Annotated in this window: 108 protein-coding genes and 1 riboswitch (1 of these 109 only partly in view); of the genes, 50 read left to right on the top strand and 58 right to left on the bottom strand. The window is 48.3% G+C overall.

Going from position 1 to position 115,343, the window contains the following annotated elements:
- Window positions 1–215: 215 nt before the first annotated feature.
- Together D1627_RS13860 and D1627_RS13855 are read right to left on the bottom strand one after the other, a co-directional pair.
- A complete protein-coding gene (locus tag D1627_RS13860) occupies window positions 216–746 on the bottom strand; it encodes a hypothetical protein (protein ID WP_119432844.1) in 531 nt (176 codons plus the stop codon).
- A gap of 113 nt (window positions 747–859) precedes the next feature.
- Window positions 860–1,204: a hypothetical protein gene (locus D1627_RS13855; protein WP_147383309.1), complete on the bottom strand. Its 345-nt coding sequence runs from the start codon at window positions 1,202–1,204 to the stop codon at window positions 860–862.
- A 444-nt stretch (window positions 1,205–1,648) separates the two neighbouring features.
- On the opposite strand from D1627_RS13855, the gene D1627_RS13850 reads away from it, so the two are divergent.
- Window positions 1,649–2,062, top strand: a complete 414-nt coding sequence (locus D1627_RS13850) for a BrxA/BrxB family bacilliredoxin (RefSeq protein WP_119433037.1) — start codon at window positions 1,649–1,651, stop codon at window positions 2,060–2,062.
- Between the two features lie 74 nt (window positions 2,063–2,136).
- On the opposite strand, the gene purD is transcribed toward D1627_RS13850, so the two are convergent.
- On the bottom strand, window positions 2,137–3,426 hold the full coding sequence (purD, locus tag D1627_RS13845) for a phosphoribosylamine--glycine ligase (protein WP_119432842.1): 1,290 nt from the start codon (window positions 3,424–3,426) through the stop codon (window positions 2,137–2,139).
- A 150-nt stretch (window positions 3,427–3,576) separates the two neighbouring features.
- Window positions 3,577–5,757, bottom strand: coding sequence for a DNA helicase RecQ (gene recQ, locus D1627_RS13840; RefSeq protein ID WP_119432841.1), 2,181 nt, complete (start codon window positions 5,755–5,757; stop codon window positions 3,577–3,579).
- A gap of 67 nt (window positions 5,758–5,824) precedes the next feature.
- On the opposite strand from recQ, the gene D1627_RS13835 reads away from it, so the two are divergent.
- On the top strand, window positions 5,825–6,796 hold the full coding sequence (locus D1627_RS13835) for a KpsF/GutQ family sugar-phosphate isomerase (RefSeq protein WP_119432840.1): 972 nt from the start codon (window positions 5,825–5,827) through the stop codon (window positions 6,794–6,796).
- Between the two features lies 1 nt (window position 6,797).
- The gene (locus D1627_RS13830; protein WP_119432839.1) at window positions 6,798–7,883 is read left to right on the top strand and encodes a mannose-1-phosphate guanylyltransferase; all 1,086 of its coding nucleotides are present in this window, start codon (window positions 6,798–6,800) and stop codon (window positions 7,881–7,883) included.
- A 110-nt stretch (window positions 7,884–7,993) separates the two neighbouring features.
- Here D1627_RS13830 and rlmB read toward each other — a convergent pair whose 3' ends face one another.
- The 4 genes from rlmB to D1627_RS13810 form a co-directional block, all read right to left on the bottom strand.
- The gene (gene rlmB / locus D1627_RS13825) at window positions 7,994–8,836 is read right to left on the bottom strand and encodes a 23S rRNA (guanosine(2251)-2'-O)-methyltransferase RlmB (protein WP_119432838.1); all 843 of its coding nucleotides are present in this window, start codon (window positions 8,834–8,836) and stop codon (window positions 7,994–7,996) included.
- Window positions 8,809–10,044, bottom strand: a complete 1,236-nt coding sequence (locus tag D1627_RS18545) for a GWxTD domain-containing protein (RefSeq protein WP_233555634.1) — start codon at window positions 10,042–10,044, stop codon at window positions 8,809–8,811. The genes rlmB and D1627_RS18545 overlap by 28 nt, the downstream gene beginning before the upstream one ends.
- Window positions 10,045–10,138: 94 nt before the next feature.
- Entirely contained in the window at window positions 10,139–13,084 is a 2,946-nt protein-coding gene (locus D1627_RS13815; RefSeq protein ID WP_119432837.1) for a glycosyltransferase family 117 protein, read from the bottom strand.
- A gap of 123 nt (window positions 13,085–13,207) precedes the next feature.
- Entirely contained in the window at window positions 13,208–13,795 is a 588-nt protein-coding gene (locus D1627_RS13810; protein ID WP_119432836.1) for a T9SS type A sorting domain-containing protein, read from the bottom strand.
- 512 nt (window positions 13,796–14,307) lie between these two features.
- On the opposite strand from D1627_RS13810, the gene D1627_RS13805 reads away from it, so the two are divergent.
- Window positions 14,308–15,708, top strand: coding sequence for a T9SS type A sorting domain-containing protein (locus D1627_RS13805; protein WP_119432835.1), 1,401 nt, complete (start codon window positions 14,308–14,310; stop codon window positions 15,706–15,708).
- Between the two features lie 58 nt (window positions 15,709–15,766).
- On the opposite strand, the gene D1627_RS13800 is transcribed toward D1627_RS13805, so the two are convergent.
- Entirely contained in the window at window positions 15,767–16,516 is a 750-nt protein-coding gene (locus tag D1627_RS13800) for a biotin--[acetyl-CoA-carboxylase] ligase (RefSeq protein WP_119432834.1), read from the bottom strand.
- 50 nt (window positions 16,517–16,566) lie between these two features.
- On the opposite strand from D1627_RS13800, the gene rsfS reads away from it, so the two are divergent.
- The 5 genes from rsfS (at window position 16,567) to D1627_RS13775 (ending at window position 21,373) form a co-directional block, all read left to right on the top strand.
- Window positions 16,567–16,941 carry a ribosome silencing factor gene (gene rsfS, locus D1627_RS13795; RefSeq protein WP_119432833.1) on the top strand — a complete coding sequence of 125 codons (375 nt, stop codon included), beginning with the start codon at window positions 16,567–16,569 and terminating at the stop codon, window positions 16,939–16,941.
- A gap of 69 nt (window positions 16,942–17,010) precedes the next feature.
- The gene (gene ftsH, locus D1627_RS13790; protein ID WP_119432832.1) at window positions 17,011–19,134 is read left to right on the top strand and encodes an ATP-dependent zinc metalloprotease FtsH; all 2,124 of its coding nucleotides are present in this window, start codon (window positions 17,011–17,013) and stop codon (window positions 19,132–19,134) included.
- Window positions 19,135–19,145: 11 nt separating this feature from the next.
- A complete protein-coding gene (locus tag D1627_RS13785) occupies window positions 19,146–19,799 on the top strand; it encodes a LutC/YkgG family protein (protein WP_119432831.1) in 654 nt (217 codons plus the stop codon).
- Complete coding sequence (locus D1627_RS13780; protein WP_119432830.1) at window positions 19,783–20,553, top strand: UDP-2,3-diacylglucosamine diphosphatase; 771 nt, start codon at window positions 19,783–19,785, stop codon at window positions 20,551–20,553. The genes D1627_RS13785 and D1627_RS13780 overlap by 17 nt, the downstream gene beginning before the upstream one ends.
- Complete coding sequence (locus D1627_RS13775) at window positions 20,543–21,373, top strand: hypothetical protein (protein ID WP_233555633.1); 831 nt, start codon at window positions 20,543–20,545, stop codon at window positions 21,371–21,373. The genes D1627_RS13780 and D1627_RS13775 overlap by 11 nt, the downstream gene beginning before the upstream one ends.
- Before the next feature lie 3 nt (window positions 21,374–21,376).
- Here D1627_RS13775 and D1627_RS13770 read toward each other — a convergent pair whose 3' ends face one another.
- Window positions 21,377–21,706 carry a DMT family transporter gene (locus tag D1627_RS13770; protein WP_119432829.1) on the bottom strand — a complete coding sequence of 110 codons (330 nt, stop codon included), beginning with the start codon at window positions 21,704–21,706 and terminating at the stop codon, window positions 21,377–21,379.
- A gap of 27 nt (window positions 21,707–21,733) precedes the next feature.
- Window positions 21,734–22,606 carry a GNAT family N-acetyltransferase gene (locus tag D1627_RS13765; protein ID WP_119432828.1) on the bottom strand — a complete coding sequence of 291 codons (873 nt, stop codon included), beginning with the start codon at window positions 22,604–22,606 and terminating at the stop codon, window positions 21,734–21,736.
- A gap of 176 nt (window positions 22,607–22,782) precedes the next feature.
- On the opposite strand from D1627_RS13765, the gene D1627_RS13760 reads away from it, so the two are divergent.
- Both D1627_RS13760 and D1627_RS13755 read left to right on the top strand, forming a co-directional pair.
- Window positions 22,783–23,940 carry a zinc-dependent alcohol dehydrogenase gene (locus tag D1627_RS13760; protein WP_119432827.1) on the top strand — a complete coding sequence of 386 codons (1,158 nt, stop codon included), beginning with the start codon at window positions 22,783–22,785 and terminating at the stop codon, window positions 23,938–23,940.
- A gap of 106 nt (window positions 23,941–24,046) precedes the next feature.
- Window positions 24,047–25,258 carry a glycosyltransferase gene (locus D1627_RS13755; protein ID WP_158607188.1) on the top strand — a complete coding sequence of 404 codons (1,212 nt, stop codon included), beginning with the start codon at window positions 24,047–24,049 and terminating at the stop codon, window positions 25,256–25,258.
- Here D1627_RS13755 and D1627_RS13750 read toward each other — a convergent pair.
- A complete protein-coding gene (locus tag D1627_RS13750) occupies window positions 25,255–26,673 on the bottom strand; it encodes a lipopolysaccharide biosynthesis protein (protein ID WP_119432825.1) in 1,419 nt (472 codons plus the stop codon). The two genes, D1627_RS13755 and D1627_RS13750, sit on opposite strands and share 4 nt — an antisense overlap.
- Window positions 26,674–27,013: 340 nt before the next feature.
- On the opposite strand from D1627_RS13750, the gene D1627_RS13745 reads away from it, so the two are divergent.
- The 3 genes from D1627_RS13745 (at window position 27,014) to D1627_RS13735 (ending at window position 30,161) form a co-directional block, all read left to right on the top strand.
- Window positions 27,014–28,405 carry a PSP1 domain-containing protein gene (locus D1627_RS13745; protein ID WP_199688443.1) on the top strand — a complete coding sequence of 464 codons (1,392 nt, stop codon included), beginning with the start codon at window positions 27,014–27,016 and terminating at the stop codon, window positions 28,403–28,405.
- Window positions 28,398–28,880, top strand: a complete 483-nt coding sequence (locus tag D1627_RS13740; RefSeq protein WP_119432823.1) for a gliding motility lipoprotein GldH — start codon at window positions 28,398–28,400, stop codon at window positions 28,878–28,880. The genes D1627_RS13745 and D1627_RS13740 overlap by 8 nt, the downstream gene beginning before the upstream one ends.
- Before the next feature lie 192 nt (window positions 28,881–29,072).
- Entirely contained in the window at window positions 29,073–30,161 is a 1,089-nt protein-coding gene (locus D1627_RS13735) for an endonuclease/exonuclease/phosphatase family protein (RefSeq protein ID WP_119432822.1), read from the top strand.
- A 90-nt stretch (window positions 30,162–30,251) separates the two neighbouring features.
- Here D1627_RS13735 and D1627_RS13730 read toward each other — a convergent pair whose 3' ends face one another.
- Both D1627_RS13730 and D1627_RS13725 read right to left on the bottom strand, forming a co-directional pair.
- On the bottom strand, window positions 30,252–30,443 hold the full coding sequence (locus D1627_RS13730; protein ID WP_025609190.1) for a cold-shock protein: 192 nt from the start codon (window positions 30,441–30,443) through the stop codon (window positions 30,252–30,254).
- Window positions 30,444–30,885: 442 nt separating this feature from the next.
- Window positions 30,886–31,209, bottom strand: a complete 324-nt coding sequence (locus D1627_RS13725; protein WP_147383308.1) for a hypothetical protein — start codon at window positions 31,207–31,209, stop codon at window positions 30,886–30,888.
- A gap of 64 nt (window positions 31,210–31,273) precedes the next feature.
- Between D1627_RS13725 and D1627_RS13720 the strand changes: the two genes are divergently transcribed.
- Entirely contained in the window at window positions 31,274–32,584 is a 1,311-nt protein-coding gene (locus D1627_RS13720; RefSeq protein ID WP_233555632.1) for a hypothetical protein, read from the top strand.
- An 87-nt stretch (window positions 32,585–32,671) separates the two neighbouring features.
- Here D1627_RS13720 and D1627_RS13715 read toward each other — a convergent pair whose 3' ends face one another.
- The 3 genes from D1627_RS13715 to D1627_RS13705 all read right to left on the bottom strand — a co-directional run bounded on the left by D1627_RS13715 (window position 32,672) and on the right by D1627_RS13705 (window position 38,608).
- Window positions 32,672–33,547 (bottom strand): SDR family oxidoreductase, encoded by an 876-nt coding sequence (locus D1627_RS13715; RefSeq protein ID WP_119432820.1) that lies wholly within the window; start codon window positions 33,545–33,547, stop codon window positions 32,672–32,674.
- A gap of 104 nt (window positions 33,548–33,651) precedes the next feature.
- Entirely contained in the window at window positions 33,652–34,500 is an 849-nt protein-coding gene (locus D1627_RS13710) for a hypothetical protein (protein WP_119432819.1), read from the bottom strand.
- A 163-nt stretch (window positions 34,501–34,663) separates the two neighbouring features.
- The gene (locus D1627_RS13705; protein ID WP_119432818.1) at window positions 34,664–38,608 is read right to left on the bottom strand and encodes an AAA domain-containing protein; all 3,945 of its coding nucleotides are present in this window, start codon (window positions 38,606–38,608) and stop codon (window positions 34,664–34,666) included.
- A 135-nt stretch (window positions 38,609–38,743) separates the two neighbouring features.
- Between D1627_RS13705 and D1627_RS13700 the strand changes: the two genes are divergently transcribed.
- On the top strand, window positions 38,744–39,502 hold the full coding sequence (locus tag D1627_RS13700) for a hypothetical protein (protein ID WP_147383306.1): 759 nt from the start codon (window positions 38,744–38,746) through the stop codon (window positions 39,500–39,502).
- A gap of 140 nt (window positions 39,503–39,642) precedes the next feature.
- Window positions 39,643–40,734, top strand: a complete 1,092-nt coding sequence (locus tag D1627_RS13695) for an alpha/beta hydrolase family protein (RefSeq protein ID WP_119433033.1) — start codon at window positions 39,643–39,645, stop codon at window positions 40,732–40,734.
- A 6-nt stretch (window positions 40,735–40,740) separates the two neighbouring features.
- Here D1627_RS13695 and D1627_RS13690 read toward each other — a convergent pair whose 3' ends face one another.
- The 4 genes from D1627_RS13690 to D1627_RS13675 all read right to left on the bottom strand — a co-directional run bounded on the left by D1627_RS13690 (window position 40,741) and on the right by D1627_RS13675 (window position 45,228).
- Window positions 40,741–41,682: a ComEA family DNA-binding protein gene (locus tag D1627_RS13690; protein WP_119432816.1), complete on the bottom strand. Its 942-nt coding sequence runs from the start codon at window positions 41,680–41,682 to the stop codon at window positions 40,741–40,743.
- Between the two features lie 173 nt (window positions 41,683–41,855).
- Window positions 41,856–43,508 carry a sodium-dependent transporter gene (locus D1627_RS13685; RefSeq protein ID WP_119432815.1) on the bottom strand — a complete coding sequence of 551 codons (1,653 nt, stop codon included), beginning with the start codon at window positions 43,506–43,508 and terminating at the stop codon, window positions 41,856–41,858.
- Window positions 43,509–43,666: 158 nt separating this feature from the next.
- Entirely contained in the window at window positions 43,667–44,578 is a 912-nt protein-coding gene (locus D1627_RS13680; protein WP_119432814.1) for an SDR family oxidoreductase, read from the bottom strand.
- 2 nt (window positions 44,579–44,580) lie between these two features.
- Entirely contained in the window at window positions 44,581–45,228 is a 648-nt protein-coding gene (locus D1627_RS13675) for a peptidylprolyl isomerase (RefSeq protein ID WP_119433032.1), read from the bottom strand.
- A 306-nt stretch (window positions 45,229–45,534) separates the two neighbouring features.
- On the opposite strand from D1627_RS13675, the gene D1627_RS13670 reads away from it, so the two are divergent.
- Window positions 45,535–47,094, top strand: coding sequence for an alanine/glycine:cation symporter family protein (locus D1627_RS13670; RefSeq protein WP_119432813.1), 1,560 nt, complete (start codon window positions 45,535–45,537; stop codon window positions 47,092–47,094).
- A 109-nt stretch (window positions 47,095–47,203) separates the two neighbouring features.
- Here D1627_RS13670 and hemC read toward each other — a convergent pair whose 3' ends face one another.
- The 5 genes from hemC to D1627_RS13645 all read right to left on the bottom strand — a co-directional run bounded on the left by hemC (window position 47,204) and on the right by D1627_RS13645 (window position 51,694).
- Window positions 47,204–48,154: a hydroxymethylbilane synthase gene (hemC, locus tag D1627_RS13665; protein ID WP_119432812.1), complete on the bottom strand. Its 951-nt coding sequence runs from the start codon at window positions 48,152–48,154 to the stop codon at window positions 47,204–47,206.
- A 143-nt stretch (window positions 48,155–48,297) separates the two neighbouring features.
- Window positions 48,298–49,422: a DNA polymerase III subunit gene (locus tag D1627_RS13660; protein WP_119432811.1), complete on the bottom strand. Its 1,125-nt coding sequence runs from the start codon at window positions 49,420–49,422 to the stop codon at window positions 48,298–48,300.
- Between the two features lie 144 nt (window positions 49,423–49,566).
- Window positions 49,567–50,778 carry a GlmU family protein gene (locus D1627_RS13655; protein ID WP_119432810.1) on the bottom strand — a complete coding sequence of 404 codons (1,212 nt, stop codon included), beginning with the start codon at window positions 50,776–50,778 and terminating at the stop codon, window positions 49,567–49,569.
- Between the two features lie 65 nt (window positions 50,779–50,843).
- Window positions 50,844–51,302 carry a hypothetical protein gene (locus D1627_RS13650; RefSeq protein WP_119432809.1) on the bottom strand — a complete coding sequence of 153 codons (459 nt, stop codon included), beginning with the start codon at window positions 51,300–51,302 and terminating at the stop codon, window positions 50,844–50,846.
- A 146-nt stretch (window positions 51,303–51,448) separates the two neighbouring features.
- Window positions 51,449–51,694, bottom strand: coding sequence for a type B 50S ribosomal protein L31 (locus D1627_RS13645; protein WP_119432808.1), 246 nt, complete (start codon window positions 51,692–51,694; stop codon window positions 51,449–51,451).
- 191 nt (window positions 51,695–51,885) lie between these two features.
- Between D1627_RS13645 and D1627_RS13640 the strand changes: the two genes are divergently transcribed.
- From D1627_RS13640 to secDF, 6 genes are all read left to right on the top strand, one after another.
- Window positions 51,886–52,401 carry a phosphoribosyltransferase family protein gene (locus D1627_RS13640; RefSeq protein WP_119432807.1) on the top strand — a complete coding sequence of 172 codons (516 nt, stop codon included), beginning with the start codon at window positions 51,886–51,888 and terminating at the stop codon, window positions 52,399–52,401.
- A gap of 54 nt (window positions 52,402–52,455) precedes the next feature.
- Window positions 52,456–53,034 carry a non-canonical purine NTP diphosphatase gene (locus D1627_RS13635; RefSeq protein WP_119432806.1) on the top strand — a complete coding sequence of 193 codons (579 nt, stop codon included), beginning with the start codon at window positions 52,456–52,458 and terminating at the stop codon, window positions 53,032–53,034.
- 84 nt (window positions 53,035–53,118) lie between these two features.
- Complete coding sequence (gene udk, locus D1627_RS13630; protein WP_119432805.1) at window positions 53,119–53,739, top strand: uridine kinase; 621 nt, start codon at window positions 53,119–53,121, stop codon at window positions 53,737–53,739.
- On the top strand, window positions 53,736–54,428 hold the full coding sequence (locus D1627_RS13625) for a potassium channel family protein (protein WP_119432804.1): 693 nt from the start codon (window positions 53,736–53,738) through the stop codon (window positions 54,426–54,428). The genes udk and D1627_RS13625 overlap by 4 nt, the downstream gene beginning before the upstream one ends.
- A gap of 43 nt (window positions 54,429–54,471) precedes the next feature.
- Entirely contained in the window at window positions 54,472–54,846 is a 375-nt protein-coding gene (locus D1627_RS13620) for an RNA methyltransferase (RefSeq protein ID WP_233555631.1), read from the top strand.
- A gap of 169 nt (window positions 54,847–55,015) precedes the next feature.
- Entirely contained in the window at window positions 55,016–57,979 is a 2,964-nt protein-coding gene (gene secDF, locus D1627_RS13615) for a protein translocase subunit SecDF (RefSeq protein WP_119432803.1), read from the top strand.
- 147 nt (window positions 57,980–58,126) lie between these two features.
- Here secDF and D1627_RS13610 read toward each other — a convergent pair whose 3' ends face one another.
- Complete coding sequence (locus D1627_RS13610; RefSeq protein ID WP_119432802.1) at window positions 58,127–58,738, bottom strand: NifU family protein; 612 nt, start codon at window positions 58,736–58,738, stop codon at window positions 58,127–58,129.
- A 220-nt stretch (window positions 58,739–58,958) separates the two neighbouring features.
- Here D1627_RS13610 and D1627_RS13605 point away from each other — a divergent pair, with 220 nt between their 5' ends.
- Window positions 58,959–60,347 (top strand): sodium:proton antiporter, encoded by a 1,389-nt coding sequence (locus tag D1627_RS13605; protein WP_119432801.1) that lies wholly within the window; start codon window positions 58,959–58,961, stop codon window positions 60,345–60,347.
- A gap of 504 nt (window positions 60,348–60,851) precedes the next feature.
- Window positions 60,852–61,436, top strand: coding sequence for a carboxypeptidase-like regulatory domain-containing protein (locus D1627_RS13595; RefSeq protein ID WP_119432799.1), 585 nt, complete (start codon window positions 60,852–60,854; stop codon window positions 61,434–61,436).
- 59 nt (window positions 61,437–61,495) lie between these two features.
- Here the strand turns inward: D1627_RS13595 and aroC are convergent, their stop codons facing one another.
- Together aroC and D1627_RS13585 are read right to left on the bottom strand one after the other, a co-directional pair.
- Window positions 61,496–62,575: a chorismate synthase gene (aroC, locus tag D1627_RS13590; RefSeq protein WP_119432798.1), complete on the bottom strand. Its 1,080-nt coding sequence runs from the start codon at window positions 62,573–62,575 to the stop codon at window positions 61,496–61,498.
- Window positions 62,576–62,577: 2 nt separating this feature from the next.
- Window positions 62,578–64,026: a BatD family protein gene (locus D1627_RS13585; protein WP_119432797.1), complete on the bottom strand. Its 1,449-nt coding sequence runs from the start codon at window positions 64,024–64,026 to the stop codon at window positions 62,578–62,580.
- Between the two features lie 459 nt (window positions 64,027–64,485).
- Here D1627_RS13585 and D1627_RS13580 point away from each other — a divergent pair, with 459 nt between their 5' ends.
- The 3 genes from D1627_RS13580 to D1627_RS13570 all read left to right on the top strand — a co-directional run bounded on the left by D1627_RS13580 (window position 64,486) and on the right by D1627_RS13570 (window position 66,409).
- A complete protein-coding gene (locus D1627_RS13580; protein ID WP_317125220.1) occupies window positions 64,486–65,211 on the top strand; it encodes a ferritin-like domain-containing protein in 726 nt (241 codons plus the stop codon).
- 17 nt (window positions 65,212–65,228) lie between these two features.
- On the top strand, window positions 65,229–66,032 hold the full coding sequence (locus D1627_RS13575; protein ID WP_119432796.1) for a ferritin-like domain-containing protein: 804 nt from the start codon (window positions 65,229–65,231) through the stop codon (window positions 66,030–66,032).
- A gap of 176 nt (window positions 66,033–66,208) precedes the next feature.
- Window positions 66,209–66,409 carry a hypothetical protein gene (locus D1627_RS13570; RefSeq protein WP_119432795.1) on the top strand — a complete coding sequence of 67 codons (201 nt, stop codon included), beginning with the start codon at window positions 66,209–66,211 and terminating at the stop codon, window positions 66,407–66,409.
- On the opposite strand, the gene queG is transcribed toward D1627_RS13570, so the two are convergent.
- The 6 genes from queG to D1627_RS13540 form a co-directional block, all read right to left on the bottom strand.
- Window positions 66,406–67,350 carry a tRNA epoxyqueuosine(34) reductase QueG gene (gene queG / locus D1627_RS13565; RefSeq protein ID WP_119432794.1) on the bottom strand — a complete coding sequence of 315 codons (945 nt, stop codon included), beginning with the start codon at window positions 67,348–67,350 and terminating at the stop codon, window positions 66,406–66,408. The genes D1627_RS13570 and queG overlap by 4 nt on opposite strands.
- A 207-nt stretch (window positions 67,351–67,557) precedes the next feature.
- The gene (ruvB, locus tag D1627_RS13560) at window positions 67,558–68,601 is read right to left on the bottom strand and encodes a Holliday junction branch migration DNA helicase RuvB (protein WP_119432793.1); all 1,044 of its coding nucleotides are present in this window, start codon (window positions 68,599–68,601) and stop codon (window positions 67,558–67,560) included.
- Between the two features lie 149 nt (window positions 68,602–68,750).
- Complete coding sequence (locus tag D1627_RS13555; RefSeq protein WP_119432792.1) at window positions 68,751–69,368, bottom strand: hypothetical protein; 618 nt, start codon at window positions 69,366–69,368, stop codon at window positions 68,751–68,753.
- An 8-nt stretch (window positions 69,369–69,376) separates the two neighbouring features.
- Window positions 69,377–69,901 carry an RNA polymerase sigma factor gene (locus D1627_RS13550; protein WP_119432791.1) on the bottom strand — a complete coding sequence of 175 codons (525 nt, stop codon included), beginning with the start codon at window positions 69,899–69,901 and terminating at the stop codon, window positions 69,377–69,379.
- Between the two features lie 375 nt (window positions 69,902–70,276).
- On the bottom strand, window positions 70,277–71,455 hold the full coding sequence (locus D1627_RS13545; protein WP_119432790.1) for an acyl-CoA dehydrogenase family protein: 1,179 nt from the start codon (window positions 71,453–71,455) through the stop codon (window positions 70,277–70,279).
- Window positions 71,456–71,770: 315 nt separating this feature from the next.
- Window positions 71,771–74,242 (bottom strand): TonB-dependent receptor, encoded by a 2,472-nt coding sequence (locus tag D1627_RS13540; RefSeq protein WP_119432789.1) that lies wholly within the window; start codon window positions 74,240–74,242, stop codon window positions 71,771–71,773.
- A gap of 60 nt (window positions 74,243–74,302) precedes the next feature.
- Window positions 74,303–74,400, bottom strand: a riboswitch (TPP riboswitch).
- A gap of 229 nt (window positions 74,401–74,629) precedes the next feature.
- Between D1627_RS13540 and D1627_RS13535 the strand changes: the two genes are divergently transcribed.
- Complete coding sequence (locus D1627_RS13535) at window positions 74,630–74,878, top strand: hypothetical protein (RefSeq protein WP_119432788.1); 249 nt, start codon at window positions 74,630–74,632, stop codon at window positions 74,876–74,878.
- Between the two features lie 82 nt (window positions 74,879–74,960).
- On the opposite strand, the gene D1627_RS13530 is transcribed toward D1627_RS13535, so the two are convergent.
- A complete protein-coding gene (locus tag D1627_RS13530; RefSeq protein ID WP_119432787.1) occupies window positions 74,961–75,836 on the bottom strand; it encodes an aldose 1-epimerase family protein in 876 nt (291 codons plus the stop codon).
- A 6-nt stretch (window positions 75,837–75,842) separates the two neighbouring features.
- Window positions 75,843–76,370, bottom strand: a complete 528-nt coding sequence (locus D1627_RS13525) for an AAA family ATPase (RefSeq protein ID WP_119432786.1) — start codon at window positions 76,368–76,370, stop codon at window positions 75,843–75,845.
- A gap of 215 nt (window positions 76,371–76,585) precedes the next feature.
- Here D1627_RS13525 and D1627_RS13520 point away from each other — a divergent pair, with 215 nt between their 5' ends.
- On the top strand, window positions 76,586–76,993 hold the full coding sequence (locus tag D1627_RS13520) for a hypothetical protein (RefSeq protein WP_119432785.1): 408 nt from the start codon (window positions 76,586–76,588) through the stop codon (window positions 76,991–76,993).
- 15 nt (window positions 76,994–77,008) lie between these two features.
- Here the strand turns inward: D1627_RS13520 and D1627_RS18370 are convergent, their stop codons facing one another.
- Together D1627_RS18370 and pnuC are read right to left on the bottom strand one after the other, a co-directional pair.
- On the bottom strand, window positions 77,009–77,185 hold the full coding sequence (locus tag D1627_RS18370; protein ID WP_158607187.1) for a hypothetical protein: 177 nt from the start codon (window positions 77,183–77,185) through the stop codon (window positions 77,009–77,011).
- A gap of 120 nt (window positions 77,186–77,305) precedes the next feature.
- Window positions 77,306–77,923 carry a nicotinamide riboside transporter PnuC gene (gene pnuC, locus D1627_RS13515; protein WP_119432784.1) on the bottom strand — a complete coding sequence of 206 codons (618 nt, stop codon included), beginning with the start codon at window positions 77,921–77,923 and terminating at the stop codon, window positions 77,306–77,308.
- Window positions 77,924–78,043: 120 nt separating this feature from the next.
- Here pnuC and D1627_RS13510 point away from each other — a divergent pair, with 120 nt between their 5' ends.
- From D1627_RS13510 to D1627_RS13465, 9 genes are all read left to right on the top strand, one after another.
- Window positions 78,044–78,361 (top strand): rhodanese-like domain-containing protein, encoded by a 318-nt coding sequence (locus tag D1627_RS13510; protein WP_119432783.1) that lies wholly within the window; start codon window positions 78,044–78,046, stop codon window positions 78,359–78,361.
- A 206-nt stretch (window positions 78,362–78,567) separates the two neighbouring features.
- On the top strand, window positions 78,568–80,037 hold the full coding sequence (gene guaB / locus D1627_RS13505; protein ID WP_119432782.1) for an IMP dehydrogenase: 1,470 nt from the start codon (window positions 78,568–78,570) through the stop codon (window positions 80,035–80,037).
- A 251-nt stretch (window positions 80,038–80,288) separates the two neighbouring features.
- A complete protein-coding gene (locus D1627_RS13495) occupies window positions 80,289–82,349 on the top strand; it encodes a GAF domain-containing SpoIIE family protein phosphatase (protein WP_119432780.1) in 2,061 nt (686 codons plus the stop codon).
- Window positions 82,350–82,376: 27 nt separating this feature from the next.
- Complete coding sequence (locus tag D1627_RS13490; protein WP_119432779.1) at window positions 82,377–82,715, top strand: STAS domain-containing protein; 339 nt, start codon at window positions 82,377–82,379, stop codon at window positions 82,713–82,715.
- Entirely contained in the window at window positions 82,708–83,118 is a 411-nt protein-coding gene (locus D1627_RS13485) for an ATP-binding protein (RefSeq protein WP_119432778.1), read from the top strand. Before D1627_RS13490 ends, D1627_RS13485 begins: the two co-directional genes overlap by 8 nt.
- A gap of 166 nt (window positions 83,119–83,284) precedes the next feature.
- Complete coding sequence (locus D1627_RS13480) at window positions 83,285–85,585, top strand: peptidylprolyl isomerase (protein WP_119432777.1); 2,301 nt, start codon at window positions 83,285–83,287, stop codon at window positions 85,583–85,585.
- A gap of 96 nt (window positions 85,586–85,681) precedes the next feature.
- Window positions 85,682–87,049 (top strand): peptidylprolyl isomerase, encoded by a 1,368-nt coding sequence (locus D1627_RS13475; protein WP_233555630.1) that lies wholly within the window; start codon window positions 85,682–85,684, stop codon window positions 87,047–87,049.
- 7 nt (window positions 87,050–87,056) lie between these two features.
- The gene (locus D1627_RS13470) at window positions 87,057–88,022 is read left to right on the top strand and encodes an AAA family ATPase (RefSeq protein WP_119432776.1); all 966 of its coding nucleotides are present in this window, start codon (window positions 87,057–87,059) and stop codon (window positions 88,020–88,022) included.
- A gap of 165 nt (window positions 88,023–88,187) precedes the next feature.
- Complete coding sequence (locus D1627_RS13465; RefSeq protein ID WP_119432775.1) at window positions 88,188–88,616, top strand: hypothetical protein; 429 nt, start codon at window positions 88,188–88,190, stop codon at window positions 88,614–88,616.
- 87 nt (window positions 88,617–88,703) lie between these two features.
- On the opposite strand, the gene D1627_RS13460 is transcribed toward D1627_RS13465, so the two are convergent.
- Window positions 88,704–89,567: an SDR family NAD(P)-dependent oxidoreductase gene (locus D1627_RS13460; protein WP_119432774.1), complete on the bottom strand. Its 864-nt coding sequence runs from the start codon at window positions 89,565–89,567 to the stop codon at window positions 88,704–88,706.
- Between the two features lie 166 nt (window positions 89,568–89,733).
- On the opposite strand from D1627_RS13460, the gene D1627_RS13455 reads away from it, so the two are divergent.
- Window positions 89,734–90,366, top strand: a complete 633-nt coding sequence (locus D1627_RS13455) for a GNAT family N-acetyltransferase (RefSeq protein WP_119432773.1) — start codon at window positions 89,734–89,736, stop codon at window positions 90,364–90,366.
- A gap of 15 nt (window positions 90,367–90,381) precedes the next feature.
- Here D1627_RS13455 and D1627_RS13450 read toward each other — a convergent pair whose 3' ends face one another.
- Window positions 90,382–91,533, bottom strand: coding sequence for a hypothetical protein (locus D1627_RS13450; RefSeq protein WP_233555629.1), 1,152 nt, complete (start codon window positions 91,531–91,533; stop codon window positions 90,382–90,384).
- A 160-nt stretch (window positions 91,534–91,693) separates the two neighbouring features.
- On the opposite strand from D1627_RS13450, the gene recA reads away from it, so the two are divergent.
- The 5 genes from recA (at window position 91,694) to D1627_RS13425 (ending at window position 96,568) form a co-directional block, all read left to right on the top strand.
- Entirely contained in the window at window positions 91,694–92,737 is a 1,044-nt protein-coding gene (gene recA / locus D1627_RS13445) for a recombinase RecA (RefSeq protein ID WP_119432772.1), read from the top strand.
- A 183-nt stretch (window positions 92,738–92,920) separates the two neighbouring features.
- Complete coding sequence (locus D1627_RS13440; RefSeq protein ID WP_119432771.1) at window positions 92,921–93,730, top strand: DUF3108 domain-containing protein; 810 nt, start codon at window positions 92,921–92,923, stop codon at window positions 93,728–93,730.
- Window positions 93,731–93,970: 240 nt separating this feature from the next.
- Window positions 93,971–94,660, top strand: coding sequence for a response regulator transcription factor (locus tag D1627_RS13435; protein ID WP_119432770.1), 690 nt, complete (start codon window positions 93,971–93,973; stop codon window positions 94,658–94,660).
- 3 nt (window positions 94,661–94,663) lie between these two features.
- Entirely contained in the window at window positions 94,664–95,701 is a 1,038-nt protein-coding gene (locus D1627_RS13430; protein ID WP_119432769.1) for a sensor histidine kinase, read from the top strand.
- A gap of 156 nt (window positions 95,702–95,857) precedes the next feature.
- Entirely contained in the window at window positions 95,858–96,568 is a 711-nt protein-coding gene (locus tag D1627_RS13425; protein ID WP_119432768.1) for an RluA family pseudouridine synthase, read from the top strand.
- Between the two features lie 83 nt (window positions 96,569–96,651).
- Here D1627_RS13425 and D1627_RS13420 read toward each other — a convergent pair whose 3' ends face one another.
- Window positions 96,652–97,632: an NAD(P)H-quinone oxidoreductase gene (locus D1627_RS13420; RefSeq protein WP_119432767.1), complete on the bottom strand. Its 981-nt coding sequence runs from the start codon at window positions 97,630–97,632 to the stop codon at window positions 96,652–96,654.
- Between the two features lie 255 nt (window positions 97,633–97,887).
- Here D1627_RS13420 and rplM point away from each other — a divergent pair, with 255 nt between their 5' ends.
- The 4 genes from rplM (at window position 97,888) to tsf (ending at window position 100,552) form a co-directional block, all read left to right on the top strand.
- A complete protein-coding gene (gene rplM, locus D1627_RS13415) occupies window positions 97,888–98,337 on the top strand; it encodes a 50S ribosomal protein L13 (RefSeq protein ID WP_119432766.1) in 450 nt (149 codons plus the stop codon).
- 4 nt (window positions 98,338–98,341) lie between these two features.
- Window positions 98,342–98,728: a 30S ribosomal protein S9 gene (gene rpsI, locus D1627_RS13410; RefSeq protein ID WP_119432765.1), complete on the top strand. Its 387-nt coding sequence runs from the start codon at window positions 98,342–98,344 to the stop codon at window positions 98,726–98,728.
- Between the two features lie 21 nt (window positions 98,729–98,749).
- Window positions 98,750–99,517 carry a 30S ribosomal protein S2 gene (rpsB, locus tag D1627_RS13405; RefSeq protein WP_119432764.1) on the top strand — a complete coding sequence of 256 codons (768 nt, stop codon included), beginning with the start codon at window positions 98,750–98,752 and terminating at the stop codon, window positions 99,515–99,517.
- 201 nt (window positions 99,518–99,718) lie between these two features.
- Window positions 99,719–100,552 carry a translation elongation factor Ts gene (gene tsf, locus D1627_RS13400; RefSeq protein WP_119432763.1) on the top strand — a complete coding sequence of 278 codons (834 nt, stop codon included), beginning with the start codon at window positions 99,719–99,721 and terminating at the stop codon, window positions 100,550–100,552.
- 71 nt (window positions 100,553–100,623) lie between these two features.
- On the opposite strand, the gene D1627_RS13395 is transcribed toward tsf, so the two are convergent.
- The 16 genes from D1627_RS13395 to secA all read right to left on the bottom strand — a co-directional run.
- Window positions 100,624–101,070 carry a hypothetical protein gene (locus tag D1627_RS13395; RefSeq protein WP_119432762.1) on the bottom strand — a complete coding sequence of 149 codons (447 nt, stop codon included), beginning with the start codon at window positions 101,068–101,070 and terminating at the stop codon, window positions 100,624–100,626.
- Between the two features lie 122 nt (window positions 101,071–101,192).
- Window positions 101,193–101,435, bottom strand: coding sequence for a hypothetical protein (locus tag D1627_RS13390; protein WP_119432761.1), 243 nt, complete (start codon window positions 101,433–101,435; stop codon window positions 101,193–101,195).
- 35 nt (window positions 101,436–101,470) lie between these two features.
- Window positions 101,471–103,285, bottom strand: a complete 1,815-nt coding sequence (locus D1627_RS13385) for a MutS-related protein (protein ID WP_119432760.1) — start codon at window positions 103,283–103,285, stop codon at window positions 101,471–101,473.
- A 25-nt stretch (window positions 103,286–103,310) separates the two neighbouring features.
- Entirely contained in the window at window positions 103,311–103,739 is a 429-nt protein-coding gene (locus D1627_RS13380; RefSeq protein ID WP_119432759.1) for a RidA family protein, read from the bottom strand.
- Window positions 103,740–103,850: 111 nt separating this feature from the next.
- Complete coding sequence (locus tag D1627_RS13375) at window positions 103,851–104,996, bottom strand: DUF4097 domain-containing protein (protein ID WP_233555628.1); 1,146 nt, start codon at window positions 104,994–104,996, stop codon at window positions 103,851–103,853.
- Window positions 104,989–105,621: a hypothetical protein gene (locus D1627_RS13370; RefSeq protein ID WP_119432758.1), complete on the bottom strand. Its 633-nt coding sequence runs from the start codon at window positions 105,619–105,621 to the stop codon at window positions 104,989–104,991. Before D1627_RS13370 ends, D1627_RS13375 begins: the two co-directional genes overlap by 8 nt.
- A gap of 35 nt (window positions 105,622–105,656) precedes the next feature.
- Window positions 105,657–106,214, bottom strand: coding sequence for an RNA polymerase sigma factor (locus D1627_RS13365; RefSeq protein WP_119432757.1), 558 nt, complete (start codon window positions 106,212–106,214; stop codon window positions 105,657–105,659).
- Window positions 106,215–106,883: 669 nt separating this feature from the next.
- Window positions 106,884–108,461, bottom strand: coding sequence for an L-piperidine-6-carboxylate dehydrogenase (amaB, locus tag D1627_RS13360; RefSeq protein WP_119432756.1), 1,578 nt, complete (start codon window positions 108,459–108,461; stop codon window positions 106,884–106,886).
- 109 nt (window positions 108,462–108,570) lie between these two features.
- Window positions 108,571–110,061 (bottom strand): Do family serine endopeptidase, encoded by a 1,491-nt coding sequence (locus tag D1627_RS13355; RefSeq protein WP_119432755.1) that lies wholly within the window; start codon window positions 110,059–110,061, stop codon window positions 108,571–108,573.
- Window positions 110,062–110,239: 178 nt separating this feature from the next.
- On the bottom strand, window positions 110,240–110,749 hold the full coding sequence (locus D1627_RS13350) for an Hsp20/alpha crystallin family protein (protein WP_119432754.1): 510 nt from the start codon (window positions 110,747–110,749) through the stop codon (window positions 110,240–110,242).
- 153 nt (window positions 110,750–110,902) lie between these two features.
- A complete protein-coding gene (locus tag D1627_RS13345; protein ID WP_119432753.1) occupies window positions 110,903–111,700 on the bottom strand; it encodes a DUF2490 domain-containing protein in 798 nt (265 codons plus the stop codon).
- Between the two features lie 7 nt (window positions 111,701–111,707).
- Window positions 111,708–112,310: a hypothetical protein gene (locus tag D1627_RS13340; protein ID WP_119432752.1), complete on the bottom strand. Its 603-nt coding sequence runs from the start codon at window positions 112,308–112,310 to the stop codon at window positions 111,708–111,710.
- Between the two features lie 12 nt (window positions 112,311–112,322).
- Window positions 112,323–113,510, bottom strand: a complete 1,188-nt coding sequence (locus D1627_RS13335; RefSeq protein WP_119433026.1) for a M20 metallopeptidase family protein — start codon at window positions 113,508–113,510, stop codon at window positions 112,323–112,325.
- 196 nt (window positions 113,511–113,706) lie between these two features.
- Window positions 113,707–114,222: a sporulation protein gene (locus tag D1627_RS13330; protein WP_119432751.1), complete on the bottom strand. Its 516-nt coding sequence runs from the start codon at window positions 114,220–114,222 to the stop codon at window positions 113,707–113,709.
- The gene (gene deoC / locus D1627_RS13325) at window positions 114,215–114,877 is read right to left on the bottom strand and encodes a deoxyribose-phosphate aldolase (RefSeq protein WP_119432750.1); all 663 of its coding nucleotides are present in this window, start codon (window positions 114,875–114,877) and stop codon (window positions 114,215–114,217) included. Before deoC ends, D1627_RS13330 begins: the two co-directional genes overlap by 8 nt.
- 117 nt (window positions 114,878–114,994) lie before the next feature.
- On the bottom strand, window positions 114,995–115,343 hold the 3' end of the coding sequence (gene secA / locus D1627_RS13320) for a preprotein translocase subunit SecA (protein ID WP_119432749.1). 3,026 nt of this gene lie beyond the right edge of the window; the window shows 349 of its 3,375 coding nt (coding positions 3,027–3,375); its start codon lies off the right edge, out of view; its stop codon occupies window positions 114,995–114,997.

The raw sequence follows: 115,343 nt of genomic DNA, 5'->3' as shown, positions 1-115,343 counted from the left end.
AGCATAACTAAGAAACCCGGGTGGTAACAACACCGCCTATCACATGCGCTGCGCTACCTGCCTTTGTTTTGCAGCAAAGTATGTGCTTGAGCTTAAATTGTGTGGAAGGCTTATGTATTATGGATGTTATATTGCCCTTAGGGTGCCAACACTAGTATATACAGGCATGATATGCTTGCACTAATGTAGTTGTATAAAAAACTTATAGTACATAGCTAAAGGCCGGAACTGATAGTCCTCATCAATTCAGCTTCTACTCGCGGAACTAGAATAGCAATAAAAACCTCTGCAAGGGCAGGGTTTTTAAATGAAGTGGTATGCATCAGGGAGATAAGCCCTAAGCGGTTTTCATCCTGGTCACTCAAGGCTATTCCCATGTAGCTTTCAATGTTAAACAGCTTTAGCTCCTTATCATCCGGAAACATACTTTGAATATCATTGGGATAAAAGCATGCATGGTTGAAAAAAACATTTTCGCAGGGAGTAAACTGGAGTTTATACCTAAACTCTGGCTGGCATTCGCTGCCTTTCGTAAAGCCTAACGTTTTCACTTCGGCGTATGTATCAGAAACAACCTTACCAATCAGGACATACTTTACATCCAACATCTTATTGATAAAAAGGCAGGTATCGTAAAAGAAATTGTCTCCCTGATAGCTGTTAACAAAGCCTACTGCTTGGTTAAGGGTGAGTTCCTCTTCAGTTGTCCATTCTTTCTGCGATTTATAAACCGCATGGTAATTCATCCCCATCGCCTAATATAATAATTCAAAGTTGAATGACCTAAAATATTCAATTCTGCTAATATACACAAATTCACCTACCCTTCTTGAAGCCAGCAATTATTATAAACATAAACCTATTGATCTAGCTCTCCTTGAAGCTCATACTCATTTTTAAATCTTAGTACTTGCCGTAGCACATTTTCCGATAATTTTAATTTTATATGATCCTGCATCAATTCATCCCAAGTATTAAACAGTTTCCAGGTTTGGGAATTTTTGAAGGCTTCAAGTTCATTTTTAGAAAGCGATCTTTCATGAAAAGCTTGTAATTCTACGTCTTCTTCACGCATAGGCACCCTTACTGTATTAGAGTCACTATTAAGAATTTCTATAATTTCTGCTTGATGATCTTTATTGGCAGGCAAATAAAAGTAACGAACACATGCATTACTGTTATTTAAAGGGTGTAGCTTAGACATAGTGTTTGGCAAATGACAATCTATTAGCTTATGCGCAGTATATCAGCGCTTATGCTATTTTAATCCTAATAATCATGAAAGACAAACACATAAGATTAGTACAAAACAATCTTACACAATAAACATGTCTTTGAGCTTGATTATATGATAATGTTTAACACAAAAAACTTTTCTCAACTAACCAGACAACATGCTGTAGGCTCACAGTTTATAGCAAAAAAGCAAAAGCACGCATGTGTGTTAGTATAGTATACATAACCCATGATGCAGTTGTTGTGCCAAATCAAAATATTCATAAAACAATACTACTTATTGATTCTTAAGTGATGTTGCCCTATGTTATAACTTTAACATCATGTTATGCTCTCTCGCCTCATGCAACTTTTATGAAGATGATTTGTTAACTTTGTGACGTAATCAAATTTAATCTGAAAAATTATGGCAATGTACCCTGAATATATGGTAGCCCCTATCCGCGAGGACCTTACCTCGGCTGGGTTTGAGCAACTGATGACTCCTGAAGAGGTAGAGCAAGCCGTTAAAACAGAAGGCACTGTGCTTTTGGCCGTAAACTCTGTATGTGGTTGTGCAGCATCTAAAGCACGCCCTGCCCTTAAAATGGCGGTGGCTGCCGCTGATAAAAAACCAGTTAAGCTTGTAACTGTATTTGCAGGCATGGAGCAAGATGCAGTAGCTAAGGCCCGCGAGCACATGCTCCCTTACCCTCCATCATCTCCGTCTATTGCCCTTTTCAAGGATGGTGAACTGGTGCACATGATTGAGCGTTACCACATTGAGGGTAATGAGCTGCACCGTATTGTAGATAACCTTAAAGGCGCTTTCGATGCCTACTGCTAGGTTTTACAAAGTATAAAAAAGAAAGGGCTGGCAGAATCATCTGCCAGCCCTTTCTTTTTTATACTTTGTAAAAATTATGCGTTTAATTCCCGAAGGTCGAAGCCTATGTCGCGGCGATAGTAGCGGTCCTGCCAGGTAATAGCTTCTGCTGCTGCATTTGCTTTCTCTAAGGCTTCCTCCATAGTATCGCCAAGGGCTGTAACGGCAAACACGCGGCCTCCGTTGTTCAGCAGCTTATCCCCTACTTTCTTGGTGCCGGCATGGAATACTAGCACATCCTCTGGCACTTGCTCCAGCCCTGTTATCTCTTTTCCTTTCTCATACCCTTCTGGGTAACCGCCGGAGGCAAGTATAACAGTGGTGGCCGTGCGTGGGTCAATCTCAAACTTAAACTCTGCCAGCTTATGCTCGTGCAAGGCCTTAAACAGCATAAACAAGTCGGACTTTATGCGCGGAAGTATGGCTTCAGTTTCAGGGTCGCCGAGGCGCACGTTGTATTCGATCACATATGGCTCGCCGTTCACGTTCATTAGCCCTATAAACAAGAAGCCAGTGTAATCCAGGGCATCAGCCTGCATACCGCGCAGCGTGGGCTCAATTACTTTTTCCTTAACCTTCTGCATAAATACCTCATCGGCAAAAGGCACCGGCGAAATAGCACCCATACCTCCTGTGTTCAGGCCTGCATCGCCCTCGCCTATACGCTTATAATCCTTCGCCTCCGGCAGCAACACATAGTCTTTGCCGTCTGTAAGGATGAATACTGATAGCTCGATACCCTGTAGGTATTCCTCAATAACAACTTTGCTACTGGCGTTGCCAAAGCGCTTGTTGCGCAGCATAGCATCCAGGGCATCGAAAGCCTCCTCATAATCCTGAGCGATGATTACGCCTTTTCCGGCTGCTAATCCATCTGCCTTTATTACTGTTGGAAAGCTTTGGGTTTTCAGGTATTCTACAGCATCCTTAAAAGTAGCCTCTGTAAAGGTTCTGTAGCTTGCCGTTGGGATATTATGCCGCTGTAGGAAAGACTTGCAGAAGTCTTTGCTGCCCTCCAGCATGGCACCTGCCTTTTTGGGCCCGATCACCAATATATGCTTCAGGTACTCTGAGTTCTGGAAATAATCGTGGATACCTTCCACCAGGGAGTTTTCAGGGCCAACCACAACCATCATGATGTTGAAGTCTGCGGCAAACTTACCCAGTTCCTCAAAGTCGTGTATGTTTACGGCTGCAGTGGTTCCAAACTTTGCTGTACCGGCGTTTCCCGGCGCTACAAACACTTTATCGGAAAATTCGCTCTGGCTAAGTTTCCAGGCAATGGCATGCTCCCGGGCTCCCGAGCCTATCACTAGTACGTTCATGGGTTTTATAGATTGCTCAACTGTAAAAGCGTTGATTGGTTAAAGTCTTAATCCTGTATTCAAAACTATAAAAAAAATTGCTGGAAGAGCCGGTTTTTTATCTAGCAAACCTTTTCTCCCAACAATTTCAAAATTTAACAATGCCTTGGCTTAATTAGCATATTCCGACAGGAACTTGATACGCATCAGGCGCAGGTCCTCTTCGGTATAATCGTCAGTACCGAGCTCATTTACTGCCACTGCTATGTTATCGGTGCTGGCATTCATGAAGTAATCGTATACTTCCTCTTGGCGGTCATCATCCAGAATGTTGTTAATGTAGTAGTTCAGGTTAAGTTTCGTGCCTGAGTAGCAGATATGCTCAATTTCCTCGATCAGTTCCTGCATTGTCAGGCCTTTAGAAGCGGCAATCTCTTCCAGATCTACTTTTTTATCTATCTGTTGAATAATGTAAATCTTTATCTTAGATTTGTTTACCGTGGACTTTACCACCACATCGGCAGCCGTCACGATATCATTTTCCTCTACATACTTTGTGATCATGTCGAGGAATGGCTTTCCGAACTTGTGCACCTTACCCATACCCACACCGGCAATATGCGCCAGCTCGTCTTTAGAGGTTGGGTAAACGGTAGCCATTTCCTTTATCGAAGGGTCCTGGAAGAGCACGTATGGAGGCAGGTTCTTTTCTTTCGCCAGTTTCTTGCGCAGGTTCTTCAGCATGTCAAACAGCACCTCGTCGTGGCCGGCTGATGCCTGTGACTGCTCGTTTTCCTCGCCTTCTTTTACTTCCTGCTCATAGTTATGGTCTTTAGTAAGCTGAATTGGGTGCGGGTTAAGTATAAAATCCTCTCCTTTTTTCGTCAGCTTAATTACGCCAAAGCTATCTATATCTTTCTCTAGATACTCAGAGAGCAGAATTTGGCGCAGCACTGAGCTCCAGAACTGCGCGTCATGTGCTTTGCCTGTGCCAAACAGTTCCAGCTTATCGTGGTCGTAACTGGTTACATATTGGTTTCTGAGGCCTGTTAAAACATGCGTTATGTGATCGATGCTAAAGCGCTGGCCTGTTTGCTGCACCGCTTGCAAGGCAAGTTGCACTTCTTTCTCAGCTTGGAAGCGCTCTTTCGGATGCAGGCAGTTATCGCAGAAGCCACAGTCCTTCTCAAAGGTTTCGCCAAAATAGTGCAGCAGCTGCTTGCGGCGGCACACGGCAGAATCTGCGTAAGCAGCCATCTCCTGTAGCAATAGCTTAGAGTTGTCGCGCTCTGTTACGGGCTTGTCTTTGTTGAACTTCTCCAGCTTCACAATATCGTCGTAGCTGTAGAACATAATGCAGTTACCCTCCATACCATCGCGACCGGCACGGCCAGTTTCCTGGTAGTAGCCCTCAATGGATTTTGGTGTATCGTAGTGGATCACGAAGCGGACATCCGGCTTATCAATCCCCATACCGAAGGCAATAGTGGCCACAATTACGTCAGCTTCCTCGTTCAGGAAGGCATCCTGGTTAGCCATGCGTATGCTGGAGTCGAGGCCGGCATGGTATGGCAACGCCTTAATGTCATTTACCTTCAGCAGCTCGGCAATCTCCTCCACCTTTTTGCGGCTCAGGCAGTACACTATACCGCTTTTGCCTTTGTGTTTCTTCACGTACTGGATCAGCTGTTTCTTGGTGTTGTGCTTCGGGCGCACCTCATAGTATAGATTGGTGCGGTTAAACGAAGATTTAAACACCGAGGCTTCGTCCATCTGCAGGTTTCGCTGGATATCGAGCTGCACTTTGGGCGTGGCTGTGGCTGTGAGCGCAATGATCGGCAGCTTGCCTATCTGATCGATGATGCCACGAATACGGCGGTACTCCGGACGGAAGTCGTGCCCCCACTCCGAGATACAGTGCGCCTCATCAATGGCCACAAACGAAATATTAGAGGCCCGCAGAAATTCTATCGTTTCCTCTTTTGTAAGCGACTCCGGCGCCACGTAAAGCAGCTTTACCTCACCGGCCAGTGTTTCTTTCTTAACTTTGTTTGTTTCTGATTTAGAAAGCGTAGAGTTAAGGAAGTGTGCATTCACGCCAAAGGCGTTCAGCTGGTCCACTTGGTTTTTCATGAGGGCAATCAGCGGCGATATAACGATGGCTGTGCCGGGTAAAGAAAGAGCAGGTAGTTGGTAACACAACGACTTGCCCGCGCCTGTAGGCATAATCACAAAGGTGTTCTTGCCGTTAATAATATTGTTTATTATCAGCTCCTGATTTCCTCTGAATTGATTATACCCAAAAACTTCTTTTAATTTGTTCTTGAGATTTACCTCTTGTTTAATAGACATGTAATCTTGCAAAAAATTTAATCTTGTTGCAACGCACTCCAAAAGAGTGCCCTAACACAAATTTAACTTGAATCTCCCTAATAATATAGCGCTTACCGCAAAAAAAGTACTAGACGCCGAGGCCGAAGCTATCGCCAGACTGGCAGATTTTATCGACGAAGACTTTGTAGACTGCGTTAAAGCCATTCTCCAGATGAAAGGGCGTGTTGTGGTAACGGGCATTGGCAAGAGTGCAAATATTGCGCAAAAGATCGTAGCCACACTTAACTCTACCGGCACGCCTGCCCTGTTTATGCATGCCGCAGACGCCATTCATGGCGACCTGGGCATGATCCAGCCGGACGATTTCGTCATCTGCATCTCTAAAAGCGGTAACACTCCTGAAATAAAGGTACTAGTTCCTTTGCTAAAGCGCAAAGGTTCTAAGCTGGCCGCCATGGTTTGTAGCACAGACTCTTACCTAGCCCAAAACGCTGACTTTATACTTAACGCAAATGTGGAGCGCGAGGCTTGCCCGCATAACCTTGCCCCTACCACTAGCACCACCGCCTCGCTTGCGCTTGGTGATGCGCTTGCTGTTAGCCTGCTGGAGGCGCGCGGTTTTACCAGCTCCGATTTTGCCACGCTGCACCCTGGCGGCTCGCTGGGCAAACGTCTTTACCTGAAGGTACAAGACATTTACACCCAAAATGAGGCGCCTTGCGTAAAGGAGAACGCATCGCTCAGAGAGATTATTATTGAGATTTCGTCTAAGCGCCTAGGAGCCACTGCTGTGGTAAAAAAAGATTCAGATATACTTATCGGAATAATTACGGACGGCGACCTGCGGCGCATGCTTAATAAGTATGACTCTATTGAGGGCATCACTGCAACAGACATCATGACACCGGCCCCGCTCACCATTGAGCCCGACAGTTATGCCGCTGAGGCTATGGCCATTATGCAGGACAAAAGTATAACGCAACTCATTGTTACTAAATCAGGTAAATTCGAGGGCTTTGTGCACCTCCACGATTTACTTAAAGAAGGACTTGTATAACATGGATAAAAACACCTATGTGGTAATTATGGCCGGCGGCATCGGGAGCCGTTTCTGGCCGTTTAGCCGTACCAACTACCCGAAACAGTTCCACGATGTGCTAGGCATCGGAGAAAGCATGCTGCAAATGACGGTAAAACGCTTCGCAGACATTTGCCCACCCGAAAACCTGTTTGTGGTTACAAACAAAGATTACGAAGCACTTGTAAAAGAGCAGCTCCCAGAACTTACCGATAATCAGATATTGCTAGAGCCAATTGGCCGCAATACTGCTCCCTGCATTGCTTATGCTTCTTACAAAATTGCTCAGCTAAACCCTAAGGCAAACCTAGTGGTAACCCCCGCCGACCATGTGGTGATGAAGCAGGATGTGTTTACCAATGTTATTAAAGAGGCCATCACGGCTGCTGCGCAAGATGACGTGCTGATCACGTTGGGCATTACGCCAAGCCGCCCCGACACTGGTTATGGATATATCCAGTACATCGACGAAGGGAACGAAGGAAATGACGGCATCAAGAAAGTAAAGACTTTTACAGAAAAGCCAAACTTAGAGCTTGCCCAGATGTTCCTGGATAGCGGCGACTTTGTTTGGAACTCCGGCATTTTTATCTGGAGCGTGCAAAGTATACTCAAGGCCTTCCATCAGCACCTTTCAGAAATAACTGAGGTTTTTGAGGAGGGCACCAACCTGATGAATACCCCGGAGGAGCAGAATTTTATCACAAAAGCTTACTCACAGTGCCGCAACGTGTCTATTGACTATGGCATTATGGAGAAGGTGGATAACGTGTACGTACTGCTCGCCGATATTGGCTGGTCCGACCTGGGCACCTGGAACTCGCTCTACACCATCAACGATAAAGATGAGAACGGTAATGTGGTAGATGGAGAAGTGATGCTTTATGACACCAAGGACTGTATCATAAAAACGCCAAAAGAGCGCTTGGTAGTGCTGCAAGGCCTCGAAGATTACATTGTAGCAGAGTACGATAACGTGCTGATGATCTGCAAAAAAACAGAGGAGCAGAAGGTAAAGGAGTTTATGGCCGATGCCAAATCTAAGAAAGGCGTAGATTATATCTAATCCATACCTTTACTCAAAGTATAAAAGGGCATCCACAGTGCTAAGTATAACTTAGGCTGTGGATGCCCTTTATCTGTTACAGGCGTTTTGGCCTGCGTAAAGCTTCTTGCCTATCGAGGCTCTAAACTGCCCTGGCTGCTGTAGCCGCCGTCTTTCAGGCGCTGGATCATGGCTTCGTAAAGTATGATGCCTGTGGCAACCGACACATTTAGGGAGCCAATCTGCCCCATCAGCGGGATGCGCAGCTTCACATCGGCGCGCTTCAGGTACTCCGGCGAAATACCGTCTTCCTCGCTACCCATAATAATGGCCGTAGGGCCAACCATATCCACGGCAAAGTCTGATAGCTGATGCTCTGTTTTCTCGGTACAGGCCACAAGCTGGAAGCCATACTCCTTCAGGTAATCCAGGGTGTCTTTCAGGTTTGGCTCACGGCAAACAGGCACAATGTTCAGGGCACCTGCAGAGGTTTTCATGGCATCGGCATTGATTTGTGCACCGCCACGGCTTGGTATTACAATGGCATCTACGCCCATACATTCGGCGTTACGGGCAATCGAGCCGAAGTTACGCACATCAGTAATACGATCAAGTATAAGCACCAACGGGTTTTTACCTTGCTCAAACAAGCTGGTTACAATCTCGCTAAGCGGCTGGTAAGTGATTGGCGAGATGAATGCTACCGCACCCTGATGATTTTTACGCGTAAGCCTGTCCAGCTTCTCGATAGGCACCATCACTACGGGCACCTCAAAGCGTTTGGCCTGGGCTACGATCTCATCAGTGGTAGTGTTACGGGAGCCGCGCAGCAGGAAAATCTTCTCCAGCTCCTTTCCGGCTGCAAACGCCTCTAGTATTGGGCGCGAGCCAAAAATCATCTCGCTTTTATCTTCTTTGGGTGTTCTTGGGCTGCCGAAGCGGTTGCCTACAAATTTATCTTTCCTGCTCTCCATTTTGCTACTGTGCTGTACCAGCTGTCCTCGTACTCGCGGCGCCGTATCAGCTCATAATAATTTTCGGTAAAGTTATTCTCTTTTTTGGTAAAAACGAACTTGATATACGGAGCCGTCTCAGACTCTCGGTAAATCCAGGTGATGTTTGGGCCAACCTGGCTGATGCTGCTAGGCTGGCCGTAGATGATGTATACCATGCCTCGGTCGGTGGCCCACCCTGCCTTATGCGCGGTGTAAAGCTTATTGGCCCTCTCAACACGGCTGTAGAACTCCTTGATCAATGCGCGGCCCTGCCTTTCGCTGCCGCCAACGCTTAGCCAGAAATTGTCGACGGCGGCTTTAGGCTCTTTGGCCTGCATGAGTTCCTCCCGCTCTTGCGACGTAGTGAGATAAATAAGCGGCGGTATCAGTTCCTCTGCTCGAGTTACCTGCGGGTAGTTTCCTGCCAGCACCAGCAACCCATTAGCAAAGCCTTTCTCCGTTTTTAAAAGGTATAACCCCTCATTATCGAAAATCAATGTATCTGAAGCAGTAAGGCTCCGTGTACTAATAGGTGACAAAGTGCGCGGCACGGATGGTTTGCGCATACTCATAGGTGGCGAGGCAGGCATAAAATCCAGCTCAAAGCGCTCCAGTGTTAAGGTGCTTCCTGAGTCGCCATGCGTTTGCACCATCAGTTTATCGTTTGTAGTTAAGTATGTTTTAAGAACAGAATGCCCTGTGTTTGCATGCACTAACGAATAGTTTTTCTGAAGCATCTCGCTGTTTAGCGCTATCTTAAACTGTATCCCAACCCGTTCTCGGCCCGAAAGCAACTCCCATACTTTTATGTGCAATACATTTGGCTTCCTGACAACGCTTGCCGGCAGCGCAAGCTGCACCTGCAGCTGTCCTTCAACATCAGTGATTTTCCTGTTTGGCAAGTCAACGGAGTCTTGAAGTATAACGGCATCCCGATCCGACAGCCCAGCCCTTACGGCATATTCATAGGAAGTGGCAGCCTGCAAAATATCCAACACCTGCTGTGCATCCTCAAATTTCAGAAGCAAAAACAGGCTATCGTTGCGAGAGTAGTAGCTGTGCGCCATGGTTATTTCGGGCATTTGCCTTTGCACCTGTACAGGCCGGATTGTTTCTGTGCTGCGGTAGCCGCCACAGCCATACGCCAATAAGGTTATCAGGAAAATCAGCAAAAACGCTCGCCTCATATGTAACAGCTATAAGTATGATTATCAACAAAATAAAAGGCCGGGGCACCCTATAGTGACCCGGCCTTTTTTACTGATTATGAAGTTATTTTGTTTAGCGGCGCATGCGCTGCAGGTACTGCATAAATTGTTGTTGCAACTGCTGTGCTCTGTCCTGCATGCCCAGTTCCTCAGCCGACCCAATCAGTTGCTGAAGGATTACCATGTTTACCTGTATCTCCTGGTCAAACAAAGATCCTTTGGCAAAGTAATAGTCCAGTGCCTTCTGAGAGCCTTGTGCCATCGTATCTAATAGCTCTTTGGCTTTCGCGGTTTCGCCGAGCGCTGCATAGATCGGGATAAACTGCGGTGTATAGTAATCGTAAGGCACTGTTTCCAGTGGCAGCACCTTAAAGCAGTATTCCACCAACTCTTTGGCACGCGCTTCGTTTCCTTCTTCAAGGTAAGCACCAGCTAGTGTCGCAAACTTATCGCGGGCATTAGCCGAGAAGCGGTAATAGTTGTCATCGTAGAAAATATCCGGCCTATCGAAGTTACGGAACATGAACTTTTTCATCATATTCTGATACATCACCTCCTTGTTCACGATGCCCGGGCCTTCTCCCTCAGCCTTTACCGGCACTACTCTATACGCTAGGCCTTCCAGTTGGAAGTAATCCGATAGACCGATAAAGTCTGCGCTGTTTACCGTGGTTGAGAAGTAGACAGGGCGCTCCCAGTTGTTTGTTGCCAATAGGTCCAGCATTACCAAGTGCTTCTTCTCCAGTAACGATTTCGTGATCGTCCACTGCATGCGGTCCACTATCTGATCCTCGTAATTCTTGGCTACAAAGCCCATCTGCTTTACCTTCTCCTTATCGATATTCAGGAAGAAGTTATGTGTTGGCATGGTAAGCAGCGTTGTGCCAGAGCCATATTGCACCTGTAGGGCAGGGTGTTTTTGCTTGATCAGGCTGATATACTGCTGCAAATCAATGCCTGAGGCTACTTGTGGCGCTTCCACGTAAGGCAGGAAGTCGTTGGTGCCTTGCTGGTAGTTCTCGTTGCCCAGCGTCAGTGGCCATGGTTCAGACTCGTATGACGGGTCTTGCATTTGGTCGATGTACCAATCGGTATTCAAATAGCTGAGTACGGCTACGCGAACATCGGTGCGGTAACCTTCTACTTCTTGGGCATACCAGAGCGGGAATGTGTCGTTATCGCCGTTAGTGAAAAGTATGGCGTTCGGGGCGCAGGAATCCAGTAGGTTTTTAGCTGAATCCACAGATTGGTAGCGGTCAGAACGGTCGTGATCATCCCAGCCCTCGGCAGCCATGATGCCCGGCACGGCAAGGCAGACTACCGTTGCAAACGCGGCGCGGGTGGTAGTGTTCTTAAGAACCTTGCTCAGTAAATCAGCTAGGCCAAGCACGCCAAGCCCTATCCAAATACTGAATGTATAGAAAGAGCCCGCAAACGTATAGTCGCGCTCCCGAGGTTCTATTGGTGGTTGGTTTAAGTATAAGGCAATGGCGATACCTGTAAAAAAGAAAAGAAGGCCTACAACAAAGGCGTTGCGCTCATCTTTACGCACCTGATAAATCAGGCCAAGTATACCAATCAGCAGTGGCAACAGGTAAAAGCAGTTTCTTGCTTCACTATCAAGCACGCGTTCTGGCGCATTCGGGTCGTCTTTACCAAACCAAAGCACTCCGGCATTCTGCACGTCGCTCTCGCGGCCGGCAAAGTTCCACAGGAAGTATCTCCAGTACATAAAGCCAAGCTGGTAGTTAAGCATAAAGCTCATGTTCTGGCCAAAGGTTGGCGTCTGGCCTTCGCGCAGGTCAACCCATTTCTTGTAAGCGTCTACGTGGGCATCGCTGTAAATCCGTGGCAGAAACACTTTATCTTTTGAGTCATACACTGGCTCAATTTTATTGCCGGTGTTGATATACTTGTCTTTGCCTTTCACATAGCGCGGCACACCTTCCTCCTGGCCTGTTGGCTGGGCGTTGTACTGCGGCCCGAAAAGTAAAGGCCTGTCGCCGTACTGCTCTCGCTTCAGGTAAGACACAAAGGTCAGGATGTCATCCGGGTCGTTTTCATCAATGGTAGGCTCGTAAGACGATCGAATCGGGATCATCATGTAGGAAGAGTAACCGATCAGGACAAAAACAAGGCCAAGCAATGCCGTATTGAGTACACGGATATTTTTCTGAATAGAGTAACGAATACCAAATACAATCGCGGAAACGAACAGTACCAGGAATACTATAATGCCTGAGCTAAACGGCAAACCAAGGGAATTCACGAAGAATACCTCGAAGCTGCCCGCAATGGATGGCAAGCCCGGGATAACTCCCCAAAGTATGGCCACCACAATAACGGCACTAATAGCAAACGCAATGATACCGCCTGTAAACGTGGGCTTGTACAACCTGAAATAATAGATAAAGGCCAGTGCAGGTATGGTTACCAGGTTCAGTAAGTGCGCGCCGATAGAAAGACCTACCAGGTAAGCGATAAGTATAAGCCACTTGTCAGAGTGCGCCTCGCCTACCTTGGCCTCCCAACGTAGTATGGCCCAAAATACGATTGCCGTGAAGAACGAGGACATGGCGTATACTTCTGCCTCCACAGCCGAGAACCAGGCCGAATCAGAGAAAGTATAAGCCAGGGCGCCTACCACACCGCTGCCCATAACTAGGAGTACGTTGCCTTGGGTTGGCGTTTCGCCTGCCTTTACAAGCACTTTGCGGGCAAGTATAGTGATGGTCCAGAAAAGAAAAAGAACGGTACCAGAACTACATAGCGCAGAGAGCAGGTTTACCCACCAGGCCACCTGCGTTACATCGCCGGCGAACATAGAGAACAGCCTACCCATTAGCAGGTAGAACGGTGCACCAGGCGGGTGCGGCACCAATAACTTATATGAACAGGCGATAAACTCACCTGCATCCCAGAAGCTGGCAGTTGGTTCCAGCGTTAGTACATAAACGGCCGTCGCGATTAAAAACACGACCCAGCCCACGAGGTTATTTATCTTCCGATAATCCGTCATAGCTTTAGTTGATTCAGCCCCGAAAATAATAAATAATGTAAAGCGGCTGGCTATTTTTAGAAGTTTATAATGAAAAAGCCGACCAACTGGCCGGCTTTTTATACTTAGAGCACAAATTGCTTCTTATTTCTGGAGTACAAGTCTTTTCGTTTCTACTGTTTTGCCGTTTACCAGCAGGCTGTAAAAATATATGCCTGAAGGCAGGTTTGTCAGGTCGAGGTCTACCTTGGCCTTCTCGGCTGGCGCAATTTCCTGCACGGCCAGCACTTTGCCAATCGTGTTAGAGATCCTAATCTTGTAGCTATCGTTGCCAGGCAGGTTTAGCGCCAGGCTTGTATACCCACGCGATGGATTCGGGTAAGCGTTAATAGACGGCAATGAAGTTTTTACCTCCGGGCCCGGAGCAAATGCTGCCAACGAGATTGTGGCATACATGCTTTTGCTTTGTTTTGCCTCCACCACATGGAACACCTGGCTCACTGCTGAAGCATAAATTTTGGAACAGGTATGATCTTCCTTATTCACAAAGTTTGGCCGTGCGTTGTTAGCAGAAAGCGTTAACTGCGCCGCCTTATCCGGCATCAGCTTCCACAAGGTGTTACCGCCCTTATACGTAGGGTTGGTTCCGGCTACCTCCTGGTGGCTGGCAAAACTCATCAAGTGCGAGCTTATCAGGGTGGTAACTAATATTATTCTAGTAAAAATTCTCATGCTTAAGAGTCTTAATGTTATAGTAGAGTCTCTACTACTTCGACTTATCAAACCAAAGATAGTTTAAATTGCCAAAACAGTAAATTAAATTTTCAAAATATTTGTAAATAAGCAAGATAAACATTTAGCATTGACACCTCATTTACTGCTAAATTTTGTTATCAATTACCATGCCCGTGTTTACTGGCTGATACCAATCTGTTTGCATACTAAAATTTGCACTTTCTTCTTTATAGCTAATCACCTGATTTCTAAGCAACACAACCAGCCTAAGCATTTATTTATAAGAATAGTCATGTTTTATCAAACTTATACCTTAATAGGAACACAACTCCCTTTACATGGCAAAATACTAGGAATACATCAAGAATTTCAACATCCGCTTCATATTATTTTATCAAGAACTTCATTGCACTTACATTAATCCCTATAGGTAATATGCAACTCATGCTTAAGCTACCCGTTAACTTTTACTAAGTAAGCAATTGTACTACCCAATAACTGAACATACTATGAAGCGATATATACTTTTACTTTCATTGATTCTTTTTTCACTCGGATGGTTGCAAGCCAAGGCACAAAATACTCCAGCATGCTCTAAATCAGAGGGTTGCTTTTCATTTAACTCTTACAAGGCCACACCGCTGGACAATGGCAATTATGAAGTGCTATTTACCATAACCAACACTTGCAATGCTTATGTGGAGGATATTAACTTCAGTTTTATCGGCCTGGATCGGTCAAGAAGTCAGTCAGGAGGAGTTAATCCGATGCAAACTTCTGCCACTGGTACAAGAAGCAGACATTACTTTGAATTTACCCCGGCACAGCTGGCTTCTATCACTCATACCGAAATTGATGTGATAGCCGGTAGCAGAGGTGCAAGTGTGTTATTCGACATGGAAGAGTGCGGCATTAAGCCGGCTGGCAGACCCGTACCTGAAGCAGCCTGCTCTATAGATTTCGAGGGCACTTATTCTTTTGGTTTCGTGGACTCTACCAGCACCGATGGGATGACAACCGTACGATTTACCTTGACTAACGAGACCCCCGCAGCACTTAACCAGTTTTTGATTGAAGTGCCATTTGGCGTCACCGATATTGACGTACCGACCAATGCAAGCGGAGAATACCAGCAAGTATACAACTATACTGTGAGCATCGAGGACAACCTGATCACGTTTAACAAAGACATGAATTCTGGCACGTATGCCAACGGCCAGTCTGATCTTTTTGAGTTCAGCATCCCAACTGATGCGTTTAGAGCAGAGCCTTTTTTCCAGCTATCGCTGCAGACCGAAACAGATTTCTTCACCACGGGCTTCAACCTACAGACTTGCTCTGATCAACCTATCACGCCGCTTCCAGTTGAGCTATCTTCCTTTACTGGCAAAGCTACCCAGAGCAACATTGCCCTAACATGGACTACTGCCTCCGAAGAAAACAATGAACGCTTTGAGGTTGAGCGAAGCACCGATGGCAAACGCTTTATAAAAATTGGAGAGGTGAAAGGCGCAGGCAACTCCAGCGTGCAGCGCAAGTATACTTTTTCTGATATTGCGCCTGAAAAAGACGTAAATTATTATCGCCTAAAGCAGGTAGACTTTGATGGCCATTTTGAGTACAGCAAAATCATTGAGACACGGTTTAAAGGCAAAGCAACTGCCTCTGAAATGATGGTTTATCCAAACCCGGTTATTGACAACGACATTCGGGTAGCCCTGCAAACCAGCGATGGTGCCGTGCTGCAGATTATAAATCAAAATGGCAAATCCGTTTATACCCAACAGTTACCTGCAGGCATGCGTGAGGTGCGCCTGACTGTGTCAGAGCTTAATATTCCGAAGGGTTTATACTATGTAAGCCTGCAACAGCCAACTGGAAAGCAAACTCAAAAATTATTGATACAGTAAAAGTTTACTATTGAAAAAAAGCGGGACCAGAATTACCTGGCCCCGCTTTTTTGCTTTGCTAGATAATGTGTGAGATTTCCTGAAAGCTAAAATAGCGTAGTTCCCCGTTGACCTCCACGGCCAGTCGCCCGGCTTCATCAACACCTAGAATTTGACCCTGCACCTCTTCTTCCCCAATCCGGAAAGCATGAACTTCCTGATAACGGTAGAGCCCCTGCAGGTATTCATACTTCAGACGGGCAGTATGGCCGCCCCTAAGTTGGAGGTAACGCTTTTCGAGGTGTTCCAGCAGGCGCAAAGTTGTTTTTTCAAGGTTAACTGTGCTTCCGCATACCTTTGCCAACGACGTAGCCGTTGTATATCCGAACTGCTGTTGATTTATGTTTAAACCAATCCCAACGATACTGTGTTGTAAAGAATGACTATTAATTGTATTTTCTATCAGAATCCCGCCAAGTTTCTTATCTTCAAAAAATAAATCGTTCGGCCACTTTACCTGGGCCTGCTGCAAGCCATGCTCGCGCAGCAGATCGAGCGCAGCCAACGACACGGCCATGTTAAGGTAGAATTGCTGCCGGACGGGCACAAACGTAGGTGACAGAATTACAGACAATGTAATGTTTTGCCCCGGCTCTGCCTCCCAGGAATTACCCCGTTGCCCCCGGCCCTGCGTTTGGTTATGCGTAAGCACGACACAGCCTTCTGTGGCTTCATTTTTGAGGAGAAGCTGTTGGGCCTCTGAGTTAGTAGATGCACAGGCCGGTATAAAAACCAGCTGCTGGCCAACAAACAGCGTATTAGGCAACATATAATTAGAGGAGATTTAATACTTTTGTACATCAAATTTAAAGAGCACAAATGAAAGAAACCAAGGTTGAGGCTACTTCCGACATATTGGCAGAGCTTGTAGTGAAGGGCATGCAGGAGAGGAAAGCTTCCGATATAGTTGTGATGAACCTTAAATCACTTAAAAACGCTGTATCAGATTACTTCGTAATAGCATCCGCAAGCTCCGACACACAACTAGATGCCATCGCTTCTTCTATTGAGGAAGAAGTACACAAAGCCATCGGCCAAAACCCGTGGCAAACAGAGGGCCGCATGAACAAAGAGTGGGTCCTGCTGGATTATGTGGATGTAGTAGCTCACGTTTTCCTAAAAGACAAGCGCGAGTTTTATGCTTTGGAAGAGCTCTGGGGCGACGCCAAGATAGAACACGTGGAATCTGTCTAACATCAAGGGCCTGCGCTAAAACATTTAGCACAGGCTCATGTTTTCCATACAATTGACATCTAAATATCAATGGCAGAAAAAAATAACAGAGGCAATAACAAGAAGAAAAAGCCGATCATCCCAAACACACCACCGCGGCCTACTATGCAGCTGTGGATGCTGGCTGTACTGATCCTGCTGATCTTCGGCTTGACCTACCTGAACAAAAGCAACTCCTCTATCGAAACCACTCAACAGGATTTTGAGGAAATGTTATTGAGCGGTGATGTAGGCAAACTTACCCTTGTAAACAACAAAACTGTAGAAGTATACCTCAAAGAGGAGGCCTTACAGAACGACAAGTATAAAACAGAGCTAAACGACCGTGGTGCCTTTACCATGGATCAGGGGCCGCATTATCACTTTCAGGTAATTTCGGCTGAGTCTTTTAAGGAAGACTTGGATAAGCTGCAGGCTGAATTGCCTCGTGAGGAGCAGGTACCTTTAACTCCGCTTGACCGTACTGGTTTTGCTGACTTCTTCTTCCAGTGGGGCTTCCTGATCCTACTGCTGTTTGGTTTCTGGTTCCTGATGCGCCGCGTAACCTCCGGTGGCACAGGCGGCCAGATCTTCAATATCGGTAAATCCAAAGCAGCTCTTTTTGATGCTGAGAACAAGGTTAAGATCACGTTTAAGGATGTGGCTGGCCTAGAAGAAGCAAAAGAAGAAGTGCAGGAGATTGTAGAGTTTCTTAAGAACCCAAGCAAATTCACCATACTTGGTGGTAAAATACCGAAAGGCGCCTTGCTTGTAGGCCCTCCGGGTACAGGTAAAACCTTGCTTGCTAAAGCCGTAGCCGGCGAGGCCGACGTTCCTTTCTTCTCCCTGTCAGGTTCTGACTTTGTGGAGATGTTTGTGGGTGTGGGCGCCGCACGAGTGCGTGACTTATTTAAGCAAGCCAAGGCCAAAGCACCTTGTATCATCTTTATTGATGAGATTGATGCCATTGGTCGCCACCGTAGCCGTGGCTCTACCCCAGGTGGTAACGATGAGCGTGAGAACACGCTGAACTCACTTTTGGTGGAGATGGACGGTTTTGCAACTGACTCCGGTGTAATCATACTTGCTGCCACCAACCGCCCTGACACCTTGGACTCTGCCTTGCTGCGCCCAGGCCGTTTCGACCGCCAGGTAAGCATTGACAAGCCAGACATTAATGGCCGTACCGAAATATTTGAAGTGCATCTGAAGCCGCTTACACTGGCAGCTGATGTGGATGCCCGCAAACTAGCTGCACAAACTCCGGGCTTTGCCGGTGCCGAAATTGCAAACGTTTGTAATGAGGCTGCCCTTATTGCTGCCCGCCGCAACAAAAAAGCAGTTGATCAGCAAGATTTTAACGATGCTGTAGACCGTGTTATTGGTGGTTTGGAGAAGAAAAACAAGATCATCTCTCCGGAAGAGAAGAAAATCGTTGCGTACCACGAAGCCGGCCACGCCATTGCTGGTTGGTTCTTGGAGCACGCTGACCCGTTGGTGAAGGTAAGTATAGTTCCGCGCGGTGTTGCCGCGCTTGGTTACGCACAATACCTGCCAAAAGAGCAATTCTTGTATACTACTGAGCAGTTGATTGATGAGATGTGTATGGCACTTGGTGGCCGTGCTGCTGAGGAGTTAGTTTTCGGTAAAATCTCTACAGGTGCATTAAGCGACCTGGAGCGCATCACGAAGATGGCTTACAGTATCGTAACCATGTATGGTATGAACGCCAAGATTGGTAACGTATCGTTCTATGACTCCAAGCAGTCTGACATGACGTTTAATAAACCATACTCAGAGGCTACAGCTCAAACTATCGACGAGGAAGTTCGCAACATTATAGGTGCCGCATATGAGCGCACCAAGCAACTTTTGACTGATAAAGGCCATGAGCTTGAAATTGTAGCACAGGAACTGTTACAAAAGGAAATTCTGTTCCAGAACGATTTGGAGCGTTTGGTTGGGCCACGCCCGTTTGATGCGCTTACTACATACCAGGCACACACAGCCGGTACAGATCGCAGCAAAACCAAAAGCGAAGTAGAGCAGCAGCATCCCGTAGAACTTGGCCAAACTAACCATCCGGAGCAAGAGCAGGGTGGCGTGCCAGGAACTCCTTTGAACGGAAGCAGCTCTACAACAGAACAAGACAACGTAAATTCGAGAACAGCTTGAGCTAAACAGGCATGTACGAAGCAAAATCAAAAGAAATAGTTTTAAGAAGAGTAAGAGAGGCGCTGGCTAAGTCGGCGCCTTTTCTGCCTCCTACCCCAGACTTTTCCTCGCCGCTACACCAGGTTGTACCTGTTGAGGACCTGTCGGTAGTGTTTGCGGAGATGTTCATCAAGAACGCGGGAGTTTTTATCTACTGCGATAACGAAGAGGATTTTTTCGACCAACTGTACGTCTACAAAAAGGAGCAGAATCTGCAGCACCTGTGCGTGTGGGAGTCTAATTTGCAGCGCGTTATTCATCAGGCAGGGATTGACTATGTAGCTGATGAGGAGAACTTTGTGCAAGGTATAGAGGCCAGCCTTACTACCTGCGAGGCGCTGATTGCGCGCACTGGCAGTATTATGGTAAGCTCTGCCAACACTGGAGGTCGCCGCCTTAGCATCTACCCTACCACACACATGGTAGTAGCAAAGGCAAGCCAGCTGGTGGCTGATATTAAAGATGCCCTGCAGCATGTGCGTGATAAGTATAAGGAGAACTTCCCGTCGATGGTATCTATGGTTAGTGGCCCAAGCCGCACCGCCGACATCGAAAAAACCCTTGTAATGGGCGCTCACGGTCCGAAACAGTTAGTATTATTCCTGATTGATGATCTTCCGCATTAACGAGCTTGCTCCCGGTAAGAAAGTATACTTTGCCTCCGATTTTCATTTAGGAGTACCAGACAGTGAAACAAGCCTTGCCCGCGAGAAAAAAATTGTGCGCTGGCTGGATTCAGTTAAACACGATGCGGCGGCCATACTTCTGCTCGGCGATATTTTCGATTTCTGGTTTGAGTACAAGCATGCCGTTCCTAAAGGGTATGTGCGGCTATTGGGTAAACTCGCCGAATTAACAGATGCTGGCTTGCCTGTGCTTTTTTTCACGGGGAACCATGATATGTGGATGTTCGACTACTTCCCGAAGGAGCTGAATATCCCAATCATCCGAAAACCTATCTCCACCAACATTGGCAGCCATACCTTTTACATTGGGCATGGCGATGGCCTTGGCCCCGGCGACTATACTTACAAAGTCCTTAAAAAGGTATTTGATAACAAAGTTTGCCAGTGGCTTTTTGCGCGTATCCACCCTAATTTAGGAATTGGTGTTGCCAACATGTGGTCGCGAAGGAGTAGGATCAGCAATGTAAAAAAGGATGAAGAGTTTTTTGGGGAACGAGAATGGCTTGTGCAGTACTGCACGGAAGTGGAGCAACAGCAGCACCATGATTACTATATTTTCGGGCACCGCCACCTGCCACTCGAAATGCCGATCGGTCAGCAGGCAACTTACCTGAACCTTGGAGAATGGGTCAATTTTTGTACCTATGGCGTATATGATGGCAATACCCTGGAACTTAAAACCTTTGAAGGCTGAGCACTGCATTTTTATACTTTGGCTGTCACTTATAACGCAGCTTTCGGCCCATGCACAAGACACGTTGCAGGCGCCAGTGCTCACGTATAGCCATACATTACCCGTAAGCTCGCCTACCAGTATTTCCCAGGACCGCAATGGCTATCTGTATGTATTGGATAACAGGCTAAACCTTCTGCGCCTTAACCCACTGGGCCACCCCGTTGATACTTACTCGCCGCAAGGCCGTGGCCGCGCCAGCAGCATACACGCCTGGAACCCCCTAAAAATTGTGCTCTTTTACGAAAGTAGCCAGCGATTGGTATTGCTCGATCGTTTTCTGAGGCCGGTAAGCAGTTTTGATATCATAGAAATCAGTAATCAAACTATTTCTAAGTTAGCTGCCCCTGCTGCGGATATAGGGTATTGGTTATTCAATGAAACAACTCTTACACTTTCGAAGTTTAACCCTCTGGCTCGGGGAACAACAATAGAAACCCCACTAAATCTCATACTTGACCAAGAGCAACTAGATATGCGCCAGCTGCGTGAGTACCAGAATATGGTATACCTGCTGGACTACAACTCGGGCATACTGGTATTCGATAATCTTGGCAATTATAAAACGCGCTATACTTATCCCGGCGTAGAATATATGGGTTTCAAGGATAATGAAGTATACTTTGTGAAGGGTAATACGCTCTACTTCTTAGACCTTTATACACAAAAAGAGCGCACAATTACCCTCCCGATGCGCGCAAAGTATAATGCAGCGCTTGTAGGTGCGCACCAACTCTACCTTTTCAGCACAAAAGGTATGGATGTGTATACGATGGAATAATTGCTATTCTGAAGGAGAAAAGAGCTTCAATCCCACCACACCCGACACGATCATCAAGATGCAAAGTATACGGATGAGGTCGCGGGGCTCATTAAGGAATACGATACCAAGTATGGCTGTACCCGCCGCACCAATGCCCGTCCAGATGCCATAGGCTGTACCGAGCGGCAGTGTTTTCATGGCTTGTGAGAGTAGTACGAAACTTAATATCATTACCACAACTGTTACAGCGCTTACCCCTAACTTGGTAAACCCTTCGCTATACTTTAAGCCGAAAGCCCAACCAATTTCACAAATCCCGGCTAGTATCAGGTAAACCCATGCAGTATTCATAGCAGTATCTTTTATTCTGATGTAAAGTTAGGCAATAGCCATCAGCATCTCATACTGTTTTAAGATAAGCTGCATGTGCCGCCGGGTTAAGAAGGAGATCATACTTTGGGCCGTGCTTTCAATGTTAATGAACATGATAGCAGGCGCTTCCACTTGCCGGGTTGCTTCGCGCAATAAAGCTGTGCCAACGCCCTTTTTTCTCCAAAGCTCATCTACGGCCAATTGCGCAATAGCACCGCTTTTGGGGAAGAAAGCAATATAACCAACTACTTCTTTACTGACATTACGCGCTTCAAGTATGCAGCATTGCTCTCTGCTTCTTTTAATAGCTGCGAAAGAGTTTTGCCAGGTTGGCGTCACATCCCGGAAACAGCGAAAGAGCTTTAAGTCTGCCTTTTCAGTTGGCAATACTTCAATAAAGTCAGAATCATTGTGTGCTGGCAGTAACAGCTCCGTTTTTAAGGCCCTGAAGCAATCAAGTGACCGGGTAATGTGCAACCCAACGGCCTGATAAGATCGCAAAGCAGCATTATTATCCTGAATAACTTCTAACAGGCATTGCTCTATGCCGCTTGCACGCAGCTTGGGCAATAGCACATCATACATCTGTTGTGTAAGCTTCTGCCCTCGGTATTGTGGCAGTACACCTGTGCCTGCATTATAGGCTGTAGGTTTGCCTTGCCATTCGCCTAAACCCGTAAGTATAAACCCTGCTATTTCCTGACCATCATATGCAGCCACGCAAAAGCTAGGCTCTATGCCTTCACGGATCACTTTGGCTCGAAACTGCTCTTTGGTAAGCTGGATCGGAATTACGTAATCGGCAAAGGCTTTCAGGAAAGCCTCGTGAAGCTGCGGAAATTCTTTTGCCGTGAGAAAGGAGAAATGAAACGTTGGCATAAACACTAGTTAAGCTGAGTCAGGTGTATAAAAGTATGACTTATACGCAGGCTATTCGGTCTTATTCTTTCAAGGGTGATTATTTATTGGCCATAACTACTTTGCCCCTGTGCCGTTAAGTTTTAATAATTCAACTTATCACCTGCTAGTCAGGCTTTAACCTACAAAATAAAACTATGAAAGCAGCAGTTTTTCACAAAATGAAAGATATCCGGGTTGAGCACGTAGAAGACCCCAAAATCCAGGATCCGCGCGATGCTATTATTCGGGTTACCTCTACTGCCATTTGCGGTTCTGATCTGCACATTTATAACGGCATGATTCCGCAGGCCAGTAACATGGTGATGGGCCATGAGTTTATGGGTATCGTGGAAGAGGTTGGCCCGGAAGTGCGAAATATCAAAAAAGGAGATCGTGTTGTGGTGCCCTTCCCCATCTCTTGCGGCACGTGCTTTTTCTGCAACCATGGTCATTTTCCGCATTGCGAGAACTCTAACCCTGATATGTATGGCCCGGAAGGAGGCCTGATGACTGAGAAAGGCGGAGGTATTTTTGGCTATACAGACCTTTATGGCGGCTATGCCGGCGGCCAAGCCGAGTATGTGCGCGTGCCTTTCGCTGATGTTGGCCCCCGTAAGGTTGGCGACCAATTTACCGACGAGCAGGTTCTCTTCCTGACCGATATTTTCCCGACAGGTTTCTCTGCTGTGCACTGGGGCGATTTAAAAGGTGGCGAAACAGTGGCGGTGTTTGGCTGCGGCCCGGTTGGCCTGATGGCACAGAAAGTGGCTTGGGTTAAAGGTGCGAAACGCGTTATCGGGATAGACAAAGAAGAATACCGCTTGAAAATGGCCCGCGAGTCGGCTGGCTCTGAAACAATCAACTTTAAGAATGTGGATGCCATCCAGGCCATTCGTGACATGACCGGCGGGCGCGGCGCCGATGTATGCATTGATGCCGTAGGTATGGAAGCTGATAAGTCGCTGCTAGACCGGGCCGCCAGCGTAGTGCACATGGAGAAAGGCACGATCAATGCCCTAAAAATGTGCCTAAGTGCTGTACGCCGTGGAGGCATCGTTTCTGTGGTTGGTGTCTATGGCTCTCCATACGATAACTTCCCGTGGTACCAGATCTTCGACAAAGGCCTTACCCTCAAAACCGGCCAGGCCCCTGTTCATCAGTTTATCGATGAGCTATATCAATGGGTAGATCAGGGCAAGGTAAAACTGGATGATATTATCACGCATACTTTGCCGCTCGACCAAGCCTCGCACGCTTACGACATCTTCAACAAAAAAGAAGATAACTGCGTGAAGGTAGTGCTGAAGCCATAGAAATGAGGAAATACATTGGATTACAAAAATAAAGAGGCAACTAAGCAGTTACCTCTTTATTTTTGTAATCCAATCGTTTGCTTACCTGGTAATGCCGGCACACCCTATGAATATCTTTATCATCCCTTCCTGGTTTCCTTCAGATGACCACCCTGTTAGTGGCGTAATGATTAAAGAACAAACAGAAGCGTTTTGTAAATATTACCCAGAAGTAAATATTGGCATTAGTAATTGGGCGCAACAAGATGAAAGATATCTTTTATGGTCTAAAGACCATTTCAAAAACCTAAAAAAAGTCATCACTTCAAGTACCTTTTCTTACGCTTACCAGCTGCTGCCTAATCTAAAAGTTTACTGCAAACCCACTTTTACATGGTCAAAGAAAATAAAAGCCGGAAACATCAAGAATGTTATAAAAGCAAATTTAAATAACCTTACTGCTTTCGAGGCAGAATATGGCCCTGTGGATGTTATTCATGCTCATGCTGCTTTCCCGGCTGGCCGTATTGCCATGGAAATTTCCAACAAAAGAGATGTCCCATATTGCATAACAGAGCATATGGGACCATTCCCATTTCCTGAAATACTAGCTAAACAAGGTAACTTAAATAAAGTGTATAAACAGGTTTATAAGTATGCCGCTGCAAACATAGCTGTAAGCCCCTATCAGGCTAGCCTCATGAAACGAGTAGGTATAAATACCCGCGTGATTCCAAACTTCATAAATGAAAGTGTTTTTAAACCTTCCGATTATAAAGTCAAGCCTAACAGAAAATTCACGTTTTTCTCACTCTCCTATATAGCACCTAATAAAGGCACAGAAATACTGATTCAGGCAGCAAAGGCAGTTATTGATGATGGATATGATATAGAATTTAGAATAGGCGGAGAAGGTCCTTTTTCGGCATATTGCAAAGATCTCACAGAGCAGCTAGGAATAGAAAACAACATTCTCTGGCTAGGTGATATTAATCGTGATAGTGTTCTTTCAGAGTTTCAAAATTGTGATGCGTTTGTGTTGCCAAGCCAATACGAATCTATGGGGATTGTATATGTTGAGGCCATTGCATGCGGGAAACCAATTATTTCGACCAAGTGTGGTGGTCCTGAAACCACAGTAACAAAGCAAAATGGCCTGTTGTCTGATAAAAACGATAGTAGAGATTTGGCTAGAGCTATAAAGCACTTAGTGGATCGCTATGGATGTTATGATAGCGCTGAAATCAGAAATGACTTTTTAAGAAGGTTCTCTACCCAAGCAGTGGCACCCAAACTTTTAAGTATGTATGAGGAGTGTATGCAACCAAATAGTAATTAATATTTTAATTGCTTTACCATAAACCAAGAGATGAAAGCATATGTAGTTCCTATCAGCAGCGTAACAAGCAGCTTCATGTTAACAGAGAACTCTACAAAAAAATAAACTACTATTAGCAACAGAACCGTTATAGCCAACCACGTTAAGGGATAAAACGGGACAGAGTTTTCCTGTCGAAAGCTTTTTAGATAGAATCCACTGTACCCCATATACATTAAAGTTAAAAAAGTGCTGTATGCAGCAGCCTTAACTCCAAACACTGGTACAAAAATCAAGTTTAAAACAATATTCCCTATACTAGCAACGAGCGAAATCTTCCATAAATTTTGTGTTTTTTGGTTAAATGATAGCCATTGCACAGCCGCTAGATGCATAGGTATATAATTGTACCCCATCAAAATAATTATTGCTAAGGGATATGCCTGCTGCAGCGTATCATTTTTAATGAGGAGCTCAAAAATCTCCTTCATCCACAGGCTTAAAACCGAAGTTGCAGCAAGGAATAACAGCTGTAAAATGTGCGTTAACGAGCGCACTTCCATATTTCTTACAAGCCCCTCTTCCTTAGCATACAACTTAAGGTATAAGGGACTTGCAGAATATACAATAGCCTGAGCTGCTGCGGAAAAGTATAATCCAAAGCTAGAGGCTATATTGTATGCGCCGATGTTCCTTATAGGTACTCTAACCGCATCCATCACTATCTTGTCTGAGGCATCAAGCAAAATATATGAAACATGATGGGGTATTGCGGGTAACCCGACCTTAAGCAGCGCTGAGACACGACGCTTCTTGAAAAGAAAAATAGGCCATAAGCCTTCTATAAAGTATATTGGATACAAATAGTAGGCAAAACTTAAGGCGGCTCCAATAAAGCTCGAGTAAAACCAACCCATGTAGCCTAAATTCATGAAGGCTATAAAGTATACATTAAGCACTACTAATATAGCCCCGATAATAAAGGTGTGAAGCGCTACCGGAAAAGGCTTTTGCTTAAGATAATATAAAAACCCACCTTGGAAGGTGGTATGATTGAAGAAAAGCGCAGGTACAAGGTTTAACAGTATGATAGTCCAGCGGTTGCCAAAAGCCTCCTCAGGCAGTATATAGTAGAGCGCAAAACCTAAGAGAAAGCCATAGATAACCGACCACAGGGTGACGATCCCGCCTATCTGCCGCCACACCCATTTATACCTTGTAGGGTATTTCACAAAGGCGTTTGCCATTACCACGCTCAACCCCAGCGACTGCACTACGCCTAGCGCTGACACATACGCCGTAACTACCCCGGCCACGCCATAATCGGCTGAGGTCAGGTGAGGCGTAATGATGGGTAAGGCAAGGATGCCTGCAACGCGTGGGATTTGCGCTGCCAGTGCATAAATTGCCGCATGAGACAGTAATTTCCGAAGCATCCCCCAAAATTATACTTTAATTCTAAGCCTGCCGCAAGTCAGCAATTATTTCGCTTAAGGCTTTATACTTGGCTTTGCTCAGTTGCCAATGTAAGCATGCAGAAAAAAGCATATTTGTACTTTTAGGGGCTGCAAAAGCAAAAGCCTAAAAATTTAGTATATTTGTTAATTAACGAAATTCGAAAACAAGAATTAGATAGCTATATAAGGAGATTAAACTGTGGGATGTAGTTCATGTTCTAGTGGCGGATGCAGCACCGGCGTAAGCGGCTGCAAAAGCAACGGCGGTTGCAGCACAGGAGGCTGTAACCGTTTAAATGTGTTCGACTGGCTCAGCGATATGGAAATACCTACATCGTTTGAGGAGTTCGATATTATTGAAGTAAGATTTAAAGGCGGACGAAAAGATTTCTTCCGCAACATAAACCGTTTAGACCTTACCACTGGCGATGCCGTGGTAGTGGACGTGCCCAACGGCCACCATATTGGCTTTGTATCGTTGAAAGGGGAGCTTGTGCGCCTGCAGATGCTGAAGAAGAAAGTGGATAACAACGAGGAGATCCGCAGTATCTACCGCATTGCCACCGAGCGCGATATGGAGAAGTTTAACGAGGCCCGCGACCAGGAAGGCACTACCATGTACCGCAGCCGTGAGATCATCCAGATGCTTGGGCTTAAAATGAAGCTCTCCGATGTGGAGTACCAGGCCGATAAGAGCAAAGCAACTTTCTTTTATTCTGCCGATGACCGCGTTGACTTCCGTGACCTGATCAAGAAGCTGGCCGAAGAGTTTAAGATTCGTATTGAGATGCGCCAGATCAGTTTGCGCCATGAGGCTGGCCGCTTAGGCGGCATCGGCTCGTGTGGCCGTGAACTTTGCTGCTCTACCTGGCTCACCGATTTTAAAAGCGTTTCTACTACGGCGGCACGTTACCAAAACCTCTCGCTTAATCCAAGCAAACTCAGCGGCCAGTGCGGGCGCCTGAAGTGCTGCCTGAACTATGAGTTGGAAACGTATATGGAGGCCCTCAAGGATATCCCTACCGTTAACCGCCCGCTGCAAACACAGCAAGGCGACGCCATACTTCAGAAAACGGATATCTTTAAGCGCATGATGTGGTTCGGCTATAAAGGCGACAATAACTGGTACCCAGTACCTGTGGAGCGCGTGCAAGAGATACTAGAGCAAAATGCCAAAGGCATTGCTGTGGATATGCTGCTGCCGGAAGCTTTGGAAGAGCCGAAACAAAATGAATTTGTTGCGCAGGTAGAGGGCAGCCTCGAACGACTAGACGATAAGTTCAAGAACAAAAAGAAGAAGAAAAAGAAGAAGAAAAGACCAGCAGGCACTGCCGAAACGCAGCAACCAGAGCAAGCGTCTGAGGCACCGCAGGCCAGAAGAGAGAGACCAGAACGCCCAGCGCAGGCCAAAGACGGAGAGCAAGAGCAACGGCCTCGCAGGCAGCGCCCTCCTCGTAATAAAAGTAGGAACCAGGAAGGCCGCGACGAAAAGCAAAGCCGTGAGCCTCGCGAAGCGCGCGAGCCAAGAGAGCGCCGTGAAAAGCGTGAGCCAAGACCGCCAAGAGCAAACCAGCCTGCAAATACAGCAGCTACACCAGAGGGCAGCGCACCATCAGGCGGAGAGCAACAGCGCCCTAAAAAGCGCTCGCGCAAGCCTTTCAGAGGCAAGAAACCGGATCAAGGAAATAAACCGCCGCGTACCGATGCGTAAGTATTTTGCAATTTGGGCAGCAGCATTGCTGTTGCTGCTCACCTCTTGCGACCCTGCCAGGGTATACGAACAAAACATCGATTTGCCTGAAGGAAGCTGGCAGATTGACAATGCGCCCGTATTTGAGTTTGAGATACAGGATACAACGCAGGTTTATGATATATACTTTAATGTGCGCTACAACCTGCAGTATGATTTTTATAACCTGTATATGCGCCATCAATTGCTTGCCCCCGATAGCACACAGATCTCTGCAAAATTGCATGAGGTGTTGCTAATGGATGCTAAAACGGGCAAGCCCTTAGGCAATGGATCCAGCGATATTTATGACTTGCAGGCGCTTGCCCTTGATAATGTAAAGTTCAGTAAGCAAGGCAAGTACTCCTTAAAGCTTACCCAATACATGCGCCGTGACCCACTTCCACATATTCTGGCAGTTGGCGTGCGTGTTGCCAAAGCATCCCCTAAAGAGTAAGCGTAAGGGCATATAGCAGTAAGACAAAATCTCCCTGTCAGTTCTTGATATTAGAATTGGCAGGGAGATTTTTTTTAGGCTAAGTATAAGTTCATCTGGATCGACATTAACACGTACAAAGTAACGTAAGCAACTATTGCCTGAATGTAAGAGTATGCAGAAGCATCCACCCCATTAAGCACCCACAACTACATGGAGAACACATTAATAATATTAGGTTTTATTTTAACCTTATTTTCTTTTCTGCCGCTTATTTCATCACCGCTCTGGTGGATCAGGGTACTCGACTTCCCCAGACTGCATGTAGCCGTTCTGCTCACAATTGTTCTGGCGGCTTACCTTATATTTTATGGCGCTGCAAGCCTCGGGGAATATGCCATGGTAACGGTTTGGGCAATTGCCATACTTAATGAACTCCGGTACATCATCAACTTTACACCGCTCAAAAAGGTGGAGGCGCTGCGCAATAAAGATAAAAATCCGGCTAATGCCTTTACATTGATGATAGCCAATGTGCGCATGGTTAACGACAAGTATGACAAGTTTCTGGAGCGGGTATTACATGAGAACCCCGACATGCTGATTATGAATGAGCCTAACCAGGCCTGGCACGACAATGTATGCAAGGTGCTGGATGAGCGCTACCCATACTCTATAAAGAAACCGCTAGAGAACACCTATGGCATGTTGTTCTGGAGTAAAAACAAGCTGCACGACAGCGAGATCCGATACTTGGTAGAAGATGGCATACCTTCTTTCTACACGGTAGTGGAGTTACCGAGCGGCAATAAGATTTGCCTGTTTACCGTGCACCCACAACCGCCACGACTAATGCTGAACACCGAAACACGCGAGGCAGAGTTGCTGCTAGTGGCAAAGCAAGCAAAGAAAGCCCCTTACCCTTCTATCGTAGCCGGCGACCTGAACGATGTGGCTTGGTCCAGAACTACAAAGCTGTTCAAGGAAATAAGCAGTATGATCGATCCTCGCGTGGGCCGTGGGTTTTATAATACATACAATGCTAAGATTCCTGTTTTCCGATATCCGTTAGACCACGTTTTTTATGATCAGGAGTTCAGGCTTGTAAGCTTGCGCAGGCTGGAGAAATTTGGCTCAGACCACTTTCCTATCGCTATTACGCTTAGCTATGAGCCGCAGCGCGAAGAAGAGCAAGCGCACCCGCACGCCGACCAGGAAGACAAGCAAGAAACCAACGAGTTGATTGAGGAAGGCCTTGAGAAAGGAGAGAAGAAAAACCAAGAGAAACACCAGAACCAATAACCCAAATTCTAGCAAACAAAAAACCCGCTCAGTTGCCTGAGCGGGTAAAAGTCTTCTTAACAATGCCTTGCGGCTATTGATAGCTTTAACCTAGATTCTCTCTACGTTGATAGCGTTCAAACCTTTTTTACCATCTTTAACCTCGAAAGAAACACGGTCGTTCTCACGGATTTCGTGGATCAGACCTGACTGATGCACGAAGATGTCTTGATTAGTGTCATCTTCCACGATGAAACCGAAACCTTTTGATACGTTAAAGAATTTTACTTTACCTGTCTTCATTGTAATAAATAATTAATATGCGGCAAAGGTAAGTATAACTTTCGGATTAGTAACCAACATCCCACAAAATTAATAACAAAAACACCATCAAGTACTTAGCCACAACTTTAACAATTTTATCCCTTGTTTCCTCACAATTTAACCCTGCCTTTGGCAAGTGCTAAGTATCCATGTTTTACGCGGCTCCAAGCTGCTCCGGGTTCAGGGATACACTTTAATATAGCAATAACCATGTGCGATGTGGTTCGTATAGCTAAAACGTTCTGTTACACCTAAAAAGGGCCATTATCACAAAATCTTAAGGCGTAACGGCAACTAAAAATCATAGACTTGCAGCAAGGCCCCACTAGCCTGTGATAAAGTATAACCGGGGGCACAACAAACTTAATAAACGTCAACTATAAACTAAGGAGATCAAAACTATGAAAGACACTGAAAAGAATCAAAACCAAGGGCAGTCATCTAACCTGTCCAGCAGCTCATCGAGCAGCACTAACCCGACATCATCCTCATCTAGCAATATATCTGGCAGTACAAGTATAGGCACAGACAGTAATAGCAGCAGCTCTACAAGCCCAAGCAGCTCGTCTTCCTCTACCTCATCAGGCACTACGCCAAAGAGCAGCACTTCAAGCGGAAGCAAAACTACTGGCTCTACGTCAAAATCATCAACAACAAAAGTGAAGGCAGGCTCTTCATCCAAGAAATCAGCCAAATCTACAGATGACACTACCTCATCTTCTAACAAGAAGAGCAGCTCAAGCACAGGTAGTTCCGACAGCTCTAGCAACAGAAATCAAAACCTTTCGGAGTATGGCAATTATGGTTCCATGACCAGTGGTTCGTCGCAGGGCTTCGAAGGCTCTGACCAAGACAGGCAGGAGTATAGCAGCCAAAGCGGCTTTGGATATGGCTCAAACAGATCAGGGGGTTATGAAGGCCAGCAGCAAAGCGGTGGCTATCAGAGCGGCTATGGCTCATCGCAACGCAACGATGATATGAACCGTGGGTATGGCTCACACCAAAGTGGTTATGGTTCGCAGCAAAGTGGCTACGGCTCTCAGCAGAGTGGATATGGTTCGCAAGGCGGCTATAACTATGGCAACCAGGGTGGTATGGAAGGCAACCGCGTTCGCTCCCAGGACCAGTACTCTAACGAGATGTATGGCCACCGCGGCGGCATGCAAGGCGGCTACCAAGACCGTGAAGGCGACATGCAGGGCGGCTATGGCGTCATGAACGACCAAGGCGGCATGGGGCGCTACAACCAGCGCGGAAGCATGGGCGGCTACGGCGGGCAAGGGAATTATGGTTCACAAAGCAACTATGGTTCCGCCTCGCAAGAGTATAGCAGCCAGGGCGGCTATGGCTCATCAAGAGGTGGTGGGTATGGCAGCGGCTCTTCTTCACAGGGCGGCTATCAGCAAAGCTACGGACAAGGAGACTACGGCCAACGCGCAACAGGCTACCAAGGTGGTTATAGCTCCGGCCAGCATAGCTCTAACTCCGGACAAAGCAATTATGGCCAGCAGGGTTACGGCGACAGAGACCGCTACGGCTCTATGGGCTATGGCTCTAGCAGGGGCATGAGCGAATATGACAGAGACAACCGTGGCTCACAACGAGGTTGGGATTCGCAAAGCTCTATGCAAGGCGGCTACGGTAGCCAGGGCGGATATGGCTCCAGAGGTGGTTCTTATAACGATGAGTATCGCTCCGATCGTTCTGACCGCTCCGGCAGATACGGCTCACAAGGCAGCGATTATAGCCAAAATTACAGCTCAGGAGGCCACGGGTCATCCGGCAGAAACGCTGATAGAGGCGGCTACGGCGACAGCAACTATAACCGCGGCATGAGTGGTGGTTACGGTTATGGCTCCGGAAGCTCAAACCAAGGCAGTGATTTCTCTGGCCGATACGGCCAAAGCGGTTACGGTGCTGGTGGCTATGGCCAGGGCGGCTACGGTGGCGATCAAAGCCGTTACGGTTCCATGGACAGCAGCACATCATACTATGGCGATAACCGCGGCTCTAGCTCTCGTGAGAACTACCGAGGCTACAGCGATAGAGACGATAGCCAGCAGCATCAGGATCAGCAGTTTAAATCGCGCCGCAGCAACCGCTACCGTGATATCGACTAAATCTAAAGTATATTTTTAACTAAAAAGGCCTCCCAGCTATCTGGGAGGCCTTTTTTATGGCACATAAAAAAGGTGATAAAGTAATCTTTACATAAAGCAGTCTTTATGGTCTTCCAGGAACTGGCGCATGGTGTGGGGCTTTCTGCCGGTTACTTCCTGAACCGTGCTCGTTAGCTTCGCGGCATGGCCTGCTTTGTATACTTTATACAGTTCCAGCAACGCATCGGCCATCCATTCCGGCATGCCTTCTTCTGCCATAGCTTTTTTAGCGGCAGGCTCAGGCACATCCTCAAACTCAATCTGTTTGCCTGTTACCTCACTCAACAGCTGCGCCACCTCGTAATTTGATAAAGCTTCCGGCCCGGTAATCTCGTATGCTTTGCCTTCGTGCCCAGCGCTGGTGAGCGCTTCCACGCCAACTGCCGCAATATCACGGGCATCTACATAACTTACTTTCCCATCGCCGGTAGGCATATAGAAGCGGCCTTCCTTCTTTATACTTTCAGCGCTGTAATCGATGTAGTTTTGCATAAAGGATGAAGGCCTCAGAAAAGTATAGCTGATGCCGCTCTGTTTGATATATTCCTCCACCTCGCGGTGCATGCGGCCCATAAGTATGCCATGCTCGGCATCGGCGCCCATTGCCGATAAGCTTACAATGTGCTTTACGCCTGCTTTTTTAGCTTCATCGATCAGGGTTTTCGCCATTTGCACTTGGTCATCGGCAAACGGCACGATCATACATACTTTGTCGGCGTGCGTAAAGGCTGCGTGCAACGACTCCGGCTCTTCAAAATCTATCTCTACGATCTCCACATCGGGCAAACGTTTCAGGTTTTCGCCTTTAATCAGGGAGTGCACGCCGGCACGCACCCGAATGTCGCCATCCAGCATCGACAGTTGTTTTACTACTTCGCGGCCCACCGTACCTGTGGCGCCTGTTACTAATATGGTTGTGTGCATAATTTGTTTTCTTGAGTGTATACTCTCTAGTACGGCGGTTTTAATATTGTTGATGGCTAATTGTTGACGAACGGCCGTTAAGCGGGCTTCTGGCTAACCTGTAACTACTTTTTCCGGCGTGGACTAAGTATAAATACCTTGCCATTCTCGTTGGTGAGGAGGAGCTGGTTTGGGGAAGTATAAAGTATGGCTTCGGCCTGACCGGTTTTGCCAACAGGTAGGCAGTAACGCTTGCCCATCAGGCTGATGCGCCCCTCGGTTACTTCAAAGAAATATACTTTGCCGTAGCCAAGTATGGCGAACTGCCTGCCTCCCGGTGCTATCGCTGCAGCTGTTGCCATGGCGCTGGCCGGCAGGCTTTCCTGCAGCTTTGCCACATAACTCCCGCCCGCAGCCGGTAGCGTGTATAGCTTGATCTGCTTCTGCCTGTCACGGCTTTTAGAGAACAGGTAGAGCGAATCCTGGTGGTAAAAGAAGGCCTCCAGGTCGAAGTTTAGATTTTCTTTAGCCGGCGGGAAGGCGGTTTGGTCCTCAAAAGTAAAAGCGATGGTATCCGCAACGCTTAGCTTAGGCTTACGAAGTATGTAGATGCGTAGGTCTTGCCGTGTGTTCAGGTTGTTGCCAAAGTCCCCGATGTATAGGTTCTCATTGCTCTCGGCTAGCTCTTCCCAGTCGTGGTTTGTAAGTGGCAAAGGCTGTGTCTCCAGTAGGTCTCCGTTCAGGCCAACGCGGTGAAGCGCTGCAGCTGTCCCTCCATCGCCGTGCGTCCAAAAGGTACTATCGGGGGCGTGCGCCAGGCCGGAGCTTTCCTGCACCCGCTCATCCAACTGCGCTACTTTCCTCAGTTTATACTTCATCTCCGGCCTCTCGAAACCACCCGCACGCCTATCAGCCCCACAGCCACAGAACAGCGCCTGAAGGTATACATACACGGTGAAGATCTTGTAAAGCAAAGCAGTTAGAGAGTTTCGGAGTTAAAGAAGTTAGAAGGTTAGAATGTTTGGAAGTTAGAAAGTCGGTAAAATTATTCTTGGAGTTAAAAAGTATGATAAAGCTATACATTACGCACCGATAAGGGCAAGTGCAAGGTACAAATTGGAAAAACTTTCTAACCTTTTAACTTTCTAACATTTTAACTCCCCCCAACACTTTCTCCGGTTGTTCCCAGAACTGGCGGCTGTAGATGCGGGTGTAGGGCCAGTGGCGCTGTTGCAGCAGTTGCGGGATATCTGCATGCGAGTGGCGCACCGAAAGCGCACTAAAGTACAGGTTATCGTCTGTAAGTATAACGCCTTCAAAAGCGCCTTTTACCACTTGTGTCAGGTCAGCGAAGGGTACTTCCTCTTTCAGCTGTGGCACTTGCTGGGCAAGTCGGTCTTTAAGCAACGGCACCTGGCTAGGCAAGCTGTGCTTTTTAGGCTGATACTCGAAGTAACGCCGGCTTACCTGTTGGGCATAATGCAAGAAATCTTTCAGCAGTTTAGGGCCTGCGTGCAGCGTGTTTTCTACCTGCAGCTGCTCCGCCCGGATGCTGCTGACAACCACCATCTGCTGTTTGGCGCGAGTAATGGCTACATTCAATCGGTTTTCGCCGCCGGCTTGGTTCAGGCTGCCGAATTGCATGGCCATGCGGCCTTTTTCATCGGGCGCATAGCCCACCGAAAGTATGACCACATCCTTCTCATCGCCCTGTATGTTCTCAATATTCTTTACCAACAAGGAGTCTGGGAGCGTAATTTTCTGCGCTTGGGCGGCTTCCTCCAGCAGGTCCTGCACCAGCATTTGCTGGTTATAGTTAAACGTGATGACACCCAGGTTCTCCTGCCCGGCTTGCAGGCATTGCAGCACCAACTCCACCACACGCTGCGCCTCGGCCAGGTTCTGGTTACCCTGCCAGAGGCCATGCACTTTCATGAACTTTATAGCCGGCTGGCGGGCGTTGGCATCCTGCAGTTCGGGTATCAGCTCCAGCTTGTTTTTGTAGAAATACCGGTTCGAGAACTCGATCAGTTCCGGGTAGCGGCTGCGGTAATGCTGCGTAAGCATGGTTTGCGGTAGGTATAGCCCACACAGATCCAGCAGCGATTCGGCCGAGAGCTCTTCTACCTCTTCCTCACCGTCCGTGCCGCTCCAGCGGGTGCGGTACAGGTCCGATGGCTTTAGCTGCTGCGCATCGCCGGCTACCACCACCTGGCGGCCACGGAGCATGGCAGGTATTCCTGTTTCGGCGTAGCATTGCGAGGCCTCATCGAAAATCACCAGGTCAAAGCAGCGCTCTAGCGGCAGCACCGCCGAAACCGTTTCGGGCGAAGCCAGCCAGCAGGGCACCAGGTCCAGCATCTCCTCCGAGAAAAGAGAAAAGAGTTTGCGCAAAGGATACAAGCTGCGCTTTTTACTAACCTGCGCCAGCAAACGTCGATAGGTAACAGGGTTGCCAAGCCGGTTCAGCTCGATATCTTTATAAGCCTGCTCCCGCAACCGCGACAGCACAATTTCGTGGCTTAGTTCCTGCTTTTGGGCAAGCAACTGCTGCAGCTCCTGCTCTACACGCTCCATCTCACCGTTGCTGGGCATACGCAACTCCGGGTGCTGCCCTTCCAGCTCGTGCAGCCAGGCCAGGTACAGGCTATTAAGGAAAAGTGCCTCGCCCTCTTCCGCCGTTTTTATACTTTGCTCCAGTAGCAGCGCAGCCACTTGCCGTTCTGCCTCAGTGAAGTTTGCCAGCAAGCCATCAAAAACAACCAAGTGCTCAAATACTTCCGGCAACTCTATCAGTAAAGCCTCTTGATAGGCTTTATCCTGTGTCAGGCGGTTAATTTGCGTTTCGGTGAGTAATTTTAGCCATGAGCTATAGGTCGCCTGTGCATGGTTTATACGTTGTGCCAGCATAGGCAAGTGTTCCTGCAGTTGTACCACGCTCAGCAATTTCTCGTGCAGCACCTGGCGGCTATGCAGCTGCCGGAGCAGTTTATGTACGTGTATGGCCTGTTCAATTACCTGCAGCCGCTGTAGCACTTCGCTCGGGTTCTGGGTTATCTTTAAGCCATCTTTCAGGTTGGTATTGATGCCTTTTATCAGTTCTTCGGCTTGGCTGCGCAGCACCAGGCGCCGCTGCAACTCGCCTACACCCGCCTCATCCAGGGTCAGTTTATACTTAGCCAGCGCACGTCTCAGGGTTTGTTTCTCTGGAGAGAACGCCCATATAATACGTTGCAGCCATTGCTCCTGCTGTGCTTCATATTTCGCTAATGCAGCTTTCACGGCAGGTAGCTTCTCAGCGCTGATAGCGGCATCCGGAGCCGGCAAGACTTGGTATAGCGCTTTTAATCGCAGCACTTGAGACTGCAATTCTTTAGGCTCTGCTTTCTGCTGCAGTAACGGCAACAGCGCCGGGAGCACATCTTCCTGCGCTAGCAACTCCTGCAGCTTGCTTATACTTTCTAATGCCGATGTATACTTTGGTAGCTCTTCCAGTGTGAACGTATAGCCACTCAGGTCGCTAAGGCTCTTTTTAAGCGAAGCATACGCCGTGGGCAACTCACCTATCAGCTGCTCCAGCTCTTGCCGTTGCTGCCAAGTATAGCTTTGCATGTTGCGCCGCTCCTGCCATACAAAATCCGGCTTTTGCCAGGGTATGGCTTTTTGCAGATATTGGCGTAGGCGTGGCAGATAATCAGCTACCGTTTGGGCAGTAAGGTTTTTAAAGTATGAATTAAGCGAAATATGTGGCTGGTGCAGGCTGCTGCGCAAGTATAGCTCCTTGGCAGACCAGCCACTTTGGCTCGTATCGAACAGGGCGCTTCTAAAGTTTTGCAGCTTTTCCAGGTGCTTGTTTATACCTCGGCTCACCTCCAGAAAAGTGCGGTCGGTGTAGATGCTGTTGAGAGCCAGGTTCTGTTTTTTATACTCATCCAGCTGCTCTATCTGCTCGCGCAGCTGATTAAAAATAGCTTTGCGGTCGGCGTTGATGTCGTGCACCAGGGCTGCAAAAGGGCCCAGCCCCTGGCTTGAGAGCCGGCGATGCACCACATCCAGGGCAGCGCGCTTTTGGCTTATCACCAGCACTTTTTTGCCGCGCGCCGTAAAGTCAGACACCAGATTGCAAATCAGCTGCGACTTGCCCGTACCCGGAGGCCCCTGAACCACTACCGATCTCCCCTGCTTTACGGCCTGCAATGCTGCTTCCTGCGAGGCATCCATGGCAAAAGCCGAGAATGTGTGCTGCGCCTGCGTAGCCGGGTTTATACTTGTTTCAACCGTACCGAACAGTTGCTCCATTTCCTGTAGCTCCTCCTGCTCCAGCAGTGCATCATAATCCGAGAGCAAAAAAGAGGCAGCCTGCGGAAAAATCCCCAGCACGGCTTCCTGCTCAAGGTATAGCTGCCCGGGCTTCAGGTTGGCTTCGTAATCGGCTTTTTTATACTCGGTAAAGGACGTTAATTTATCGGTAAAGAACTCGCGGCCTACATTTATACTTAGCTGCTGTGCCTTTAGCAATTCGTATACCTGCGTGCGGAACTCCAGGGGTTGTTGTGGCAAGGTGCTCAGGTCCAGTTCCAGCAGTTCCTCAGCCAGCGGCGTGCCCATATAATGCGCGTAAGCCAACAAAAAGCTTTGGTTAAATTGTGGAGGCTGTGCCTCGTCGGGTTGCAGCTCCCATTCCTGGGCCGCGTTTACCTGCAGCCGCACCGGGAAGAAAAGCAACGGGCAGCGCACCGCCGTGCCATCCGAGAACTTGCCATGCACAAAGGGCCAGCCTACATATAACTCCTTGCTGCCACGCTCCTCAAACAGCATGTCGGCTTTGCGCTTTATAAAGCGCAGGCGGCGGCTTGCGGCGGCTACAGGCGCTTGGCGGCTGTCGGCGTAAGGGCTCAGACTGATCTTTTTTCTGCCGCTCAAGAGCTTCTCCAGCACCTCAAAGGCAGGTTTGCCATTCAGAAAATCCAGTACCTCTACATCCAGGTGCAGCTCCCGGTACAGGCGCAGCAGCACCAGCGCCCTGTTGCCAGAGCCGAGGTTTAGTAATCTGCGTCGGTAGTTTTTGAGGATATCTTTCATGGTGTTACTGCCCCGTTAACGAAAGAAGCCGGGGTAAAGTCTAAGCGAATCGGGCAAGTTAGCAGGTTTTTGGCTCAGTTAGAAGTATGGCTTCGTGCGGATATGCTTATATTGCAATCCTTTTCCTTGATGATTATGATCGCCTCCGTTGTTTCTGGACTCGTTTTTATTTTGCTCGTTAGCCTGTTCCCCCACAAGCAGCGCTCTGTAAAAAACTATGACGCGCTGCTGCAACTCAACCAGTACAAGTATAATATCTATGAGATTTTCTCGATCATCCCGCTTTTCTTCTTTGTTGGCCTTATCTGCTATATAACCTATTTGCTCGGCAACGATGTGCAAAACCTAATCTTTAGCGGCCGTACCGTAGACATCGCCATTTATCCGCCTGATACTTTTTGGCTAGCATCGGGGCTTTGCTTTGGGTTTGGGTTGATTGTGCCTCCAATGGAACTGCTGTATCGCATTCTGCTTGGCGAGGAATATGACATCTACACAGAATACACGAACCGAAAACATGGCTACGATGGGTTCAGGGTGCTTCGGCCAATCTGCCTGGCCTTCGTAGTTGTCGGGTTGGCTGTATCGGTGCTGGGTTTGGGATGGTATAAAGAAATAACCGCGGATCGTATCCTGATAAACGACTTCTTTTCGCTGCGTCCGCAAACATATACCGTATCAGATGTAAGATCCTTGACGCGCTACGAGAAAAGCATAAACGCTGATGGCTTTGAAAAACCTGATCTACACTATAAAATCGTATTTACCGATGGCCGTGTCTGGGATACTTCGGATAACTTTCATGAGGTATCGCCTGAGGTATATGGGCAGGTAATTCAGCATATACTTTCACGGTCTTCACTTACGCTTCAGCATCAGGAAACAGACCGTTAAGTAAGTATCGTTGTACTTCTGACCTAGCCAAACCATCCCGTAAAGGAAGCATTATACAGCGTTTGTACAACATTTTTCTATGCATACAGTTCTCTTAAAAGTATAACCAATATTTACCTTTGCGCCTGTTTAAAGCTATCATGAAGATAAACGCTCCATCATTTATACTTCTGTGCACTCTGTTCCTCTGCCTTGGGCTATCCTCCTGCCGCCACGATAAGCCCATTCCGCCTATTGCGCGCATGGAAAAGTATACTACCGTGAAGCAGTACCCGGGCAAGGTAAGCGCCGAGAGCCTGGCTGCCTGGGAAAAAGCTCTGCCAGAAATTCAGGATGTCAGGATTAGGTCTACGCTGGATGGGAAACAGGAACCGGCACTTTTCTATGCTTCTAAGTCGAGCCGCAGCAAGCCGCTGCTTGTGGTGCTGCACAGCTGGAGCAATACATACTTGCAGGTACCTTCGCTGCCGTTTGCGCTTTGGGCCGAGAAGTATGACTGGGCCTTTATACAGCCGAATTACCGTGGCATTTTTGATAACCCGGATGCCATGGCATCTGATTTAGCCATACAGGATATTGTGGATGCGGTAGCTTATGCCAAAGAACACGCCGACATCGACACCACGCGTATTTACCTGCTCGGTGCCTCAGGCGGTGCCATGACCTCGCTGGTAGCTGCTGGTCGGCACCCGGAAATATGGGCGGGCGTGGCAGCATGGGTTCCTGTGTTCGACATCCCGGACTGGTATGATTTTAACCTGTACTATCCGCACCGCAAGTATATCGCCCAAATTGAAAACGCTTTGGGAGGAAAGCCGCTACCAGAAACAGCCGCTGCCGAAGAAGGGAAAAAACGCAGCCCCAGCACATACATGGAGCAACTCAAAGACGTGCCCATTTTGCTGGCACATGGCATAAACGACCTACTAGTGCCGCCCAGTCATTCCATCCGCGCATTTAACATACTGGCGCAGCCGCAGGACACTATTTCTCAAGAGCAAATGGAATATATTGTTAAAGAGCAGGCTATGCCAGAGAGCTTGCAGGGCCAGGTTGCCAACAAGTACTTCGCTGCCCGCGACCCAAAAGTTGTGTTTAGCCGCACTTCTGGCAATGCCAGCCTTTTCCTTTTCGTGGGCGTGCACGATATGGCCTATAACCCTACGCTGCTCTGGCTAAACGATCAGCAGAAGAAAGCACCGACCCAGCAAACCCCTTCTTCTGAAGAGTAAACTTCCCTACTCCACCCCCAAATAGGGCCTGACTTTCTCGAGCAGCTCTGGCGTAACCAGCTTTATCTTCCGGAGATCATCTACTTGCTTATACTTGCCGTGCTGCTCGCGGTAGGCCACAATGGCGCGCGCCACATTCGAGGAAATATAAGGATGTGCCTTAAGCTCGTCGGCAGTGGCGGTGTTTATACTTAGCTGCTGTATTGGGTTGCTTTTTGGCACGAAGGTATACTTTAGCAGGCTATCTACTACTTCCGGTTGCAGGCCATACACTTCACGCAGTTGCTCCATCGTATAAAACCCGCCCAAGCCATTTCTATACTTTATGATCCGGGCCGATAGCTTGCTGCCTATGCCGCGTATTTGCTTGAGCTGTGTTGTATCGGCGTTATTTATGTTGAAGGGTGCAAGTATGAATTTCTCGCGGGGCGGGCGGTTGCGGTTCCAAGTCGGGTTTGGCTGGTTGGCCGCATAGGCACCGCGTTTATACTTGTCGGGCCGCTGCTCAGGCAAATCAATGTAAGGGTAAAGCCGCTGGAAAACCGAATCAGGGAGGCCATAGATCCTGCCTAGCTCTGCCTTGTAAGTTAAGTCCCCGATTTTGCTGCGGTAGTTAAGTATGCGCTGCGCCAGGTACTTTGGCAAACCAAAAGCCTGCCACTGCTCCAGGCTGAGTTGGTTTGGGTTAAACGGATGCAATGCCACAGCAGGCACACTATACTTGCCCGCTCGCTCGGGCTGCTTGGCCTCCAGCTGTGCCACCAGGCTATCCAATAACTGCCGGTCCTGCACCGAGGAGAACTGGCCGCTTTGCGCAGGATAAAGCCATCTAAAAAGAAAAGGTGCTGCCGTAAGCAGCACCAGTAAGGTGAGTAGCACCAGAAACGCGTTAACCTCGCGCTGCGAAAAGCCAAAGTTTCTGCGTATCCAGTGCTTTATTTTTTTCATGTATGCTTCTACGGTCTTACCTGGCGTTCAGGTTCGTCGTCGTTATCAAGGTAAGAATCAGGTTCCGGTTTAGGCGGCGTATTTATTACCCGTATGAAAAAATATATCATTAGGCCAGTTACCAAAAACATAGTGGCAAGCATGACAACAAGTGCAGATGTATTCATGGTTCGTTAAATTCGTCCTTCTCTAACTCTTTTCTTATAGGCAATGTATACCAGCAGCGCAATGCTCAGGAATACAGTTACCAGCAATACACGTGAGGCGTTCACGAAGAACAGCGTATCCTGCAGTTGCTGAATCACGGCAGGGTCAGTGGCTGCGGCCAACTTCTCCTTCAGATCTGCGTTCATCAGCTTTTTGATGATCGAGCTGTTATCCAGCACCCAGTTTCCGCTTAGGGCCGCTCCCCAGTCACCGCCTTTTGGCGTAACCAAAGACCCGATAAATACCCACAGCAACAACAGCGGCGTGATAAACTTGATGATGAAGCGGTAAATACCCGGCACTTTAATATCGGCACCGGAGTTGATCTCGCGCCACCCTTTGTTCATACCAAACACCCAAGCAAACAGAATCGTCTCGAACAAAGCAAATACCACCAGCGATACCGTTCCGGCCCAATAATCATACTCATCGAACACCCCATACTTAAAGAACAGCACAGTTGGCATACCAAGTATAAGTACGATCAAGCCAAAAGACCATGCTGCTGATTTGCGGCGCCAGTTAAACTCATCCTGCAAAAAGCCGATCCAAGGTGTACCCATAGCCAGTGATGATGTGATACCCGCAAAGAAGAGCAAGCCAAACCACATAAAACCAGCAACAGCACCAATTGTATCGCCCCATTGGAAGAACAAGTATGGCAAGGTTTTAAAGCCAAGGCCTAAGCCACCTAGTTGCACCAGTTCTGTTACGCGATCGATACCAAGGTAACCGATTGAGATCGGGATCAGAATAGAAGAGCCTAATACAACCTCTACGAATTCGTTCATCCAACCAGCCGACATAGCATTCAGGGCAATATCGTCTTTAGAGCGCACATAGGAAGCGTAGCAATGCACTGTACCCATACCTACTGACAGCGTGAAGAAAATCTGGCCGGCTGCGGCAAGCCATACTGTCGGCGACCAAAGCTGATCGTAGTTTGGAGTCCAGAGAAAATTAAGGCCCACAGCGCTGTCGTTGATGGCACCGTTCTCGCCGGCAGTCACTGTAAAGCCTTTATAGGCCAGAAACGCACCAAACACAATAAGCATCGGCATACCGATTTTAGCCACACGCTCTACACCTTTGGCTAAGCCCTGCGAAAGAATCCAGGTGTTAAGCAGCAAACAGATCACGAAGAACACGATAGGCTCAAAAGGGATGCCTAACGTTGACTTGCCTAAGCTTACGTACTCGTTAAAAAACGCTGCCACGCCATCCTGGTCTAAACCAGCGAAAGTTCCTCCTATCGAATGGAAGACGTAAGAAAGCGTCCAGGACTCAAGGTAGCAGTAGTAAGAGGCAACGGCAATGTTTGTCCAGATACCGAACACGCCAATATACTTCCAAAGTCTGTTCTTGTGCATGGTATCCACAATAAACGGTGTGGAGTGGTGCCCGAACTTGCCTCCGAAGCGGCCCATAGACCATTCTATCCAGAGGAGGGGAATACCCATTACTAAAAAGCAGACAAGGTAAGGGATAATGAACGCGCCACCGCCGTTCTGCACCGCCTGCACCGGGAATCGCAGGAAGTTTCCGAGACCTACGGCGTTACCGGCCATCGCCAAAATCAGACCGACGCGTGAGCCCCAGGATTCTTTGTTAGCACTCATAAAATAAGGTAGAAGTGTTTAGTTAGTTTAGTTTGGTTAAGGTACTAAGGTCGTAATAAACTGAAATTTAGGAATACAATATAGATAATGCATCCGATAGCTCCATTAAAAATCAGATATTTTTAATGTTGGGTTAGTGAAATAAAGTCTCCGGAAAACTATTGTTGCACCGCTGCCTGCTCCGCTACCAGCCTGATGCCCTCGTCAAAAGTATGAGGGCGGTAGCCCAGCTCAGTTTCTGCTTTACGGATAATAAAGCCTGTGCGCGCCGGGCGCTTGGCAGGCTGCGAGAAAGTATTGGCATCAGCCTTGTCTATCAGAGATTTATCTAAGGCAAAGAAGTCTGCCACCTGCATAGCCATGTCGTAAGGTGTTAGCATTTCGCTACCAGAGATGTTGTAGATACCTTCGGCGTCCTTGTCAGCGGCAAGCCAGCAACCCATTGCCAGGTCCTCGGCCAGGGTTGGCGTCCGGAACTGGTCTGTAACCACTTTAATTACTTTGCCGGCCTGCAGGCTATCGCGCACCCAAAGCACTATGTTGGAGCGGCCATAGTCGTGGGCAACGCCATACACCAGCACGGTGCGCAGAATGGCCCATTTGCATTTGGCCTGCTTTACCACTTCTTCTGCCATCAGTTTGGTTTCGCCGTAGAAATTCACGGGGTTTGCCGCAGCTTCTTCATCGTAAGGGCCGTTTTCGCCATCAAATATAAAGTCGGTGCTTACATGAATGAGATGGGCGTTGTACTTCTCGCAGGCACTTACTAGATACTGCACCGCATCACGGTTTAGCAGTATGGCCCCGTCACGGTCGCTTTCGCATTGGTCCACGTTGGTCATGGCTGCCGTGTGGATGATGTGCGTAGGCTGAAACTCGCTTACCACCTGCTCTACCTGCTCGGGCCTGGTTACATCCATACTTCTGAATGCCAAAGTTGGGTAAAGGGCGGCCAGTTTGTTTTCGCCACGGCTGGTAGCCAGTACTTCTACTTCTGGGTTGGGTAACAGCAGCTCGGCAAGTTTTTGCCCCAGCAGCCCGTTAGATCCTGTAATCAGTATTCTTTCCATAGTTATTTCTTTTCCAGTGTTTGGGTGCTATAGTTGTAGTCATACTTCTTGGCGATCTTCTTCTTCTTCACCGCTTCCACACTTACTTTCATTTTCACGTCAGACAGCGGGCGGTCGCGGCCATCTTTCGGCAGCTCGGCTATTTTGTCCACTACCTCCAGGCCATCCACCACCTGCCCGAACACAGTGTATACTTCATCCAGCATAGGGGTGCCGTTGTGGTTTTCCACTATATAAAACTGCGAGCCGCTGCTTGCGCGGGAGGGGTTCACGCGGTCGTCCTGGCGGGCAGCTGCCACAGCTCCGCGCACATGCTTGTGCGCCGGATTGATTTCGGCGGGTACGGTATAGCCCGGGCTACCTGCCCCGTCGTTGCGCGGGTCATCGTCTTTGGTGTTCGGATCGCCGCCCTGTATCATAAAGCCGTCTATCACGCGGTGGAAGTTGGTGCCATTGTAAAAACCCTCTTTGGCCAGTTTCAGGAAGTTAGCCTTGTGTTGCGGCGTATCGTCGAACAGCACCAGCTTTATATCGCCTTGTGCCGTGGAGATGGTTACGAGTTGGTCTTTGCCTTTGGGTTTTTGGGCTGATACGGCTAATGGCAGCATGGCAGCTAAGGCCAAAGCAGCTATACGTTTAAGGAGCTTCATACTTCTGATCTTGTTCTGTTTTAGTTCATACTTGTTGCCGGCCATAGCTGGCAGGTTCTCAAAATTAAACCTTTTTGGCTCTCTATGTAATGTTTCGGGCTTTTTTAGCGCAAGCTTGTATCAAAGGGAGTAATATGCAAAGTATAACAGGGACAACTGCTCAGGCAAATTCAGGTCAGACAATTTTTAAAATATAACTATATCAATTAATTTATGTACTGGTGTATGCAATCTGGCCGTAAACTTTACATTGGCGGCAGAAAAAGTTAAATTTAGGAATACGGACTAATCAACTTAACCTCATAAATGAAAAAATTCTTACTTTCTGCAGTGCTCAGTTTGGGGGCCTGTAGTTCCCTCCTTGCCCAAACGCCCAATGCTACTATTGATGAACAGATTGATGCTGCCGTGGGCCCAACAGCGCAGTTTATCTCTGATATCATCTTCTATGAACTGCGCATCACCGATGACATGGCTATACCCTTGATACTGGTTTGGCTGCTTGCCGGTGCGTTGTTTTTCACGTTTTACCTCGGCTTCATCAACATTCGCGGCTTCCGCCATGCCCTGGATATTGTGCGCGGCAAGTATAACCAAGAGGGTGCCCCGGGCGAGGTTTCTCATTTCCAGGCGCTAACTGCTGCCGTTTCGGGCACGGTGGGCCTTGGCAATATTGCCGGTGTAGCCATTGCCATTTCGTTGGGTGGCCCGGGCGCTACTTTCTGGATGGTTCTGGCCGGCTTGCTAGGCATGTCGTCTAAATTCGTTTCCTGCACCCTGGGCGTGAAATACCGCGACACCCACGAAGACGGCACCGTATCTGGTGGCCCGATGCATTACCTCAACAAAGGCCTGAGCGAGCGCGGCATGGCTGGCGTGGGTAAATTTTTGGCTGCCTTCTTTGCTATTATGTGTATTGGAGGTGCAATTGGAGCCGGTAATATGTTCCAGATTAACCAGGCCACGCAGCAGTTTATCTCTGTAACGGGTGGCGAGGCTTCGTCTTTCTTTGGAGGCGGTAACGCTTGGATTTTCGGGTTAATTATGGCGGTGCTGGTAGGCCTGGTTATACTTGGCGGCATGAAAAGCATTGCGCGCGTTACCGAGAAAGTAGTGCCCCTGATGTGCGGTATTTACATTGTAGCAGCCATTATTGTGCTGCTGGCAAACTTTACGCACATTCCGGAAGCCTTTGCAGCCATTTTTGAAGGTGCCTTTACAGCCTCTGCGCTTGGCGGTGGTGTGGTTGGTGTAATGATACAGGGCTTGCGCCGTGGTATGTTCTCTAACGAGGCAGGTATTGGCTCGGCTTCTATTGCGCACTCTGCCGTTAAAACCAATGTTCCGGTAACAGAGGGCTTTGTAGCCTCTTTGGAGCCTTTTATTGATACCGTAGTGGTTTGCACCATGACAGCCCTGGTAATTATCGTATCCGGTGCTTACCAGCTGGATGCTGCCGGCGATGGCATTGCATTAACCTCTACGGCCTTTGCCACGGTTATCAGCTGGTTCCCGATCATACTTGCGGGCGCTGTAATCCTGTTCGCCTTCTCTACCATGATTACCTGGTCATACTATGGCCTAAAGTCCTGGACGTACCTTTTCGGCCACACCAGGACCGCAGACATCAGCTTTAAGGTGCTTTTCTGCGCGTTTATTGTGCTGGGTGCCCCGCTGCAACTTGGTGCCGTGGTAGCCTTCTCCGATGCTATGCTGTTTGCCATGAGCATCCCGAACATGATCGGTTTATACTTGCTGGCTCCGGTTGTAAAGCGCGACATGCAAGCGTTTCTGGCATACGCCCGCTCATCTAAGAAGCAACCGCTTACCGAAGAGGCTGTGGAAGCAGAAGCCATTAAAGCCTAATGATTTATACTTTACTGATTGATCAAAAAAGGTCGCCTGTTGCCAGGCGACCTTTTTTGATTTATTCTGCTGTACGTTTAGTGCGGCAGGTATGTGCTAATTCGCGGCCTTACTCGTCTCTTTCAGATTTTATGCTTCTTAAGATTTCGTCGCCGCCCTGGTTCAGGATGATGTTGGCCAGTTCCTCTCCCATTTCCTCAGCAGTTACGGTTGGGCCTTCCAATGTTTCCTGCAGCAGGGTTTTACCATCCAGGCTCACGATACCGCCAGTTATACTTATGCCTTCTTCAGTTAGGGTAGCCAACGCAAACGATGGGATGCTGCAGCCGCCCTCCATGGTGCGCAAAAACGCTCGCTCTGCTAGCAGGCAAACATGTGTGTTGGTATGGTTAAGGGCTTGCTTGAGTGCTTTTTTCAGTTCAGGCTCCAAGTTACGGGCACACTCTATGGCTACGCTGCCCTGCCCTGCGGCGGGCACAAACTGGCCCTCCGGGAACGTATGCACGATCAGGTTGTCATAGCCCATGCGGTACACACCGGCATAGGCCAGCATCAGGGCATCAAACTGCTTTTCCTCCAGCTTGCGCAGGCGCGTTTGCAGGTTCCCTCTGGATTCTGCGGTGCTGATGTTTGGGTAATACTTCTTGAGCAAGGCTTTACGGCGCGTGGAAGATGTACCTATAATGGCGTTGCTTTCTGGCTCCAGCTTAAAGTCCGGGTCAAAAGACACCAGCACATCGTTTACCTGCTCGCGCTCCATAAATGCCACCAACTCCAGGTCTGCCGGGATGGAAGACTGCACATCCTTGGCGCTATGCACGGCAATCTCTACTTGGCCTTCGCGCAGGCTCACCTCCAACTCCTCAGTAAATACTCCTTTCGAGCCAATCTTGTCCAGTGATTTATCAAGTACCTGGTCGCCTTTGGTGCTGATGATCACAAGCTCGGTTTTGAAGCCGGCAGCCTGCAGTTTTGCGGCAGTCTCCTCGGCTTGCCAAAGGGCTAGCTTGCTTCCGCGTGTGCCAATACGTATGGTTTTATCCTTAATATCTTCTGACATGTTATACTTTATGCGAGGCTGCAGCTACACTTTATACTTTGCTCAGCCTCCGTTTATACTTTTAAGTGAGGTCGATGAAAACTGCTTTCCCAAACCCACGGTTATTCCTGCAAACTATCACCAACCAACAATTCATCAATCAATTACCCTTTGCGCAGAAAGCCAGCGATCTGGATGGAACTGTCTACGAACACCATTTTGGGGTTTGCGTTGCGCTCAATGTGGTAATGCGCCTGGTTTAGCTCTTCGGCCAGCTCCCCGGCGTTGTTTCCTGTAATCACCTTCGAGAACTTCTGAACAAAGTCTAGCTCGGCGGGAGGCAAAAACGATATCAGCGAGGTATCCACGCCGAAAAGCATTACTTTCCGGAACAGGTTGAGCGCGTATAGCAGAAAGTTCTTCTGGTTCTCTCGGCCCAGCGTCTGAAACTTGTCGCTCATATCGATCAACTCCTTAAACTTATAGCTGTAGCAGTGGCGCATCCATTCGGTGAAGAAGGAAAAATAATCGCTGCTGATCTCGTTGGTGAGTTTGGCCGCTGCGTTCAGGCTGCCTTCGGCCAGCTGCGCGATCTGGGTGGCTCGGTCCGGCTCCAGGTTATACTTTTGCTGCACAAACTGCACCACCTCCTGCTCGGTAAAGTTACGCACCTGCATGATCTGCGTGCGCGAGGTAATGGTGGCCAGCAGCTTCTCCGCCGACTGCGCTACCAGCAAAAACAGGGTTTGGGCAGGCGGCTCCTCCAGCAGCTTCAGTAGGGCGTTGGCCGCAGAAGGGTGCATCAGCTCTGGCAGCCAGATCACCACAATCTTATAGTTCCCCTCAAAAGCCTTCAGCGATACCAGCTTTACCAACTGGCGGCTTTCGTCTTTCGAGATAATGCCTTGCTTATTCTCTGTCCCGATGTGCTGCATCCACTCGTTTAGCCCCTGAAACGGGCTGGCAAGTATAAACTCGCGCCACTCGTTCATGAACTTGCTGCTCAGCGCATCCTTGCTCACGCTTTTGGTGGAGGTTACCGGCATCACGAAGTTAAAGTCGGGATGCACCAGCTTGTTCATTTTCACGCAGCTGCCACATGTTCCACATGAATCATCGGGCTGTTTGTTTTCGCAGTTAATGTACGTGGCGTAAGCCAGCGCCAGCGCCAGGTTTGCGCTTCCCTCCTGCCCCAGAAACAGCTGCGCATGCGCCACATGGTTCTGCTGCACCGATTTCAGCAACAGCTGCTTCGCCTCCTGATGGCCTATAATCTGTGAAAACTGCACTTATTTAAATTGTTAGATTGTTAAATTGTTGATTGTTAACTACACTGAAATGATTTGTTTAAGAGAATTTGCACGACAGTCGTTTTAACAGCAAACGACAAAGCCTATTCACGGAAACAACAATCAGCAATTAACAACCAGCAATTAAATTTTCTTATCCCAAACGCGGTATTGCTTTGTTTGCTCGAAGACTTGGTTCAGTATTCCGCGCTCTACCTCGTCTAGCTTTTTGTTGCGGCGCTCCATTACTTTTTCTGCCACTTCTACCACCTTGCGCATCTGAAACGTTTCGAAACCGGCGGCTCCGCCCCAGCTAAACGAAGGTATAAAATTACGCGGGAAACCTGGGCCGAAGATATTAGCACTAACACCTACCACCGTGCCCGTGTTAAACATAGTGTTGATGCCGCATTTGCTATGGTCTCCCATGATAAGGCCGCAAAACTGTTGCCCGGTGTTCTTGAAACCGCCTTTGGCATAGTTCCAGATCTTCACCTCGGCGTAATTGTTCTTTAGGTTAGAAGTATTGGTATCGGCGCCGATATTGCACCACTCGCCCAGCACAGAATTGCCCAGGTAGCCTTCGTGGCCTTTGTTGGTATATCCGAAAATAACGGAAGCTGCCACCTCACCGCCTACCTTGCAGAACGGGCCGATGCTTACGTCGCCGCGCATTTTGCCGCCTACGTTTATATGGCTCTCCTCGCCCAGGCTAAATGGGCCTTTAATAACGGCTCCTTCGTGTATCTGAGCGTTCTTACCAATATATATAGGTCCGTTCTCTGCGTTAAGTATAGCCGCCCGGATTTTTACACCCTTCTCAATGAAGATATTCTCCTCGTTGTACACGATCGTATGTTTATCTCCGATTGGCTCGCTTTGGCGCCCTTCCGTCAGCATTTCATAATCGCTGCGAATTTCCTGGCCATTGTACAGGAAGATTTCCCACAAGTCTTTAATCAGCAGTGCATGGCCGGCATAATCTTTTTTCCGGCTGCTTGCGGCAATTGTAAGCAGCTCGTCTGTTCCGTTGCTTTCTACATAGTTGCCATGGTAAGCCAGCAAAATACCATTTTGCCAAACAGACTCCCCAAAGCCTAGTGCACTGAGCTCCTGCAGAATGTCTGTGCTGGGTAAAAGCGCACCATTTACATAATAGTTGCGCTCCTTAGCGTGCGGGTTATACTTATGTTGCAGGTAATCAGCGGCTAGCGTAGACACTACGGCATGCGTGCGCTGCTGCCATTTCTCGGCCAGCGTGAGTATACCAACTCTAAGGTATGCCACCGGCCTTGTAAAAGTCAGCGGCAGAAGATTTTGCCTAATGGCCGGGTCATCAAAGAGAATTATGTTCATAGCACAAAAATAGAAAAGTCTTCCCGAAATAATTCAGGAAGACTGGCTTAATTAAGTGTAATCTTTCACGCGCGGTGTAATGCTATGCTAATAGCCTGTGAGTTGCACAATGCTTTCCTCTCAGCGTGGAAAGTATAGTTCTTGCCAAATGCTGTTTGCTTGCAATGATACCCACCAGTTACAAATATACTTTCTTGCACATCTACCACAGCTGGCACCAGTTTCTTAATCACCAACCGGTTTGCCCGCAAAGGCAGTGCTGTTAATGGCATCGTCAAAGCGCTGTCAAAAACCTGCTTTCCTATGGCGTCTGGCTCATACTTCTCTTTTCTACTGATAATCAGTTGCATTGTCAGCTGCTCCTCACCATACCGGCTGTAAGAAAAGTCATGATTGCCCGACACCTCGAAAGTTAACATTTTATCGACCGGCTCCGGCGTTGGGCCGACTTTCTCGGTTGTGCCGCAGGCAGCTAAAGTGCGAGTGGCTAGAAAGGCAAACAGGTAAGCAATTGTTACTCTCATAGTTTTCGGTTATAAAAGTGCCTCTATAAGCTTTCCGAGATAACAGCAACTGCGCCAAGCACTTTGTGCCGGCTAAAAATAAAAAAGTCTTCCCGATTAGATCAGGAAGACTTTTCTCTTGAAACGTTTTAACCGGAATTAACCGCTTATTTTTTTGTGTAACGCTTGTTGAATTTCTCAACACGTCCAGCTGTATCCACAAAGATGTTTTTACCAGTGTAGAACGGGTGAGAAGCAGAAGAAACCTCCACCTTGATTACCGGATACTCTTTGCCATCTTCCATTGTGATAGTCTCATCAGAAGTCATAGTAGAACGAGTGATAAATTTAAAATCACTTGTCATATCCTGGAAAACCACCTGTCTGTATTCTGGGTGAATGCCTTTTTTCATTATTCTAAACGTTAATTAACCTTAATTTCTGAATCGGACTGCAAATTTAATAAGATTTATGTAAAGTAAAACGCTATAAGCCAAATTATTTTGTACAGTTATTAAAAGCTGCGGCTAAAGCAATTATCTTCTTAAATTTGCCTAAGCGGTAAACGTATAAAACACCATAAACCCTAGCCCCTCAAGAACCTATGACACCACAGACACACGCCCAAAACCTGATTCTGGACCGGGCCCAGATCGAGCAGAAGGTAACGCGCATGGCCTACGAGATTTATGAGCGCAACTTTGAGGAGCAGGAGCTTGTGCTGGCAGGCATCCACCTGGATGGTTATACCTTGGCCGAGATGCTGGCCGCGCAGCTGGAGCACATATCTCCGCTTAAAGTATATTTGCTGCGCATCACGCTCAACAAAGCAGCCCCGCTGCAGGAGCAAGTGCAGCTGCAGCCCGAAAATATAAGTATAACTGGCAAGGCCGTTATTCTGGTGGATGATGTGCTAAACACCGGCAAAACGCTGGCTTATACATTAAGCACGTTCCTGCCGCAGAACCCGAAGAAAGTGGAGGTTGCCACGCTCGTAGACCGCCACCACCCGCTCTACCCTATCGCTGCTACCTACACCGGCTACTCGCTGGCCACCACTATTAACGAACGCATTGACGTGGTGCTGGACGATGATAACTTTGGCGCATACTTGCATTAATGGCCAACTGCCCGTACAGCTTTAACTTATTAACTAATTTAACCAGCACCCCACATGAAGAAACTCTGCTTCGCTACCAATAACAAACATAAACTGGCTGAAGTAAGCCAAATGCTGCAAGGCAAGTACGAACTGTTAAGCCTGCAGGATATCGGCTGCACCGTGGAGTTGCCCGAGGAACAAGATACCCTGGAAGGCAATTCGCACCAGAAGGCGGCGTATGTATGGCAGCACTTTAATGTGAGCTGCTTCGCCGACGACACCGGCCTGGAGGTAGAGGCACTGAACGGAGAGCCAGGCGTATACTCTGCCCGCTATGCCGGCCCGCAGCGCTCCGACAGCGATAATATTAATAAGTTGCTGGAAAGCCTAAAGGGGCAGCCGAATAGGAAAGCCCGCTTCCGCACAAGTATAACGCTGATCCTGGACGGGCAGGAACACCAGTTTGAGGGCACCGTAACAGGAAGTATAACCGAGGGCTGGCACGGCGACAGAGGCTTTGGCTATGACCCTGTGTTTATGCCTGACGGCTACACGCAGACCTTTGCCCAGATGAGCGCCGAGGAGAAAAACAAAATAAGCCACCGTGGCCGCGCTATAGAGCAACTGGTTAGCTTTTTAAAGGCCCTGTAAGCCAAACGTGTATAAAAAATGAGCTTGCATGTGGCCATATACCTGCTAAAGTCGTAATTTTGTGACCTGAAACTATAGCTTCCTATGCAAAAGCCATTCATCGTCGGGATTACAGGAGGTAGTGCTTCAGGAAAAACCACTTTTTTGAATAAGCTGCTTACTTCTTTTGCCCCTGAAAATATTTGCCTGATCTCTCAGGACAATTATTACAAAGCGCGCGAGCACCAAACAAAAGACCTAAACGGAATCGTAAACTTCGACCTGCCGTCCTGCATCGATGACGAGGCCTATGCCCATGACATCCTGAAGGTGAGCCAAGGTGAAACCGTTTACCGTACCGAGTATACCTTTAACAACCCAAACGTGGTGCCCAAGCAGCTGGAGTTCCGGCCAGCCCCGATCGTGGTGGTAGAAGGCATCTTTGTGTTTTACTTTGAGGAGATAGCCAACCTGCTGGACCTGAAAGTATACATTGATGCCAAAGAGTACATTAAACTGCAGCGCCGCATTGTACGCGACAAAGTAGAACGCGGCTACGACCTGGATGACGTGCTGTACCGGTACACGCACCATGTTGCCCCAACCTACGAGAAGTATATCAAACCTTACAAAAACGACGCGGACATTATCATCCCGAACAACGCTAACTTTGAGCGCGGACTAGATGTTCTCACCACATTCCTAAACGCCAAGATAAAAGCATGAGGCATAAATTTGCGGTAATCGGGTTGGGCATTTTCGGGAACTCCATTGCCACTACCCTGGCAGAGCGCGGAGCCGAGGTTATCGCTATTGATAACGACGAAGACCATGTAGAGGCCATCAAAGACCAGGTTGCCTATGCCGTAGCCCTGGACGCCACCGATATTCGTGCCCTGGAGGCGCAGAACATCGGGGATATGGATGCCGTGATCGTAGCCATTGGGGAGGATTTTGAGGCCTTGCTCATTACTACTGCCAACCTGCAGGAGCTTAATGTAAAGCGCGTGATAACCCGTGCCTCCAACAAGCAGCAGCGCCGCATCTTGGAGAAAATGGGCGTGCAGGAGATTCTGTCGCCGGAGGGTGAGGTTGGTAAAACCGTGGCCGAGCGCCTGCTGCAGCCAAGCATACGCACCTTCCTTCCCCTGCCTGATAATTATGAGATTGTGGAGATTAACGCGCCGCGCAACATAGCCAACCGTAGCGTAGCCAAAATATCGCTCCGCGAGAAGTATAACCTGAACCTGATCACGATCAAGCGATTCTTCGAGGAGATCCAGGACGGTAAGCCAACGCAGGTGGAGCACATCATTGGCGTGCCTAAAGCCGACACCATTATTTATCCGTCAGATATCCTGCTGCTTATCGGAAAGAAACAGGATGTGAAACGATTTATCGATATTAACCGCTAAGATTTCTTTTTTTAGAGAAAAGATTTCATATTTGCGGTACTACATGCCAAAAGCCACGAACATATCCTGCCATTTCAGGCATCTTTTGATGTCGGTAACCCTGCTGTGGGCGCTCATGCTCAACGGCCAGGAAGTGGTGGCGTTTACCTCGGCTAACGGCACTGCGCAGCAGCCAGCCTCCAAACTGGCCACTGCCCCGGATACAGATACTAAAACGGTTGTAAAGCAGAAGGTGTCCTTGGAGGGCACTACCTCTTTTGTGGCCCTCGACCTGCAACAGGATATCGAGCCACTGCCCTCACAGCCATACTTTGGCCAGCCAACCGATAACTTATTGGCTGCCTACACCACCATTCCTCCCGGGAACGGTTTTGTAGCTCAGCTTATCCCCAACACCATACAGCCTAACGCTCCCTAGGCTGCGCCCTCTCCTTTCCTACATTTCCCTGTTTTTTGTGTAGCCGTACTGCCCTGCTTAGTGGCCGGCGGAACATACTTTACACGCTTTTAAGTTATACTTAAAGCACTCAGGGAGAGAAGTATACCTGTATCCAAAAATTTACTCAATACATACTTTAAACTTAACAATGCGGAACAAATCACTCATTATCGTTCTGACGGTGATTGTATCGGCGCTATGCCTGTACTACCTGTCGTTCTCGTTCATTGCCCGCAATGTGCAAAGCAAAGCCGAGGCCTATGCCACGGATGCACAAGGCAATGTCGACCTGATTAAAAAGCAGTCGTACCTGGATTCTATCTGGAAAGAGCCTGTGTTTATGGGCCTAACGTACCAGGACGTAAAGGAAAACGAGCTTGGCCTGGGCCTTGACCTGAAAGGTGGTATGCACGTGGTGCTTGAGGTATCGCCTGTAGAGATCATCAAGTCTATGTCTGGCAACAGCAAGGACCCTAACTTCCTCAAGGCGCTGGACCGTGCACAGGAACTGCAGCGTAACAGCCAGGAGCGTTTCACTACGCTTTTTGCCGAGGCATACCGCGAGGTAGAGCCAAACGGACGCCTGAGCCGCATCTTCTCTAACACAGCCAACCGTGGCAAAATCAGCTACGAGTCTACGAACGAGCAGGTGGTTGAAGTGATACAGGCTGAAGTGGAAGACGCTATCGACCGCTCTTTCAACATCCTTCGCACGCGTATTGACCGTTTCGGTGTAACACAGCCGAACATCCAGCGCCTGAAAGGTACTGGCCGTATTCAGATCGAGCTTCCGGGTATCGACAACCCAGACCGCGTACGCAAACTGTTGCAAGGCATGGCCAACCTGGAGTTCTGGGAAGTATGGTCGCCGCAGGAGTTTGGCCCATACTTTATGCAGGTAGGCCAATACCTGGATGAGCAGCAGAAAGCCGGTAAGCTTAACATTAACGGCGCTACCGCTGCTGCCGGAGAAGTAAAAGGCAACCAGGCTACCGTAGCTGATGCATCGCAGGATGTGCTGGCACAAGCCGCCGCTAACGACACAACCGCTACTACCGATACTACAGCTGTAGCTGCTGCCCCTCAGGCAGACTCATTGGCTACGCCGCAGACAGGCGTGCTTGCCAGCTTGTTTACACAAATGCCAGGTGGCCTGGGCGCCAATGTGCGCGATACAGCTAAAATCAACGAACTGTTCAGCCGCTCGGATGTACGCGCTATACTGCCTCCGAACATGAAGTTTGCATGGGGTGTTAAGCCAATCACTGGCGACAACGGTGCTGAGTTTGTAGAGGTTTACGCTATTAAGAAAGGTCGTGATGGCAAAGCCCCAATGACGGGTGAGGTTATCAACGATGCCCGCCAGGACTTTGACCAGACTGGCCGCCCGGAGATCAACATGAACATGAACCCAACAGGAGCTAAGAAATGGGCACGCCTGACAGGTGACAACGTAGGTCGCCAGGTGGCTATCGTACTGGATAACTATGTATACTCTGCACCGGTAGTACAAGGCGAGATCACAGGCGGTAACTCCTCTATCTCCGGTAACTTCACGATTGAGGAGGCGCAAGACCTTGCAAACATCCTGAAAGCCGGTAAAATGCCAGCCCCAACCCGTATCGTGGAAGAGGCTATCGTTGGTCCGTCACTGGGCCAGGAGGCTATCAACCAGGGTCTGATCTCTACGCTGGCTGGTTTTGCAATCGTGGTAATATTCATGATCGCTTACTACAGCCGCGGTGGTTTCATTGCTGACCTTTCACTGCTTTTCAACGTGTTCTTTATACTTGGTGTGCTTGCCCAGTTTGGTGCAGCGCTTACTTTGCCAGGTATTGCCGGTATCGTGCTTACATTAGGTATGGCCGTGGATGCAAACGTCCTGATCTTTGAGCGTATGCGAGAGGAATCGGCCAAAGGCCTGAGCATGCGCGAAATCATCAACGCAGGTTACGACAAGGCATTCTGGACAATCTTTGACGCGAACGTAACAACCTTCATCGTAGGCTTTATCCTTTACTTCTTCGGCTCAGGCCCGGTTAAAGGTTTCGCCATCACGTTGATGATCGGTATCGTTACCTCATTCTTTACTTCTGTATTTATCTCCAGGCTGTTTGTTGAGAACGCCTTTAAGAAAGGTGGCAAACTTGCCTTCTCTACTTCGCTGGCCGACAAGATGTTCCGTAACATCACATTTGATGTGATGAAGTATAGAAAACCAGCTTATGCTTTCTCCCTGTTCATACTTGTGTTCGGTATTGTGGCTATGGCCATTAAAGGCCCGAATCTGGGTGTAGACTTCAGAGGCGGTCGCTCTTACGTGATCGAGTTTGACCAGGCTATTCCGGCATCTGATGTGCGTTCTGCGCTGATGGATGATTTCCAGCAGGCTGGTACAGAGGTGAAAACCTTTGGCGCATCTAACCGACTGAAAGTAATTACAAGCTGGCTAGCCGACGACGAGAGCGCAGAGGCGGATGAGAAAGTGGCTGCAGCCCTGGAGCAAGGCCTTCAGGAGTACAGCAACCTTACTCCTGAGATACTGAGCTCTTCTAAAGTTGGTGCCACCATGGCCGACGACATCCAGAACACTGCCTTGATTGCAGTATTACTGGCACTGGTTGGTATCTTCCTTTATGTGATGCTTCGTTTCAGAAAGTGGCAGTTCTCGTTGGGTGGCGTGGTAGCCCTCCTTCACGATGCCCTGATGATCATTGCGGTGTTCTCTATCCTGAACCTGTTCGGCATCTCTTACGAAATGGACCAGGTGTTTATCGCGGCAGTGCTTACCATCATCGGTTTCTCTATTAACGATACCGTGGTAATCTTTGACCGTGTGCGTGAATACCTAAACGATAACCCACGTTCAGGCATCAGAGAGGTTGTAAACCCAGCCCTGATTAGCACGTTCAGCCGTACGATCATTACATCGCTTACCTTGTTCCTGGTAGTTGTTGTACTGTTCTTCTTCGGAGGTGAGGTACTTCGCAGCTTCTCGCTGGCCATGATCATTGGTGTAGTATTCGGCACGTACTCATCGCTGTTCATTGCAACGCCGATTGTAGTAGATACAACCAAGAAAAAGGAAAAGCCCGTTGTAGCAACCCGCTAAGCGTAGCTTTACAAGTATAAAAACAGCCCGAAGCTTCTGCTTCGGGCTGTTTTTATACTTGCCCGCCCAAAGTATACTTAGGCACATATAAAAAGCCAGCCCTTTTCAGGAGCTGGCTTTCATACTTTATAAGAATTAGGCTATACTTTAGATCGTAACGCCGTCAGCTACAACTTCTTTTACCTCAGGCACCATGCGCTTCAGCAGGTTCTCGATACCGGCTTTAAGCGTTACCGTAGCAGATGGGCAACCGCTGCAAGAACCCTGCAGGTGCACCGTAACGATACCATCGTTGTAAGACTTAAATGTAATGTTACCGCCATCCTGCTCTACGGCCGGGCGCACATAGTTATCAAGCAGGTCTGTGATTTTCTTGGCGATGTCTGCGTCTTCGGCAGAGGTTTCGCCGTTGCCGGCCGTTGCCTCAGGCTTAGCTGCCGAGAAGCCTTCGTTAAAGATCGGCCCGCCGGCCTCAACGTATGACTTCAGGAAAGTGCGCAGTTCCGGGATAAGTTTTACCCATTCCAGATTAGCAGATTTTGTTACGGTAACAAAATTGCTCGCGATAAACACGCGCGAAACGTAGTCGAAGTTAAAAAGCTCCTGCGCCAGCGGCGATTCCAGGGCACTCTCCAGGTTCGGATAATCCACGCTCTGGCCATCAGGCAGCAGTTGCACGTTCATCACAAACTTCATCGACTCCGGGTTCGGGTTAGCCTCTGCATACACAGAAACCATCTTTTCTTTATTTTCTATCATGAGATTTCGCTGTTTAAGTTTAAAACCAGTGGCTATATCTTAAAGTTTCCAAAATTAGTCAATATTTCTGACAAGTGCATCTGGGCGCCTAGTTAGGCTCTGTGTAGCAACGCTAAATGCCTGCCAAAGCCTAGCGTTCGTTAGCTATTTAGCCCAGAAACTGTATCTTTGTGCTGCAAGCAAAAATCTAGACCTGACTAACACAGCACTCATTTAAACCATGCTAAACAACTTCATTCTGTTGGCCCAGGCCCAGCACGCCGTGCCTATGTTTCTGATTGTTCCCTTCCTGCTTCTGATAGGAATGATCGCTGCAGGCCCCATTTTCTTTGGACACTTCTGGGAACATAATTATAAAACCCTAGCTGTAACGCTCGGCCTTACCGTACTGGCCTATTACCTGTTCGCCCTCGGCGATTATCATATGCCGGTCCATACGTTCTTCGAATATGCCTCTTTTGCCATTCTGCTAAGCTCGCTTTATATCTCTGCGGGCGGTATTTATATTAACATAAACGCGAATGCCACTCCAGGTATGAATGTTGCACTAATGGCCGTAGGAGCTGTTTTGGCAAACTTTGTGGGTACCACAGGTGCCTCGTTGCTGCTTATCCGCCCGTTCATCCGCCTTAATGTGCACCGTATCAAGCCATACCAAATCGTTTTCTTCATCTTTATTGTGAGTAACGCGGGTGGTTTACTGACACCGCTTGGAGATCCGCCGCTGTTCATTGGCTTCCTGAAAGGCGTGCCGTTCTTCTGGACGCTGCAACACCTTTTCCTGCCATGGATTCTCGTTATTATCATTCTTTGCCTTATCTTCTTTTTCATTGACAGACGTAACAAAGAAACCGAGTTTACGCCGCGCCCCGAGGTTGTAGCTAAAAACGAGGAGAAAACAGAGTTTTACGTTAGTGGCAAGCGCAACCTGTTCTGGCTGGCTATCATTATCGGAGCCATCTTCCTAGATCCGAACGTAATCGACGGTTTGCCACACATCGCTTATGATGGCAACAAGTTCTCTTTCCTGCGCGAGATCATACAGCTGGGCGCAGCCTTTGCCTGCTACCGTTTCTCTAGCAAGACAGCCCTTGCGGGTAACCAGTTTAACTTCCACCCTATTTTGGAGGTTGTGTTCCTGTTCTTCGGTATCTTCTTTACTATGATGCCAGCCCTTCAGCTTTCTGCTGCTATCGCCTCGTCGCCAGAGTTTTCGGCTTATATCACGCCAAACTTCCTGTACTGGGCAACCGGTTCGCTTTCGGGCTTCCTGGATAATGCCCCTACGTATGCCAACTTCCTGTCGCTGGCCATGGCCAAGTATGATATGGCCCAGAACAGTGTGGTAGAGGTAAAACAGTTTGCCACTGGCACAGGCGCCGACCCAGGCACGCTGGTATTACTGGAAGCGATCTCGTTGGCTGCCGTACTTTTCGGCGCGTTTACCTACATCGGTAACGGACCAAACTTTATGGTGAAAGCCATCGCGGAAAGCGCAGGTATAAAAATGCCGTCTTTCTTTGCCTACATCGTACGTTACTCTATCCCGTTCCTATTGCCAGCCCTGTTCCTGATCTGGTACCTGGTGGTGCACCTGAAACTGGTATAGCAACAAGTATAAACCAAAACGGAAGCGCCGCTGCAAATTGATTGCAGCGGCGCTTTTATTTATGAGGCAAAGGCAGTACCTTTTTACTATGCTCAAGCTTTTCCTGCACTTCTATGTTTATCAATCGCGCTTATGCATGCCTATTGCTATGGCTGCAGGCTTGCTAGGAATGATATCAGACCAACATAAGGTAAGTGGATTTATTATGTGGGCATAGAGCCGCTTTTTGTAGAAGAGATAAAAGTGTTATTGCAAGAGGCTCGCTGTCATAAGGGAATCATTCTTACGGATCATAATTACCATGCTATACTTGAAGTGAGCGACCGCATTATACTTTTGCACGATGGAAGCTGCAAGCATATTGAATCACCAGACGAGTTAGAAGCCTGGAACTATCTGCCTGCCGTAACGCTGTAGCAATAACTTACTATACATTCCGTTTAGTATATAGCAAAATGGTTATTTGCTGTTCTGCTTTACCCTGCCTACACGTTACCTACAGCTATGAAAACATACCCGCAAACACTCTGGCATGCCTTGCCCGTTTTACTTATTCTATACTTCGTGATGGCTCCCGAAGCGGTGCATGCCCAGAAACAGGTAGTTCAGCTTTCTGGGTTGGTGACTAAAGGCGACAGCCTCGATGGGTTGGCGGCGGTAAGCGTATTTGTACCCTTGACTACCCGAGGAACATACAGCAACAAAAACGGATTTTTCTCGCTGCCTGTACTTCCCGGAGATAGCATCGTGATTGCAGCCTTGGGCTATCAGAAACAGTACATTATTATACCCGAGAGCTATGCCAGCCAGAGTTACTCAGTGGTTATTCAGCTGCAGGAAAATGCCACCGAACTACCTACCGTTAATGTGATGCCCTGGGCTACCGAACGCGAGCTAAAAATGGCCATCGCCAAGGTGAAGCTTGTTGAGGAGAAGAAACTGGAGATTGATATGGGGCCTTTACAATACAAATCTGTGCTGCACGGCCCGCCCATGGATGCGGAGGGGAACGCTAAACATGCCATAGACCTGCAACTCAAACAACTGCGAAGCCGCTACATGATCACAAACGGCATCAGGATATTTTAAAGCCTCTGCAAGTATACTTACAGAGGCTTTTGATAATCAATGTTGATCCGAGGTTAGTCCTACAGTTTGTTGGCTTTCTGGCGCAACAGGAAATCTGCGATAACCAGCGCAGCCATCGCATCTACGATCGGGACGGCGCGAGGCAGCACACATGGGTCGTGGCGGCCCTTGCCTTGCAGTGTAATCTCTTCGCCGGCATCGTTTATGGTGGTTTGCGGCTGCAAAATGGTTGCCACCGGCTTAAAGGCTACATTAAAGTAAATGTCCTGGCCGTTGCTGATGCCGCCTTGTATGCCTCCTGAATTATTCGTCTTAGTGCGCACATTGCCCTCCTCGTCCGTATAGAACTGGTCGTTGTGCTGTGAGCCGCGCATTTTTACGCCTTCAAAGCCACTGCCGTACTCAAAGCCTTTCACAGCATTTATACTTAGCATGGCTTTGCCCAGTTCTGCATGCAGCTTATCAAACACCGGCTCGCCCAGGCCTGCCGGCACGCCTTTTACCACACAGCTAACCACACCGCCAATAGTATCCAAGCTGTCGCGGGCCTCCTCTACCACGCCAATCATGCGGGCGGCTGTTTTGCCATCCGGGCAACGCACCTTGTTAGTATCTATCTGGCTAAGGTCTAACTCATAGTATGGCTTGCGCAGTTTAACGGTTCCAACCTGCGACACATAGGCCTGCACTGTAATGCCGTGGTGATGCAGCAGTTTGGCAGCCAAGGCGCCGGCAGCCACGCGCGCCACGGTTTCGCGGGCAGAGCTGCGGCCACCGCCACGGTAATCGCGGGTGCCATATTTGGCGGTGTAAGTATAATCAGCGTGTGATGGCCGAAAGGCATGTTCCACGTGGCTGTAGTCGTGGCTGTGCTGGTCTTTGTTGTTTACCACCAGCGCGATGGGCGTGCCCGTGGTTCTTCCCTCAAAGATGCCTGAAAGTATGGTTACCTTATCTTCTTCCTTGCGCGGCGTGGTTATATCCGACTGGCCCGGGCGGCGGCGGTCCAGGGCGTGCTGTATTTCTTCGGCAGATATTTCCAGGCCTGCAGGGCAGCCATCAATGGTTACGCCCACAGCCGGCCCATGCGACTCGCCGAAAGTTGTTATCCGGAAAAGCTTTCCGTACGAATTACTCATAGTTATTTCTTTATAAAAACGAATGCGGTTACCGCCAGTAGCACCAGCAAGATAATATTTGTGTAACGCCTGATTTCCTCAAACAGGTGCAGGTCCACCAGCGTATTGTCTTCGTTTTCGATGATGTTATAAAAAGAACCTAAATCTCTCGACAGCACTAGCGCATCGTTATCGCGGGCGCCGGTTATCTGCACCTGCAGGCTTGGGCGCAGCGTGTCATAGGCGGCGGTGGTTGGGTTAAAGTATACCCACCCCATAGTGTTGCCCATGTCATACTTGCCGGGCTCGCGCGGCAGCACGGTGTAGGAAAACCGTTTGGAACCCAACAGCCTGCCGGACCGCTTTGTTATATCCTGTTGCACATCGGGCGGATAAAACTCCAACCCTGGCGGAACCACCGGCGTTGGCGGCATAATGGCAGATAAATTACCTTCGCCCTCCACCTGAAACATGTACGTGAAGCTCTTGTTTACCTGCACACTTCGCTGCGACAGCCGCTCCCTTAAGCGGTAGTTGCCCACGGGTACAACATCGCGTAGGGGGTGCGGCGGAAGTTCTTTAATAGCTACTTCGCGTGGCCGTGAGTAAAACGTTTTGTAGCCTTCCTGCCTGTCTTCGGTTAAAAGCGTTGGGTTTTTAGCTACTTTGTACTTAATCATTTTAAGCTGCAGTTGCGGGAAGCGAAGCGGCTCCCTGTTAAGTGGGTAGAGCACGGCCTCGTAAAGCTTAAAGCGTAAGTATCGCTCGCCTTGCACCGTAACATTCTCAGGCGTAATCTCCGAAAAGTCGAAGGTCTCTTCCCAGGCGTTGGGTTGCTTCAGCTGGCGCAGGATGCTGTTTATCTGGTTCACGAAGTCATAGAAATCGAGCAGGCGCTGGTCGCCCTCCGCCAGGTAAAAGTATAAGGCCACATTTACGCCCTCGCCCACAAACACTTCCTTTTTGCTTGTGTACAGCGAGAGAAACGCATTGTCCTCCCTATCTATAAACTCCGGTTCATCTTCCTGCTCCAGTGGTTCCGGGCTATCGTCAGGAGTTATCAAATCAGGTGGCACGTTGGAGGCAGGCGGTCCATTTGTCTGCAGTGGGGTTACTTCTATCTCGATACCTTTAGATTGCACCGTTTGCCCGTTCACCTTCATCGTGAACGGTTTCAGGGCATACTTCCCTTCTTCCAGGGCGGCGTAATTTTGGGTAATGGTAAGTATGGTTGTAGTAACGCCTCCTGTTATTATAGTCTTGGTAGACGAATACTTGTTGCTCTTCTTAAAGCCCTCCATCTCCGGAAACGGGCTATACTCCTTTAGCTGCTGGTTTTGCAAGCGAATGGATATGGTATAGTACTGGTTAAGCGGAATGGGACTCTTCCCTAGCTCAATGCTTACCTGTTGCGCTAAGGCAGGCACCAGCAGTGCAAAACAAAGTATAAAAGATAGGGTAAGGAGTCGCATGGCAGTAAGATGCTAACAGAATTCAAACAATGCAAATTTAACAGTCACTGCCCGATGCGCATGCGCTTTGTTTTGCATTTTGTAGCAACTCACATAACCACTTAGTTTCCATATTAAGATAATACAATTTTATGGCAGCATAGCTGTTTTGCTCCATAAATAAATGTCCAACTAAAAAAATTCTATCACCTATAAATTTCTTTTTTCCCTCTTCAAAAATATCGCTTTACAGGCAATATTAAGCTATTCACAAAGCATTAAGGTACATATAGCCGGTCAGCTATTTAACCAATTGCCACTGCCTTTCCAGATTATTTATTGGAATGTGCAAATCCGATAAAAATTATGCCTCGTAGGTAATACAACTTTGCAAATAGGTGATGCGGGTTTCCACAAGATATCGCACATATCCCCTATTTCAGCAAAGTCAGCAATCTATCAACATAAACTAAGTAAATTATGACTAAACAATCTAAACCTGTTGAGAATGGGGAGGGCTTAAGTAAGCACCTGCAGAGCCCAATGCAGCGCCGCACCTTCTTCCGCTATGCTTCTGCCTCAGCCGCTGCAGCCACTATACTTCTAACTACCTCTTGCGATGACGATGATGATGACATGACTCCTCCTACAAGTGGTGTTGACTTAGGATCTGGCGATTCTGGTATATTAAATTATGCGTATGCCCTAGAGCAGTTAGAGGCTGCATTCTATACTGCTGTGGTAGCACAGTCGGGCAGTGCGCTTACTACTGCTGAAATGCAGGTAATGATGGACCTTAAAAACCATGAGGTTGCGCACCGTGAGTTTTTTAAGGCTGCTTTAGGCCAAAAAGCCATTCCGGCACTGGAGGTGAATTTTAGCAGCATTAATTTTAATGATAAAAACAGCGTGCTGCAAACTGCCAGAACTTTTGAGAATCTTGGCGTTGCAGCTTATAACGGTGCCGGCAAGTTGTTTACCGATACTGGTGTCGGCCTTGATTACCTGGTGCTAGCTGGTAAAATTGTATCTGTGGAGGCTCGCCACGCGGCTGCAATTGATGATATGATTTCTGGAGGAAACCGTTTCGGTGAAGAGTTTATCGACAGCAACGGCCTAGACCGTGCCCTAATGCCAGCTGATGTGCTTTCGGCAGCCGCTCCGTTCATTTCCACCAAAATCAACTTTAGCAACTTACCAAAATAAGCAGGAGGACAACAGACATGAATATATTTAAGATATTACAAGATATAGAGAAAACAGACGCTGAGGTGTATGACCGCCTGTCTTCTCGCCGCAAAGCTATGAGCAGCTTTGGAAGCATGGGTAAAAAAGTAGCTTTGGCTGCTGTGCCGCTTGCCATGGGCAGCATGTTTAAGAAAGCTTACGGACAATCTACTAACAGTGTGCTTGATGTTTTAAACTATGCTTTAACGCTAGAATATTTGGAGTATAACTTCTATGATCAAGCGTTAAAATCATCTGGTTTGAACCTGGGCGCCAACCGAGACTTCTTCACTGAAGTGCGCAATAATGAGTTAGCCCACGTTAACTTCTTAAAGGCCGCTATATCTGGTGCAGGAGGGACGCCGGTTTCAGAGCCGACATTTGACTTCTCGGCTAATAATACTTTCAGTGATTGGAACACAAACTTACAGACTTTCCTGGCCCTGTCTCAGGCTTTTGAAGATACGGGTGTGCGTGCTTACAAAGGGCAGGCTACCAACTTAGTAAGTAACTCTGATGTATTGACGGCAGCATTACAGATACACTCTGTTGAGGCCCGCCATGCAGCTGTAGTACGCAGAATACGTGGCCTAAAAGGCTGGATTACAAATGATGAGCGCGGTGCAGGCATGCCTTCTCAAACGCAGGCTGTTTACGATGGAGAAGCCCAGACTACACAGGCAGGTATAAATGTGCCACAGATTTCAGGCATTTCGGCTGCCGGGGTATCCGAGTCTTTCGATGAGCCATTGGATATGGCTACCGTTAATAGCATTGCTGGATTGTTTATCAAGAAGTAATTATTCCCCTAATTTTCCCCATAAAAAAAGAGCCATCGAGTAATGGCTCTTTTTTTATGCCCTTACACATATTTCAATGTCTTTTACTAATAAAAAACATAATTATAACGCTTAAGCCTCATCTTTATCTTTAACCACCCGTATCACATAGCAAACAACAATTTCTGTTTACCAAAATGCTGGAATACGTTAAAACCATTCTGTTGAAAGTTAGCTTCGACAAGATGCTGTTTGAAAAAGAACTGAGAAAAGCCTTCAGGTTTTTAGTGCAAGAAGAGATACAGCAACTAAAAAAATGGTGCTATGAGCAATTTTCAGGCATGTATCTGATCATCCTGAACCGTGTGTTCAGAAAATCCGCAAGCGTTATCGCTTAATCGTTATCTGTGTTTTCCTGGATAAAGTGAATGTTACGCATCAGGCCCTTGAAGCCGGTGCGTTTCACTGCTGATTTTTTAAACAGCTGTGAGAAGACTTCATGCGTGAGCTCCTGCCAATCGCGGGTGTTAAGCTCCTTTAGCTGCGGGTGCGGCATAAAGGCTGGCTCATTGTGCGGTTTACTGAAGCGGTTCCAGGGGCACACATCCTGACATATATCGCAGCCGAATACCCAGTTACCGAACTTGCCATTCATTTCGCTGGGCAGTTGATCCTTCAGTTCAATAGTAAAGTATGAAATGCACTTACTACCGTCTACTACGTAAGGCTCTGTAATGGCGCCTGTCGGGCAGGCATCGAGGCAGCGTGTGCAGGAGCCGCAGTAGTCTTTTATCGGGCCATCATACTCCAGGTCCAGGTCTATGATCAGCTCCGCGATGAAATAGAAGCTGCCCACCTGCGGCGTGATCAGGTTTGAGTTTTTGCCCATCCAACCCAGTCCGCTTTTTTTAGCCCAAGCCTTATCCATTACCGGCGCCGAGTCTACAAAGCAACGGCCACCCACCTCGCCTATTTCTTCATTAATGTAAGCCAACAGCGTTTTCAGCTTGTCTTTGATCACGAAGTGGTAATCGGTGCCGTACGCATACTTCGAGATTTTGTAAGTATCCTCTTCTTGCTGCTGATTCTCTTTTTCGGGGAAGTAGTTGAGCAGCAGCGATACCACCGACTTGGCACCGTCGACTAGCAACCGCGGGTCCAGGCGCTTATCGAAGTGGTTTTCCATGTAGTGCATCTCCCCGTGCATGTTCTGGTTAAGCCAGCGCTCCAGCCGGGGCGCCTCCTCCTCCAGAAAATCCGCTTTGGAAATGCCGCAGTACATAAAGCCCAGTTCCTGCGCCTTCTGTTTGATCAGGTATGTATATTTCTCTTTGCTCAATTTATGCTTTGTGCCCCTGTTTATACTTCAGTCTCAACAAAAGTAAGGCAAAATAAATCCAACGGCAGGTTTTAAGGGCGTTTTATACTTATAGTATAACCTGAGCGGCTACTTTTGCTTAGCTTTAAGTGTTGCTCGCTTTAATCTGAAAAACAAAAAAGCAGACCTGATGGCCTGCTCTTTATACTTTATCACAAACAGCTTAATTTATTCGGATTGGTTAAAAAGCCCGCCGGAGGCAATCTCTTGCGGCGGTATTTTACCCATATGGCGATAAGCTAACTCAGTGGCTTCGCGGCCACGTGCTGTACGTTTAATGTAGCCCTCCTGAATTAAGAACGGTTCGTATACTTCCTCAATCGTTTCTGACTCCTCGCCGCAGGCAGTGGCAATAGTTGTAAGGCCTACAGGACCGCCCTTAAACTTGTCGATGATGGTAAGCAGGATGCGGTTATCCATGTCGTCAAGGCCATTGTGGTCCACGTCCAGCGCGTTAAGGGCAAACTTTGCGATGTCTACGGTGATGGTGCCGTCGCCTTTCACCTGGGCAAAATCGCGGGTGCGGCGCAGCAGGTTGTTGGCAATACGTGGCGTACCGCGGCTGCGGCGGGCAATCTCAAAAGCGGCATCCTCGTGTATAGGCGCACCTAGCAAGGTAGACGAACGCTTCACGATGGAGCGCAGCAGTTCGGCATCATAATACTCCAGGCGCGAGTTGATGCTGAAACGGGCGCGCAGCGGTGCTGTAAGCAAGCCCGAGCGGGTAGTAGCGCCTATCAATGTAAACGGGTTCAGGCTGATCTGTACAGAACGTGCATTAGGGCCAGAATCCAGCATGATATCGATTTTATAATCTTCCATCGCCGAGTATAAATACTCCTCCACAATCGGGTTCAGGCGGTGGATCTCATCGATAAATAGCACATCGTTGGCTTCCAGGTTAGTGAGCAAGCCTGCCAGGTCGCTGGGTTTATCCAGTACGGGGCCAGAGGTCATTTTTATACCTGCATCCAGCTCAGAGGCAATAATATGCGAGAGTGTAGTTTTACCTAAGCCCGGAGGCCCGTGCAGCAGCACGTGGTCTAGTGCCTCGCCACGGCGTTTGGCTGCCTGTACAAATATTTTCAGGTTCTCCACAACCTTCTCCTGCCCTGTAAAGTCGCCGAAACTAAGTGGGCGGAGGGCCTTGTCTATGTCCTTTTCGGCCGGCGTCATGTAATCGTTATCGCCGGTGAGATAATCTTCTCTCATAAGTATAAATCTTCTTCAAAAATGAGCTTTCGCTGCTCCTAAAGGTAACAGTTTTGGCTATGCTTTCGCTCCATTTATATTGCCCAAGTTACGGAATTTTGCTAATTATTTTATAATTTCCGGACAAGAATCTAATAACGTTAGCAATTCTATATCGTTTCCAGTTTATTTTGCAGCTCTTCTAGATCTTTAATTACTGGCTCAAAAAGTTTCTGGTAGTGTAAACTGCTGTAGTATAAAGATAGACCTCCTACTAAGATCATCACCGCAATAAGAGCCACATGCATCACAAAGCGTAGTTTCCAAGTTTCGTCCCAGAACACATCCAGGTAAATCAGATTTAACCCGATGGTAGTAGTCACCATTTGTAGTGGTGTGATCAACCGGATGGAGGTATTTCGGAAACGCAAGCTTTTTAAAGTATGGCTAATGTACATGCTGCTGCTGCAGACTGCCTTCATATGGCCCCACGGCAAAGACTTAAGCCATTGTGCCAGGGCAGAAAGCAGAATGGCGCCAAACATTACTCCCAAACCTATATCAAACCACATTGTCTTGGGTGCAACCCCTTCCCTGAAAATGAACACAAAAACCGCTGAAGTCAGTAAAAGTACGACTATCATCATCACATTAGTTAAGATGATCTTGCGCTGCAATGCGTTTACTCTTTCCTGCAACTGAGACGCCATAGTTTTACTGCTTTCCTTGGTTATAAGCTCCGGTACATGCTGCTTTTGCCAGCTTTTTTGGATATCGTCAAAATTCATAGTTTGCTTTATTTTACTGTTGATACTTCTGTTTTACCTGTTTGCTCCATTAATACTGCCAGCCTCTGTTTGATGCGGTTGATCTTTACCCCCACATGGTTTACCGTAAGGCCCATCACTTCGGCAATCTCTTTGTAGCTTACCTCTTCCAGCACCAGCGAAATAATAAGCCTGTCCTGCTTTTCGAGGCAGCTGATACAATGGTGCAGTTGCTGTAGCAGCGCCTCCTGCTCTTGCTTATGACCACTCTCAGTAGTATCAGAAAGTTCTGAAATGTGCTGCGGCAGTAAAGAAGTATGGTTGCGCTGCTTTTTCTTATGAAGTATGGCTGTGTTCAGGGCAACGCGGTAAAGCCAAGTGCTAAGCTTTGCACCGCCCCTAAACGTGTGCAGGTTCAGCCATACTTTCACCAGCACCTCCTGGTACAGGTCATTGGCATCATCGGGGTCAGGCATACAGGCGCGGCAGATACGGTACAGCTTCTCACGGTTTTCCCGCACTATCTGCTCAAAAAGCTTTTCCTTATCTGGCATCAGGCATTAGCTTTGGTTCCGGATAAGTATAAGCTGATAAAGCATTGCCTTGCCGCATACATGGCAGTAACTTTTCGCTGCAAAATTTAAGTTTCATACTTGAGTTTGTTAAGAGTGATGAAAGGCTGGCTCCGGAACCAATTTTATACTTTAGAGCAGGTATGTTGCAGATTATTACAGCGTGCATCAAAATATTTTCACAAGAGGTAAAAGAGGACGCTAGACACTCGCAGGAGCTTAGCACACGACAAAGTCTTTCAATCCTGTCCATCCACTAATCCTGCAAATCCTGATTCAAAAAAAGGCAGCCACTCCCGCAGCTGCCTTTCAGATTTATACTATATCGCCACCCGAGCAGCGAGTAACGATCAACGACTATTTAAATGCCGAAATACCGGTAATATCCGCCCCGGTGATCAGCAGGTGAATGTCGTGGGTGCCTTCATAGGTGATCACGGATTCCAGGTTCATCATGTGGCGCATGATCGGGTACTCGCCGGTAATGCCCATGCCGCCGTGTATCTGGCGCGCCTCGCGGGCGATGTGCAGGGCCATGTCCACATTGTTGCGCTTGGCCATCGATATCTGCTGCGTCGTGGCTTTGCCTTCGTTCATCAGGGTGCCTAAGCGCCACGTCAGCAGCTGCGCTTTGGTAATCTCGGTCAGCATTTCGGCCAGTTTTTTCTGCGTGAGCTGAAATGCCCCGATCGGCTTATCGAACTGGATGCGCTCCAGGCTATACTTTCTGGCCGACTCGTAACAGTCGATGGCGGCACCAATGGCACCCCAGGAGATGCCGTAGCGCGCAGAGTCGAGACAGCCGAGCGGGCCGCGCAAGCCTGATACGTTTGGCAATATGTTTTCCTTCGGGATTTTCACATTATCGAACACCAACTCGCCGGTGCAGCTCGCGCGCAGGCTCCATTTGTTATGGATCTCAGGCGTTGAGAAACCTTCCATGCCACGCTCTACAATTACACCCTGTATGCGGCCTTCCTCGTTTTTAGCCCATACTACGGCCACCTGGCACTCAGGTGAGTTTGAGATCCACAGCTTAGAGCCGTTTAGCAGGTAATGGTCGCCCTGGTCTTTGATGTTGGTAACCATGCCGCCGGGATTAGAGCCAAAATCTGGTTCTGTGAGGCCGAAGCAGCCCAGCCACTCGCCGCTTGCCAGCTTAGGCAGGTATTTTTTGCGCTGCTCCTCGGAGCCATACTTGTAGATCGGGTACATCACCAAAGAGCCCTGCACTGATGCCGTGGAACGCATGCCAGAGTCGCCGCGCTCAATCTCCTGCATAATAATGCCGTAGCTGATATAGTCCAGGCCGCCGCCGCCGTACTCGGTAGGTATGGTCGGGCCGAATGCACCCACATCACCGAACTTCTTCACGATCTCCGAAGGAAAATGTGCGTCTTGTGCCCACTGCTCTATGTAAGGCGATATTTCGCGCTTCACAAAGTCGCGCATGGTTTGGCGTATCAGTAGGTGCTCTTCGGTGAGTAGATCATCTATGTTGAAATAATCCGGCGCTCCTGTTAGTTCGTTGGCCATAGTTTTGTTTTAAGGTTTTGAGAAAGGGTAATACACAAATATAAAATTTTAATCAGGATTGAATCAGGTTTTACAGGATTACTGGCTAGCTAAGATGCACGGCTTCCCTTAAGTTGGTTGAGCCATCGGCTAGAATTATCATTTTATACTTGCTGCTATTTCAAAAATCTATTTTATACTTTCAACACTCACCCGGAAACCAATTGGTTCAGGCATCTCTTAAAGTATAAACCTTTATGCGCTTACGAACCCCCGATACAAAAAAGAGCCCCGCTGATTGGGCGGGGCTCTTCTATAAAACTTAAGACAAATGCTTTAGAACTTTAGCCCCACTGAAGCCAAGAAATTACGCGTTGCCTGTGGGTAATAGAAATTCTCGGTTACAGTGCCGCCAGCCACATAGCTATACGTATAGCCGTTGGCCGCGTAGCGTTCGTTAAATACATTGCTCACCAGCAGGCCAAGCTCAAGCTCCTTCAACACATTATTTATGCTGATCGTGTAGCGGAAACGAAGGTCGCCAACTTCGTAAGAAGGTATTGTTCGATCTTCGTTCTCGGTATTATCGAGGTACTGCTTACTCACAGATTTGTAGATGAAAGCGGCACGCAGTCCTTTGAGCACTTCTACCTCTAGTTGCGTGCTGGTAACAAGGTCCGGAGAAAAGGCAATGGTCGTTTCGGTATAGTCGTTGCGCAACTGTCCGCCATTGTCATAGTCATCAATAAACTCGCTGAAGTTTTTGACCTTATTCTGGCTGTAGGCAATGTTGCTACGCAGGCTGGCACGCGCACCCATTTGCAACGCACCGGCTAGCTCTAAACCTTGTCTATAGCTCTTGTCGATGTTTGTACGTGTATAGGCGCCTACATCGTTTATCTGGCCAGTTACCACTAACTGGTTTTTATAATTCATGTAGTAAAGGTTAGCCTCCACATTTGCCGTAAGGTTTTGGCCTAAAAGCTGACCTGCAGCAAACGCGCCGCGGTAGCCGGCCTCTACGTTATATAATGTTTCGTGCTTGGGGCGGCTGCTAGGTGTTGATTCCGTAAAGTCGTCGCGCACTGGCTCGCGGTTACCCACGGCAAAGGAAGTATACAACTGGTGCCCGGGGTTTAAAGTATAGCTTAAGCCAGCCTTTGGGTTCACGAACGTGAAGTCAGCGTTTTGGGTGATGTTCTCGCCATCGTTATCAAACCCAAGAAACTGGTAATCAACGGTACGCACCTGCAGGTCTCCGAAAACACTCAGGGCATCGGTCAGGTTGTAGCTTGCTTTGGCAAATACGTTAAAATCAGTTTTCTCAGCATCGTTGTCGTAATACCTGTCGCGGAGGTTGGAGGTTGATGCATAGCGCGCCCAGATAACTTCGCCGAAATGCGCTCCTTCATACCTGTTCCAGGCACCGCCTAAGGTTGCACTCAGCCTTGAGGTCGGGTTATACTGCAGGGCAAACGTAGCACCGTAAAAGTCGTTATCGAGCCAGCGCCGACGGACAATGTCTGAGGTTTCAATCGTTTCCCCACCGATTTCTACGTTCGGCAAACCGTAGTCTGCCAGGTCATCATCTGCCCTGAATTGCTCGTAGTAGCCACGGCCATAGGTGTAATGCAAGGCTCCCGAAAAGCTCAGGCCAGGCATTAAATCATGCGATAAATGCAGCTGGTAATGGTCCTGCTGATAGTTATCCGTTTCGTTATCATAAGTATAGTAGTTATACTTTCTTCCTGCACTTAGCAGGTTATCTCTGTCGCTGCCTTCAATCCAGTTACGATCGATATAATCCTGCAAATCCTGAGCGTTGCCATACACTAGGGCTTCAGGTGTACCGTACCATGCTTGATAGGTCTTCTCCTGCCCCGAAAAAGTGACAAACTTTAGAGAGGTTTTATCGCCGTAGTAGCCACCCGAAAAGTAGAAGGATTTTAGGTCAGAGGATGCACGGTCTATATAGCCGTCTGATTTAATACGCGACAAGCGGCCATCAAACGCAAACTTGCCATTGATCAGGCCAGTGCCGAAGCGCACATTGTTCTTCCAGGTATCGAAAGAGCCGTAGCTGTTATCGGTTTCGGCATAGGCCTCGCGGCGCACCTGCTGCGTCTGGATGTTTATACTTGCCCCGAAGGCTCCTGCACCGTTTGTAGATGTTCCTACCCCGCGCTGCACCTGAATATCCTGTACCGAGGAGGAAAAATCCGGCATGTTCACGAAGAATGTGCCATGGCTCTCTGAGTCGTTTATCGGGATGCCGTTTACCGTTACGTTAATGCGCGTAATATCGGAACCCCGGATGCGGATACCGGTATAGCCCACACCCGCACCAGCATCAGAGTTAACCACCACTGATGGTGTTTGCTCCAGCAAGTATGGCAGGTCCTGGCCAAAGTTGCGTTCTTCCAACTCCTCGCGGGTTACGTTGGTAAAGGTTGTTCCTGTTCTTTCGTCGGCGCGGGTGGCCTGCACCACTACCTCGCTTGCCTGCAGTGCTTTTTGGCGCAGCGAGATTGTCAGGTTGGTATCTTGGCGGAAATTTACGTTAACGCGCTGCTCCTCAAACCCTACATAGCTAACTTTTAGCGTGTAAGAGCCGGCTGGCAGGTTCTGGAAGGAGAATGTGCCGCCCGGACCAGTGGTACTTCCTGTGCTTGTGCGCTCTAGCACAACAGTTGCTCCGGCTAAACCTTCTCCTGTAGTGGCTTGCTGCACGCGCCCATTCAGGGTGTACTGTGCCCACAATTGCAACGGCACCATAAATGCCACCAGTGCCATCAAAAATTTACTCATGTTTGTAAAAGAGATAAAATAGTGAAACAAACAGACATGCCAGGGGCTAGCAGCCTGCAAAAATGTTTCCCGTACCGTTCCCTTCGCCGGCATTACCCGGATCAGGTTCAATGGGTATGATCTCAGCCCGTTATTATAAGGCACCCCTAAGTAGCAGCAAAGGTAGTCTTCTTTGTTTATCAAACAAAAGAAGGATTATTTATACTCCGCCAAAGCACGACATAAACCTGTTAAAAGCATGCTAAAAATTGTGTACAGCGGATAACCCCTTCAGCCAAAAGTACGTTCTAAAACATATTAAGGCACCTTAGTTCTTACTTGCAGAGGGTGAGGATTTTAGCCTTGCAGAGAGATCCGCAGAAGTTGAATTATTAACAGAGAACCGCGATGATGATCAGCATATTATACACTGTAGCACTTTTATCTATATTGGCATACTATGCCTTTTCCCCACGTACCCGATTCAATCGCCCGCCATCCACTGACAATGATGACGACGGTGGGGAACCACTCGGCGATGACCTGCCAGACCTGGATCTGCCACCGGGCATTTCGCTGCCGATAAATGATTTTGAGCCGCGTTATGATTTCAGAAAAATTAACGTACCCAAGTTTCCGGAGCCGTCGCTGCATTGAGTGTAACTAAGGGCCATAACAAGAAGCCCCGGCATGTAGCTACATGCCGGGGCTTCTTGTTGCAGATAAGTTTGAAGCGTACCTACAACACCGTAATCGAGAAAGTTCGAGCAAAGTTTTGGCCGGGAGCCAATTTGTTAATCCCCTCTTTTTCGGCCAACTCACCGCTCTCGCCTACCCTGCCTGCAATGCCGCACCAAGGCTCTAGGCATACATAACGCGGGTTATCAGGCTTTGCCCAAATGCCCAAGTATGGAAACCCCTCAAAATCAAGCTCTATACGGCGTGGGTTTTTATGGCTACCCAGCACTACACGCTCTGATTGCAGGTTTTTAAGTATGATGGCATCTTTTGTAAAATAATCGGGGGCGAGCGCCAACATATCGCCGTTCTGCAGAATTTGCTCTGTCTCGCCGGTTTGCAACCCTTCCGAATTGATCAAGTGGCGGTGCAAGTTTTCTTCTTTCTCGAATGAGATGAAATAGTCCTCGTACGCCTCGCCAGGATGAAATGGCACATTAAAGCCCGGGTGGCCACCTACCGAGAAATACAGAGCCCGAGCATCAGTATTTGTAACGTGATACGTGATAGAAAGCTTGTTCCATTCCAAGGTATAGGCAATCAAGAACCGAAACTTAAACGGATACTGTTTTAGCGTCTCCTCATCTTCGGTTAGCTCAAATACAAGTTTGTCGTCCTTTTGGTCCACCAGTTTGAACTCCTTGCGGCGTGCAAAACCATGGCGTTTCATCTCAAAAGTCTCATTCTCAAAATTGTACTTTTGCGCCGGCAATTCTCCCACTATTGGAAAAAGGTTTGGCGCATGCCCAGCCCATACTTCTGGGTCTGCCTGCCAGATCAGCTCCAGGTTTTCGTCTTTTTTAATAAAGTGGTGCAGTTCGGCACCTAAGGTATCGACACCTATTTTGTAGTTTTCGTTTTCTAGAAAGTATAACATGCTATGCTATTTTGCTTGATAGTTTTGGAGGAATTCTGATACATGCTGCCTGGCTTGCTCCAACCGCTCCTGCTGCAAACCCTTAACCTCCACAAAGGGCACCTTCATGGTTTGGAGTTCTTGTTTGTACCAGTCATAGAAGAACTGACGTAGATGCGGGTGCTCGCGCTGCGGGTCAGGCTCCCAGGGCAAATCAACGCCCATTAACAGGCAAAGGTTGTAGTCTTGCTGCCGTAATTCATGTTCTATCCAGGCAGGGCAATGGCCAAAGGCATGCTCGCTCCATATCTTAATTACAAGTAAGTCGGTGTCTGAAAACAAAACTTTATTTGCCTGTGGCTCCAGTTCACGCTCCAGCTCCAGTTGCCCGCGTGCAATTGCCTCTATGTCCTGTAAAGTATACTCGCGGCCCAGGTTACCAATGTAGCTGCGCGCATACTCCGGCACCCAAACAGTGCCGAATTGCGCTGCCAGATAAGCTGCCACAGTAGACTTGCCTGTCGACTCCGGGCCAGTTATTGCAATTTTTATCATTCCTTAAAGCGCTGCTTGTGCCTGTTCTAATAACCAAAGATAAGTATAGCAATTGTAGAATTGGCTTACACTTTGTATAACTGCTTATAAAACCACAGGGCTTCAGTAACGATACAATAAGTATAGCCGCCGAAATAACACGCTGCATCAACCTCTCTGGATGCTAAAGCTCGTTAGTCGCGCTTACGCGAAAGCCTATTTAACGCTACCAACCGATGAAGAAAGAATTGCGAAACAACCAAGATGAAGTTTTTTTTACGCTTGAGCTGGATACTACTAATCGCTGGCTCCGAGGCAGCTGGTATGGCCCCGTAACGATAGAGCAAGTTAAGAAAGGCGCATTAATGTATGTAGAGCACCTGCAGCGAACGCCATACTCTAAAATACTGAACGACTTACGCTATTTTAAGGGCTCTTTTCTAGACGCGAACGAGTGGATAGAGCGTGTATGCCTGCCTCCAGCCGTTCAGGCCGGACTAACTTGTTTTGTACACTTGGTATCGGAAGATTTTGAGGATAAGCTTTCTGTGGAGGATTTTTGCAGGCGCTCTAAAGATAATTTCAGGGCGGTAATCTGCGATGCCGAAGAGGAGGCCGTAGAATGGCTGAGAGGCTGCCGGTAGGGCAGCCTCTCAGGCTTAATTATCAGAAAAGCTGTAATCGTAAAAATTATAGACTTCTACTATTTTAGGCTTAGGTTCTCCAAATTGCTTCAGGAAAACAAACTTGGGGCTTTCGTCAGGAGACTCATACCCCCACTTCATCCGATTCTCAAACTTGAGTTCATCGGGTAACTCCAGTTTACGTTGTTTCATGGTGCTGCCTTGTTAGTGGTTAAACAAACTACGTCCAAACGGGGTCGCAGCAATGGTTGGTAATTACATTTACGCTTTATAGCCGTAACTGGATTTAGACTACAAAAGGATAAAGTATAATTATGCCATAACACTTGGCGCTGGCTGCTTCATCTCTTTTTTCCAGTTAACATAGCCCTGAATGCATAGCAACAGGAAAACAGCGTACAGAAAGCTGGTAAGGTATAGTTCTTTGTATGCGTAAACTCCTACATACACAACATCCACTACTAACCAAACAATCCAATTTTCAAGTTGCTTCTTGGCCATCATCCAATACCCTATCAGGCTAACGGCCGTTGTAGCCGAATCGGTATAAGATAGGTCCGCATCCGTATAATTGTCCAGAAAGTAGCCTAGCCCCAGCGTGAAAAGTATACCTGCACCGGACAGGATCATGATCTCCTTTTTAGATACGTGCCCTATCTTTCGTTCGGAATGGTTACGGCCGCCATACAGCCACATATACCACCCGTACAGGCTCGTAAAGAAATAAAACACATTCAGCCCCATATCGGCATACAAGCGTGCATCCCAGAACACAAGCACATACATCGCAACGCTTACGATGCCTGCTGGCCACGTCCAGATGCTGGGCTTGGCCGCCAGCCAAACGCCTAGAATGCCTGCCAGCACTCCCGTAACCTCAATCAGGCTCATGCCCTTAACTGCTTCAATTATACTTGACCATATTTCCATTGCTGCAATTTACACGCCAAACATACGCTTGTAAACAAAAGCTTGCTTAATTTTGAAAACACAACGTAACCAAAGCTTGTTTAAGCCGCTAAAACTATACCTGCATTACAGCGCAAAACCATGGACGAGATTACAGCACAAGAACTGAAGGCAAGGCTTTCGCATAGCAGCCGCATACAACTGGTGGATGTGCGCGAGCCAGAGGAGTTTGAGATATGCAACCTAGGCGGTGAGCTTATTCCGCTGGGCGATCTGCCTAAGCAGTCGGCGCGCGTGCGGCGCGATATACCGGTAGTGGTTATCTGCCACCATGGTTTCCGGAGTGCGCAAGCTATAAATTACCTTACCCAGCGGCTTGGCTACGAGAACCTGCTAAACTTGAAAGGAGGCATACATGCCTGGGCTACGCAAGTAGACCCTAGCATGGCGCAATATTAAGCCATCCGCAGAAAGCAAGATGCTGGCGCTTGGAACCAGCTTATACTTGCGCCTCAGCCTTCAGCAGCAAGTATAAGCTAGGATTTTATAGTTTCTCAAGGGGCTAGCCCGTTGAACTTCAAAAAAATAAACAGCCTGTTTGCATAATTATCCATTTATATTTCTGTAACTTTACGCGGCAAATAATAACCCCTAATTTATTTGCCATGCTCTCCGATCAGTCTAAGATTTTATTTGAGGCACTGACTTACGACGACGTGCTGCTCCTCCCGGCTTACTCCGAGGTGCTTCCTCACCAAACCGATACTTCCTCACAACTTACACGCAACATTCGCATAAACATTCCGCTTATTTCGGCTGCCATGGACACCGTAACCGAAGCTGATTTGGCTATTGCGATGGCACAGGAAGGCGGTATCGGCATTATCCATAAAAACATGTCGATCAAGAAACAAGCGGAACAGGTGCGCAAGGTAAAGCGCTCTGAAAGCGGCATGATCCTGGACCCGATCACCCTGAACGAAAAAGCCACCCTAGGCGACGCCGTGCAGATAATGACCGAGAACAAGATAGGCGGTATCCCGATTGTGAACGACGAAGGCCGACTAACAGGCATTATCACAAACCGCGACCTGCGTTTCCAGAAAGACCTGACGCAGCCTGTTTCTGATATCATGACGCGCCAGAACCTGATTACCGCCAACAAAGGTACTGACCTGGCCAAGGCCGAAGACATACTGCAAGAGTATAAAATTGAGAAACTTCCTGTAGTAGATGAGCACGGGAAACTAGCCGGCTTAATTACTTACAAAGATATCCTAAAGAAGAAAGACCGCCCTTTTGCCTGCAAAGACGAATATGGCCGCTTGCGCGTAGGCGCCGCCGTTGGAGTAACCCCTGACGTGCTGGACCGCGTGAAGGCCCTGGTAGATGCTGGCGTAGATGTTATCAGCGTTGATACTGCCCACGGCCACTCAAAAGGCGTGCTGGAGGCTGTTAGGCGCATCAAAACCGAATTCCCGAACATTGACCTGATTGCCGGCAACATTGCCACTGCCGAAGGCGCAAAGGCGCTGGCCGATGCTGGTGCCGATGCCGTAAAAGTGGGTGTTGGCCCGGGCAGTATCTGTACCACCCGCGTTATTGCAGGTATAGGCGTGCCGCAACTCTCTGCTGTTATGGAAGCCGCGCGCGGCCTGGAGGGCACCGGCGTCCCGGTTATTGCCGATGGTGGCGTGAAGTTCTCCGGTGATGTGGTAAAAGCATTGGCTGGGGGCGCAAGCACCATCATGATCGGTTCTTTGCTGGCAGGCACAGAGGAAGCCCCAGGCGAGGTCATCATCTACGAAGGACGTAAGTTTAAGACGTACCGCGGCATGGGCTCTGTAGAGGCCATGGAAGAAGGCTCAAAAGACCGTTACTTCCAGGGCAACGAGAAAGACGCTAAGAAGCTAGTGCCCGAAGGCATTGTGGGCCGCGTGCCTTACAAAGGCTTCGTAAGCGAAGTAATATACCAAATGGTTGGTGGCATTAAAGCTGGTATGGGCTATTGCGGCACTGCCAGCATCAGCGACCTGTGGAATGCCAAAATGGTGAAGATCAGCGGCGCTGGCCTGCGCGAGAGCCACCCGCACGATGTACAGATTATGCGTGAGGCACCAAACTATAGCCGCTAAGCACAACCTGTATCACTTCAACATAAAGGGCCGCCGGATAACATAGTTCTGGCGGCCCTTTATGTTAACCCATAAGTTCTGGTAGTAATAAAAGCTAACCAACTTTAACCGTTTTACGTTATGCAAGGTGATTTTCTCAAACAGGTGTAACGCTTTAGGCATAGAGCCAAAAAAATTCTTACCTTTCACCATAGAATCAGCCGGGAGAATCCGAATCGATTGCTGCTTAATAAAAGACGGATATCCGTTTTATGCTATACAAAACCAACGCAAAATCTTTATTGGCAATTTCTGGACTCATCAGTTGGCTGTTGTTGCTTGCTTATGTCTTGCTCAACGCTGAAAGCCTGCTGTCCGGCAACGGCGTGCCTAAATTTGCGTTCCCGTTTTTTTCCAACCTGTTAATCGTGGTGTTCATCGTGTCGGTGTTTCTGTTTCAGCGCATCCAGACCGAAACCTTAAAAGGCATAGATTTTATTGGCTATCTCTGGAACCTGTTTTCCAAAGCTGGGGTGGCGGCATACTTAAGCGTGGCGCTTTACTTGGGCTACCGGGTGTATACCAATTACATTGGCAAGGAATCTGTCTTGCTGATGCACCTGGTTTACCAGATCAACTTTGGTCTGCTGGTGCTTTTCCTGGCAAAGGCTTTTTACATCTGGCGGCAGTTGCTGCTCTATCACAAAAATAAGTTCCTGCAGATTGCCTGGGATTGGTTTGAGATATTGCTTGCAGCCACGCTCCTGCTCACCGTCTTTAACTTTAACTACACCAGCTACATTTTCCTGCCGCTGCTGGCACTGATGGGTTTTTACATCCTTTTCCTGTGCACTAACATGAAGTGGGTGGCCTATCTTACCTTCAACAACAAGAGCCGCTCGCTGGTGCTGCTGGGTGCCATACTTCTCAGCTGCTATATCTTCTTCAGGTTTTTCAAGAACACAGCCGATAGCCCGGAGCTTGCCATTGATTATTCTGATGTTGGCTTCCTGCTGATAGCCATGCTTTTTGTGACCTTGTACACGCTAGCCGCCTTTCTGGTATCGCTATTTAGTTTACCGACTTCCGGTGTGTTTGAGCAGAAAAGCGAGGACCTGCTTAATTTCCAGCGCCTGAGCCAGTCAATACAGCAAGGCCAAAGCGAGACGCAAGTATATAACATGCTCTTTGAGAGTACGATCAAGGCTGCCGATGCCAGCGCCGCTTGGTTTGAGCTGACTCGAGCTGGAGGCGAGCCCCAGGCAGCCCACTTGCTTAACATTAACCAAGACCAGATTTCACGTATACGTCACCTTTTGCTGGCTTATAACATCCTGAACATCGATTACATCAACAATAACCTGAACCGCAACCCCGGCTTTCGGGAGCTCATGCTGCCTTGGAAATCGATGGCCATACTTCCCATAAAAACAACCAAGCACCTTTCCGGTGTTTTATACTTGCTTAAAGATATTGAGGGCGGTTTTGACCGAGAGACAGTGAACGTGTTGCGCACGTTTACCAGCCAAACCACATTAACTATCGAAAACCTGCGCCTTGTAAACGAATCGCTCCAGAACGAGCGTTATAAGGAAGAGCTAAAGATCGCCACACAAGTACAGGAAAGCCTCATCCCGAAAACATTCCCTACGGATAGCTGGTTTGAGATAAGCACGCATGCCGTGGCAGCCAAAGAGGTTGGTGGTGATTTTTATGATTTCCTGCAGCTAAGCGAGTCGCGCATTGCCATTATTATCGGCGATGTTTCGGGCAAAGGTATTTCGGCGGCTTTCCATATGGCTCAGATGAAAGGGATTTTCCATGGCTTGATGCAGCAGGATATGGCCCCAAGCGAGTTTATGAAGCAGGCTAACAGCGCTCTGAGCCGCTGCCTGGAGCGAACCTCTTTCATAACTTCTGCGCTATATATAATCGATTACCGTATGAAGGGCTTTATGTTTGCACGTGCCGGCCATTGCCATACGCTATACTACAACTCCATGATGGATGATGTTTTCTACTTTCAGACCGATGGTTTGGGGCTAGGCATTATCCGCGACAAGAGTTACGCTAACCACGTCCGGGAAATGTATTATGACTATAACCCCGAGGATGTGATGGTGATATACACCGACGGCATTGTGGAGGCGCGTAACGCTAATAACGATGAGTATGGCGAAGACCGGTTATTATATATGTTAAAGCAAACATATCACCTCGAAGCAGAAGATATTAAATGGGCCATCATAAACGACCTACAGGATTTTACCGGCCCCGGTAACTTGTATGACGACCAGACGCTGCTGGTAATTAAGTTCAAGCCCTCAACCTAAGAAATGATTAAGCCGTAAAGTATGCCAATGAAAATTACACAAGAAATTAAAGACAGCACCGTCATCATGACCCTGGACGGTGAGCTGGACGCAAGCTCTTCCGTACTTTTAGACGAGGAGTTATCTGATCCAGAGATTATGAAGTACAGCAAGATTCTGGTAGATTGCCAGAACCTGCACTATATTTCTTCTGCCGGTCTGGGTGTTTTTATTTCACACCTGCAGCGCTTCGAGGATGCACAGATCAAGCTTATCTTCTTTAACATGCAGGATAAGGTAAGAAACGTGTTCGAAATCCTAGGCCTCGACCTGCTGATGACCATCGTTTCTGATTACGAGGAAGCAAGGACCATTGCAAATGAATAATTCGATTCGGGTAAATTGTACTAAAAAAAACCTGAAGCTGATACGGGACTTCGTGACGGAGTATCTGAAAGCACTTGCGCTTTCGGATATTCTCATGAACCAGATCGTGCTGGCAGTGGATGAGATATGCGCTAACCTTATCATCCATGCCAATCACGAGGATCCCGCCAAATACCTTACACTCACAATCCATAACCTAAGCGGCCAGATTAAGTTTGAGATTGCCGATAACGGCGTGGCTTTCCAACGCACGAACTACAAAGAGCCGGATATACAGGAGCACATCCGGCTGGGCAAGAAAGGCGGCGTAGGCATTGCGCTCGTTAACCGGATTATGGATAAAGTGGAGTTTACAACCAATGGCTCTCAAAACACCTGCCTGCTCTACAAGAAAATCAATTAAGCGCCCCGCGTATACTTTACCAGCGCAATAACCGTTATCCGGGAACAAAAGCTTTTGCAATTGTATTATGGTGATAGTTTTTGACTTATCTGTCAGAAATTTTAACTAAAATTGCATACCCTGATCCAGAATCAGCCAAAGAAACAGTTTTGCTCTAATTTAACTTATGCGCAGCAACCAACTACTTGCAGCGGTAGCCGCCCTGGCCATAGCCGGCTGCACCGCCACCAAGAAGACCGACAGCAAAGAACCCGCAATCGCTACGCTTGGCTCCCAACCCATTTCTCTAACCGAGTTCCGCTATGTGTATGAGAAAAACAATAGCGGCAACGATGATGCGTACACCCGCCAAAGCCTTAGCGAGTACCTGGACCTTTACACCAATTTCAAGCTAAAAGTAATAGAGGCCGAAAAGCGTGGCCTCGATACAACCATGGCTTTTAAGCGTGAGCTGGAAGGCTATAAGGAGCAACTGGCCCAGCCATATTTAACGGAAAAAAGCGTAACCGACCAGCTAGTGCGTGAGGCCTACGAACGCATGAAGCAGGAGGTTAACGCCTCGCATATACTAATCTCTGTTGCGCCAGATGCAGCTCCTGAAGATACACTGGCTGCTTACAACCAAAGTATGAAACTGCGCCAGCGTGCGCAAAACGGGGAAGACTTCGGCAAATTGGCCCAGGAGTTTTCGCAAGACCCTTCTGCGGCCGAGAATAAAGGCAGCCTGGGTTATTTCACTGCCTTGCAAATGGTTTATCCATTTGAGGATGCCGCATACAAAACGGCTGTGGGACAAATCTCTATGCCGGTGCGCACCCGTTTTGGCTATCATCTGATAAAGGTAAATAACAAGCGCGAAGCTCGTGGCGAGGCAAAAGTAGCCCACATTATGGTTCGCTCCACGCCTGGCGCCCCCGCAGCCGACTCCTTGGCGGCAAAGCAACGGGCCGAAGCTATCTTTAAGCGTGTGCAAAAAGGCGAAGACTGGACTAAACTTGCCGCCGAATTCTCTGAGGATGCCAATTCTGCCGCCAATGGCGGTGAGTTGCCTTGGTTTGGCACCGGCCGCATGATTCCGTCTTTCGAGGAGGCCGCCTTCGGTTTGCAGAAACCCGGAGATGTATCCAAACCGGTTTATACGCCTTACGGATGGCATATTATCAAGCTTGCGGAAAAGCGCAACCTGTCTCCTTACGAGGAAATGGAGCAGTACCTGCGCAACAAAATAGCAAAGGATTCTCGCTCCGAGCTTAATAAAACAGCCTTCCTGAAACGCATAAAGCATGAAAACAGCTTTATAGAAAGCGCCGAGACAAAAGCCACCGCTATGGCTGCGGCCACAGACGAGTTACTGCAAGGCAAATGGCGCTTCAATGCGGATGATAAAACACTGAAGCAAACCCTTTTCACAATACAGGGCAAACCTTATACTATTGGTGAGTTTTATACTTATGCGCAAGAGCAGCAGCGGCCACGCGCCACTGGTTCTGCCACACATGCCATGAACGTGCTCTACAACAACTTTGTAGAGAGTAAGCTGGTAGAGTATGAAAGAAACAACCTGGCCAATAAGTATACCGATTACCGCATGCTGGTGCAGGAGTACCACGATGGCATACTACTTTTCCAACTGATGGATGAGAAAGTATGGTCCAAAGCAGTGGAAGACTCTGTAGGCCTGCGCAACTACTTTAACCAGAACCGCGACAAGTATAAATGGGCCGAGCGTGCCGATGCTATTGTTATCAGTGCAGCCAATAAGGAATTGCTGCAGCAAGCGCAGCAACAGCTAGCCACACGCCGCTACCCGATTTCCTTTGGTAAACTTACCGATGTGCTCTTTACTCAGAACAAAGCAGAACTGAGCGCTGAAGGCAAAGCTAAACTGAAAGAGCTGGCGAACATGCTGCAAAACAACCAGGACCTTTCCCTGGATGTAAACGGCCACACCGATGCCCGCGAGAACGCTAAACTGGCAGAAGCCCGTGCAGCTGCGGCTACAGCATATTTAAAGGAGCAAGGTGCACCTACCGCCCAAATCACCAGTAACAGCCTTGGCAAGAGCAAGCAAGCCGGCCCAGACAATACAGAAACTGGCCGCCGCCGCAACCGCCGTGTATCGTTCACACTTTATACTTCTGAACTGGCTGCGTTGGCAGATAACCTGAATAAGAAGAACCCGCTGGATGTGCAGATCACCGAAAAGAAATTTCAGCACGGTGAGAACAAAGCCTTGGATACCATAGACTGGAAAGCAGGTAGCTATACTTTGCAGCAAAACGGGCGCGAGTACCTGATACTTATTAAAGATGTGCTACCTCCGGCTCAAAAAGAACTCAGCGAAGTGCGTGGCCAAGCTATATCAGATTATCAGAACTACCTGGAGGAGCAGTGGGTGCAGGAATTACGCGCCAAGTACCCTGTACAGATTAAAGATAGCGAGGTAGAGAAACTTGTTCAGAAATAAGCGCCCAGAAGCCTTTTGCCCCGCTTTTCGGGTAATCTCAGAATAAAGAAGTAAATTGTGCGTTGATTTTCAGCGTAAGTATAAAAAATTACAACCTTGAAAAAGATTCATCATTTTGCCACTTCGGCCTTTGCGGCACTTTGCCTCATCGTATTTTCTGCCACGGCTTTTGCCCAGGCACCTGTGCAGCGCCAGGTGGATGGCATTATAGCCAAGGTAGATAACCATATTATTTTGCGCTCCGACCTGGAGTTTGGATACTTGCAGTACCTAGCCCAATCTAAGCAACAGCCTAGCGAAGATTTGAAATGCCAAATTTTCACATCGCTGCTGCAGGACAAACTGTTGCTTGCCCGCGCAGAGATAGACTCTGTAGTAGTGGAAGAAGGCACTGTTACCGGCCAGCTAAACCAGCGTATCGAGTACCTGGCCAGCCAGGTGGGCGGCACCGACCGTCTAGAGCAATACTATAATAAAAGCCTGAAACAGCTCAAAGACGAGCTTCGCAAGACAGTCCGTGAGCAGCTGGTTATGGAGCAAATGCAGCGCAACATCACCGGAAAAGTAAGTGTAACCCCAAACGAAATTAAGAGATACTTTAATGCCATCCCAAAAGACAGCCTGCCATACTTCTCAACGGAGGTAGAAATCGGGCAGATTGTAAATTTTGCAGAGATTGGCCGCGAGCAAAAGCAGGAGGCACGCCAAAAACTGGAAAAGCTGCGCGAGCGTATACTTGCCGGTGAGGATTTTGCCACGTTGGCCCGCCAGTATTCGCAAGACCCGGGTTCTGCACAGGCAGGCGGTGAACTAGGCTTTTTTAAGAAGAAAGAACTGGTGCCAGAGTATGAAGCAGCAGCTTTACGCCTCGAGCCAGGCGGCATCTCAAACGTTATCGAGTCGCAGTTTGGCTTCCACCTGATACAGTTGATCGAGCGCCGTGGCCAAGAGTTTAACACGCGCCACATCCTAATTAAGCCGGCAACAGCTACTGTAGATGTGGCCGCTGCTGCCGAAGACCTGGAAAAAGTGCGCGAGCTAATCCAAAGCGACAGCCTGACCTTTGCGCAGGCCGCCAAAGAGTACTCAGACGATAAAGGAACAAAGGACAATGGCGGTATGATAACCAGCCGCTCCACGGGTGCCACCTACATCACCATGGACCAGGTTGACCCAGCCATCTTCTTCGTGATTGATACGATGCAGGTAGGCGAGGTTTCAAAGCCGGTCCCATTTACAACACCCGACGGGCAGGAGGCGATGCGCATCATCTACCTGAAATCGAAGACTACGCCGCACTTGGCCAACCTGACGGATGATTACCAGAAAATAGCTAATGCTGCTCTTGCCCAAAAGCGCAGCAAAGCCGTAAGCGAATGGTTCGCCAAGAACATCGGCACCGTATACATCGAAGTAGACCCGGAGTACCAGGATTGCAGCGGGCTCCAACAACTAACGCAATAAGCAAAACATGACGCAGTTCACCTCTGACAAAGAAGCAGCCGACGCCCTGCACCACTCCTACCAGGAGCTGACATCCGAGATCTCAAAAGTAATTGTAGGGCAGGACGATGTAGTAAGGCTAGTGCTTACAGCTGTTTTTTGTCAGGGGCACTGTTTGTTGGTAGGCGTGCCGGGTTTGGCTAAAACCCTTCTTATCCAGACGATAGCCTCTACGCTGGACATGAGCTTTAACCGGGTGCAGTTCACACCCGACCTAATGCCCTCCGACATTGTAGGCGCGGAAACACTGGATAAAGACCGAAATTTCCGGTTTGTGACAGGGCCCATCTTCGCCAATATTGTTTTGGCTGACGAGATTAACCGCACGCCGCCCAAAACCCAGGCAGCACTGCTTGAGGCCATGCAGGAGCACTCCGTAACGGTAGCAGGCCGCAAGTATGATTTGCCAAAGCCTTTCTTCGTGCTGGCTACCCAAAACCCGATTGAGCAGGAAGGAACATACCCCTTGCCGGAAGCGCAGCTGGACCGTTTCATGTTCAACATCACGTTGGGTTACCCAAGCTACGAGTCGGAGTTGCAGATTGTAAAAAACACGACGGGCGCAGCCGTAAGCCAACTCCGCAAGATCCTGCACGCCGATGATATACTTGCCTTTCAGCAATTGGTGCGCCGCGTGCCGGTAACTGATAACGTGGTAGAGTATGCTGTGCAACTGGTGCATAAAACCCGCCCCAACATGCCTATGGCCTCCAAGCAGGCCAACCAGTTCCTGGAGTGGGGCGCTGGCCCAAGAGCCTCGCAGCACCTGATTGTGGGTGCCAAGTGCAACGCCATCCTTAACGGCAAGTATAGCCCCGACATTGAGGACGTGCAGGCCGTAGCCATGCCAATTCTGCGCCACCGCATTGTGCGCAACTTTAAAGCAGAGGCAGAAGGCATTACTGAGGAGCAACTGATCGGGGAGCTTCTTTAAGCTTTCGCCCGGGTGCCAGGCAAAAGTATACTTCACCGTTTATACTTCAGCTGCGGACCTGCATTCTTACGCTCCGGCAATTTATACATCAAACATTTTAGCAATCCTTGCAAAATGGTGTAATTTTGCACCTTCATTATTTTTTCACATTACCCAAAAAGCTCTATGGAAGCGGCTGCTTTATTCTTTCGCTTTAAGGATAACCTGGCTACGATAGCCGGCGCACTTAACAGCAAGCTCGAAATTCGCTCTATGCCTTACAACACGTCTATTCCGCTGGAAGTAGACCTGTTGGCAGATGTGCTAAGATTGCACGGCCTTGACTTCTCCTCATCTACCCCTGGCGCTGCCCGCCTGTTCGATTTTCAGCAGTGGTATGCCCAAAACGAGGAAAAAGTGAACGAAGTGATGCACCGCGTGCTGGAAGATAAGAAAGCCTATATCAAAACAGCCACTGGCACTGTGCTACAGAAAGAAATGCTGTACCGCCGCCTCGAGTACTTCAAGGAAACGGCTCATACTTTGGAGGTAATGATGATACAGCAGAACCTGCACAGCCCGAAGCATTTCAACTACCCGTTCCTGAACGCGTAAAGTATAAACTGCCAGATAGCGGTTTACTAGACATAAAAGGCCAGCTCCTCTGATAGAAGCTGGCCTTCTTTTTTTCGTTTACTTGAGCTATTTCCGGACAGAAGTATGGCTGTCTTTAGAATGCTTGAGTATTAGCTCTCCGTCTGGTTGTTTTTTCATACTTTCTGAAGCCTGGTCTCCGGCCGGGCCTTTGGCAATAAGCGTACCGCCATCCACCGGAAAAATGGCTCCCGTTACATACGATGCCTCATCCGAGGCCAGGAACAAGTATACATTCGCTACTTCCTCTGGCGTGCCGCGCCGCCCCATTAAAGTGCCTTTGGTAACCATCTGCTCCATTTGAGCATCCATCGGGCCGGTTTCTTTGTGCGTCCAGCCAGTGTCGATCGGGCCTGGGGCTACGATGTTGCAGCGCACCCCATTCTGCGCCTGCTCTGCGGCAAGCCCTTTGGTAAACGCGTGTATAAAGCCTTTGGTACCCCCATACGGTGCGTTTTGGGCAATACCCAGTGCACCAGACTCAGAGCCAGCACTCACAATGTTTCCCTTGGTCTTCTGAAGCTCGGGCAGCGCCGCCTTGCTCATGGCAAAGGCCGTCCGGATGTTGTTTTTCAGAAGGTAATCAAAGGCTTCTTCCGAGAACTCACTGAGCAGGTTTGTCTCCGGGAAAGTGCCTGCATTATTCACCAGCACATCCAACTTACCATATTGTTTCACGGCCAGCTCCACGCAACTTTCGGCTACTGCCAACACCGACAGGTCTCCGGTAAACGGAATGGCATCGCCTCCCTCCTGCTGTATTTCCTTGGCAACGTCTTCCACAGGGTCTTCGGGCAGGCCGGCCACTACTACGCTGGCTCCCTCGCGGGCAAACTTCTTACATATCGCTTCGCCTATGCCTGAGCCCCCACCCGTTACGATGGCTACTTTTCCTTCAAGTCTTTTTTTCATTTGTTTTCAGTTATTAAGATTGCATCAGTACAACAGTTACTTGTAACGACAAATATCGCTGGTAGTTGATGAAAGTCTGATTTTGGAGCGGGCCTGCACGTTTTATGGCGGTTAGCGTAAGAGAAAGCAACGGCATGACTTTTTACACGCTTACCCCCTTATACCTATGAGTTACCTATACAACACGCAACCTGATGCTTTCGAGAAGCAGCTAACCACGCACAACCTCATCCTACGCCCTTATCAGGATGGTGATGAAAGCGATTTTATGCGCCTGCTGCAAGAGAATACCGCCTATCTGGCGCCCGCTTTTTCGGGTAGGCTGGCTAGGGTACGCGCCCTGGATGATGCCCGCACGCAAGTGCAGCAATTAAGCACCGACTGGGATAACCGCCGCAGCTTCGACTTTGGCGTATGGCTGAAAAACGATAACAGTTACATCGGCGACATCGCCCTGAAAAACCTGGACCGTTCTGTGCCAAAGGCTGAGCTGGGTTTATACTTTACGGCATGGCCTGCCACTAAAAGCCTGGCGCAAGAAGCCTTGGAGGAAGTGATACAGTTTGCCTTTCGGGCTTTAAAGATGAACAAAGTATACCTGCGTTGCACAGCGGCCAACGAGAGCTTTGGCAGGCTGGCAGAGCGCTGCGGTTTTCAGAAAGAGGGCATACTCCGCTGCGACTACCGGGGCGCCGATTCAGAAGAGTTGCTGGACCTGAGCTATTACGGCTTCACGCGCCACGATTTTGAGGAGAAGCAGGAGCAGCAGCACGAACAGAACTCTACCGCCATTGCCTGATCTATACGTTGCTTGCTACTTTCTTGGCCTGGCCAGGAAGAAATCGGTGTTAAAGTTTAGGTAAAGGCCGCTCGCAAACTCCAGCTTGGGGTTCTGGAAATCCAGCACCGGCTCCAGGCGCATGGTCAGGCTCAGGTTTTCAGCCAAATTATAATCCCTCATTAACCTTAGTATGAGCAATTCACGCTCTTTCTCTTGGTAATCGGGGTACTTAAACGTGGTAGAGCCAGACTGGTACAGCTTTCCGCCCAGTTCGGTCACATACCCTTTGCCACGCCAGTAACTCAGCATTACATCCTGGTACTTGGTGTCGGCGCCAATGTTAACGTATACACCGTGCCCCTGCCTAAAAGCAAGTTGCTTCTCATTCGAAAAATCCTTGTAACTTACCAGGTAGTTTTTGGTGTAGAGGCGGTGCAAAAACATTCGGTCATACTTCTTCTCCACCTCTACGCCAATAGCGGCATTAGCCAGTGTAGTGAGCGGCAGCTCCGAGGCATCGATCTGTCCGCCTTTGTGCTGCGCGGTAAATTGCACTGGCAGAGTTACCCGCAGGCTGTCTGCCGGGTGCTGTTCCCCTTGGCGCTGCAGCAAAAGTATAGCCAGGGCCGCGCCGCCGTTTATCTGTTCCTGGTCGTTTTCCCCGCGGTACAGCATATTGGCCCAGTCTACCCAGGCATCTAGCTTTAAACTATTGATATTAACTTTATATTGTACACCATGCTCAAGCCTGTTGGTGACCAGGCGTTCAAAATCATAGAGAGGCTCAATGTAGCCATGGTTCAGGTTGCCCTCAAGCGTACCGAACAGCAGCTCCCATTGCTGCTTTTTTACTTTGATGGTGAAAGTGGGGGTAATGTCCTCGTAACCTGCTGTGCCAAAGTCTTTCCATAGCAAAACCCCCGCCTGAATAATAACGTCTTTAGAGGGTTGGTAGCTGACACTTGGCTGCAATTGATAGCCAAACAAAGTATAGCCGTCAGCGATTTTATTGAAGTACTCGTTGTTCTTCATAAAGCCAAGCGCCTGCACGTTTATCCTAATTTCATTAGCATTTTCTTCTTTTAAAGGGATGCTCTGGAGCAATGCCCGGTTAGTTACCTGCGCATCAGAAAAGTGGCTAACTATCAAGAAAATCAGCAGAAAAAAAACTTTCAGAATACGCATAAAAAAGAGAGAAGTATGGGACAAAAAGCGATAAAGCTGTGTTATAATCAGACGGCGCCAATCAGCTAAAATAATTAGCAAAATACTTGCAAACTATTTTGCAGATTGCCTCCTAATTCGTAATTTCACCTTCAATATAAAGCTAATTAATAAAACACACATGAGCGTAAGCAACGAAAAACTAAAGGCCTTGCAGCTGACCATGGACAAGCTTGACAAAACCTACGGTAAAGGCACCGTAATGAAGTTGAGCGACAACAAGGTAGAGGACATCCCAGCTATCTCGACTGGTTCGCTAGGCCTTGATATTGCTTTAGGTATAGGCGGTTTGCCGCGCGGCCGTGTCGTAGAAATCTATGGCCCGGAATCATCTGGTAAAACTACGCTTACCATGCACTGCATTGCCGAAGCACAGCGTAAAGGCGGCTTGGCAGCGTTTATAGATGCAGAGCACGCATTTGACCGAATATACGCCCAGAAATTAGGCATTGACACAGAGAACTTATTAATATCTCAGCCAGACAATGGCGAGCAGGCACTTGAAATTGCCGACCACCTGATCCGCTCCGGCGCTATTGACATTATCGTGATTGACTCCGTGGCCGCCCTCGTACCGAAAGGCGAACTTGAAGGCGACATGGGTGATAGCAAAATGGGTTTGCAGGCACGCTTGATGTCGCAGGCGCTTCGTAAGCTTACAGGTACTATCAACAAAACCGGATGTACTTGTATCTTTATTAACCAGTTGCGCGAGAAAATTGGTGTAATGTTCGGCAACCCTGAAACAACTACCGGTGGTAATGCCTTGAAATTCTACGCTTCCGTACGTTTGGATATCCGCCGTATTGGCCAGATCAAGGAAAGCGCAGACAACATTACAGGTAACCGCACCCGCGTTAAGGTTGTAAAGAACAAAGTAGCGCCTCCATTTAAAGTTGTTGAGTTCGACATTATGTATGGCGAGGGTATCTCCAAAGTAGGCGAAATTCTTGACCTTGGTGTTGAGCTGGGCATCGTGAACAAATCAGGTTCTTGGTTCTCTTATAACGGCGATAAGCTGGGCCAGGGCCGCGACGGCGTGAAGCAGATCCTGCTTGACAACCCTGAGCTGATGGAAGAGATAGAAGGCAAGATCAGAGCGATTGTGAAAGGCGAGCCGGAGAAAGTTGCCGCTGCCCTGGATGACGCCGCTGCTGCTGAATGAACTTTATTCCCTAATCTGAAGTAATAAAAAAGGTGCTACTATGGGTAGCACCTTTTTTATTATATTGCTTGCAATGAGTTGATTAGCAAACTCATATTTTATAACTTAAGTTTTGAGATACAGTTGGTACAAAACTTGATTAAAACCAAGTAACATAACTGAAAATCATAACCGAAGGCACATATGAATAAGTTTATTCCTCCCATCCTTATACTCACACTTATATTAGTTGGCTTTGTTAGTAAAGAAAGCATGCGCCAGTTGCCAAACGACAGCTTTGGCACCGGCGAAGTTTTGAAGTATAAAGTACACTACGGCCCCATCACGGCTGCAGAAGCTGTGATAGACATATCTCCGAGCCTCCACCGCGTAAATAATCGCCCTTGCTATAAAGCCACTGTTACAGGAAAAACCAATGGCTCTTTCGACCTGTTTCTGCGCATCCGCGATACCTGGCAATCTTACATTGATACGGCAGCTATAGTGCCGCAGCGGTCTTTCAGAAACATAGAAGAGGGCAGCTATCGCAAAAGCGAAACTGTAGACTTTGACCATTATAGCAACAAGGCACATGTAGAGAAAAAGAAAAAGTCTAAAAACGTTGAGAAGAAAACCTACAAGGTAACCGACAACGTGCAGGATATTGTAAGCGGCTTCTACTACCTGCGCACCCTGAACTACGACCGCATGCGCGTTGGAGACAAAACTACCGTACAGGGCTTCTTTGATGAGGAGAGCTTTAAAATGGAGGTTGAGTACCGTGGCCGCGAAGTGGTGAATACTAAAGCCGGCGACATCAAGGCAATTAAGCTTGTGCCGCGTATGCCGAAGAACGAGATGTTTGATGGTGAAAACTCCATTACCGTTTACCTCTCAGATGACAAGAATAAAATACCTGTACTGATAAAAGCAGAAATGTTTGTCGGCTCTGTAAAAGTCAATTTGTACGATTACAAAAACCTGAAGAACGAGCTCGTGTTAGCACGCAACTAAATTATAAAAGCCAGCCATGATGCTGGCTTTTTTTATGCCTCAGCAGCAGCGCCCTTACCTAAGAATGTTAAGAAAACATTATGATTGGAATGCCTCAACTTAAATTGCCATAATGTATGATATATTTGTAAAGGAAAATAAGTAGTGCTTTTGGCAATATTGCTGCAGGTTAAAATATGGAAAGCGCTCCAAAGCGCTGGACACAACCCGACCTTTACCATATACTAATCCCATTATATCGTGCAAACTGCATCAAGTTACAAGATCTTAGTAGTAGACGATGATCCGGACATCGTAGAGTTACTGCAATACAACCTTGCCCGCGAAGGCTACGAGGTAACAACAGCCGACAATGGCAAAAAAGCAATCGACACTGCTGCACAAATAAAGCCAGATGTGATTCTGATGGACGTGATGATGCCTGTGATGGATGGTATCGCTGCTTGCCGCCACTTACGCGAGATGCCTGATTTCCGACAGACACACATCATTTTCCTCACGGCCCGCTCAGAGGAATTCTCAGAAGTGGCCGCTTTCGAGGCTGGTGCCGATGATTTTATTAATAAGCCCATAAAGCCCCGTGCCTTACTAAGTCGCTTGGCCGCTTTTGCCCGCCGCGATGCGCAGCAGGAAGAAGAAGATAAAGTAATCGAGGCAGGTGACCTGCGCATAGACCGAACCAGCTTTGCCGTGTACAAAGGCGAGCAGAAAATTACCCTTCCAAAAAAAGAGTTTGAATTACTGGCCTTTTTAGCTGCTACTCCCAACAAGGTTTTCAGCCGCGAGGAGCTATTGAACAACGTTTGGGGAAACGATGTTTATGTAATTGCCCGCACTGTAGATGTACACATCCGCAAGGTTCGTGAGAAAATCGGCGAAGATAACATCAAAACCATTAAAGGCGTGGGCTACAAGTTCAACACCGACTGATAAATGAATTTCAATTCCCGTACGCTTGCCCTTTTAACATCATTGGCGGTAGCAGTTGTGCTCACCGCCTTTCTTGCTTTAGCCAGCTACTTCTCATCGCATGGCCTAATGGTGGCACTAGTAATAGTGTTTGTAAGCTGCTTTATACTTGTGCATTTCTCCTACGAGGCGCTTGTGTTTAAAGAGGTGAAAAATGTATACTCCAGCCTGGAAAAAATAAAGCGCCAGGATTTTAGGAAGGCAGAGAGCCGCTCCAGTTTCTCGGCTGACCCGCTGATGAAAATAAAGGAAGATATTTATATGATTGCAGAGCGCAAGCAGCAGGAAATTGACGAGCTGAAACGCCTCCAATCAATGCGCCGCGAGTTTTTGGCCGATGTTTCGCATGAGTTGAAAACACCTATTTTTGCTGCTCAGGGTTTTATCCATACCCTGCTGGATGGCGCCATGGACGACCCAAACGTGCGGGAGCGATTTTTGCAGAAAGCAGCTAAAAGCTTAGATGGACTCGATGTGCTGGTGCAGGACCTGATCAGTATCTCGCAGTTTGAGAAAGGCGTCGTGAAGATGGCCAAGCGTAACTTTGATGTGGCCCAGTTGGTGCGTGAAGTTGCCGAGCAATTGGAGCAGAAAGCGGCACAACACGAGATAACGCTGCACGTAGAAGCCAGCCCTGATGAGCAGATCATGCTTTTTGCAGACCCAAACCGTATCCGGCAGGTGTTTACCAACCTGATTGACAATGCCATAAAGTATGGCCGCAAAGGAGGCAACATTTGGGTGATGTTTGATGAGGGAAAGAAGAAGTATATCATCACCGTAAAAGACGATGGCAAAGGCATAGGCCAGGAACACATTAACCGCATTTTCGAGCGCTTTTACCGCATCGATAAAAGCCGCGCCCGCGACACTTCCAGCACTGGACTGGGCCTGGCCATCTGCAAGCACATCATCGAGGCGCACCGCTCCATCATCGCCGTGAAAAGCGAGGTGGGCAAGGGAACAACCTTGCGCTTTAAACTACAGAAGGCTAAGAGTTAAATTGCTGGATCGTTGAGCTACTAAATTGTTTGTCTTCGGATGCCTCGGATCGCCCCGACAATTTAACAATTGAGCAATCAAACAATTATATTAAGTATCTTTGCAGCGCGCGCAGCTCAGCAGTAGAGGCAGCGCCTGAACAAAGTATAAATACACATGAAATACCCGGTTTTTAAAGACCTGATCATATTTGAAAACGAGGATTATATAGTAGTAAACAAGCCGCCTTTTCTGGCAACCCTAGAGGACCGCACGCCGAATACTACCAACCTCCTGAAGATTGCCAAACAGTATAACCCTGAGTTGCAAGCCTGCCACCGCCTGGATAAAGACACCTCCGGATGCCTAGTGTTTGCTAAGAATGCGGCGGCTTACCGCCATGTAGCCATGCAGTTCGAGGCCCGTGAAGTGTACAAAGTATACCATGCCGTAGCCTGGGGCACGCACCAGTTTGAGGAGCAGCTCGTAAACCGTTCTATAGTTGCCAGCGCAAAAGGTGTGGCCAAGCTAGCGCCGCAGGGCAAGCCCGCCGAAACATACTTCAACACCCTGGAAACCTATGCCCGTCACACGTTGGTGGAGTGCCTCCCGGTAACTGGCCGCCTGCACCAGATACGCATACATCTCGCCTTTTTGGGTGCGCCTATTGTAGGTGATGCCTTGTATGGCGGCGAGCAAGTATACCTGAGCAGCCTGAAGCGTGGCTTTAACCTGAAGAAAAACACTGAGGAGCTGCCCTTGATCAAGCGCTTTGCCCTGCACTCGTTTAACATTGGCTTTGTGCTGCTAAACGGTGAACCCGTTAAAATAGAAGCTCCTTACCCTAAGGATTTTGCCGTGCTGGTAAAGCAATTAAGAACGCATTAAGCTTTAGGATAGCATATAAAAAGCCCGGGAAATGCACGCTTCATACTTTTCCCGGGCTTTTTATATTTCAGGAGAACTGACGCCTAATTGACGCGCAGCACGATCTTCCCGATGTTCTTATTCTGCTCCATGTATCGGTGCGCCTCGGCTACATCTTTCCAATCATACTCCGAATCGATAACGGGTTTAATGGCGCCGCTTTTAAAGTATGGTAAGGCAAACGTGCTCATCTCCTGGGTCAGTTGAATCTGGTATTCTTTGGAGCGCGAGCGCAGCGTAGAGCCCATCACCTGCAGGCGTTTTACAAGTATCTTTCGCAGGTCCGCCTCCGCCACTTTGCCGCCGCCCAGGCTGGCAAGTATAACCAGCCGGCCATCGGTGCGCAGGCACTCCAGGTTTTGGTTGAAGTATGGCCCGGCAATAAAATCTACGACAACATCAACGCCTTCGTTATTAGTATACGCCAGCACTTCATCCTCGAAAGCCACCTCTTTGTAATTTATGGCCTTATGCGCACCGAGCTCTTTGCAGGCATGCAGCTTGCCTTCTGAGGCGGTAACCAGCACCTCAGCCTTTTTAGCACGCGCCAACTGTATGGCGGCCGTACCCACTCCACTGGCCCCGGCATGGATCAGAACCCGTTCTCCTGCCTGTAACTTTCCGAGCCACACAAGTGCCTGGTAGGCCGTCAGGAATACTTCCGGAATAGCGGTTGCCTGCTCCATGGTCAGGTTATCAGGTATGGGCATTGCCATCTGCTCATCCATCACGGCATACTCGGCATAGCCGCCGCCAGGCAAAAGGCCAAACACCTTATCTCCTTTTTTGAAGCGGGAGCAGTTTGTACCGGTTTCCACTACCTCGCCGGCAACCTCTAGGCCAAGCAACGGGCTGGCACCCTTTGGCGCAGGGTACTTGCCTTGCCGCTGTAGCGTATCGGCGCGGTTCAGGGCCGTGGCGTGCACTTTTATCAGTAGCTCGTATGGCTTGGGCAAGGGTTGCTCGTACTCGCCAAGCTCCAGTTGCTCCGGCCCTCCGGGTTGTTTTACAAGTATGGCTTTCATATAGTATAGTTTTGATTGATAGAGATGTACCTTTGCTATTTACTAACTATGCCACGTCTGCTTGGTTACAAAAGCTACAGGCATACTTACTGCAAGTTTTGCCCGTCGTGCAAACGCATGGCCGTTTAGCGGCTCGCTATCAGCAATTTATTCCGGAGATGTTGCAAATCAAATAAATAGCTTCTATCTTTGTGTCCATTTTCCTGGAACCGAAAGTTCATAATTAAATAAATAAATCGCTTACAACCACTAAAAATGGATCATTTAAGTTATAAGACCCTTACTGTCAACAAGAAGACAGCCAACAAAGGCTGGGTAATTGTTGATGCAGGGCAAGGAAGCTTGGGTCGTGTGGCATCGGAAGTTGCCAAGATCCTGAAAGGCAAGCATAAGCCTTCATATACTCCTAACGCTGACTGCGGCGATAACGTAATCATCATCAATTCTGATGCTACGCGTTTCACAGGCCGTAAGTGGGATCAGAAGTACTACCTGACACACACTGGATACCCAGGTGGCCAGAAGAAAACTTCTCCACGTGAGCTTAAGGCTAAATCATCAACTTTACTAGTTGAGCGCGCTGTTCGTGGCATGTTGCCTAAAGGCCCTCTAGGTCGCGAGCTGTTCCGTAATCTTCATGTTTTTGCAGGAAGCGAGCATCCATTCGCCGCTCAGCAGCCTAAAGAATTAACCCTCAATATCTAATTTAATGGAAGTTATCAATACATCTGGTAGAAGAAAAACCTCGGTGGCGCGCATATACCTGACGCCTGGGCAAGGGAATATCACTATTAACGGTAGAGATATCAAGGATTACTTCCCTAGCGAAGTACTTCAAACTATTGTGAATCAGCCGTTTCAAACCTTAGAATCAATTGGCAAATACGATGTAAAAGCCAATCTTAAAGGTGGTGGTGTAAGCGGCCAGGCTGAAGCACTTAGACTTGCTATCTCCAAAGCACTGGTAGTAGAAAACGCCGAGAACAAATCAGCTCTTAAGAAAGAGGGCTTCATCACGCGTGACCCACGCATGGTAGAGCGTAAGAAGTTCGGTAAGCGCAAAGCGCGTCGTTCATTCCAGTTCAGCAAACGTTAATATTAAAGGTGTATCAACAACATGGCAAGTACTAATTATAAAGAATTACTTGAGGCAGGTGTTCACTTTGGCCACCTTACCCGCAAGTGGGATCCGAAAATGGCTCCATACATTTTCATGGAGAAAAACGGAATCCACATTATTGACCTGAACAAAACTTTAGTTGCGCTTGATGAGGCTACTGCCGCTATCAAGAACATCGCGAAGTCTGGTCGTAAGATTTTGTTTGTAGCTACTAAAAAACAAGCGCAAGAGATCGTGGCAGAAGAGGCTCGTCGCCTGAAGATGCCTTACGTTACTGAGCGTTGGTTAGGGGGTATGCTTACAAACTTCGCTACTGTGCGTAAGTCCCTGAAGAAAATGTCTACCATCGATAAAATGATGAAAGACCCAGAGCAGTCTAAAGCACTGGCAAAGCGTGAGAAGCTGATGCTTTCTCGTGAGCGTGAGAAACTGGATAGAGTACTGGGTGGTATCAACGACCTTTCTCGCCTGCCAGCTGCTCTGTTCATCGTGGACGTTAAGCGTGAGCACATCGCGGTTAAAGAAGCTCAAAAGCTAAACCTGCCAGTATTCGCGGTTTGCGATACTAACTCTAATCCAGAGCTGGTAGATTTCCCAATCCCTGCAAACGATGACGCTTCTAAGTCTGTTGCCCTGATCGTATCGATCGTAGGTAAGGCTATCGAAGAAGGTCTGTCTGAGCGTAAGGTTGACAAAGAGGAAACTGAGCGCAAGCGTTCTGAAGAAGAAGGCATCAAAGCGAAGCAAGAAGCTGACGAGCAATAAGAAGTAATTCATATTGCACTATATCAAACTGAACATTGGGCAATTTTCGCTTCAATGTTCAGTTTGTTTTAGGGGCACTGTGTTAGACAAAAGGTTTTAAGCGTAAGAAGTTAGTTCTGAGCGTTTAGGATAATTACATCAAGCAGGGCCCCGATAATTGAAATTCGTAATTTATAATTCATAATTCTTAATTATAAAAAGATGGCTATTACAGCACAAGACGTTAACAAACTCCGTCAGGAAACCGGAGCTGGTATGATGGACTGCAAGAAGGCGCTTACAGAAGCTAACGGCGACTTTGAAGCAGCTAAGGATATTCTTCGTAAGCAAGGCCAGAAAATCGCTAGCAAGCGTGCTGACAATGCTACATCTGAAGGTATCGTTCTGACGCATGTAAGCGCAGACGGCTCTAACGGTAAGGTAGTTGCCCTGGCTTGCGAAACTGAGCCGGTATCTAAAGTAGAGGATTTCCAGAACCTGGCGAAAGCTGTGATGGAAACAGCCGTTTCTACAAACGCTGCTACAAAAGAAGAACTTCTTGCTGCTCCTCAGGCTGATGGCCGTGCCCTGCAAGAGCACATCACTGACCTGATGGGTAAAATCGGTGAGAAGATCGACATTATCTCTTACGAGAATGTTACTGCTGAGAAAGTTGTTTCTTACGACCACTCAAATGGTAAGCTGGGTGTATTGGTAGGCCTTACTAACACTGGCGGTGTTGATGTTACTGAAGTTGGTAAAGACGTAGCGATGCAAATTGCTGCCATGAAGCCAATCGCGGTTGACAAAGACGGTGTTGACTCTGCTACTGTTGAGCGCGAGATTGAGGTTGGTAAAGACCAGGCGCGTGCTGAAGGCAAGCCAGAGGCTATGCTTGAGAAAATCGCAATGGGTAAACTGAACAAGTTCTACAAAGACAACACTTTGTTAAACCAGGACTTCGTAAAAGACCCATCTGTTTCTGTAGCTAAACTGTTAGATAACACTAACAAAGGCATGACAGTTACTGAGTTCAAGCGTGTTGCTATCGGTTAATTTTAACTGAAAGTATAAAAGGAAAGCCCCTGAGAGATCAGGGGCTTTTTTTGTGTTACGTATTTTATGCTTTAGTCTGCTAATTTATACCACAACCCGGGGCCATCGCATGCCCACCAATTACTTTGAAGCCCATTTTCGTTGACTATTAAAGTTTCTTTAAGCTCTGCAGAGGTACAACTGCCTATTAAATCATTGTAAGCAGGGTAAATGAGCTCGATATACTTCTCGCTGTGTGTAATGTGGTATTTATAAGTTCCTGTGGCAGATATTAAGCTACCTTCTACAGCCCTCACTTTAGTAAAGCTCCCATCCGGGTTAAACGTGTAATATTCCTGCCAGGGCATAGCTTTGCCAGTTGTTTCTGAGTCAGCAATTTGCCCTGACATTTTAACAAGCTCCCACTTCTGTGGTTCGGACAACTCCTTAAACGTAAGCTCTGCCTCTGCGCTGAGTTTTTCTTTATCACAAGAAAACAAAACAAGCACTAACAACGGCAATACCACAAGTTTCTTCATAAGGCAATATAGGGTTAGGTAGGTCAACTACTTACAGGACCCTAAATTGATGCCTTACGTTGCATGTTAACTTACATTCGCCGCCAACTCCTGGCAGGTGTTGCTATCGTAAGTATAAAAGCCTAACTGTTTCGCCTAACCGTGCTCACGAAGGCGTCGCGCATGTCGCTGAAGCGGTTCATGGCGGCTTCCAGAAACGCCTCGTCCAGCAGTTCTTTGGCGCCGGCGTCGCCCATTACGTCCATTTCCCCTATTTTGTAGGTTTGCTCAAAATCTCCTTTTTCCAGCTTGATCAGGTACTTACCGTTCCAGCTTAGGAGCGTTACTTTCATGTTAGGGTTTGGGATATCAGCTACTACTCTCATGGTTTTATGTTAGGTTTAAAAGTATAAAAACTGGCTTAGGCTTCCGCATCAATCTCGATGCCCATCAGCTGCATTAGTTTGCTGGCGTTAAAGCTACGGCAAATGCCCCGGGTAAGCTTATAATCAAAATTAATTTCATTCCCGATTATGTCGCTGTTGAAGCTGTAGTTCTCTACGCTGCCGGGCAATTCCTGTTCCATGGCTCCAAGCTCCAGATCATGGGTAGAGATCAGGCCTGAGGCATTGCGTTTATGTAGCTGCCGTATTAGCGACATGGCGCCCAGGTGGCGATCGCGCGAGTTAGTGCCTTTCAGGATTTCATCCAGCAGGTAAAAGACTGGCTGATCGTGCTCAGTAAGCTCCAGCAATACGCGGAGGCGCTTCAGTTCGGCATAAAAAGAGGACGTGTTTTCGGCCAGGTTGTCGGCGGTGCGCATGGCGGTATATACTTGGGAGGGCGCTACAACCATACTTTTAGCACAAGCTGGCGCCCCCATCAACGCCAACACCATGTTTATACCTACCGTGCGCAAAAAGGTAGTTTTGCCCGACATGTTTGAGCCGGTAATAACGATGGTATGGCCAGCTCCTTGCATTTTGAAGGAATTGGCAATGGGTGCCACAGAGAAAATAAGCGGGTGCGCCATATCTGAGGCATCAAAATAAAACGGCTGCTGGCTTAGTGCAGGTATGCAATACTGTGGGTGCGCATGCCGGAAAGCCGCCATACTTGCCAGCGCTTCGAACTCGGCCAATACGCTTAGGCTGTGCTCTAACCTGCTTAGGTGCTGCGCTTTCCATTGCTCCAAGCGGTACATCCACACAAAGTCCCACATCAGCACCGTGTTCAGAAAAAAGGCCATCAGCGTACTAAGGCGCCACGAAAAAAAATCGATGATATTGGCTAGCTTATTTATACTTGCTGAGGCTTTTGCATCCGAAGATTTTAAATGGCTTTGCAAGTCCTGGAGTTTAGGAGCCGTAAACGGTTTATCCTCGAGGTGCTGGAGCTGCCGGGTGTAGCTACGCATGGCTTCATAGATGCCAGCGCTTTTCTCGTAATACTCCTCGCGCTCTACCCTAAACCGGTAAGCCAGTATGAACTGAACAAGTAGAAAAGCAACGGCTATCCAGCCACTCATGCCATAAAACCAGGCTGCAATAGCTGCCAGCGTAAGTACCGGAAGTATGATTACCAGCGGTTTTAGCCAACGGTACTGCCGGTAGAACTCTTTTCCTGAGAACCAATTTATAAACCCAGCTGCTGATTCTGCATCGTGTTTGTAGTGCATCGGGAGGGCCAGTAAGGCCTGCAGCCAGTCCAGGTTTTGGCTTGAGGCTAGCTCGGTGAGGGCATCCTGCCGTTGCTGCACTTCCTGTGGTGAGGCTGCCTGCCGCAGCCAGGTTGCCAGTTTATACTTGCCAATACTGGTTACAGAGCGGTTCAGGAGCTGAAACAGCGAGTTTTGCCCGAAGATATCCAGGTCGGAGGTGTACGGGTGATGATCATCAATAAACTCCTTGCCGCCATCGAACTGGGTAAGCTTGCCTTGCAAACGCTCAATTTCCTGCTCGTTTACCTGGCGCACTAAGCGCAGCTGCTGGTACCTAAAGTTTAAACGGCTGTGCCAGCGCAGCACAAGTATGAACAGCGCATAAAAGCCAAGTATGGTAAATGCACCAGCAGTAGCATTATATGTATTGAAAAAATGGTAGGCCAGGCCCGCGCCAAGTATAAACACAGCCACGCGCAGCCACGACACCAGGCCAGATTTGGATGCTGCTTTCTTCTCTTCTTCGGTAAACTGTGCAGCCCGACTGCTGTAAAATTGCTCTATTGGTTCGCTCACGCTTGTATTTTATACTTTGAAATTGTTAATCGCCGATGGTGGCAATGCACTTTAGCTCGATGGCAATTGGAGTGGGCAGCTTGTTTACCTCCACGGTGGTGCGGCACGGCTGATTCTCCTGGAAATACTCGGCATAAATACGGTTGTAGGTTGCAAAGTCGTCCTGCATGTTCGTCAGGAAAACGGTTACATCTATCAGGTTTGCCCAGCTCGACCCGGCATCTTCCAGTATAGCTTTCACATTTTTGAAAACTGAGTGGCATTGCGCCTCAATGTCATAGCTAAGGATGCTACCTGCTGCACCCAGCTCTACGCCCGGTATCTTTTTAGTGCCACGTTCGCGCGGCCCCACACCCGACAGAAAAAGCAGATGGCCGACACGGCGCGCATGCGGGTAAAGGCCCACCGGTTCCGGAGCCTTGTCTGAATTCAATGGTTCGTTGTTCTTTGCCATAGTCAAATATACGGTTAATAAAGATCGATTACCTGCAGGTATATAACAAGAAGAGCCGGCTTTTGCCAGCTCTTCTTTCACCTTAAACAAACTATTATTAATGCGTTTTTACTATTTCGTGAATTTCACATCGCCATACTTAGAAGTGATGCTCACCAAACCCTTGGGGGATGCTCCCCCAAACCGGCCTTTGTATTCCGCTGAGGTATAGCTCTTTTCGTGCGATGTTATTGTAACCAACGACTTATCTACATTAAAGTTACCGAACTGCACATTTACATCGAAGTTGAAAGCTGTATTATCCGCAAAGTTCAGGCTAACCGGTGTAAAGCCGCTATCGAGAGAAATCTTCTGAATATTCTTGCTGATGTTATCAATCTTAAAAGAGCCGTATTTTAAATCCATTTCCATAGTTTGCTCAAGGTTGCCAACTTTAAAGTCGCTGTATTTAGAGTGCCCTTGCAGTCCGCTGGCTTCATCAACTTTCATACTTGAAAAGGCTATGCTTAGATTTCCACCGTTTATGTAAGTGCAGCTTCCTGAACTATAACTGAGTTTCACATTATTACTAGAGTTTGCTAGGCGGTCGCACTTTAGTGATCCGTAACTTATATCTATATCTGCTTTCCCTTTGAGTGATGCCAGATAAACATCACCGAAGCTATTCTTAACGGCTATCGCATTGTTGGCAGGCATGTAGATGGTATAGTTGATCTCCATGCTTTTATCATTGTTACTGATACGCATTGGCTCCCGCTTTGTACGAAACGAGTACGTGTTACCGGAACGGCTTTCTACCACCTTGATATTGTTAAGTACTTCCTGGGCCTTAGCCTCTGTGCCAGCACGGGCTATGACATCTACCCTTACCTGCACTTCGTTTTTATCCCAGGTGTTTACATGCACTTTGCCCCATTCATTTTCGAAGCTCAGGATGTCTTTGCTGGTAACCTTGAAGCTTTTTTCTATCACCTTGCGTTTTTCAACATCGTAGGCTGCTGTGCAAGCGCTCAGGTCGCCGGTTTGCTCCTCCATGGCAAGTCTAACCATGTCTTTCATGTCTTGCGGGTACTCGGGGCTTTCCAGCACGGCCAGTTGTTTCAGCTCGCTCAGGTCTTCCAGATTCGCCAGCTCGCGCAGCTCCGATAAATCCAACACAACGGATTGTTCAGGGCATGGGACAGGCTCTGCATTCTGGGCCAGCGCCAAGGTAGGTGCCAATGCAAGCACCAACAGATAGAGTAGATATTTATGCATTCGTCGTATCATCGTTTTTTGGTTCTGAAATGAGTTCTTGGTTTACATTTTTCAGGTTCTGAAGTACTTCTAATTGTTTGTTAAGCACCTTAATCCTGATCTGCAGGTTCTGGATAAGGGCGGCAACTATTTCATCGGTATTCGGGGTGGTATATAGTTGTTTCTTTAAGTGCACGTAGCTGCTGTCGAGGCGCGCCAATTCGTTATCAATTACCTGTTGCTCATCTAGGCCCAATATCTTCAGGTCATACTCGCTTAGCTCGGTCTTTTTCTTCTCTATCTGGCTTGCATAGTATGCTTCTATCTCTGGCAGCTCTGGGGCAACGTTATTCGCAGCCTGCACCGAGGCAATACTTGTAGAGGCTCCGCTGCTATCCTGCTTCACCAATACCAAGGTAAGGCCACAGCCCAGCAACAGGAGTATGGCAGCGGCTACGCGCATAAAGAAATGATCGGTGCTGAAGTTGGCTACAGAGCCAAGTTTTATATTTATCACCTTCGCTTCTTTCTTCCCAGCCTGTGGCGGCAGCTCTCGGCAAATGTGTTGCCAAAGCTCCGGGCTTGGCTCGAACACGTCGAACTCCTCCCGGTTATTCTGCACAAACTTTTCTAAGCTATCTTTCATCGTATTAGTATATCATATGTTCTTTTATGGATGTATCAGTTTGCAAACTGGGCTTCTTTCATTATCTCCAGGAGCTTTTTGCGCGCCCTGCTGTACTGTGATTTCGACGTTGATTCCGTTATACCCATAATCTCTCCGATCTCTGAATGGTCGTACCCTTCCAGCAAGTATAAGGTAAGCACCACGCGGTAGCCATCCGGTAATTTCTGGATAGCCCTTCTTACCTTATCCACCTGCCATTCAGAGTAATCTTCATTCACCTCATCCGGCACATCTGCCATCTGCTGCTCATCCAGCGGCACCAGTTCTGAGCGCCTTTTCCGGATGGCATTGATAGAGGCATTGATCACTATCTTTTTTAGCCAGCTGCCAAAAGATGCCTCCGCTTTATACCCGTGCAGGTTCTTGAACGCGCTTACAAATGCCTCCTGCAACACATCCTCAGCCTCGGTGTAATCGTTGGTAATGCGCATGCTCACGTTAAACATAGCTTTGGCATATAGCTTATACAGCTCATATTGCGCCCTATGATCCCCGCTTTTACAGCGGTCTATCACAAGGTGGTTAACATCCTGGTAGCTAAGTTTTTTCAAAGTTTTAGGCCAAATCGATTAAGCCGCGCTAGCACGACACGCTGTTACATCTGTTCCATCTCTCCTTTCTCACTCTCTATACTAAAGACAAACCGAGAAACGCGAGGTTGCATGAAGTTGTAAAATTTTTCCGATAGTTTTTCGTTAGCATACTTTTCCACATTATCCACAGGTAGCTGTGGATAATGCCCCGGATGCTATTAAGCTAATATTCTTGATGTTAAGTATGTATTTTCAGATAACACAGAAATTATGAACGCTAAAGCCAAGCTTCTGTGCAGCATAAAAGCAAGGACACCTTTAGGTTTTCCACATATCCACATAGGGCTTATGCACAATTGTGGATAAGTACATACAATAGCTGCTTCCTGAAAGAAAGGGAAAGTATAGGTATGCGTAAGTGGTCTGCCAGAAGGAAACAAACCTGCGTAAAAACCGGAGCCAAATCGCCTGAATTGTTATTAATTGAGTAACCTGTGTATAAAACCACTCTAGATTAACACATTCATCTGTTATGCACAGGCATTAAAAAAAGCGCCAGCCCTGGATAGAGCTGGCGCTTTTTTACTTTTAGTCAGAATTTTCAGGTTTGCTATACTTGAGGTAAACTGGTAAGTATAATCCACAACCCTGTTAATATATAGAGAGTATTCCTGTAACTCCTGAGCCTTAATCTGCAATATCGAACTTGATGCCTTGCGCTAGAGGTAGCTCGCGGCCATAGTTGATGGTGTTTGTCTGGCGGCGCATGTATACTTTCCAGGCATCGGAACCAGACTCACGGCCACCGCCGGTTTCTTTCTCGCCGCCAAAGGCTCCGCCAATCTCGGCTCCGGACGTACCAATGTTTACGTTAGCGATGCCGCAATCAGAACCCCAGTGGCTCAGGAAAGCTTCTGTCTCTAGCAGGTTAGTAGAGAAAATGGCAGAGGAAAGCCCCTGGCGAACGCCATTCTGCAGCTCCAGTGCATCTTCTACATCGCCGCTATACTTTATCAGGTATAGGATTGGGGCAAAAGTTTCTTCCTGCACCATCTCGTAATGGTTCTCGGCTTCCACAATGGCTGGCTTCACATAGGTTCCACTCTCGTAGCCTTCGCCTGTCAGCACCTCGCCGCCAACAAGCAGCGCTCCGCCTTCCTGCTGCACTTTTTCGAGGGCTGCACTAAAGGCTGTTACGGAATCCTTGTCAATCAGTGGGCCAACCAAAGTCGTGCTATCCAGCGGATGGCCGATCGGAAGGTTCTGATACGCTTTCAGCAGGCGCTGTTTTACCTGCTCATAGATACTCTCGTGGATGATAAGACGGCGCGTAGACGTGCAACGCTGCCCGCATGTACCTACGGCGCCAAACACAATGGCACGAAGCGCCATTTCCAGGTCTGCGTTCTCTGTAAGTATAATGGCATTGTTACCGCCAAGCTCCAGCAGCGATTTGCCTAGTCGGGCGCCCACGGCCTCGCCTACTTTCTTACCCATGCGCGTAGAGCCAGTGGCAGACACTAACGGCACGCGTTTGTCGTGGCTCATCAGACTACCAATCTCTGCATCACCTATAATCAGGTTAAAGATACCTTCCGGAAGCTCGTTCTCTGCTAACACATCCCGGATTATATGCTGGCAGGCAATACCGGTTAGCGGGGTTTTCTCAGATGGTTTCCAGATCATCACATCGCCACACACGGCGGCAAGCATGGCGTTCCAGCTCCAAACGGCCACCGGGAAGTTAAATGCCGAGATGATGCCTACGATACCCAGCGGGTGATACTGCTCATACATGCGGTGCTGCGGGCGCTCTGAGTGCATGGTAAAGCCGTGCAGCTGGCGCGACAAACCTACGGCAAAGTCGCAGATATCAATCATCTCCTGCACCTCGCCCATACCCTCCTGGTAAATTTTGCCCATCTCGTAGCTTACCAGCTTGCCCAGCGCTTCTTTGTGCTGGCGCAGTTTATCGCCAATTTGGCGCACGATCTCGCCACGCTTTGGTGCTGTAACCTTACGCCATACTTTAAATGCCTCCTGTGCCTGCTGCACCACGTGGTCGTAATCTTCGGCAGTTGCCATATTTACGGTGGCAATCGTGCTACCATCAGCCGGAGATGTAACGGTGCGGGTAGTGCGCCCCTCCTGGCCGCCCCAGCTAAGGCCGGTACTATAGGCAGGGTTAACTTCTTTAATTCCTAATTGCTGCAGCACGTCGGCAAGCTCTTTGCGTATTGGCAGCTCATCTATCGTCTGTTTCATGGTTTTATCTATTATCGGTTAGTTCTGAAAGGGGTCTTATACAAAGCTAAAAAATAAAAAAGCTTCTGCAAGGCTGCAGAAGCTTTCTGTATAGTATGCTTGGTGTTAATTATCCTTTGCCAATTGGGTAGTAAGCTTTCAGGCCATCAGGGTAAACGCCTTCGATGTATACTACGCCTCCGCTAAAGCTTTTCAGGTACTTTTCTACGTCAGCTGGCTCATGCACCTCATACTTATCGATGCGCGTAATAATGAAGCCATCTTTCATACCTGTTTCCCGGAACTTACTGTTGCGCACATCAGAGATCTTAGCGCCTCCATCGATGCCCAGTTTGCTCATTTCCTGTTTGCTTACCGGCTCAAAAGTAGCTCCGTCAAAGGAAACGGCCTTTGCTTCGCTGCGCTTTACAAGCTCTGTGCTGTTGTTCAGGTTTTTCAAGGTTACGTTGGCAGTTCTGTCCTTGCCGTCTCTCACATAAGATACCTTAACTTTGTCGCCAGGGCGGTAGCGGGCAATCTGCTCCAGCAACTGCGATGATTTGCCTACAGCCACGCCATTTACAGCTGTAATCACATCACCTGCTTTCAAGCCAGCCTCCTCGGCACCGCTCTTCTGGGCTATCTGCGCAATGTAAACACCGTTTAGGGTTTTAATGCCTTTCTCCTTGGCAAAGGCCGCATCAATCTCCTGGATAGAGGCACCCAGCAACGCCCGCTGCACTTCGCCATACTTTAAGAGGTCATCCACCACCTTGCTTACGATAGAGGATGGAACCGCGAAAGAGTAACCGGCGAAAGACCCTGTCTGGGAGGCAATAGCGGTGTTGATACCCACTAAGTCACCGTTGAGGTTTACCAGGGCACCACCTGAGTTACCGGGGTTTACCGCGGCATCCGTCTGGATGAACGACTCGATGCTCATGTCTCTGGCCTCGCTGCGGCGCAGAATATTTATGTTACGGCCCTTGGCACTAACGATACCTGCTGTTACCGTTGATGTCAGGTTCATGGGGTTACCTACGGCCAGCACCCACTCGCCTACCTGCAAGTCGTCGGAGTTTCCGTAGCGGATGGTTGGCAGGTTATCGGTTTCAACCTTTAAAAGAGCAATGTCGGTGGTAGGGTCCGTGCCGACGAGCTTTGCCTCGAACTTGCGCTTGTCGTCCAGCACTACTTCAATCTTATCTGCTTTATCAATTACGTGGTTATTTGTAACAATGTAGCCGTTAGAAGCGATGATTACGCCGGAGCCGGAGCCCAACTGCGGCCCGCGGGGAACGCGCTGGCCAAAGCCATCGCCAAAAAACTCACGCAGGAACGGGTCCATTTGGCTATAGCTGTCTGAGCTTCTTACGCTGTACTCGGTCATAACGTGTACCACGGCTGGCGTAGACACAGAGGCTGCCTTTATAAAGTTAAGGCCTTCGGGCACTACGGCATTGCTGCTACGCATATCGCTGGTGTAGCGTACATTGTTAGGGTACTGCTGCTCTGTCTGGAGCACTTGCTCATCTTCCAACATTTTGTAGCTACCCACAGCCACACCACCACCTACAACGGCCGAAAGCGCAACGCCAAGTATAAACTGTTTCGTCTTCATGTAGTTAGTTTTAAACTTTTACTATGTATTTTTAATATTAATGATCAGCTATATTACTCCTAAGTAACGCTACAACTTTATACGGTAGTATGTGGTAACCCGATAGTTGCACTACTGACACTTCTAAATAAACAAAAAAGAGGCCAAATGTGTTGGCCTCTTTCTCTATTTTTCTGAGTTAGGCCTTTTGAGCCTCACCATTCTCTGCAACGGTTTTCTCTTTCTTCTTATCCGCTTTGCCCTCTTTCTCGCCTTGCGACGAGATCGTGATCTGGCGCTTCATGGTTTTATGCTCGTCTTTAGGGATGCTCACCAGCAAAATGCCATCGTTAAACTCAGCCTTAATCTTATCCGGGTTCACGTTATCTGGCAGGTAGAAGGTTCTACTGAACGAGCCATACTGTGTTTCCAACATGTGGTAGCGGCGACCTTCCTCTTTTTTCTCCAGTCTGCGCTCACCGGTAATGGTAAGTTTGCCTTCCTGGAAGTCAATAGTGATGTCCTCTTTCTTCACACCCGGCAAAGCAGCCTCAATCTCGAAACCACGCTCCGTTTCGCAGGCATCTACATGCGGGGTAAACGCGGTAAGGTTTCTGGAGTTTACAGACTCGTTGAAGAATCTATCTAACATAGAGCTGAATGAGTTAGGCATGTTCTCCTGCATGCCGTTGTATCTTGTAAGTGCCATAGTTTTAATCGTTTTAAGTTATTAAGTTGATTTTCACTTATGGCTCTGTAAAAACTATACCAACCGCATTATCCTTCTAAATCATGAAATAATGTCATTTACAATATCAATTTTTAGCTTAACATCCTGACTAATTTACAGTTATAGCCGGTTTTAGTAGGTAAAACTGGCAGTCGTGGGTTTATCATTAATACTCCACTTCAACTCCAACCCAATGATTGGGGTGATACGGTTGCGCTTTGTAGTATACCCTTGCTTCTCCAGCACGCCTAGTTCATTGTATACTGGCGGGATATCGACATAATAATAATCTGTTTGCCGCATAAAGTATGGGTTGATGCGCAGGTTTTCGGTTAGCTCGTAGTTTATACTTAGGCGCAGGCGTGTACGGTCTATGGTGCGTTCCAGCTGGTCGCTGTTTTGTTCACCGTTTCCAAAGTCAGATAACACCATTGCCTCATAGCCTATACTTGGGATGATAAACTTCTCGCCGAGCGGTAAGCGCTTGCCCAACTCAGCCGACAACCGGAAGCGTCCAAAAGCATCCTGGTCTTCCTGGCTGGCATACTCGAACAGCAACTGCTTGTTAAAGTATAAACTTTTCAGGGCGCCGCTGTGCCGCATAAACAATCCGTAGAAACCAATTTTCGGATAGTTCTCAATGGCATACCGTACAACCGCCCCACCCCGCCAATGCTCTGATAGCGCATGCTCGTAGCCAGCGCTAAGTTCAACCCGCTCCACGTTACTGAAGATGCCAGACTTTGCCAGGTCATTAAAGTTACTGTCTGTGTTTACCCGCAAATCCGTACGCAAAAAAACGGCGCCGCTTTCTCCTGTACCAATGCTAGCCTGAAATGCTGGCCAAATGGTAGTAGAGGCGTTAATTTTACTTTGTGCTTGGGCAAGCAGCGGGAAAAGGGAAAGAAGTATAACGTATAGTTTTTTCATACACGGTCTAATTATGTTTTTGAACAAGCGTTTCAAGTATACCCAGCAGTATTTCACATTCCCAGGCCTCAAACTCGATTATTTTGTGTTGCTCCGGATCGCTTGCTTTATAAATTACAAAGTAATTTTCATACGTCTTCAGCTTCACATCTTCCCAGTTGATCACAGCTGTTTCACTGCCCAGCATTACGCCTGCCAACTGCAAATGCACGCCATTAAAACTTAAGGTCTTGCCGGCATAAAAACGCTGCAAGTGTGCTACTTCCAGGTCATTTAAGTAATAATTCCAGATCTGGTTGATAATCTCTTCATACACATCCTGGTACCGGCTTATCTTCCCGAAGTATACAGAAAACCGTACCCGAATTATGTTACCTTCTGTGGTCTTTACATCAATCTTAAATTTGCACCCAACATAAAACCTGTACCAGATGATCCACTGCACAGAGTGCCTGATGTCTGCAATTTCGTCTTTCCTGACCTTGGCGTAAAGTTCCTGCCCGGCATTGCCACGGCCATACGATAGCATATCCGGCGACAGCCGCAAAACCCGCTTGCCACCGAACATCCCTGCCGGCAAATGGTATTCGTGCGTTTTAGCTGGCTCCATCTTTTAATAAACTTAAGCCTGCAACTCCTGCAGCGCAATCCAGGCCATCAGGCCAATGCTTGTTTCCAGGGCCGCTTCATCCACATCGAAGGTTGGCGTGTGTACGCCCGATATAATGCCTCGCGCTTCGTTGCGGGTGCCCAAGCGGTAAAAGCAGGCCGGTATTTGCTGGGTATAGTATGCAAAATCCTCAGCACCCATCCATAAATCCAGGTCCACTACATTTTCCTCGCCCAAGTATGATTCCGCTGCCGATCGGGCTATGCCAGTTATAACAGGGTCGTTTTTCAGGAAAGGGTAACCGTTTTTGATGTCGATCTCGCAGGAGCCGCCCATACTTTCGCAGAGGCTTTCGGCCAGCTTCTTGATTTTCTGGTGTGCCTCTTTGCGCCATACTTCGTTCATGGTCCGGAAGGTGCCCTCGATCTTCACCTCGTTCGGGATAACATTGGTTGCGCCTTTCGCCTCTATTTTTCCGAATGAAAGCACGCTTGGCACTTTAGGGCTGGCGTGCCGGCTCACGATCTGCTGCAGCGCCACAATAAGGTGTGAGGAAATCAGCACTGGGTCGATGTTCATTTCCGGCATGGCGGCATGGCCTCCTTTGCCCTTTACGGTAATATAAATCTCATCGGCGGAGGCCATGTACATACCCGACCTGAAACCGACTTTACCGGCAGGCAACAGCGGAAAGACATGCTGCCCAACTATACTTTCGGGAGCCGGGTTCTGCAGCACGCCTTCTTTGATCATGATGGAAGCGCCGCCCGGAAACTTCTCCTCGCCCGGCTGAAACACCAGCTTTACCGTTCCTTCAAACTCATCGCGCAGCTCCTGCAGGATACGGGCCGCACCCAGCACCGACGCCGTGTGCACATCGTGCCCGCAGGCATGCATCACCCCTTCGTTTTTCGATTTATATTCTACCTCGTTCGCCTCTACAATTGGCAGTGCATCCATATCGGCGCGCAGGGCTATCGTTCTTTTCTCCGGGTTTTTACCTTTTACCACTGCTACCAAGCCGGTAGTGGCCATTGGCTGCGCCTCCAGCCCATAGCTTTGCAGCACCTCTTTTACATAGGCTGCCGTGTTATGCTCCTCGAAAGAAAGCTCTGGGTTGGCGTGGATATGGCGGCGCACCGTTACGGTATCGGGGGCGTAAGCTTTGGCAAGTTCTTTAATCTTATCGATAAGAGGCATGGCGTGTATGGTTAAACCGAGGTAACGCTCTCTGGCATTCATACTTCAATGTATGAAATCAAGGCATTTATACTTCGGGCGTGATAGCGAATACGTTTATATTTGATTACTCAAAAATAAAAAAACGCTGTAACCAGTGCAGGCCACAACGCTTTTAATTTTATAGGGATGCCGTTAATATACGGCTGCTATACTATTAATAATTTTTGTTGATGTTGATCTTGTCCTGCACAATCTGAGCGTTAGGAATAAGGTCGGAAAGCTGGTTCAGCACCTGCTGCGCCTCCACTCTGCTAAAGAAATCCCCGACCATGAGCCGGAAGTTTGGCTGCTGATACGTTAGGTAATCCTTTTCATCGGGCACGCGCGAGATAATGGACTTCCGCAGGTTCATAACGGTTTGGCGCTCGGAGCCATTGTAAGCTAGAATGCGATAGCCCTGCGCATACTTTATGTTTTTATTTACGCTGGCTACTGTATCCATCAGAATGGCCACTTTGGCATTGTCGTGGTGGGTTGGCTCCACGCGTGCTATCGGCGCGGCATCCGGCACGTCATACTTTGGGCGGTACTGGCTTAGGTCCTCGGCTACTCTTTCTGTTTTGCCGCTACCTACTTTAGCCTCGCTGCCCACGGTCTTCCCTTTGGAGGATGCGCAGGAAGTGCTAACCAACAGCAGCAGCGCCAGGGCAATGTTAAGTATCTTATTCATTGGTAACTATTTGTATACTGGCTGAGCAACCTAACCGATCGGCACCCGCCCTGATTAACGCTTCCGCATCCGCGAATGTTTTGATGCCTCCGGAAGCTTTTATTTTCATGGAAGTTGGCAACACGCGGCGCATCAGCTTGATGTGCTCTAACGTAGCGCCGCCTGCCGCGAAGCCGGTAGAGGTTTTTACGAAATCAACTTCGGCGTTGGCGCAGAGCTCGCAGGCTTTCACAATCTCTTCATCCGTAAGCAGGGCCGTCTCGATGATCACTTTCAGCTCCGCCTCTTTCAGGTGGCAGAATTTGGCCAGGTCGCCTAACTCATTCTCAACAGCCTCATACTTGCCCGACTTAAAAGCTGACACGTTCATCACCACGTCAATCTCATTGGCTCCGTCGGCAATGGCCTGGTGGGTTTCCAGGAACTTTACTTTGGGGTGCTGGTAGCCTAACGGGAAACCGATTACTGTGGCTACTTTTACCTGCGCACCTACGCCCAGCCTATCCTTGGCGAGTTGCACGTAGCACGGTGGCACGCACACCGCTGCAAAACCATAGTTACGTGCTTCGTCGCAGAGTTGCAACACCTGCTGCTCGGTGGCATCGGGGCGCAACAGCGTGTGGTCTATATAAGATGCTAATTCTTCTCCTGCCATACTTATAAAAAGAGAGATGCCAGATAATTATGCTTACCTAACACCTCCCCAATCACATTTATTATAAATAATCACAAACAGCAGCCACTACCGGTTAAAATATTGGCTGCTGTTTAATTAGTCCTCTAGTAATACGCAGCGGTTGTGCAGCAAGTCGTCCTCTACGCTCTTGAACTTAACGTCCTTCAGCACGCGGCCATCGGAATACTGCACGCTTACGCGCTCATTGCGGCCTGCCAGCTTCTGCGAGTGGGCAGGCATGATTTTCTCCGGCTCGGCGGTTGGGGCAGAAGTATGGCCCGACTCATCCTCCAAAGAAGAGTGTACTTCCTGCTTTTGCTCTTTCAGCACTGGAGGTTTAGGTGCCATTGGCGGTCTCACTGGCTGCTGCACCTGCTCTGGTGCCTGAACCGGGATAAAGGCATGGAACAGGAACTGAATTGTCTGCTCGTTAACCTTACCGATC

The organism is Pontibacter oryzae (assembly GCF_003576375.1).
GTDB lineage: Bacteria > Bacteroidota > Bacteroidia > Cytophagales > Hymenobacteraceae > Pontibacter > Pontibacter oryzae.
The sequence above is the reverse complement of the archived record's forward strand: the minus strand, read 5'-3'. Positions and strand labels throughout refer to the sequence as shown.

Coding starts and splice junctions, on each gene's coding strand:
- rpsI (WP_119432765.1), top strand. CDS start 98,342: ATGGAAGTTATCAATACATCTGGTAGAAGAAAAACCTCGGTGGCGCGC.
- D1627_RS13495 (WP_119432780.1), top strand. CDS start 80,289: ATGCTATACAAAACCAACGCAAAATCTTTATTGGCAATTTCTGGACTC.
- D1627_RS13715 (WP_119432820.1), bottom strand. CDS start 33,547: ATGCACACAACCATATTAGTAACAGGCGCCACAGGTACGGTGGGCCGC.
- udk (WP_119432805.1), top strand. CDS start 53,119: ATGCAAAAGCCATTCATCGTCGGGATTACAGGAGGTAGTGCTTCAGGA.
- D1627_RS13770 (WP_119432829.1), bottom strand. CDS start 21,706: ATGAATACTGCATGGGTTTACCTGATACTAGCCGGGATTTGTGAAATT.
- D1627_RS13575 (WP_119432796.1), top strand. CDS start 65,229: ATGAATATATTTAAGATATTACAAGATATAGAGAAAACAGACGCTGAG.
- D1627_RS13855 (WP_147383309.1), bottom strand. CDS start 1,204: ATGTCTAAGCTACACCCTTTAAATAACAGTAATGCATGTGTTCGTTAC.
- D1627_RS13750 (WP_119432825.1), bottom strand. CDS start 26,673: ATGCTTCGGAAATTACTGTCTCATGCGGCAATTTATGCACTGGCAGCG.
- D1627_RS13595 (WP_119432799.1), top strand. CDS start 60,852: ATGAAAACATACCCGCAAACACTCTGGCATGCCTTGCCCGTTTTACTT.
- D1627_RS13540 (WP_119432789.1), bottom strand. CDS start 74,242: ATGAGTAAATTTTTGATGGCACTGGTGGCATTTATGGTGCCGTTGCAA.
- D1627_RS13675 (WP_119433032.1), bottom strand. CDS start 45,228: ATGAAGCTCCTTAAACGTATAGCTGCTTTGGCCTTAGCTGCCATGCTG.
- D1627_RS13550 (WP_119432791.1), bottom strand. CDS start 69,901: ATGCCAGATAAGGAAAAGCTTTTTGAGCAGATAGTGCGGGAAAACCGT.
- D1627_RS13520 (WP_119432785.1), top strand. CDS start 76,586: ATGAAGAAAGAATTGCGAAACAACCAAGATGAAGTTTTTTTTACGCTT.
- rpsB (WP_119432764.1), top strand. CDS start 98,750: ATGGCAAGTACTAATTATAAAGAATTACTTGAGGCAGGTGTTCACTTT.
- D1627_RS13695 (WP_119433033.1), top strand. CDS start 39,643: ATGAAGATAAACGCTCCATCATTTATACTTCTGTGCACTCTGTTCCTC.
- secDF (WP_119432803.1), top strand. CDS start 55,016: ATGCGGAACAAATCACTCATTATCGTTCTGACGGTGATTGTATCGGCG.
- D1627_RS13340 (WP_119432752.1), bottom strand. CDS start 112,310: ATGGAGCCAGCTAAAACGCACGAATACCATTTGCCGGCAGGGATGTTC.
- amaB (WP_119432756.1), bottom strand. CDS start 108,461: ATGAAACAGACGATAGATGAGCTGCCAATACGCAAAGAGCTTGCCGAC.
- D1627_RS13655 (WP_119432810.1), bottom strand. CDS start 50,778: ATGAACATAATTCTCTTTGATGACCCGGCCATTAGGCAAAATCTTCTG.
- D1627_RS13585 (WP_119432797.1), bottom strand. CDS start 64,026: ATGCGACTCCTTACCCTATCTTTTATACTTTGTTTTGCACTGCTGGTG.
- D1627_RS13755 (WP_158607188.1), top strand. CDS start 24,047: ATGAATATCTTTATCATCCCTTCCTGGTTTCCTTCAGATGACCACCCT.
- D1627_RS13605 (WP_119432801.1), top strand. CDS start 58,959: ATGCTAAACAACTTCATTCTGTTGGCCCAGGCCCAGCACGCCGTGCCT.
- deoC (WP_119432750.1), bottom strand. CDS start 114,877: ATGGCAGGAGAAGAATTAGCATCTTATATAGACCACACGCTGTTGCGC.
- D1627_RS13395 (WP_119432762.1), bottom strand. CDS start 101,070: ATGAAGAAACTTGTGGTATTGCCGTTGTTAGTGCTTGTTTTGTTTTCT.
- D1627_RS13450 (WP_233555629.1), bottom strand. CDS start 91,533: ATGCGTATTCTGAAAGTTTTTTTTCTGCTGATTTTCTTGATAGTTAGC.
- D1627_RS13700 (WP_147383306.1), top strand. CDS start 38,744: ATGATCGCCTCCGTTGTTTCTGGACTCGTTTTTATTTTGCTCGTTAGC.
- D1627_RS13740 (WP_119432823.1), top strand. CDS start 28,398: ATGCGTAAGTATTTTGCAATTTGGGCAGCAGCATTGCTGTTGCTGCTC.
- D1627_RS13625 (WP_119432804.1), top strand. CDS start 53,736: ATGAGGCATAAATTTGCGGTAATCGGGTTGGGCATTTTCGGGAACTCC.
- D1627_RS13330 (WP_119432751.1), bottom strand. CDS start 114,222: ATGAATAAGATACTTAACATTGCCCTGGCGCTGCTGCTGTTGGTTAGC.
- D1627_RS13810 (WP_119432836.1), bottom strand. CDS start 13,795: ATGAGAATTTTTACTAGAATAATATTAGTTACCACCCTGATAAGCTCG.
- D1627_RS13640 (WP_119432807.1), top strand. CDS start 51,886: ATGACACCACAGACACACGCCCAAAACCTGATTCTGGACCGGGCCCAG.
- D1627_RS13480 (WP_119432777.1), top strand. CDS start 83,285: ATGCGCAGCAACCAACTACTTGCAGCGGTAGCCGCCCTGGCCATAGCC.
- D1627_RS13425 (WP_119432768.1), top strand. CDS start 95,858: ATGAAATACCCGGTTTTTAAAGACCTGATCATATTTGAAAACGAGGAT.
- D1627_RS18545 (WP_233555634.1), bottom strand. CDS start 10,044: ATGAGGCGAGCGTTTTTGCTGATTTTCCTGATAACCTTATTGGCGTAT.
- D1627_RS13705 (WP_119432818.1), bottom strand. CDS start 38,608: ATGAAAGATATCCTCAAAAACTACCGACGCAGATTACTAAACCTCGGC.
- D1627_RS13460 (WP_119432774.1), bottom strand. CDS start 89,567: ATGAAAAAAAGACTTGAAGGAAAAGTAGCCATCGTAACGGGTGGGGGC.
- recA (WP_119432772.1), top strand. CDS start 91,694: ATGAGCGTAAGCAACGAAAAACTAAAGGCCTTGCAGCTGACCATGGAC.
- D1627_RS13730 (WP_025609190.1), bottom strand. CDS start 30,443: ATGAAGACAGGTAAAGTAAAATTCTTTAACGTATCAAAAGGTTTCGGT.
- D1627_RS13735 (WP_119432822.1), top strand. CDS start 29,073: ATGGAGAACACATTAATAATATTAGGTTTTATTTTAACCTTATTTTCT.
- D1627_RS13335 (WP_119433026.1), bottom strand. CDS start 113,510: ATGCCTCTTATCGATAAGATTAAAGAACTTGCCAAAGCTTACGCCCCC.
- D1627_RS13780 (WP_119432830.1), top strand. CDS start 19,783: ATGATCTTCCGCATTAACGAGCTTGCTCCCGGTAAGAAAGTATACTTT.
- purD (WP_119432842.1), bottom strand. CDS start 3,426: ATGAACGTACTAGTGATAGGCTCGGGAGCCCGGGAGCATGCCATTGCC.
- D1627_RS13390 (WP_119432761.1), bottom strand. CDS start 101,435: ATGAGAGTAGTAGCTGATATCCCAAACCCTAACATGAAAGTAACGCTC.
- D1627_RS13545 (WP_119432790.1), bottom strand. CDS start 71,455: ATGGCCAACGAACTAACAGGAGCGCCGGATTATTTCAACATAGATGAT.
- D1627_RS13815 (WP_119432837.1), bottom strand. CDS start 13,084: ATGACGGATTATCGGAAGATAAATAACCTCGTGGGCTGGGTCGTGTTT.
- D1627_RS13465 (WP_119432775.1), top strand. CDS start 88,188: ATGGAAGCGGCTGCTTTATTCTTTCGCTTTAAGGATAACCTGGCTACG.
- D1627_RS13785 (WP_119432831.1), top strand. CDS start 19,146: ATGTACGAAGCAAAATCAAAAGAAATAGTTTTAAGAAGAGTAAGAGAG.
- D1627_RS13765 (WP_119432828.1), bottom strand. CDS start 22,606: ATGCCAACGTTTCATTTCTCCTTTCTCACGGCAAAAGAATTTCCGCAG.
- D1627_RS13745 (WP_199688443.1), top strand. CDS start 27,014: ATGGAAATACCTACATCGTTTGAGGAGTTCGATATTATTGAAGTAAGA.
- D1627_RS13535 (WP_119432788.1), top strand. CDS start 74,630: ATGATGATCAGCATATTATACACTGTAGCACTTTTATCTATATTGGCA.
- D1627_RS13345 (WP_119432753.1), bottom strand. CDS start 111,700: ATGAAAAAACTATACGTTATACTTCTTTCCCTTTTCCCGCTGCTTGCC.
- ruvB (WP_119432793.1), bottom strand. CDS start 68,601: ATGAGAGAAGATTATCTCACCGGCGATAACGATTACATGACGCCGGCC.
- D1627_RS13645 (WP_119432808.1), bottom strand. CDS start 51,694: ATGAAAAAAGGCATTCACCCAGAATACAGACAGGTGGTTTTCCAGGAT.
- recQ (WP_119432841.1), bottom strand. CDS start 5,757: ATGTCTATTAAACAAGAGGTAAATCTCAAGAACAAATTAAAAGAAGTT.
- D1627_RS13490 (WP_119432779.1), top strand. CDS start 82,377: ATGAAAATTACACAAGAAATTAAAGACAGCACCGTCATCATGACCCTG.
- D1627_RS13430 (WP_119432769.1), top strand. CDS start 94,664: ATGAATTTCAATTCCCGTACGCTTGCCCTTTTAACATCATTGGCGGTA.
- D1627_RS13375 (WP_233555628.1), bottom strand. CDS start 104,996: ATGCATAAATATCTACTCTATCTGTTGGTGCTTGCATTGGCACCTACC.
- D1627_RS13440 (WP_119432771.1), top strand. CDS start 92,921: ATGAATAAGTTTATTCCTCCCATCCTTATACTCACACTTATATTAGTT.
- D1627_RS13830 (WP_119432839.1), top strand. CDS start 6,798: ATGGATAAAAACACCTATGTGGTAATTATGGCCGGCGGCATCGGGAGC.
- D1627_RS13760 (WP_119432827.1), top strand. CDS start 22,783: ATGAAAGCAGCAGTTTTTCACAAAATGAAAGATATCCGGGTTGAGCAC.
- D1627_RS13420 (WP_119432767.1), bottom strand. CDS start 97,632: ATGAAAGCCATACTTGTAAAACAACCCGGAGGGCCGGAGCAACTGGAG.
- rplM (WP_119432766.1), top strand. CDS start 97,888: ATGGATCATTTAAGTTATAAGACCCTTACTGTCAACAAGAAGACAGCC.
- hemC (WP_119432812.1), bottom strand. CDS start 48,154: ATGTCAGAAGATATTAAGGATAAAACCATACGTATTGGCACACGCGGA.
- D1627_RS13620 (WP_233555631.1), top strand. CDS start 54,472: ATGCCAAAAGCCACGAACATATCCTGCCATTTCAGGCATCTTTTGATG.
- tsf (WP_119432763.1), top strand. CDS start 99,719: ATGGCTATTACAGCACAAGACGTTAACAAACTCCGTCAGGAAACCGGA.
- D1627_RS13555 (WP_119432792.1), bottom strand. CDS start 69,368: ATGAATTTTGACGATATCCAAAAAAGCTGGCAAAAGCAGCATGTACCG.
- D1627_RS13580 (WP_317125220.1), top strand. CDS start 64,486: ATGACTAAACAATCTAAACCTGTTGAGAATGGGGAGGGCTTAAGTAAG.
- D1627_RS13570 (WP_119432795.1), top strand. CDS start 66,209: ATGCTGGAATACGTTAAAACCATTCTGTTGAAAGTTAGCTTCGACAAG.
- D1627_RS13355 (WP_119432755.1), bottom strand. CDS start 110,061: ATGAAGACGAAACAGTTTATACTTGGCGTTGCGCTTTCGGCCGTTGTA.
- D1627_RS13670 (WP_119432813.1), top strand. CDS start 45,535: ATGAAAAAATTCTTACTTTCTGCAGTGCTCAGTTTGGGGGCCTGTAGT.
- D1627_RS13530 (WP_119432787.1), bottom strand. CDS start 75,836: ATGTTATACTTTCTAGAAAACGAAAACTACAAAATAGGTGTCGATACC.
- D1627_RS13485 (WP_119432778.1), top strand. CDS start 82,708: ATGAATAATTCGATTCGGGTAAATTGTACTAAAAAAAACCTGAAGCTG.
- D1627_RS13635 (WP_119432806.1), top strand. CDS start 52,456: ATGAAGAAACTCTGCTTCGCTACCAATAACAAACATAAACTGGCTGAA.
- D1627_RS18370 (WP_158607187.1), bottom strand. CDS start 77,185: ATGAAACAACGTAAACTGGAGTTACCCGATGAACTCAAGTTTGAGAAT.
- D1627_RS13690 (WP_119432816.1), bottom strand. CDS start 41,682: ATGAAAAAAATAAAGCACTGGATACGCAGAAACTTTGGCTTTTCGCAG.
- D1627_RS13470 (WP_119432776.1), top strand. CDS start 87,057: ATGACGCAGTTCACCTCTGACAAAGAAGCAGCCGACGCCCTGCACCAC.
- D1627_RS13455 (WP_119432773.1), top strand. CDS start 89,734: ATGAGTTACCTATACAACACGCAACCTGATGCTTTCGAGAAGCAGCTA.
- aroC (WP_119432798.1), bottom strand. CDS start 62,575: ATGAGTAATTCGTACGGAAAGCTTTTCCGGATAACAACTTTCGGCGAG.
- D1627_RS13805 (WP_119432835.1), top strand. CDS start 14,308: ATGAAGCGATATATACTTTTACTTTCATTGATTCTTTTTTCACTCGGA.
- D1627_RS13370 (WP_119432758.1), bottom strand. CDS start 105,621: ATGAAAGATAGCTTAGAAAAGTTTGTGCAGAATAACCGGGAGGAGTTC.
- D1627_RS13860 (WP_119432844.1), bottom strand. CDS start 746: ATGAATTACCATGCGGTTTATAAATCGCAGAAAGAATGGACAACTGAA.
- D1627_RS13850 (WP_119433037.1), top strand. CDS start 1,649: ATGTACCCTGAATATATGGTAGCCCCTATCCGCGAGGACCTTACCTCG.
- D1627_RS13685 (WP_119432815.1), bottom strand. CDS start 43,508: ATGAGTGCTAACAAAGAATCCTGGGGCTCACGCGTCGGTCTGATTTTG.
- pnuC (WP_119432784.1), bottom strand. CDS start 77,923: ATGGAAATATGGTCAAGTATAATTGAAGCAGTTAAGGGCATGAGCCTG.
- D1627_RS13350 (WP_119432754.1), bottom strand. CDS start 110,749: ATGGCACTTACAAGATACAACGGCATGCAGGAGAACATGCCTAACTCA.
- D1627_RS13680 (WP_119432814.1), bottom strand. CDS start 44,578: ATGGAAAGAATACTGATTACAGGATCTAACGGGCTGCTGGGGCAAAAA.
- D1627_RS13720 (WP_233555632.1), top strand. CDS start 31,274: ATGACCAGTGGTTCGTCGCAGGGCTTCGAAGGCTCTGACCAAGACAGG.
- guaB (WP_119432782.1), top strand. CDS start 78,568: ATGCTCTCCGATCAGTCTAAGATTTTATTTGAGGCACTGACTTACGAC.
- rlmB (WP_119432838.1), bottom strand. CDS start 8,836: ATGGAGAGCAGGAAAGATAAATTTGTAGGCAACCGCTTCGGCAGCCCA.
- D1627_RS13380 (WP_119432759.1), bottom strand. CDS start 103,739: ATGGCAAAGAACAACGAACCATTGAATTCAGACAAGGCTCCGGAACCG.
- ftsH (WP_119432832.1), top strand. CDS start 17,011: ATGGCAGAAAAAAATAACAGAGGCAATAACAAGAAGAAAAAGCCGATC.
- D1627_RS13525 (WP_119432786.1), bottom strand. CDS start 76,370: ATGATAAAAATTGCAATAACTGGCCCGGAGTCGACAGGCAAGTCTACT.
- D1627_RS13510 (WP_119432783.1), top strand. CDS start 78,044: ATGGACGAGATTACAGCACAAGAACTGAAGGCAAGGCTTTCGCATAGC.
- D1627_RS13610 (WP_119432802.1), bottom strand. CDS start 58,738: ATGATAGAAAATAAAGAAAAGATGGTTTCTGTGTATGCAGAGGCTAAC.
- rsfS (WP_119432833.1), top strand. CDS start 16,567: ATGAAAGAAACCAAGGTTGAGGCTACTTCCGACATATTGGCAGAGCTT.
- D1627_RS13800 (WP_119432834.1), bottom strand. CDS start 16,516: ATGTTGCCTAATACGCTGTTTGTTGGCCAGCAGCTGGTTTTTATACCG.
- D1627_RS13650 (WP_119432809.1), bottom strand. CDS start 51,302: ATGAGAGTAACAATTGCTTACCTGTTTGCCTTTCTAGCCACTCGCACT.